The sequence below is a fragment of the Mesorhizobium norvegicum genome (genome assembly GCF_004919685.1).
GTDB classification, from domain to species: domain Bacteria; phylum Pseudomonadota; class Alphaproteobacteria; order Rhizobiales; family Rhizobiaceae; genus Mesorhizobium; species Mesorhizobium norvegicum.
The window spans coordinates 54,771-139,051 of record NZ_SMYZ01000088.1 but is presented as its reverse complement, the minus strand read 5'-3'; the positions used below and the strand labels follow the sequence as shown (position 1 = coordinate 139,051).

At 60.3% G+C, this 84,281-nt stretch carries 77 protein-coding genes and 3 pseudogenes (1 of these 80 only partly in view); 46 read left to right on the top strand and 34 right to left on the bottom strand.

The features are described 5' to 3' along the window. The 4 genes from FCU66_RS33425 to FCU66_RS33405 all read left to right on the top strand — a co-directional run. Positions 1-1,128: efflux RND transporter permease subunit (locus tag FCU66_RS33425; RefSeq protein ID WP_136618707.1), on the top strand; the 1,128-nt coding region annotated here is incomplete at its 5' end. Between the two features lie 139 nt (positions 1,129-1,267). After that, the gene (locus FCU66_RS33420; RefSeq protein ID WP_168991912.1) at positions 1,268-1,858 is read left to right on the top strand and encodes a DUF2306 domain-containing protein; all 591 of its coding nucleotides are present in this window, start codon (positions 1,268-1,270) and stop codon (positions 1,856-1,858) included. Positions 1,859-2,348: 490 nt separating this feature from the next. Further along, positions 2,349-2,930: a cation efflux transmembrane domain-containing protein gene (locus tag FCU66_RS33410; protein WP_136618706.1), complete on the top strand. Its 582-nt coding sequence runs from the start codon at positions 2,349-2,351 to the stop codon at positions 2,928-2,930. Between the two features lie 80 nt (positions 2,931-3,010). After that, positions 3,011-3,793 carry a sulfite exporter TauE/SafE family protein gene (locus tag FCU66_RS33405; protein ID WP_246094146.1) on the top strand — a complete coding sequence of 261 codons (783 nt, stop codon included), beginning with the start codon at positions 3,011-3,013 and terminating at the stop codon, positions 3,791-3,793. A gap of 26 nt (positions 3,794-3,819) precedes the next feature. On the opposite strand, the gene FCU66_RS33400 is transcribed toward FCU66_RS33405, so the two are convergent. Beyond that, positions 3,820-4,263, bottom strand: coding sequence for a MerR family transcriptional regulator (locus FCU66_RS33400; protein ID WP_136618719.1), 444 nt, complete (start codon positions 4,261-4,263; stop codon positions 3,820-3,822). Between the two features lie 78 nt (positions 4,264-4,341). On the opposite strand from FCU66_RS33400, the gene FCU66_RS33395 reads away from it, so the two are divergent. From FCU66_RS33395 to FCU66_RS33370, 6 genes are all read left to right on the top strand, one after another. Then, positions 4,342-4,902 (top strand): hypothetical protein, encoded by a 561-nt coding sequence (locus tag FCU66_RS33395; protein WP_136618704.1) that lies wholly within the window; start codon positions 4,342-4,344, stop codon positions 4,900-4,902. Next, complete coding sequence (locus tag FCU66_RS33390) at positions 4,899-5,498, top strand: hypothetical protein (protein WP_136618703.1); 600 nt, start codon at positions 4,899-4,901, stop codon at positions 5,496-5,498. The genes FCU66_RS33395 and FCU66_RS33390 overlap by 4 nt, the downstream gene beginning before the upstream one ends. A gap of 14 nt (positions 5,499-5,512) precedes the next feature. Continuing rightward, positions 5,513-5,902, top strand: a complete 390-nt coding sequence (locus tag FCU66_RS33385) for a thioredoxin family protein (protein WP_136618702.1) — start codon at positions 5,513-5,515, stop codon at positions 5,900-5,902. 1 nt (position 5,903) lies between these two features. Beyond that, complete coding sequence (locus tag FCU66_RS33380; RefSeq protein WP_136618701.1) at positions 5,904-6,611, top strand: cytochrome c biogenesis CcdA family protein; 708 nt, start codon at positions 5,904-5,906, stop codon at positions 6,609-6,611. 14 nt (positions 6,612-6,625) lie between these two features. Beyond that, positions 6,626-6,964: a YnfA family protein gene (locus FCU66_RS33375; RefSeq protein WP_136618700.1), complete on the top strand. Its 339-nt coding sequence runs from the start codon at positions 6,626-6,628 to the stop codon at positions 6,962-6,964. Between the two features lie 357 nt (positions 6,965-7,321). Then, positions 7,322-7,933 carry a cadmium resistance transporter gene (locus FCU66_RS33370; protein WP_136618699.1) on the top strand — a complete coding sequence of 204 codons (612 nt, stop codon included), beginning with the start codon at positions 7,322-7,324 and terminating at the stop codon, positions 7,931-7,933. Between the two features lie 233 nt (positions 7,934-8,166). On the opposite strand, the pseudogene FCU66_RS33365 reads toward FCU66_RS33370, so the two are convergent. Next, positions 8,167-8,304, bottom strand: a pseudogene (locus FCU66_RS33365) (transposase domain-containing protein); the annotation flags it as partial. A 64-nt stretch (positions 8,305-8,368) separates the two neighbouring features. Between FCU66_RS33365 and FCU66_RS33360 the strand changes: the two are divergent. From FCU66_RS33360 to FCU66_RS33320, 9 genes are all read left to right on the top strand, one after another. Beyond that, the gene (locus FCU66_RS33360; protein ID WP_136618698.1) at positions 8,369-8,701 is read left to right on the top strand and encodes an ArsR/SmtB family transcription factor; all 333 of its coding nucleotides are present in this window, start codon (positions 8,369-8,371) and stop codon (positions 8,699-8,701) included. A 9-nt stretch (positions 8,702-8,710) separates the two neighbouring features. Then, entirely contained in the window at positions 8,711-9,223 is a 513-nt protein-coding gene (locus FCU66_RS33355) for an arsenate reductase ArsC (protein WP_136618697.1), read from the top strand. A 5-nt stretch (positions 9,224-9,228) separates the two neighbouring features. Beyond that, complete coding sequence (locus tag FCU66_RS33350) at positions 9,229-9,918, top strand: aquaporin (protein ID WP_136618696.1); 690 nt, start codon at positions 9,229-9,231, stop codon at positions 9,916-9,918. Then, the gene (arsC, locus tag FCU66_RS33345) at positions 9,915-10,337 is read left to right on the top strand and encodes an arsenate reductase (glutaredoxin) (protein WP_136618695.1); all 423 of its coding nucleotides are present in this window, start codon (positions 9,915-9,917) and stop codon (positions 10,335-10,337) included. Before FCU66_RS33350 ends, arsC begins: the two co-directional genes overlap by 4 nt. Positions 10,338-10,362: 25 nt before the next feature. Next, a complete protein-coding gene (gene arsH, locus FCU66_RS33340) occupies positions 10,363-11,064 on the top strand; it encodes an arsenical resistance protein ArsH (RefSeq protein ID WP_281285571.1) in 702 nt (233 codons plus the stop codon). A 152-nt stretch (positions 11,065-11,216) separates the two neighbouring features. Further along, positions 11,217-12,083 carry a DMT family transporter gene (locus FCU66_RS33335; protein ID WP_136618693.1) on the top strand — a complete coding sequence of 289 codons (867 nt, stop codon included), beginning with the start codon at positions 11,217-11,219 and terminating at the stop codon, positions 12,081-12,083. A gap of 76 nt (positions 12,084-12,159) precedes the next feature. After that, complete coding sequence (locus FCU66_RS33330; protein ID WP_136618692.1) at positions 12,160-12,480, top strand: ArsR/SmtB family transcription factor; 321 nt, start codon at positions 12,160-12,162, stop codon at positions 12,478-12,480. Positions 12,481-12,524: 44 nt separating this feature from the next. After that, complete coding sequence (locus FCU66_RS33325; protein ID WP_136618691.1) at positions 12,525-13,913, top strand: FAD-dependent oxidoreductase; 1,389 nt, start codon at positions 12,525-12,527, stop codon at positions 13,911-13,913. Beyond that, positions 13,910-15,136 (top strand): MFS transporter, encoded by a 1,227-nt coding sequence (locus FCU66_RS33320; RefSeq protein WP_136618690.1) that lies wholly within the window; start codon positions 13,910-13,912, stop codon positions 15,134-15,136. The genes FCU66_RS33325 and FCU66_RS33320 overlap by 4 nt, the downstream gene beginning before the upstream one ends. 301 nt (positions 15,137-15,437) lie before the next feature. Here the strand turns inward: FCU66_RS33320 and FCU66_RS33315 are convergent, their stop codons facing one another. From FCU66_RS33315 to FCU66_RS41720, 4 genes are all read right to left on the bottom strand, one after another. Then, positions 15,438-15,647, bottom strand: coding sequence for a DNA-binding protein (locus FCU66_RS33315; protein WP_425462880.1), 210 nt, complete (start codon positions 15,645-15,647; stop codon positions 15,438-15,440). Between the two features lie 239 nt (positions 15,648-15,886). Next, entirely contained in the window at positions 15,887-16,318 is a 432-nt protein-coding gene (locus FCU66_RS33310; RefSeq protein ID WP_136618688.1) for a nuclear transport factor 2 family protein, read from the bottom strand. A 133-nt stretch (positions 16,319-16,451) separates the two neighbouring features. Next, positions 16,452-16,910, bottom strand: a complete 459-nt coding sequence (locus FCU66_RS41725; protein WP_206077132.1) for a Rossmann-fold NAD(P)-binding domain-containing protein — start codon at positions 16,908-16,910, stop codon at positions 16,452-16,454. Next, complete coding sequence (locus FCU66_RS41720; RefSeq protein WP_206077131.1) at positions 16,910-17,245, bottom strand: Rossmann-fold NAD(P)-binding domain-containing protein; 336 nt, start codon at positions 17,243-17,245, stop codon at positions 16,910-16,912. Before FCU66_RS41720 ends, FCU66_RS41725 begins: the two co-directional genes overlap by 1 nt. A 198-nt stretch (positions 17,246-17,443) precedes the next feature. Here FCU66_RS41720 and FCU66_RS33300 point away from each other — a divergent pair, with 198 nt between their 5' ends. Together FCU66_RS33300 and FCU66_RS33295 are read left to right on the top strand one after the other, a co-directional pair. Then, complete coding sequence (locus FCU66_RS33300) at positions 17,444-18,388, top strand: AraC family transcriptional regulator (RefSeq protein ID WP_136618687.1); 945 nt, start codon at positions 17,444-17,446, stop codon at positions 18,386-18,388. A 488-nt stretch (positions 18,389-18,876) separates the two neighbouring features. Then, positions 18,877-20,151, top strand: coding sequence for a patatin-like phospholipase family protein (locus FCU66_RS33295; protein WP_168991910.1), 1,275 nt, complete (start codon positions 18,877-18,879; stop codon positions 20,149-20,151). A 23-nt stretch (positions 20,152-20,174) separates the two neighbouring features. On the opposite strand, the gene FCU66_RS33290 is transcribed toward FCU66_RS33295, so the two are convergent. Further along, a complete protein-coding gene (locus FCU66_RS33290; RefSeq protein ID WP_136618685.1) occupies positions 20,175-21,158 on the bottom strand; it encodes a LysR family transcriptional regulator in 984 nt (327 codons plus the stop codon). A gap of 160 nt (positions 21,159-21,318) precedes the next feature. On the opposite strand from FCU66_RS33290, the gene FCU66_RS33285 reads away from it, so the two are divergent. Beyond that, complete coding sequence (locus FCU66_RS33285; protein ID WP_136618684.1) at positions 21,319-22,083, top strand: SDR family NAD(P)-dependent oxidoreductase; 765 nt, start codon at positions 21,319-21,321, stop codon at positions 22,081-22,083. A 242-nt stretch (positions 22,084-22,325) separates the two neighbouring features. Further along, on the top strand, positions 22,326-22,898 hold the full coding sequence (locus FCU66_RS33280) for an NADPH-dependent FMN reductase (protein WP_210239723.1): 573 nt from the start codon (positions 22,326-22,328) through the stop codon (positions 22,896-22,898). Positions 22,899-23,272: 374 nt separating this feature from the next. Here FCU66_RS33280 and FCU66_RS33275 read toward each other — a convergent pair whose 3' ends face one another. The 3 genes from FCU66_RS33275 to FCU66_RS33265 all read right to left on the bottom strand — a co-directional run bounded on the left by FCU66_RS33275 (position 23,273) and on the right by FCU66_RS33265 (position 28,105). After that, on the bottom strand, positions 23,273-25,972 hold the full coding sequence (locus tag FCU66_RS33275; RefSeq protein WP_281285573.1) for a PAS domain-containing hybrid sensor histidine kinase/response regulator: 2,700 nt from the start codon (positions 25,970-25,972) through the stop codon (positions 23,273-23,275). 177 nt (positions 25,973-26,149) lie between these two features. After that, positions 26,150-26,512 carry a response regulator gene (locus FCU66_RS33270; protein ID WP_136618682.1) on the bottom strand — a complete coding sequence of 121 codons (363 nt, stop codon included), beginning with the start codon at positions 26,510-26,512 and terminating at the stop codon, positions 26,150-26,152. Between the two features lie 1,188 nt (positions 26,513-27,700). Continuing rightward, positions 27,701-28,105 (bottom strand): hypothetical protein, encoded by a 405-nt coding sequence (locus FCU66_RS33265; RefSeq protein WP_136618681.1) that lies wholly within the window; start codon positions 28,103-28,105, stop codon positions 27,701-27,703. Positions 28,106-28,465: 360 nt separating this feature from the next. Here FCU66_RS33265 and FCU66_RS33260 point away from each other — a divergent pair, with 360 nt between their 5' ends. Next, positions 28,466-28,789, top strand: coding sequence for a hypothetical protein (locus tag FCU66_RS33260; protein WP_136618680.1), 324 nt, complete (start codon positions 28,466-28,468; stop codon positions 28,787-28,789). A gap of 493 nt (positions 28,790-29,282) precedes the next feature. Next, positions 29,283-29,540: pseudogene (locus FCU66_RS33255) on the top strand (MFS transporter); the annotation flags it as partial. Between the two features lie 63 nt (positions 29,541-29,603). Here FCU66_RS33255 and FCU66_RS33250 read toward each other — a convergent pair. The 6 genes from FCU66_RS33250 to FCU66_RS33225 all read right to left on the bottom strand — a co-directional run bounded on the left by FCU66_RS33250 (position 29,604) and on the right by FCU66_RS33225 (position 35,916). After that, on the bottom strand, positions 29,604-30,155 hold the full coding sequence (locus FCU66_RS33250; protein ID WP_136618679.1) for a cytochrome b: 552 nt from the start codon (positions 30,153-30,155) through the stop codon (positions 29,604-29,606). A 319-nt stretch (positions 30,156-30,474) separates the two neighbouring features. Further along, the gene (locus FCU66_RS33245) at positions 30,475-31,359 is read right to left on the bottom strand and encodes an NAD(P)-dependent oxidoreductase (protein WP_136618678.1); all 885 of its coding nucleotides are present in this window, start codon (positions 31,357-31,359) and stop codon (positions 30,475-30,477) included. A 253-nt stretch (positions 31,360-31,612) separates the two neighbouring features. After that, the gene (locus tag FCU66_RS33240; protein ID WP_136618677.1) at positions 31,613-32,518 is read right to left on the bottom strand and encodes an NAD-dependent epimerase/dehydratase family protein; all 906 of its coding nucleotides are present in this window, start codon (positions 32,516-32,518) and stop codon (positions 31,613-31,615) included. 48 nt (positions 32,519-32,566) lie between these two features. Beyond that, positions 32,567-33,598, bottom strand: a complete 1,032-nt coding sequence (locus FCU66_RS33235) for an aldo/keto reductase (protein ID WP_136618676.1) — start codon at positions 33,596-33,598, stop codon at positions 32,567-32,569. Between the two features lie 209 nt (positions 33,599-33,807). Further along, positions 33,808-34,833: an L-glyceraldehyde 3-phosphate reductase gene (gene mgrA / locus FCU66_RS33230; protein ID WP_136618675.1), complete on the bottom strand. Its 1,026-nt coding sequence runs from the start codon at positions 34,831-34,833 to the stop codon at positions 33,808-33,810. Between the two features lie 177 nt (positions 34,834-35,010). Further along, positions 35,011-35,916 (bottom strand): LysR family transcriptional regulator, encoded by a 906-nt coding sequence (locus tag FCU66_RS33225; protein WP_136618674.1) that lies wholly within the window; start codon positions 35,914-35,916, stop codon positions 35,011-35,013. Between the two features lie 109 nt (positions 35,917-36,025). On the opposite strand from FCU66_RS33225, the gene FCU66_RS33220 reads away from it, so the two are divergent. The 6 genes and pseudogenes from FCU66_RS33220 (at position 36,026) to FCU66_RS33195 (ending at position 42,032) form a co-directional block, all read left to right on the top strand. Then, positions 36,026-36,346 (top strand): LysR substrate-binding domain-containing protein, encoded by a 321-nt coding sequence (locus FCU66_RS33220; protein ID WP_136618673.1) that lies wholly within the window; start codon positions 36,026-36,028, stop codon positions 36,344-36,346. A gap of 319 nt (positions 36,347-36,665) precedes the next feature. Continuing rightward, the gene (locus FCU66_RS33215; RefSeq protein ID WP_136618672.1) at positions 36,666-37,484 is read left to right on the top strand and encodes an SDR family NAD(P)-dependent oxidoreductase; all 819 of its coding nucleotides are present in this window, start codon (positions 36,666-36,668) and stop codon (positions 37,482-37,484) included. Between the two features lie 35 nt (positions 37,485-37,519). After that, positions 37,520-37,804 (top strand): annotated as a pseudogene (locus FCU66_RS33210) (hypothetical protein); the annotation flags it as partial. 490 nt (positions 37,805-38,294) lie between these two features. Next, on the top strand, positions 38,295-38,801 hold the full coding sequence (locus FCU66_RS33205; protein WP_136618670.1) for an Hsp20/alpha crystallin family protein: 507 nt from the start codon (positions 38,295-38,297) through the stop codon (positions 38,799-38,801). An 84-nt stretch (positions 38,802-38,885) separates the two neighbouring features. Further along, entirely contained in the window at positions 38,886-39,626 is a 741-nt protein-coding gene (locus FCU66_RS33200) for an ETC complex I subunit (protein WP_136618669.1), read from the top strand. A 675-nt stretch (positions 39,627-40,301) separates the two neighbouring features. Continuing rightward, positions 40,302-42,032: an EAL domain-containing protein gene (locus tag FCU66_RS33195; RefSeq protein WP_136618668.1), complete on the top strand. Its 1,731-nt coding sequence runs from the start codon at positions 40,302-40,304 to the stop codon at positions 42,030-42,032. Positions 42,033-42,515: 483 nt separating this feature from the next. Here FCU66_RS33195 and FCU66_RS42355 read toward each other — a convergent pair whose 3' ends face one another. Genes FCU66_RS42355 through FCU66_RS33180 form a run of 3 tightly spaced genes read right to left on the bottom strand, consistent with a single transcriptional unit; the run spans position 42,516 to position 44,480 of the window. Next, the gene (locus FCU66_RS42355) at positions 42,516-43,319 is read right to left on the bottom strand and encodes an MEDS domain-containing protein (RefSeq protein WP_136618667.1); all 804 of its coding nucleotides are present in this window, start codon (positions 43,317-43,319) and stop codon (positions 42,516-42,518) included. A 37-nt stretch (positions 43,320-43,356) separates the two neighbouring features. After that, the gene (locus FCU66_RS33185) at positions 43,357-43,701 is read right to left on the bottom strand and encodes a hypothetical protein (RefSeq protein ID WP_136618666.1); all 345 of its coding nucleotides are present in this window, start codon (positions 43,699-43,701) and stop codon (positions 43,357-43,359) included. Next, entirely contained in the window at positions 43,698-44,480 is a 783-nt protein-coding gene (locus tag FCU66_RS33180) for an SDR family NAD(P)-dependent oxidoreductase (protein ID WP_136618665.1), read from the bottom strand. The genes FCU66_RS33185 and FCU66_RS33180 overlap by 4 nt, the downstream gene beginning before the upstream one ends. Positions 44,481-44,675: 195 nt before the next feature. Between FCU66_RS33180 and FCU66_RS33175 the strand changes: the two genes are divergently transcribed. After that, on the top strand, positions 44,676-45,605 hold the full coding sequence (locus FCU66_RS33175; RefSeq protein WP_136618717.1) for a LysR family transcriptional regulator: 930 nt from the start codon (positions 44,676-44,678) through the stop codon (positions 45,603-45,605). 18 nt (positions 45,606-45,623) lie between these two features. Here the strand turns inward: FCU66_RS33175 and FCU66_RS33170 are convergent, their stop codons facing one another. The 12 genes from FCU66_RS33170 to FCU66_RS33115 all read right to left on the bottom strand — a co-directional run bounded on the left by FCU66_RS33170 (position 45,624) and on the right by FCU66_RS33115 (position 59,794). After that, entirely contained in the window at positions 45,624-47,045 is a 1,422-nt protein-coding gene (locus FCU66_RS33170) for an N-acyl-D-amino-acid deacylase family protein (RefSeq protein WP_246094144.1), read from the bottom strand. 29 nt (positions 47,046-47,074) lie between these two features. Beyond that, positions 47,075-48,088: an asparaginase gene (locus FCU66_RS33165; RefSeq protein WP_206077127.1), complete on the bottom strand. Its 1,014-nt coding sequence runs from the start codon at positions 48,086-48,088 to the stop codon at positions 47,075-47,077. 38 nt (positions 48,089-48,126) lie between these two features. After that, complete coding sequence (locus tag FCU66_RS33160) at positions 48,127-49,101, bottom strand: polysaccharide deacetylase family protein (RefSeq protein ID WP_246094143.1); 975 nt, start codon at positions 49,099-49,101, stop codon at positions 48,127-48,129. Next, positions 49,098-49,853, bottom strand: a complete 756-nt coding sequence (locus FCU66_RS33155) for a 3-oxoacyl-ACP reductase family protein (RefSeq protein ID WP_136618663.1) — start codon at positions 49,851-49,853, stop codon at positions 49,098-49,100. Before FCU66_RS33155 ends, FCU66_RS33160 begins: the two co-directional genes overlap by 4 nt. An 11-nt stretch (positions 49,854-49,864) precedes the next feature. Next, on the bottom strand, positions 49,865-50,824 hold the full coding sequence (locus FCU66_RS33150) for an ABC transporter permease (protein ID WP_136618662.1): 960 nt from the start codon (positions 50,822-50,824) through the stop codon (positions 49,865-49,867). Continuing rightward, positions 50,821-51,801, bottom strand: a complete 981-nt coding sequence (locus FCU66_RS33145) for an ABC transporter permease (RefSeq protein WP_136618661.1) — start codon at positions 51,799-51,801, stop codon at positions 50,821-50,823. Before FCU66_RS33145 ends, FCU66_RS33150 begins: the two co-directional genes overlap by 4 nt. Further along, the gene (locus FCU66_RS33140; protein WP_136618714.1) at positions 51,798-53,378 is read right to left on the bottom strand and encodes a sugar ABC transporter ATP-binding protein; all 1,581 of its coding nucleotides are present in this window, start codon (positions 53,376-53,378) and stop codon (positions 51,798-51,800) included. Before FCU66_RS33140 ends, FCU66_RS33145 begins: the two co-directional genes overlap by 4 nt. 237 nt (positions 53,379-53,615) lie before the next feature. Further along, positions 53,616-54,740, bottom strand: a complete 1,125-nt coding sequence (locus FCU66_RS33135) for a sugar ABC transporter substrate-binding protein (protein ID WP_136618660.1) — start codon at positions 54,738-54,740, stop codon at positions 53,616-53,618. Positions 54,741-54,809: 69 nt separating this feature from the next. Then, the gene (locus FCU66_RS33130) at positions 54,810-55,250 is read right to left on the bottom strand and encodes a RidA family protein (RefSeq protein ID WP_136618659.1); all 441 of its coding nucleotides are present in this window, start codon (positions 55,248-55,250) and stop codon (positions 54,810-54,812) included. 1 nt (position 55,251) lies between these two features. Beyond that, positions 55,252-56,400, bottom strand: coding sequence for an alanine racemase (locus FCU66_RS33125; protein ID WP_136618658.1), 1,149 nt, complete (start codon positions 56,398-56,400; stop codon positions 55,252-55,254). Positions 56,401-57,388: 988 nt separating this feature from the next. Beyond that, positions 57,389-58,717 carry an aspartate aminotransferase family protein gene (locus tag FCU66_RS33120; protein WP_136618713.1) on the bottom strand — a complete coding sequence of 443 codons (1,329 nt, stop codon included), beginning with the start codon at positions 58,715-58,717 and terminating at the stop codon, positions 57,389-57,391. Positions 58,718-58,816: 99 nt separating this feature from the next. Continuing rightward, entirely contained in the window at positions 58,817-59,794 is a 978-nt protein-coding gene (locus tag FCU66_RS33115; protein ID WP_136618657.1) for a LysR family transcriptional regulator, read from the bottom strand. 119 nt (positions 59,795-59,913) lie between these two features. On the opposite strand from FCU66_RS33115, the gene FCU66_RS33110 reads away from it, so the two are divergent. The 7 genes from FCU66_RS33110 (at position 59,914) to FCU66_RS33080 (ending at position 71,828) form a co-directional block, all read left to right on the top strand. Further along, entirely contained in the window at positions 59,914-62,370 is a 2,457-nt protein-coding gene (locus FCU66_RS33110) for a GcvT family protein (RefSeq protein WP_136618656.1), read from the top strand. Then, complete coding sequence (locus FCU66_RS33105) at positions 62,367-64,829, top strand: GcvT family protein (RefSeq protein ID WP_136618655.1); 2,463 nt, start codon at positions 62,367-62,369, stop codon at positions 64,827-64,829. Before FCU66_RS33110 ends, FCU66_RS33105 begins: the two co-directional genes overlap by 4 nt. A 14-nt stretch (positions 64,830-64,843) precedes the next feature. Continuing rightward, positions 64,844-66,406 carry a trimethylamine methyltransferase family protein gene (locus FCU66_RS33100; protein ID WP_136618654.1) on the top strand — a complete coding sequence of 521 codons (1,563 nt, stop codon included), beginning with the start codon at positions 64,844-64,846 and terminating at the stop codon, positions 66,404-66,406. A 57-nt stretch (positions 66,407-66,463) separates the two neighbouring features. Further along, positions 66,464-67,981, top strand: a complete 1,518-nt coding sequence (betC, locus tag FCU66_RS33095; protein ID WP_136625468.1) for a choline-sulfatase — start codon at positions 66,464-66,466, stop codon at positions 67,979-67,981. A gap of 247 nt (positions 67,982-68,228) precedes the next feature. Then, a complete protein-coding gene (locus FCU66_RS33090; RefSeq protein WP_168991909.1) occupies positions 68,229-69,194 on the top strand; it encodes an ABC transporter substrate-binding protein in 966 nt (321 codons plus the stop codon). A 40-nt stretch (positions 69,195-69,234) separates the two neighbouring features. Beyond that, positions 69,235-70,299, top strand: a complete 1,065-nt coding sequence (locus FCU66_RS33085) for a quaternary amine ABC transporter ATP-binding protein (protein WP_342778236.1) — start codon at positions 69,235-69,237, stop codon at positions 70,297-70,299. Between the two features lie 2 nt (positions 70,300-70,301). Further along, positions 70,302-71,828: an ABC transporter permease gene (locus FCU66_RS33080; protein ID WP_136618651.1), complete on the top strand. Its 1,527-nt coding sequence runs from the start codon at positions 70,302-70,304 to the stop codon at positions 71,826-71,828. Positions 71,829-72,206: 378 nt separating this feature from the next. Here FCU66_RS33080 and FCU66_RS33075 read toward each other — a convergent pair whose 3' ends face one another. Further along, on the bottom strand, positions 72,207-72,860 hold the full coding sequence (locus tag FCU66_RS33075) for a TetR/AcrR family transcriptional regulator (protein ID WP_136618650.1): 654 nt from the start codon (positions 72,858-72,860) through the stop codon (positions 72,207-72,209). 80 nt (positions 72,861-72,940) lie between these two features. Then, positions 72,941-73,654, bottom strand: coding sequence for an enoyl-CoA hydratase/isomerase family protein (locus tag FCU66_RS33070; protein WP_136618649.1), 714 nt, complete (start codon positions 73,652-73,654; stop codon positions 72,941-72,943). A 356-nt stretch (positions 73,655-74,010) separates the two neighbouring features. On the opposite strand from FCU66_RS33070, the gene FCU66_RS33065 reads away from it, so the two are divergent. The 6 genes from FCU66_RS33065 (at position 74,011) to FCU66_RS33040 (ending at position 81,853) form a co-directional block, all read left to right on the top strand. Continuing rightward, complete coding sequence (locus FCU66_RS33065) at positions 74,011-75,099, top strand: sugar ABC transporter substrate-binding protein (RefSeq protein ID WP_136618648.1); 1,089 nt, start codon at positions 74,011-74,013, stop codon at positions 75,097-75,099. A gap of 166 nt (positions 75,100-75,265) precedes the next feature. Beyond that, the gene (locus FCU66_RS33060; RefSeq protein ID WP_136618647.1) at positions 75,266-76,243 is read left to right on the top strand and encodes an ABC transporter permease; all 978 of its coding nucleotides are present in this window, start codon (positions 75,266-75,268) and stop codon (positions 76,241-76,243) included. Then, a complete protein-coding gene (locus FCU66_RS33055; protein WP_136618646.1) occupies positions 76,243-77,754 on the top strand; it encodes a sugar ABC transporter ATP-binding protein in 1,512 nt (503 codons plus the stop codon). The genes FCU66_RS33060 and FCU66_RS33055 overlap by 1 nt, the downstream gene beginning before the upstream one ends. 31 nt (positions 77,755-77,785) lie before the next feature. Beyond that, complete coding sequence (locus FCU66_RS33050) at positions 77,786-78,703, top strand: ABC transporter permease (RefSeq protein WP_246094141.1); 918 nt, start codon at positions 77,786-77,788, stop codon at positions 78,701-78,703. Between the two features lie 52 nt (positions 78,704-78,755). Next, positions 78,756-80,258, top strand: coding sequence for an aldehyde dehydrogenase family protein (locus FCU66_RS33045; RefSeq protein ID WP_136618644.1), 1,503 nt, complete (start codon positions 78,756-78,758; stop codon positions 80,256-80,258). Beyond that, positions 80,258-81,853 carry a GMC family oxidoreductase gene (locus tag FCU66_RS33040; RefSeq protein ID WP_136618643.1) on the top strand — a complete coding sequence of 532 codons (1,596 nt, stop codon included), beginning with the start codon at positions 80,258-80,260 and terminating at the stop codon, positions 81,851-81,853. Before FCU66_RS33045 ends, FCU66_RS33040 begins: the two co-directional genes overlap by 1 nt. Before the next feature lie 53 nt (positions 81,854-81,906). Here FCU66_RS33040 and FCU66_RS33035 read toward each other — a convergent pair whose 3' ends face one another. Further along, positions 81,907-82,725, bottom strand: a complete 819-nt coding sequence (locus tag FCU66_RS33035) for an aldo/keto reductase (RefSeq protein WP_136618642.1) — start codon at positions 82,723-82,725, stop codon at positions 81,907-81,909. Positions 82,726-82,986: 261 nt separating this feature from the next. Between FCU66_RS33035 and FCU66_RS33030 the strand changes: the two genes are divergently transcribed. After that, positions 82,987-84,281: the 5' portion of an acyl CoA:acetate/3-ketoacid CoA transferase gene (locus tag FCU66_RS33030; protein WP_136618641.1), read on the top strand. The gene runs 286 nt beyond the window's last position; 1,295 of the gene's 1,581 nt are visible here — the first part of the coding sequence; its start codon is at positions 82,987-82,989; its stop codon lies beyond the right edge, outside the window.

Genomic DNA, 84,281 nt, shown 5'->3' with positions numbered 1-84,281 from the left:
ATCGCGCGCCAGATCGAAGCGGCCCTCAAAACGGTTCCAGGCACATCGAGTGCCTATGCCGAGCGGGTGATCGGCGGCTACTATCTCGATATCGTCCCGGATCGCGAGGCGCTTGGCCGCTACGGCCTTGCCGTCGGCGACGTCCAGGACGTCATCGCGACCGCACTCGGTGGTGAGACCGTGACGACCACCGTCGAGGGGCGCGAGCGTTATGGGGTCAATATCCGCTACCCCCGTGACCTGCGCTCAAGTCCTCAGTCGATCGCTACCGAAGTCGAAGTGCCGTTGCCCGGCGGCGGCGCCATTCCGCTCGGTGAGGTGGCGAAAGTCCAACTCACACGCGGCGCAACCTCGATCCGCACTGAGAATGGCCAACTCGCGACCTACATCTTTGTCGACATCAACGGCCGGGACCTCGGCGGCTATGTCGCCGACGCCCAGAAGGCCGTGGCGGAGACGGTCAAGCTGCCGCCCGGCTATTCGGTCGCCTGGAGCGGGCAGTTCGAATATCTGGAGCGAGCCGCGGCGCGGATGAAGATCGTCGTGCCCGTCACGCTGCTCATCATCTTCCTGCTGCTCTTTCTCAACTTCCGGGCGCTCACCGAGACGTTGATCGTCATGCTGTCCTTGCCCTTTGCCCTTGTCGGCGGGATCTGGCTGATGTGGTGGCTCGGCTTCAACATGTCGGTAGCCGTCGCGGTCGGCTTCATCGCGCTCGCCGGCGTCGCCGCGGAGACGGGTGTCGTCATGCTGATCTATCTGGAGCAGGCCATGGCCGAAGTGAAAGTTGAGCGGGCCGTACACAAGCGGCCGTTCACCCGAGCAGATCTCTATGAGGCGATCATGCTCGGCGCGGTGGAACGCGTTCGGCCGAAAATGATGACTGTCGTTGCCATCATGGCCGGTCTGATCCCGATCCTCTGGAGCACCGGCACCGGTTCGGAGGTGATGCAGCGCATCGCCGTGCCGATGATCGGTGGTATGATCTCGTCTACCCTCCTGACCCTGATTGTGATCCCAGCGATCTACGGATTGGTCAAGGGATGGCGGTTGCCGAAGGGCCTTGCATCGACGATCGACGAGGTTGCGCTCACGGAACCTGCATGGTTTGACCTCGCTGCCGAATGACAGGAGACCGCAATGATGAACGAGACGATGGGGAGCGGGATGATGTGGGGCATGGGCGCTGCCGGCTTGATCCTGGTCGTCGTCGTGCTGCTGATCATTGCGGCCCTGATCAAATACGTCTTCTTTCAATGATGTTGCATTGAAATCCCACGTCGAATGGCCAAATTGCATGGGAAGTGAAACCACAATCACCGTCCTGGGCATCCCAATTCCGTCCAGCGATCCAGTCTTTCTGGCTGTTGTCGGCGTCCATGTTCTGTTCGGGCTCGCCGCCGTGATCACAGGGGCCGTCGCGATGCTCAGTCAAAAAGGGCGTGGCAGGCATTCGAATTTCGGGATGATCTACTTCTGGTCTCTGTTCGGCGTGTTCGTCACGATGAGCGCTTTGTCATCGATGCGCTGGGCGGAAAACTACCACCTGTTCGCGCTAGGGGCTGTTTCTTTCGTGTGCGCGTGTTTCGGACGCACTGCCGCCCGGCGGCGCTGGTGCCAATGGCCCAGGCTGCATCTCACCGGCATGGGCGCGTCCTACATCGTGATGATTACCGCATTCTACGTCGATAACGGCAAGAACCTGCCTCTGTGGAAGGAGCTTCCCGACATTGCGTTTTGGGTCCTGCCTGGCGGGATTGGAGCACCGATAATCCTCTATGCCTGGTTTCGACACCCACTGGTTCTGGACTTCGATCGCTCACGAGCGGCTATTGCCGAATCCACAGATTCAGACTGAGAGGCGACCGCAGTTCGCGCGCCCGCCGACCATCTCGCAAAGGACCAAAGCTTGGCCAATACCGTCGCCATATTAGAATTTACACAACGCTATTTGTCACTCTTGGCCGAGACATGGACCGTCCGCATATCCCGCCTCACCGAAACCGGTGAACCGGTCTAGAGATGCTCGACGTGGATCCTCCGCCAATTTGATGGCCATTGCGTTGGCCGACGGCATTGCACTTTTGCCGCCCGAGGCCGCCGAGATCACCGACAGTATGCCGCTGCGCTACGAGCCGTTTTAGACCTGGCATTGAGGTCAAATCCGATCACTCCAAACGACGGCGCTCGACCCCAAGCGGAAAATCGTTCGTCCTTGTTGAGCTCCCCCTATGACCCAAAGCAGTCATGCCGGACTGACGGACAGGCAACTGCTCTGATGAGCGGGGATCTTCGCCGGCGATTGCGCAGCTGGTGGCCCAATACACCGTCTCGTCTATTTTCAGAAGATGAAGCTTCCACTCCGTCGCATCGTCCTCATCGTCGCCCTGCTCAATCTCGCTTATTTCGGGATCGAGTTCGCTGTGGCGCTTGCCATCGGATCAGTGTCTCTGTTCGCCGACAGCATCGACTTTCTGGAAGATGCCTCTGTAAATCTCCTTATCCTGCTCGCACTTGGCTGGTCAGTACGCTCTCGCGCGCGAGTGGGGATGGCTCTGGCACTGATCCTGCTCGTGCCGGGTCTGGCTACACTGTGGACCGCCTGGGAGAAGTTCAACGTGCCGGTGCCGCCGCAGCCGACCGCCTTGACTTTGGCTGGCCTGGGCGCTCTCGTCGTCAACCTCTCCTGTGCCTACATGCTCGCCGCGTACCGTCATCATGGTGGTAGCCTCACAAAGGCTGCCTTCCTATCGGCCCGCAATGACGCATTCGCCAACATCGCCATTATCACCGCCGGGCTGGTGACAGCTTTCGTTTGGCGCTCTGCGTGGCCGGATCTGATCGTGGGGCTGGGCATCGCAGCGATGAACGCGGATGCGGCGCGCGAAGTGTGGGAAGCGGCGCGAGAGGAACACCGGGCCGAAGCGTAATCGCGCTTTCATGGCTCAGTCGGTATGTATGGCCGGTATTGGGGCCAAAACCATGTTGGCCAAAACGACAGGAATTGCGCGTGGCACGAAGCAAGGCGTTGGCATTTGGTGGCGGGACGATCATTGGCGCACTTGGCGGATTGATCGGTCTTGGCGGTGCAGAATTTCGGTTGCCGCTCCTGATCGGGGCGTTTCGGTTTGCGGCGCTGGAAGCCGTGATCCTCAACAAGGCCATGAGTCTCGTGGTGGTGGCATCTGCGCTGCCCTTCCGCGCACGCACGGTGCCGTTTTCCGAAATCGCTGCGCATTGGACCATAATTCTGAACTTGCTGGCCGGAAGCTTGCTCGGGGCTTGGCTCGGGGCAGGATGGGCAACACGAATCAAGTCGGAAAATCTCTACCGAGTGATCGCCGTGCTTCTCGTCGTGATCGCCGCGATTCTGATGTTCGGCCACGATGCGAGGTCCGGCGCACCCCTTTTGAACGGGGTTGCGCAGGCCGTGGCAGGCATTGTCGCCGGGTTCGTCATCGGCGTCGTGGCATCGCTGCTTGGGGTAGCCGGAGGTGAACTGCTGATCCCGACATTAGTGCTGCTGTTCGGCGCCGATATCAAACTGGCAGGAAGCCTATCCCTCGCGGTTAGCCTGCCGACCATGCTGGTGGGGTTCACCCGCTATAGTCGGGACCAGAGCTTTTCCGTCCTCGGACGGAATAAGACCTTCTTGCTTGTCATGGCAGCAGGCTCCATCGTCGGCACGCTCATCGGTGGCTTGCTGCTCGGTGTGGTGCCGAGCCCATTCCTGCTGCCGGCCCTTTCTACGATCCTGGTGATCTCGGCCGTGAAGGTTTGGAGGCACGGCTAGCCAGTCTTTGCGGACCAATGGTGCTATTATCCGCAGCACCCGCCCTTGGCTGGCGCTGCCAAATCCTTGAAGATCACGCAGTCCTGGCCAGGACCACCGGCACAGGCGACGTTGCAGCGTGTCACAAAGCTCTCGAGCCGTCGCTCAAGCAAGCGCAGTTCGGCGAGTTTCTGGCGCACCTCGTCAAGATGCAGCTGCGCAATGTCGCGCGTTTCGACGCAATCGCGGTTGGTGCTGATCGATAGCTCCAGCAGCACGCGCACCTGATCGATGCTGAAGCCGAAGTCCCGGCATTGCTTGATGAAAGTCAACCGCCCCAAATCATCGTCGTCATAGGTGCGCTGACCTCCGGCCGTTCGTGGCGCGGGAGGCAGCAAACCGATCTCCTCGTAATAGCGGATGGTGGGCGTTGAGACGCCGGTGGCCTTGGCCAGCGCCCCGATCGTGAACACGCGGACGTGAAGGTTCATCGCAAAAAACTCCTTGAACCTCAAGTTACTTGAAGGAGTACGCTATCTTCATAGTGATGCGAAAGGAAGATTTTGTTGATGGGTTTTTTCGCAAATCATGTCGCCCTCGTCCGTTGGACGTCGGCAATGCTGGCCATCTCGGCGCTTCTCTTCGCCTCCGCCGTCTTGATGGAAGGGAGTGGGCATCGGGAGCCCGCCAGCATGGCCGCTCACGACGAAGCAGCCGGGGCTCAAGAACAGGGCGGCCATGATGAAGCGGCCGAGAGTTCTACCGCGAAACAAGGTGGTGGCAGCGGCGAGGTCGGCGAAACGGGGAGTCACGCCGAGCAAACGATCCTTGGTATCAACCTCGAAACCCCGTGGCTGGTATGGGGGTTCGTCGGCGTTTCGATCATGCTCGCCGCCGCTGTTCTGAGGCTTGGTAAAGCGACCCTCCTGCTGGCCATTCTGCTGGCGGGTGCTGCGGCAATTCTCGATGGCCGCGAGGTCTTCTTGCAACTCGCTCGGGCCAACGGAAGCGTGGCGAGCTTGGCAGCGCTGACAGCCCTCGCTCACGCTGCGGTCGTCATCCTGGCCGTGTTGGCCTGGCAGGCCGCTTCCACCCAAGCTGGCCCGGCAACAGGGAGAAATGCACAGTGAACATTGACAAGACGACCACAGGCGCCGGCCTTGTTCTGGTAGCCTGCGCGGCCTGTTGCGCGCCTCTGATTGCGCCGCCGGTTATCGCGGCCATCGCGGCCGGCGGTGTCGGCTTTGCATTGATAGGTCAGCTTGGCTTGGCTTTGGTGGTTGTCGCCGCCGGCGGGCTTTATTTCCTCTCGCGCCGGAAGGCTGCGCCCAACGCTACGTTTCATTCATTGATGGCACAAGGCGAGTGCGGCTGCGGGCCGGCTTGCGCCTCTGCAGTCGAGAAGGATGCATTGTCTATCGCCTGCACGCTTGGCGCGTCTGATTTCAAGGAACGGGTTGCCGGCATTCGCGCGTTGGCGCGTCGGTCATTGCGCAACGCCGATCGCACGCCGCTGTCACTCGAACTCACCTATGGGCCGGAAGCACTGGACGAGGTCACTGATTTGATGCGCAAGGAGCAAACTTGCTGCGCATTTCTGACTTTTGACCTGGAGACGAGCCCCAGCGAAGTGGTCCTCACCATCACCGCGCCACAGGCAGCGGCCGAAGCGGCCGACCTGTTTGTTCGACCACTTTGCCCCCGAACTCGCTGCATCCAACCCTAGGGAGACCGCATAACATGCAACGTCGTCACTTTCTGATCCTCTCGGCTGTTGCCTGTATCGCTGCTGCCGTCGTCCCGGCGTTCGCTCACAATGGCGACGAAACCATTCCCGGCTTCGACGAAGCCCTCAAGGCAGGCGGCCCTGTGATGATCCACATCGCGGCACCGTGGTGCGAAACCTGTCAGGCGCAAAAGCCAATCGTGGCGTCGCTGCTGGCGTCGCCGGACTTCAAGAAAATGAAGAAGTTCGACGTCGACTTCGACACGCAAAAGGAAATCCTGGCTCGCTACCGCATGCAGATGCAAAGCACGATGATCGTCTACAAAGGCGGCAAGGAGGTCGACCGACAGACTGGCCAGACCGACCCCGCGGTCATCGAGGCCTTGCTGCGCGAGGCGCTGTGACATGCTGCTTGCGCTCCTTGCTGGCGTCCTGTCGATCCTCTCGCCCTGTGTGCTGCCGCTGCTGCCGGTCGTGCTGACTGGCGCGGTGGCCGAACATCGGCTGGCACCGTTGGCCTTGGCAGCCGGCGTTGCCGTCTCTTTCACCGCAATAGGCGTCTTCGTGGCCACCATTGGCTTTTCAATCGGCCTCGACATGACGGTGTTTCGCTCGGCTGCCGCCGTGCTGCTAATCTTGGTTGGCTCAGTTCTGCTGGTACCGCGTTTCCAGTCGCAGTTCGCCACGGCGGTCGGCCCGGTGAGCAACTGGACTCAGAGCCGCTTCGGCGGGTTCTCGACGTCCGGTATCTCTGGTCAATTCGGCGTTGGGCTGCTGCTCGGCGCGGTATGGACGCCCTGCGTTGGACCGACCCTCGGCGCCGCTTCCATCATGGCCGCACGTGGCGAAAATCTCGGCATGGTGGTGCTGACGATGCTGGCTTTCGGCATCGGCACATCATTGCCACTGCTGGCTCTGGCGCTGATGTCGCGCCAAGCGTTGCTCAGCTGGCGAGGCCGGATGCTTGGCGCATCCAGCGCTATCAAAATGGCCCTCGGCGTGCTTCTGATCGTGGCCGGGATCATGACCCTGACGGGGTTCGACCGCACGATACAAATCGGCCTTGAACAGGCTTTGCCGGACTGGCTAGTGGCCATTACCACGCGCTTGTGAGAAATTCAGACCGCATGCCAATTCTTCTGAGCACGTTTCTGACGTTTGCATCTGCTGCGCTCGCCGAGATTGCCGGCTGCTTTGCCTTCTGGGTTTGGCTGAGGCAGGGGAAATCAATCCTCTGGCTCGTGCCGGGCATCGCCTCTCTGGTGCTGTTCGCCTATCTGCTGACACTCATTCCAAGCGACTATGCCGGTCGCGCCTGCGCGGCCTATGGCGGCGTCTACATCTCGGCGTCGCTGCTCTGGTTGTGGCTGGCCGAAGGACATCGACCAGATACCTGGGACCTTGTGGGTGGTGCCGTGGCCTTGCTTGCGGTGGGGATCATCCTGTTTGCTCCACGAAGCACGTGACCGTGGTACTATGGAGCGCTCGCTCTTTGGCATGATCTCTGTTTCATAGATGATGATCGAGGTCTGCTCCTTTGTGCGTTCAGTTGAGCCGAACAGCGATTTTCCGCCCATCTCGGCCGATGGCGGGAGCCAATCAACTGAGGTTTACCCTGGTAAAACCATCCTTGGCTGCCGTTGCCAGACCTGCACCCCAGGGCTGAGCCGTCATCAATGGGTCGAGCATTGCAAGCGGTGTTCCCAGGCCACGGTCTTGAGGCTCGGGGCGGCGATGTAGATTTGGCGGCTCCAGACAGGGAGCGTTGACCACGCCAGCCTGTTAGGCGAGAAGGGGCCAGCGCGAAACCGGACCTGCCGCATATGCTGAGCACCATCGGTGTGGCCATCACCATGTTTGCGGCCTCCAATATCGACGACATCTTTGTGTTGCTTGGCTTCTTCGGCCACCGCAAGTTCCATGCTCGCCAAGTCATTATTGGGCAATACGTGGGCTTCACGGCGCTGGTGCTGGTGAGCTTGGTTGCATCCCTCGTCTCGCTGGTGCTTGCGCCCGCCTACGTTGGCCTGCTCGGGTTTCTTCCGGTTATGATAGGCCTGAAAAAGCTTTACGACGCGTGGCGCGGTGATGAGGGCAATGAAGCGGCAGTGCCCAAGGCTGGGGTAGGTAACGTGCTTGCGGTGGCAGCGGTCACTATGGCCAACGGAAGCGACAATATCGGCATCTACACGCCCGTCTTTGCCACCAGCACAAGAGCCGAGATCGGCATCATAATCGCGGTCTTTGCTATCGGCGTGGCAGTCTGGCTGGCGTTCTCCCACTGGCTGGTGAATCACCGATCCTTGGGCGCGCCGATTCGGCGTTATGGCCACTGGCTGGTGCCGTTTGCCCTTATCGGAATTGGGGTCTTTATCCTTTACGAGTCAGGCTCACTCGTACTGATGGGTATGCGAAATATACAATCGCCCGTTTAAGACCGATCACCAGAATGCTTCGTGAGCCAAGCTGCACGGCAGTTTGCCATCAGACCCCGGCCAGGAATGCCGCCTTATTCATCTTGACGGCCGACACGTGATGGAAAGCTGATCACCCCGGGCGAGCTGGGGATTACACCGCAAAGATCGTTAACGGGAGTGCGCACGCTGCCTTGGACGTGGCGTTGCGCTATTTGCGCGAATGGCACAGGTGCAAGAACGCAATGGCGTTCTCAGGCCACGGCGTTAAGCTCGGGAGGATTGATATAGGCCCAGGGCAAGAGATCGTCGATCTGACTGTTTGGGTGGCCATTGACGATCTTGGCGAGCACGTCGGCCAGGTAGCCGAGCGGCTCGACGTCGTTCAACTTGCCTATCGTCATGCGGCTGTCATATGTTGGCGGTACGTACCCTTAATTCCGGATTTATGGATACATGGATAAAAAGTCCGCTCTCCTCGCTTTGGCAGCACTCGGCCAGGATACCCGGCTCGAGGTCTTTCGCATGCTGATCAAGGCAGGCGCCGATGGCATACCCGCCGGTGAAGTCGCATCACGGCTTGATACGGTGCAGAACACCATGTCGGCGCACCTGAAGGTTCTCGACCATGCAGGCCTGGTCCGCGCCGAGCGTGACGGCCGGACAATCCGTTACGTCGCCGATATGACCGGCTTCCGCGACCTGCTCGCTTACCTCATGGAGGATTGCTGCAACGGCGCGCCGGAACTCTGTCAGCCCGTGATCCAGGCGGTGACATGCAAATGCTAGAAGGGAGGCATACGCCATGAGCGAGCCTACAACGTTCTTTTCCTCTGCACCGGCAACTCGGCAAGGTCGATCATCGCCGAAGCCATTCTGAACCGTGTCGGCGCCGGCAAGTTCAAGGCCTATTCGGCCGGATCGCACCCCAAGGGAAAGGTTCACCCCTACACGCTCCAGCTCCTGAAAAACCTGAATTACGATACCTCCTTCGCCCGTTCGAAGGACTGGGAGGAATTCGCGGTGCCTGGTGCGCCGGAAATGAACTTCGTTTTCACGGTGTGCGATAACGCCGCCAACGAATCGTGCCCGGTCTGGCCGGGGCAACCGATGACGGCACATTGGGGCGTGCCTGATCCGGCTGACGTGGAGGGCACCGATGCTGAAAAGCACCTGGCCTTCGCTGAGGCCTATCGCATGCTCAACAACCGGATTTCGATCTTTATCAGCCTGCCGATGAACATGGTCGACAAGCTTGCCCTGCAGAAGCGCCTGGATGAAATCGGCCGCAACCTGCCGAAAGCCGGCTGAAGCTCGTGGCGAACGACCTGTCACGCCGCATCGTCGCGGAAGCATTGGGAACGGCGTTACTCGTCGCGACCGTGGTCGGCTCGGGCATCATGGCCGCCCGGCTGACGCACGACGTAGCCGTTTCGCTATTGGGCAACACGCTGCCGACAGGGGCGATCCTCGTGGTGCTGATCACGATACTGGGACCGATATCGGGAGCGCATTTCAACCCGGCCGTCACGCTGGTTTTCGCGCTCCGTCGCGAGATCGAGGCGAACGCGGCGCTTGCCTATGTCATCGCCCAGGTCGCGGGCGGCATCGCCGGGACGTTTCTGGCCCACGCCATGTTCGAACTGCCGATCTTGCAGGCCTCCGCGACGGTACGGACCGGAACCGGGCAATGGATCGCGGAGGCGGTCGCAGCCTTCGGTCTCGTCTTCACCATCCTGGCAGGCCTGCGCTTCCGCTCCGACGCGATCCCATGGCTGGTCGGGCTGTACATCACCGCCGCCTACTGGTTCACCGCTTCGACCTCCTTCGCCAACCCGGCTGTCGCGATCGCCCGCGCCTTTTCGGACACGTTTTCCGGCATCCGCCCGATCGACCTGCCGGGCTTCATTGCAGCCGAATTGCTAGGGGCCTTGCTCGCGATGGCGCTGGCGGGCTGGCTGCTTGCCGAACCGAAACCAATCAGACAGATGAAGGCCGCCGAATGACTGTTACAATCTACCACAACCCTAACTGCGGCACCTCCCGGAACACGTTGGCAATGATCCGCCAGTCCGGCGAAGAGCCGCAAGTGATCGAATATCTGAAGAACCCGCCATCGCGTGAAAAGCTCATCGAGCTGATTGCCGCGATGGGAAAGACGCCTCGCCAATTGCTGCGCGAGAAGGGCACGCCTTACGCGGAACTCGATCTCGGCAATCCCAAGTGGACCGACGATGAGATCCTCGATTTCATGATGGCGCATCCGATCCTGATCAATCGGCCGATCGTGGTGACGCCTCTCGGCGTCGTTCTCGCGCGGCCTTCGGAAGCGGTTCTCGACATCCTGCCCAACTCCAATATCGGGCCGTTCGTAAAAGAGGATGGCGAGGTCGTCGTCGACACCAGGGGCAAGCGTATTGCCTGATCGGGACCAGACGGCAGACGACTCGTTGCCGAGCGTGGACGAAAAGCAATTCCGGCCGATCGACCTGCAAGCACTGCTCGACGCGCCGCGCTCCATTCACAGGCCACGCGTGCTGATGCTTTACGGTTCGCTGCGGGAACGCTCCTATTCCCGGCTCGCCACCGAAGAGGCGGCTCGCATCCTGCGCCGCCTCGGCGCAGAGGTTCGTATCTACAATCCTTCGGGCCTGCCGCTGCCGGATTCGACGTCGGCCGACCATCCGAAGGTCCAGGAACTCCGGGACCTGTCGATCTGGTCGGAGGCCCAGGTCTGGTGCTCTCCGGAACGGCACGGTTCCATGACGGGAGTGATGAAGGCGCAGATCGACTGGCTGCCCCTATCGATGGGCGGAGTACGCCCGACGCAGGGCAGGACGCTCGCCGTCATGCAGGTCTCCGGCGGCTCGCAGAGCTTCAACGCCGTCAACCAGCTTCGCATCCTTGGGCGCTGGATGCGGATGTTCACCATTCCCAACCAATCTTCGGTGGCAAAGGCCTTCGCAGAGTTCGACGAGGCAGGCCGCATGAAGCCGTCCTCGTACTACAACCGGATCGTCGACGTGATGGAGGAACTGATGAAGTTCACGCTCCTCCTGCGCGACCGTTCAGCCTATCTCACGGACCGCTATTCCGAGCGGGTCGAAAACGCGGAAGAGGTCGCCAAGCGGGTGAGCCAGCGGTCGATCTGAGGCACCTTCCTGCCGCAGACAGGACGGCGGGCGGCACGCGGCAGGCAGACTATTGGGCGCAACCGTAGGCATTCATCGCCTGTCGGTTTGTCTCTGGGGCAACCGATGGCAACTGAACCGCTCTGCAGATTCGGCGACCGGGCGAGGGCGCAATGAGACCGCGCGACGTTGCGTTGGCGACCCTGCCCCCCGCGCTGTGGGCGATCGCCTACACCATCGCCAAGCCCGCCATGCAAACCTTCCCTCCCATGTTCCTGATGGCGATCGTCTATGCGGTTACGGCACTCGCGCTGTTCCGGCCATCAAGCAGGCGGCAGACTCCGGTGTGGGCGCTAGTCGCCGCGGCGACGCTCGGCGGAAGCCTGCAAAGCGCGCTCATATTCAGCGGCATTGCCCTCGTGCCTGCGACGATGGCGGTCCTGACAGTCCAGTCCCAGGTTCCCTTCGCCGTTCTGGCGGCTTGGGCGATCGGCCAGGAGCGCATGAACGGCCGTCGGCTAAGCGGAATCGCGCTCTCGCTCGCGGGCGTGGCGCTTGTCGTGGGCATGCCGGAGTCGGTCGGCCAATTCAGGGGCTTGCTTCTCATCGTTCTGGGCACGCTCTGCTGGGGCATCGCGCAAGGGATCATACGGGCGGCGTCGAAGGATTCGGGCGGTCAGCTCATGGGAATGATGTCCGCCATCGCGGCCCCTCAGCTGCTGGCGATGTCGCTCCTGCTCGAAACCGGGCAGCGCCAGGCCCTGTTCAATGCAGGCCTTTTCGACTGGGCGGCAATCGCCGTGCTGGCTCTCGGCGGCTTCGTGGCGGCTTACAGTATCTGGTATGGCCTGCTTCGCCGATATCGCATCGACCAAGTCGCTCCATTCGCGTTGCTGATGCCGATCATCGGCGTGATCATAGCCTTCCTTTTCCTGAACGAACGCCCTTCGCCGTCAGTGCTGGCTGGAGGGGCGGTGATCCTGATCGGTCTCGGCCTTGTTGTTCGCGCACCGACGAAATCCGAACTGCAGGTAGCGTAAAGGGCTGCTGCATCCTATTTCCACATTTTTCGAAATTAGCTTGACCGCACGGACTTTCGGGTCTAATCATATTTCCATGAAACTCGAAAAAGCAGCCTCTCAGCTCGAAGCGCTCGGCAACCCAACGCGGCTTCAACTCTACCGCATCCTGGTCCGCGCCGGGGATGACGGCCTTCCGGTCGGCAGCATCCAGGAGAAGCTCGACATCCCTTCATCGACGCTTTCGCATCACCTCAAGCGGCTGGTCGACACCGGTCTTGTCAAGCAGGAACGGCAGGCGACGACGCTGATCTGCCGTGCCAACTATCCTGGGATGAATGAATTGATTGGTTATTTGGCTGACGAGTGCTGTGCAGACGCGAAATGTGCACCGGCGACCAGCAAAGCTATGGCTTGACTTTTTTTGCCTAGGTAATTCGAAGATACTGGAAGGATCGAAAAATGGACACAATCGCAGATCTCCCGGTGGCCGTGATCGGCGCAGGTCCGGTCGGCTTGGCCGCGGCAGCTCAACTCATCCGCCGCGGGCTGAAGGTGAAGGTTTACGAGGCAGGCTCGCATGCCGGTTCGAACCTTTTGGACTGGAGGCACGTGCGGGTCTTCACGCCCTGGCGCTATTGCGTTGACGCTGTTGCGCGGCAGCTGCTCGAGGCCCACGGGTGGAAAATGCCCGAGCTTGAGGCATTTCCCACCGCGGATGACATCGTCGCCCAATACATCGGCCCGCTCGCGCAACTTCCGGAACTGGCGCCGTCCATCGAAACCAATGCTCGCGTCATCGCTGTGTCCCGATGGGGCGCCGACAAGGTTGTCAGCAAAGGTCGTGCAACTAAGCCCTTCATGCTGATAGTCGAAACTGCCGGCGGCAGGCGCAGGGATAAGGCACGCGCTGTAATCGACGCATCAGGCACATGGCAAACACCGAATCCGCTTGGCGCAGGGGGGATCTCCGCTGAAGGCGAGAACGAGTTCGGCCACCGGATCGCCTACGGCATACCTGATGTCCTCGGCAGCGATCGCGATCTCTATGCGGGCCGTACAACTCTCGTGGTGGGAGCTGGTCATTCCGCCGCCAACGCGTTGCTGGAATTAGTCAAACTATCCGAAACCGCCACGGGCACTTCAGCAATCTGGACGACGCGCAGCACCGACCTGGTCCGGATCTACGGTGGCGGCGATGCAGATGCGTTGCCGGCACGCGGCGAACTCGGCTCCGAAGTCAGGGATCTCGCCGAAAGCGGCCGCGTCCGACTTGTTACCGGGTTTGCCACGGCAGCGATCCGGGAGGTTGACGGCCGTCTGCTTGTGGAGGGGCAAACAGAAAATGGTCTTCAAACCATCGGTCCCGTCGACAGGATTATCGCCGCCACCGGCCAGCGCCCGGACCTCGCCTTGACTCGCGAGCTGCGGCTCGACCTCGATCCATGGCTTGAAAGCGTGAAGGCCCTCGGTCCTCTCATCGATCCCAATGAGCACTCTTGTGGGGACGTCCCGCCGCATGGCCACCGTGAACTCAGCCATCCGGAACCGGGGTTCTATACGGTCGGGATCAAGAGCTACGGCCGCGCTCCGACATTCCTGTTGTTGACGGGCTACGAACAGGCCCGGTCGGTGGCTGCGGCGATCGCAGGTGACATAGCGGCCGCGGATGCCGTGCAACTGGTGCTGCCGGAGACGGGAGTTTGCACGGTGCCGGCATCCTTCTTCGGCTCGTCAGCCGAAGGCTGCTGCGGTGGCCCGGCGCCGGCGGCGGTTGATGCTTGCTGTGTGGCGGATGCCCAGGCCAAGGAGAGTGGCAAGTCTGGCTGCGGCTGCAGCGCTGCGGCATGACCTCGTCACCGCCAACGGCCGCCACCGTGCCCAGTCGGCGCACGATCATCACCACGCTTGGCGTCACGCAGATCATGGCGTGGGGATCATCGTATTATCTCCCCGCGGTCATTGCGCCGGCGGTCGCTGCGGACACAGGCTGGCCCTTGCCGTGGGTCGTTGGAGGCCTGTCTCTCGGATTGCTCACGGCGGGAGTCATCTCGCCGCATGTCGGTTCTTCGATCGAAAGACACGGTGGCCGAAACGTCCTGGCGTTCAGCGCGGGATGCATCGGGCTCGGCCAAGTCGGGCTGGCGGTCGCTCCCAATGTGGCCGCGTACATTGTGGCCTGGCTGGTAATAGGCCTCGGGATGGGGGCAGGACTCTACGACGCCGCATTCGGGACGCTTGGCCGGCTCTACGGCCATGCGGCGCGGTCCGCCATCACGACGCTGACGCTGTTCGGCGGCTTTGCGAGCACGGTGTGCTGGCCGATCTCGGCGTTTCTGCTGGGCGAGATCGGCTGGCGCGGCACCTGTCTGGTTTACGCCGCCGTTCAGCTTTTCATAGCTTTGCCGCTTTACCTTGTGATCTTGCCTCGCGGCCTGCCGACACCGACAGCCAAAGCCACATCGAGTGGGGCAGCGACGCCTGCCTTGCAAACGGACTCCAATCTCCCGATTATAATCGTGCTGGCCGCGACCCTTACGCTAGCAGCCGTGATCTCTTCGACCCTGTCGGTGCATCTGCTGACGATCCTGCAGAAAAACGGGATGACACTTGCCGCGGCCGTGGGCCTGGGCGCGCTCGTTGGCCCTTCCCAGGTTGCCGCGCGGACGATCGAGATGATGATCGCGCGCTTCCATCACCCGATCTGGACCAAGTTTGCGTCGGTCGCTTTCGTCGCGATCGGCGTCTCGGCCCTCTGGCTCGGCATGCCTATCGTCCCGTTGGCACTCGCGTTTTACGGAGCTGGGATCGGTCTTGAATCCATCGCGCGTGGCACATTACCGCTCGCGATATTCGGCTATGATGGCTACGCCAAGCTGATGGGTCGCCTTGCCATGCCGAGCCTGATTGCCCAGGCGGCTGCGCCGTCCCTTGGCGCATTGCTACTTGAGCGCTTCGGCGCCTACGGCGCGCTGGCTACGCTTTCCGGCCTGGCGCTGATCAACGTCGCCTTGGCATGCGGTTTGGGATGGCTGATTGTCAGTCGACGGGAGTTTCAAGTCCAGCCACGATAAAGTTTCAAGCCCCTTGTGGGGGTTCGTGACTGTTCGTGCCCGTAGGGTATCGAGCGGGATCATTGTGGATCAACGTATGCGTAGAACAATCCTTGTTGTATTTCAATAGTTTGGCAAACTTTTAAAATCAACTGGGGTCGCTAACTGGTATATGTGACGCGTGACCACCAAGGATAAATACCCAACAATCATGGAAGAATTTCCATGATACTCGATTGTCCTGCCTGATCACGGATTCCGTATCGTGAATCGGACCATATCGTATCGTGCGAACAGTGAAAGCCAGTCGCAATGACGCGGTTCAACATGCCGGAGCACATTCCTCCAGCGACAAAGATCGAGACGGTCTGCAAACCACCAGATTGGATTTGTCCCAACGATCGAGCTCGCTGACGGGATAGAGGACCGCTTTGCCGATCTTGATGTAGGATGGACCGATGCGCATCGTTCTCCAGTTCCGCAGGGTACCTTCGCTGACTTGGCCACGGTAACGGGCAACGACTTCTTCCATCGTGAGATAGGCGGGGGTCGACACGAGATCTCCTGGGGACAAGCAAACGTGCAGCAGCCTGTTGCACAAAAGGGCTCAGGCGATGATGGCCGCATTGCGCCCAACAGCAGACATTTCGCACGAGCAGACCCGCAGTCACCTGAGGCGCTGGGTTCGCCTTGTCCATGCGACGCGAGTGGGGCACACCCAGTAGCTTGAAGCAATCGCAGTCGAGAACCTAATCGCTATCCATGCTGCAGTCAGGCAATGCTCGCTGTCAATGCGTTCCAGGCCGCGTGCGAGTCCATGTAGTCTCGCCAGTGCGTGATCTTCCGGTTTTCAAGTTCGATGATCGAGCAGAACCGATTCTCATACTTGGCACCCGTCGCGAGGATCGCCCCATGGACTTCGTATTCGATGACGACGACTCGGCCGTTTTCCGCTCTGTTGACGATCAACTTGTCTGCGGACCGGATCCTGATACTGCCGACATATCCGCCGAACTGGCCCATCAGATCGGCGCGTCCCCGGACCACACGAGGCCAGCCCAGATTGTAGCGGACCTCGTAGGCGATGTCGTCAGCGACGATGTCGAAGAAGTGCTCGCCGTCGACGAGGTCCCCCAGTGCCCTTCGGACCAGTTCGAAATAGGGCTCGGCACCCTCATAGGCAGAATATTTCTTGCTAGGCATTCTGATCTCTCCATGCGTTTTGCTGGTTACCTGCCAAGGTGCCGCCTGTCGACGAAACCGGCCGCCCTTGCCCGATGAATGATGCGGAAACAGGCCCGACGCAGCGAAGTCGTCCTGGTCATTACGGGCAGGGTCACTTGGCCGCTTCCAGTGCCCACGCGGCTGCACTTCGCCGGGCGAAGTCCTGGAAGATGGTTGCCGCCCGGCCCGTGACCTTTTCAATGTCGTCGTTCGGTCGTGATCCGTTGCCGGCGATGATCGTCCCGGTCAGCCAGCGAAGCATGACTGAATAGTCGGCAGGCACGATGCCAGCTTTGACCGCACCGCTGATCCACACGTCCGGATCAATGTCGTTATGGGTGACGGGCCGGCCGATTACGCTGGCAATGATGCCGGCGACCTCGCTGACCGTGAGCGATTGAGGGCCAGTTGGCGCGTATACCGCGCCAGCATGGGCGTCAGGGTTGACCAGCGTCTCAACCGCGACCGCCGCGATGTCCGCAGCATCAACGAGGGCTTCCGCCCCGTCGCCGGTAGGCACCGTGATCGTACCGTCGATGAGGGGCAAATGTTCGTCACTGAAGTTCTGCATTACCCATGCCGGACGCAATATGGAATGGTGAAGCTCCCCCGGCGCACCAGGTCGAGCTCGACGGCCCGGATGTCGACCTCCGGGGGTGCCTGGTCGCTGCGGTAGGTGCTGAGATACGTCACGTGGCGCACCCCGGCGACGACGGCAAGGTCGAGGAATTCCGCAGCCTGGCGGGCGAATTTGATCCGCATGATGGGCGTGACGAGGTAGACACGGTCAACGCAGTCGAGCGCCGGGGCATACGTCGTCTTGTCATCCCAGTCGAACACCACGTCTGCGCCACGGCGCGAGGCCGTGCGTGCATTCAGGCCTCGCTCGATAAGTTTTTGCGCCACGAGCGCTCCGGTTCGTCCGGTACCGCCGAGCACAAGAGCTGTCCGCCGTGAAGCTGTCAAATGTCGTTCCTCCGTTTGTCAGTTGTGAATGCATGATGAGAACGAACGTTGAGCGGATCAATGCGTAATACTCTCGTTTTTTTAATTAGGGCGCTCATATTGTTGACGGAGGTGATTATCCTGCTTAGTGATTGAAACATGGATTTGCTAGTTGACCACCTCACGAGAGCGCGCGCCTCCGGTGCCGTTTTCGCCCGAACCGTCGCCAAGCCCCCTTGGGGGCTGCGGCTCGGCGGCTCTATGCAGCTCGCCGTACATGCTGTCGCACAGGGGCGGGGATGGTTGTGGTTTGACGATCCCTCGCAGACCCCGATACAGCTCTCGCCGGGCGATGTGATACTCGTTCGGGGCGGGCCTGATCACTACATCGGCCATGAACCCGGCGCCCACTGCCTCGAACCCGAGGAGTTCCGGGCGCGCCATGGAGCTGGCCGCCTCCCGGAAGACCCGCAGGCAACGGTGTTCCTGTGCGGCGCCTACCGGCTTTCGGGGGATATCGGCAGCGGCCTTCTCAATGCACTGCCCCAAGTTATGCCACTCTCGCCGCCGATCGGCGATCCTTTGCGTGACGTGACTAGCCTGCTGTCCCGCGAGCTGGCTTCCCCTGAGCCTGGCCAGAACACAGTGCTGGACCGGCTCCTGGATATACTTCTGGTTCTCGCCATCCGTGCCATTTTCCGCCAGAGCGCCACCACGCCCCGCTGGTACCGAGCGTCGGCTCATCCACGACTGAAAGCGGCGTTGCAGGTGATACACGAAGACCCAGGGCGCCCATGGTCGGTACCCGAGCTCGCCAAGATCAGCGGACTGTCCCGCGCCTCCTTTGCACGAGCTTTCGGCAATGCGCTCGGCCAGACCCCCATGCAATATTTGACGGATTGGCGAATGACCTTGGCTCGTGACTACCTGCGTAGTAGCAAAATGGACCTGGCCGAAATCGCCAACTTGACCGGCTACGGCTCGCCATATGCGTTCGCCGCAGCCTTCCGACGCCACCACGGATACCCGCCCGGAGCATGGCGGCAACAGCAGTCGACCCACAGCAGCGGGCCGGCAGCAAGCGACCAGATCCACCTCGGCTAACCCGCGCACGACAATGACGATCGCCGTGCCCAAGGCGCCGGACCGCGCGGACATCGTCGCCTACCTCAAGTCCATCGGCTCTCCCTGACGTTCACGTCGGACCCCGCTGCGGTGTCGCAGTCCATCGCTGCGCCTACGCCTCGACCCCAGGCGCTTGGCGGCTGCGGAAAAACTTCCCGATTCAACCACCGCCAGCAATGCCAGAAGCTGGTCGAACTCGTTGTCGCTGGGCTCCGCATTTCGAATTTCTTGAAAAGGACTTTCAGTTTTATACGGATTTTGTCGGGTTCAGAGAAGTCCTAGCTTCCCCGGAAGGGCCTGCCTCATGTCTCAGAGAAGATCGCAAACAATTCGGACGAATTGACAATCGAAAGCTCGGTGCTGGTGCTTATCGATCACCGTCCATGGAGTGCCTTAATGGTTCACTCGATGCGTCCGGGACCAGCCCTCTGACGCTGGGGCGGTTCAGGGAGGAAGGCTACTGGAACATGCGCCTGTTCGACCAGACGATTGGAGCCCGCGCCACCCTGAGGAAAATATTTGCTGTAGGGTTGGAGACATTTAGCCGTCTAGCCCGCGCGGCTCTCATCATGACCCTCACGGCCACGATGGGTGGGTGCCTTGCAACGAGCGATCGCGCGGCCGTGCCGGGGACGCAGCTTGATGCTGCCCGTGTCAGCGGCTACGAGGATATCCGCTTCTGGGGCGACGAGTTCACGCCAGCGATGGAGGCGGGCATCCGCCGGCAATATGGCCAGGTCAGCAAGGCCGCTCTTGCCGGCGAACCGGGGTCAAGCACCAGGAAAGCCGACTTTCTGGCCATCTCAGGCGGCGGCGGCGATGGCGCCTTCGCGGCCGGCTTTCTCACCGGATGGACCCGGAGCGGCCTGCGCCCTCACTTCGAGGTGGTGACAGGCGTCTCGACGGGCGCTCTTGCGGCCCCGTTCGCCTTCCTTGGGCCTCAATATGACGGGGTGCTGAAGGCCGTGTTCACGAAGTACGGCGACAGTGACCTTGTCATCGATCGCGGGATATTCGGTCTCCTCGGATCATCCCGGTATGACACGGCTCCACTTAAGCGCTTGATCGAACAATACCTGACGGACGATGTAGTGGACGCGATCGCGCGGGAGTACTCCAAGGGGCGTCGTCTGATCGTGCAGACCACCAACATTGACGCTCAACGCCCCGTCATCTGGGATCTTTCGGCGATCGCTGCGAGCCAGCAGCCTGATCGTCGTGATCTCATCGTTCGGGTCCTGCTCGCATCGAGCGCCATCCCTGTCGCTTTCCCTCCCGTGCGAATACGCGTGAACGCCAACGGACGCACATGCGACGAACTGCATGTCGACGGTGGCGTCACGGCTCAAATCTTCTTCGCGCCACCGCGGATAATTTTCGCCCGATTCGAGCGAGCGGCGTTTGGCGGTGCGAGAGAACGAACCCTCTACGTGATCCGCAACGGCAAGCTCACACCCGACTACAAGCCTACCGAGGAAGCTACTTTTCCGCTTGCGACCCGATCCATCGCAACCCTGACAAAGTACCAGGGCCTATCGGACTTGAGGGAAGTGGATCGCATCGCTCGCGAAACCAACACGCGCACCTTGTTTACCTCCATTCCGTCAGAATTCATGAAAGCGGCTCGATCGGAGTTCGACCGCGAGTACATGGGAGAGCTCTTTCTCGTTGGCCAACAGATGGGGCTTTCGGGGCGAGCCTGGCATTCAGGCCCACCGTCGGCGCCTGCTTCAGCCCTATGACAGGGAAGGCACGACGTCGGCGATCAGCTATACGAATGGGGCTTTGAAGGCCTAGTCCGGGTGGCGCGCTTTGCCTTGCTCGGCTTTGTCGTTTCGAGAAGAGGCGGCTCGACCTCGTCGGACAGGGTCACCAATCGCTCGATCAGCCACCGTCCGGCTGGACCCGGCGGAGTATCGGTCATGTGTATGGCCTGCAGGGTATATTCTCCACCACGCCAGTCGGGAAGGTTCAGTCGCACGAGCCTTCCGGATGCGATATCGGCGCGAACGATCGGCTCCGGCATTCCGGCCCATCCGAGTCCGGCGAGGAGAAGCTTGTGCCTCGCTGCTTGATCACCGATGCGCCAGGTATTGAGGCTGACAACGCCGAAGTCCCGGCTTTCTCCCGCCGGTTGCTGCGAAAGAACAAGCTGGACGAAATCGCTTGCCTGCCGTGGAGCAGCCTTGCTCGCCTGAGCCAGAGGATGGTCCGGCGAAGCCACGGGAATGATCTGGACGCTTTCAATGTCGATGCGGCGAAATCCCGTCATGTCCATGTGCAGTTGGCTTCCCACGCCGATTCGAGCATGACCGTTTCGGACCGCTCGCTCGACCCCGCCAAGGGTCTGCACCAAGAGCCGAATTGGCACCGTGGGGAACTGGGCGTTGAATTCACTAAGCAACCTTGTCAGCCGATCGCCTGGCAGCATGCTGTCGACCACAAGCGACACTTCAGGTTCAAGGTCATCGAGGAACCCCCGGACCCGCGCGCGTAATGTCTCGATGCTGTGGGCAACCGCCCGGGCTTCAGACAGGATCGCTTCGCCATGTTGCGTGAGCTTCGGCTTGCGCGTCGTTCCACGATCGAACAGCGAAAGACCGAGCTGTTGTTCCAGCGTGTCGATCGCGTAGCTGATGGCGGACGTGGCGCGCCCCAGGCGTTTGGCGGCGGCGGTAAAGCTACCCGTTTCGGCCACTGTAAGCAGTACCAGAAGCTGATCGACGCTCGGTGTGGCTGGACTCCGCATTTCGAATTCCTTGAAAAGGACTTTCAGTTTTATACGGATTTTGTCGGGTTCAGAGAAGTCCTAGCTTCCCCGGAGGGGGCCTGCCTCAATTTCAAATCGACCGGCTAGTCGACGCGCTGAGGGTCGACTGCCCTGAGACAGTTCAGACCAGGAGGAGGCTATGGGAATACTTGACAAGAAGGTCGTGCTGATCACCGGCACCGGAGGAGGTCTGGGCCGCGTCGCGGCACAGACCTTTGCGCGAGAAGGCGCAAAGGTTGTCGGGTGCGACATCAAGGTTGATGCCAACAACGAGACGGTCGAACTCGTACGTCGCGCCGGCGGTGAGATGACTGGCATCGCGCCGATCGATCTCACCGACCCCGAACAGGCGCGGACGATGGTTGAGGATGCCGTGGCCGCTTACGGCGGTCTTGACGTAATCTACAACAACGCTGCCATACAATACTTCGGTCCGATGCCCGACTTCTCTATCGATGACTGGCGAGCGACCATAGCTGGCGAGCTCGACATTCCCTTCTTCGTGTCGAAGTTCGCATGGCCGCACCTGGTCCGGCGCGGGGGCGGTGTCATCATAAACGTCGCGTCCGCGGCAGGCATGATCGCCCACGAGGCCCCCCTGATGGTCGGGCACGTCGCAGCGAAGGCGGGCGTCATCGCCATGACGCGACAATTAGCGCTCGAAGGCGCACGCCATGGGATCCGTGCGGTGGCGATCAGTCCCGGGCCGTTCCTGACCCCGGCCGCCGACCGCGACCTCGGCGACAACCAGGCGGCCCGGGACGCGATAACCAGAAAGACGCTTCTCAAGCGCTTCGGTCAGCCCGCGGAGCTCGTGGAGCTCGCGGCCTTCATCGCCTCTGACCGGGCGTCTTACATCACAGGCGCCAACTACCTGGTCGACGGCGGCGAGACCGCTTGGTAGAGCCACGCACAGTCATAGCCTGAGGTGCTGCGGCATCAATCAGGTTGGCATATCGAAAATTCTGAATAGACTTTTCAATATTGTTTGGATTTTCGTACTAGCAGTGGACCGGTACAATTACCTCCGAGTGTGGGCCGATCGCGCCCGCACGTGCGGTGGCCGGCAGTCTGTCTGAAACAGCGGCGCATCTTGGCCTCGGTTTAGAACTTGCCCTTGCTCCAAGGAGAAGACAATTGCTGAATGTGGCGATCATCATCGGAACCACCCGTCCCGGCCGCAAGGCCGATGTCGTTGCACGCTGGGTCCACGGCATCGCAGCGCAGCGGAGCGATGCCTCGTTCGAAGTCGTGGACATCGCGGACTTCGACCTGCCACTTCTCGACGAAGCGCTTCCACCCTCAATGGGCCAGTATGGACAGCCGCACACGAAAGCCTGGGCCGCAAAGATCGCGACCTTCGATGCGTTCGTGTTCGTCACGCCCGAATACAACCATTCGACATCAGGCGCGCTCAAGAACGCGATCGATTATCTGTTCCGCGAATGGAATGACAAGGCCGCCGGGTTTGTCGGCTACGGCGGCGTCGGTGGAACACGCGCCGTCGAGCATCTGCGACTGATCATGGGCGAGATCAAGGTTGCCCCCGTGCGGGCCCAGGTCGCACTGTCCCTTTTTACCGATTTCGAGAACTTCTCCACGTTCAAGCCCGGTCCGCATCAGGCGGCGGCGGTTAACGCCATGCTCGATGACCTCGTCGCCTGGGGCCAGGCACTGCAGACCATGCGAACGCAAATTAGCGAGCGAGGGGCCCTGTGAAATGCCCCGTGGGGTATCGAGCGGGATCGTTATGGATCAAACCACTATGACCAGATTCGTGATATTTATCAAATGCTTGTGATTTTGAAACGGTGGTGCCGCTAACTGGGGCATGTGTCGAGTGACCACTTGTGGTCTTTCACGCTTGCTCAGTACTGTGACGTCCCGATCAACCACGGATTCCGAACGCGTATCTTTCCAGCCAGCGCCCTCGGAACGACTGAGCGGCCTCTCTGCTACTCTAGCGGTGCCGCCTTTCCAGCGGCAGTGCGCGTGTGGATCTGAAGACAACGGGGATCGATTTGTCCTCGGCCTCATGAGTCATACCAACTCGGCGCTAGTCGCAGACTTCGCTGATCTTTCCAACCGGCCGATCAAATGACCTCGACACGATCGAGATAGCTGGACAATTCGCTTACCCATTTTCGCGACGCTTCGGCGTCGGCGATTTCCGCCGCTTGTTCAAGGCCTGCGCCAATGTCCGTAATGGCTTGGAATCCGAACGCGCCACCGGATCCCCTCATATTGTGCCCCAGGATCAAGACTGCCTCGAAGTCAAACCGATCCAGAGCTTCAACCATCGCAATGACGCCCTCCCGACAATTCCTCAGATAGGCGGGTGTGCGTTCCTTCAATCTTCGGTCCGCCCTTGAGGTCGTGTGCAGCGGCTCGCCATCCTTTCGTGCCGACGGCACTGCCATCACGGAATAGTCCTTTATCGCTTGCAGCAGCACGTGCTGTTTGATGGGTTTGCTTAGATAGGCCGTGCACCCCGCCGCGAGACATGTCTCCCGATCCCCTTTCAGAGCAGAGGCCGTCAGGGCGATGATCGGTGTTGGCGCCCGATCATTCGTCTTTTCCCACGCTCGAATGGTTCGCGTTGCGGTCAAACCGTCCATGAGCGGCATCTGTCGGTCCATCAGGACAAGATCGTAATGGCCCGCCGTGAACATCTGGCAGGCCACTACTCCCGTCTCGGCCACGTCGATCCGGTAGGGAGTATCCTCGAGATAGGCGAGGGCAATCGTGCAATTGTCGGGTGAGTCCTCGGCGAGAAGGATCCGCAGCGCGGGCAGCGGTGCCTCTGACCCCATGCCGGCGGGCGTGGCCGCCGGCCGGTTGGCCTCAGCCCAGACCTCGAATGGGAGAGCAAAGCAAAACACGCTTCCTTTCCCAACTTCGCTTTCCACCCAGATGCGTCCACCCATCAACTCCACGAGGCGCTTCGAAATCGTGAGACCTAGACCCGATCCACCAAACCTGCGGGTGGTCGATGAGTCGGCCTGCGTGAACCGTTCAAACACCTGCCCTAATTTCTCTGCTGCAATGCCTATACCGGTATCCGAAACGGTGAACCGCAGGGCGGTTGGAACCAAGCGATCCCCATCTGGCTCAACCTTCAAGAATACGCGCCCCGATTGGGTGAACTTGATCGCATTGCCAAGCAGGTTGAGGAGCACTTGCCGCAGCCGCGTCGGATCGCCGACCAGATCATTGCCGACACTGGTTTCAATTTCGCACGCCAGCACCAGTCCTTTCTCATGGGCACGAGGCGCCACCATCTCGATCACCTTTTCCAGGTGGTCGCTCAACGAAAAGCCTGTTCGTTCCAGATCGAGCTGAGAGGCTTCGACCTTCGAGAGGTCCAGGATGTCGTTGATGAGGTTCAGCAAGTTGTCGCCGGATCGGCGGAAGATCTGCACGTACTTGTCTTGTTCGGGTGAAAGCGGGGTCTTTGCGAGGAGGTCGGCGATGCCCATGATTGCATTCATGGGCGTGCGGATCTCATGGCTCATGCTGGCAAGAAAATCGGATTTGGTTCTGCTCGCGCTTTCGGCTGCCGCCTTGGCTTGCTGCAGTTCCACTTCCACGCGCTTTCGCTCCGTGACATCGCGCGCTGCGGCGAAGACGCCCTGCAATGTGCGGCCCCGATCGTAAAACGTCGTGGCGTTATAGGACACGACGGTCTGTTTGCCGTCTCGGGCGCGAGCCGTAAGCTCGTAATCGGTCACCGACTTTTCACTGAGCACACGTTTGATGCCCGCTTCCGCCCGCTCCGGATCCGTGAAGCAGTCCTTGAACGGCGCCCCGATCAATTCGTCACGGGTGCAGCCAGTGAGCGCCTCCGTCTGTTTGTTGACGTCCGTAATGATGCCGGCCGGGTCGATCGTCATCAGGGCGTCGATGTTCGATTCGATCAGCGAGCGCGTGTAGAATTGCTGATCGCGCAAACGCTGGTCGGACTTCTTCTGCTCTTCTTCGACCAGTTTGCGCGCGGTATTGTCGGTGCCGATCAGGAGGTATCCGATGATCCCGTTCTGTGCGTCGCGTAGCGCTGTGACTGACACAACTGCAGGGAAGCGCGTTCCATCCTTGCGGATGTAGGTCAGTTCGTAGATGTCTTCTATTCCGCGCGAGGCCTTGAACACCAGGGCCTCAAACCCCGGCTCGATCGTGGTCGCGAGTTCGATGCTCAAGGTCCGAGCGCGCAAGATTAGCTCCTGCGGATCGGAGATGTCGGCCGGCGTGATCGTGTTCATCATCTCGGCCGCCGTGTAACCAAGCATCCGCTCCGCGCCCACATTGAAGATCTGAATCACGCCTTTGGCGTCGGTGGCGATGCTAGAGAAGTTGGCGCTGTTGAAGATCGCGCTCTGCAACGCGCCAGCCTGGAGGAGCGCCTCTTCAGCCTCCTTGCGCGCGGTATTGTCGGTGCCGATCAGGAGGTACCCGATGATGCCGTCCTGCGCATCGCGCAGGGCTGTAACTGACACCACTGCTGGAAACCGGCTTCCGTCTTTGCGAATATAGGTCAGCTCATAGATGTCCTCGATTCCGCGCGAGGCCTTGAACACCAGGGCGTCGAAGCCTGGCGTGATCGAAGTCGAAAGCTCGGCGCTCAAGGCTTGAGCGCGCGCGATCAACTCCTGCGGATCGGAGATGTCGGCCGGGGTGATCGTGTTCATCACTTCGGCAGCCGTGTAGCCAAGCATCCGCTCGGCGCCGACGTTGAAGATCTGAATCACACCTTTGGCGTCGGTGGCGATGCTGGAAAAGTTTGCGCTGTTGAAGATCGCGCTCTGTAGGGCGCCCGCTTTAACAATGGACTCTTCCGTCTGCTGATGTGCTGCGTTGTCGGGGGACAGGGCAAGTAGGTTCTCGATGTCCTTCTCCGTGGGTAAATTCGAGATCAGGTTTCCTAAGTATTTTCGGCCGCGGCTCGTTCAAATGTTGAAAACCACGAAGCCATGTTAGTGAAGGAGTTCTTTGACGGAATATTCAAGTTGAGCGGGAGAATAGGGCTTCTGAAGGAATTGCCCCCCGCCGACGAACATCTCTGTCATATCGGCGGTGAGAGGGCTGCCGGACGTGTATAGCACCCGCAATCCCGGCCGAAGCTTGATGGCCTGGTTCGCCACGTCGTATCCGCCTTGGGCCAATGCACTGAGGCGGATATCGACAAAGAGCGCGTCAATTTGTTGAGACGTCGACAGATGCAAGAGTGCGGCGGCCAGATCGCCAGCCAGGAGGACGGTGTGACCCAGGTCGCCAATTGTCCACTCGGCGGTTTGGCGGATGAATACCTCGTCTTCGACGATGAGAATAACGGCCATCAATGGGCCATGAGCGGCAAAATCGCCATGTTATCAGAAGTCCCCGACTGCGGAGTTCGCAGTCAACACGAAACTCGCGTCTCGGGGGAAGGTTCCATGAGGTGTCGTATTATTGTTCGTGAGCGAAGGCTGTCGCCAAGCTTCGGTGCAAGAAGAGCGGGATCATGCCGCCGGCACGAAGAGTGTCTGATGCCATGGAGGTATCAACCGCAGCGAAGTGCGAATGTGAGGTATGCGGGTGGGCGCGAACGGCTTCGCCAGGGATCGGAAGGCCCCTACGCGAGTATATTAGAATTCGGCGAACAACGACCTTATGTTAACGATCGGTCCTTGCCGATACATCCGTCCACCTGCTACCCTGGGATGGGGCTTGCTGAAGGCGAAATGCTAAACCGGACCGTAGCTTCCACCACACCTAACTCGCGGTACTTTAACTTTCTTATTTCTGACGACGTCATCGACGCCGTGCAGGGGTACGTCGGTTGCTGTGGTCCCGGACGCATCATTTCAACCTTTTCAGCAGTGCAGTCCGTGCGCGACAAAGTCCCCGATTGCGAGCTGTCCGACGATCAGATTGAGCGTTTCGCCGTATTGTGCGCAGTCGACCAAGCACTCGCGGTCCATTTCGATCGGACAGGAAGTCCACGGGATCCTTACTCAAGCCTAAGTAGGAGCCACTGGCATCTGGTCCCGATCTGGAAAACCAAGGTGCGGACGACATGGGCACTTGCGCCTGTCGCACGACGTCCACGTTAACCGCGCCTTCAAAATCCAATAAACCCTAAATAGGAATATCCGAGGCGTGGATGATCGTCGCGCTACATCGCCGGCGAGATATTGTGATTGACCCGGAAGAGGTTCTGCGGGTCGTATGTGCCGAACATGCGCCTCCCGCTCCCAGCGGAAGGAGCAGTAGCGCCCGTCATCGAGCCTCGCCCTTCGCCTCCAGGCGGAGCGTACCTCGCGAAGTCGTGGAGAGGAAGGCAAGTTTTCTACAGCGTGGCCGCGATTGGCGCCGTCCTACCCCGCATCGGTTTGCTTGGATGGTACCGAGTTGGCGAAGGGCGACATGCCACGCTACGCGGCCAGCTGACGTAAGTGGGCCAGAGCCCTTAAGGTCGTGGCTTTCAGCCATACTGATTAAGCGGTCAAGCGCTGTCGGCACCTGGCTGTGGGAAGCATTTCAGGCTATTTGCTGATCGGCGGCAGATCGACGCCTGAATTGGTGCAGAATTTTACAAGGTCGTCGGTTTCAGTTTGATTTTCAGGCATTGTGATAATGTCGAAGGCTGGGAGATATTTTGTCTCGCTGTCGGCGCTATCGAACTGGCCCCTATAGGCAGTCTCGCCGGAATACCCGGCAAAGCAGCTCTTTGCATTGTACCTACCGCAAACCATGATTGATCCGGTTGAAGTCGTAATGGCACCGGGTTTACCGAATGATATGTTCGTTTGGTCTTTCAGCAGGGATTTTACGGTCTGCTCGACGACTCCGATTTGATCGGCGGTCAGTTGAACCGGCTTTGCCTCTGTAGCAACAATGCCAAGTGCCAGAAAACCTATCGTCAAGACGCTGAAGTGCAACTGTTTCATTCCCAATCTAACCGTCTTTTCCCGATAGTCACAAGCCTATCTGACAACGAGAACAGCGAAGTGGCGGGGAAGAAGGCCGGTGTGATTGCATGGTCGCGTGATGCGAACCCGTCGCTTGGAGAATACCGCGAGCTGACGACGTCTTTGTGGTGGCGATGTGCCGGACATGATACCGGACTGCACGACCGGATGGTCATTGACAAGAAGCACGCGGCGAGGGGGCCATTGGGTCATCGTACGCTCACCCCGGCTCGCTGGGACGCCGCGGCCTAAGTCGCCAAGTCCACGATATCGCGCGGCCATCTTTCTGAATGAGGCGTACGATGATCCGTGACGATTCGACAGTAAGGGAGGAACAAAATGCCAATCGGAGCAGCAGTGGAGTACCTGCATAAGTTGCGCAGAGAGGCGATCCATGCGGAAGCGGGCAATGTAAAAGGGCTCACGCGTCATTTGCAGATGAACATTGGGAAGTCGCGGGATCTTTTGGAAACGACGGAGGCCACGGATGCTGCTCTGGCTCACCTTCTGGGGACGGGGAACGCGCTTATTTGGGAGCTTGCGCCTATTTCAAAACAGACCGCTGAGCTAAGGAAAGACAAGATTGCTGATTTAAGGCACGCCTTTGAAACGGCGTTAAACATCGCTGTTGAGGAGGTTAGAAAGGCGAAGCCAAAAGCCTAGGCACGCTCTGCTTCCAAAGCTCACACTGGCCGGAGTTCAAACCCCGGTCGGCCAACCAACATCGATGTCAATTGCGAACCAGGCCGTCTTCGTCTGTGCTGCTGTAATCTGGGTGGGGTGCTCATTCGGACTTCGCATGACGGCTCGTGCCGGTGGGGTATCGAGCGGGATCATTGTGCATCAAAACACTTAGATCAGAATTTCCATATATATCAAATATTTGTGTGCCAACCTTGGAGGGCAGGGGTCGTTAACTGAGGTGTGTGCCGAGTGACCACTTGTGATCTTCCACGCTTGGGAATGGTCGCATTTGCTCTCTACCCTGACGTCCCGATCAACCACGGATTCCGAATGCTCATCTTTCACATGCCCCTCGGACAAGATTGGACCACTAGCCAACAGCTTCAGCGCGGCCTCGACGAGGTGCCCGTCAGATCAGCCGGTTCGGGACGAGGTCTGCCTAGTGTTTCTTTCCCGGTTTGGAGGGCCTGGCTTGGATGTACCGACCCGCACCTCCAACGTCATGGCGGTGGTGACACCTGGGGAGCGGGCGGCAGCAGCAAGTGTCACCGCAGTCCCGCGAAGCCTCGCGGCAGCCGCCAGTCCGATCCTTGCCGGCTCACTGCTCGCTATCTCCGGTTTCGGGTGGCCGCTGCTCATCGCGGGCGCCTTGAAAATTGTCTACGACATCCTTCTGCTTGCAATGTTCCGCAAGGTTCGTCCGCCCGAAGAACGCCAAGATAGACAGTAGCAATCAACCCAGGTCAAGTGGCAACGAATTGTCCAATTTATGCCGCTCTGCAACCGGATCCATTTACGAGTTGGGCAGGCCAGGCAGCATCTGCTTCAGCACGCGATCGTGTAGGAAGACATGGTGAAAGATGGCCGCGGCGGCGTGCAGACCCGCGAGCCACATGAGGACATCGCCGAGCGTGCCATGGATCTCGGCAAGGGATGCGCCGGGGCCCCAGGCGCCAAAGAACGGACCAAGGGCGCCGAGGCCGTATACCGTGACCGGGTGGCCGCCAAACCATGCGCCGAGTATTGCCGTCGCAGGGACCGCGAACAGGAGCGCGTAGAGCGCCCAATGCGTTATCTTCGCCGCGACATCCATCCAGAGAGGCATTGGCGGCGACTCCGGAATACGGTCGAAAAAACGCCACGCCAAGCGTATGACCAGCAGCACGAAAACGGTGAAACCGAGCGATTCATGAAGCTGCAAGGTGCCAGCGTTGGACGGCGCATAGACGCGCGTTGGAGGACCGCCTTGCGAGACCAGGAAGGCGACAAGTACGAGCAGCGCGGTAAGCCAGTGAAAAGCCTGGGCGAGGCTGCCGTAGCGAATTCTTGTACCAGATAGCGACATGAAAGGGCTCCGAAACGGTATCGGAGTGTATTTTCTCCGAAGCTGGCTTTAATATGCCTGTGCAGCAATTGTTCATCCAAGCACAACGAGGTTTACGATACGGGAGCCGACGGGAGCGGTCCCAACAGGGAAGAGCGTGCTCAGCGATCGTCGATTGGCCACGTCGAGAGCGTTAAGCGGCGCGCAGGGCATTATCCAAGAAAGCTGTGACCGTCCAAGAGCGCCCCCCGGGATGCGATCCTTTTGAATGAAATGTGCGGTATCCTTGGACAGTGGGCCACCTCCTGGTCTGCCTTTGCTGGTGGGGGATCGGAGGTCCTTAGTTTGCTGCCTCCCCAGCATCTCTTGCTGCAAGCGAACCGAGCGCCGACCAGTCGAGATTGTCGCCGCCATGGGCGAGCAGGCTTAGGAAACGGTCACGCAGAAGGCTGGCGATGGGAAGCGGTACGCGCAACTCTTCAGCCGCCGAGAGCACCAGCCGGATGTCCTTCTGGCCGAGTGGTGCCGCGAAGCCTGCCGGCTCGAATTTTCGATCGACGATCAGCCCGCCATAGGTCTTATAGACAGGAGCGCCAAACAACGTCGAGGTGAGCAAATCGAGATACTGGTGTCGATCGACGCCGCCCTTGCTCACAAGCGCAATCGCCTCGCCGAGGGATTCGATAACCGAAGCGATCAGGAAATTGCCGCTGAGTTTCACGAGATTGGCGGCCTTGGGCGTCTCGGAGACAACGAAAGTCTTCTGCCCCACGGCGTCGAAGAACGGAGTTGCTGTCGTGACCGCCTCCGACTCGCCGGCGGCAACGACGAAGAGCTTTCCATCCGCCGCAGCCTCAGGCCGACCGAACACGGGAGCAGCGACGAAGCGTTGGCCGGCTGCGGCGTGATCAGCTGTGAGCCGCTCCGCCAAGGCAACACTAATCGTACTGGACGAGACATGGATCGCGCCTTTGGCCAGGCTCGCCAGCACGCGTTGGTCGCCATACACCACGCTTTCGACCGCGTGGTCGTCTGCCAGCATCGTCACGACGATCTCGCCATCGCAGGCTTCCGCAACCTCGGCGGCAGACCGGCCGCCCATCTGGACGAGCTCCTCGTCCTTGCCGGGCGTCCGGTTGTAGACGGTAACGTCATGCCCGGCCTTCAAAAGGTTGGCTGCCATTCCAACCCCCATGCGCCCGAGTCCAATGAAACCAACATTCATAAGGGTCTCCTTTGTCTGTGACCCCGCCCAGATCCAGTTCGCTCCGTCTTGGAAAAGCGCTCTGAAGCGGCTGCGGGGCGGGGGTCGATGCTGCCTCGGACTCTGGCCCGATCGCAGGGATCATCCAGCATGCGCTGACGATCCTACTCCATTTCTTCGTCGCGACGGCTGTGCTTTGAGTTCTCGGGTGCCGTTTTGCCCCCAAGACGAGCAGAGCGAACGGCCGGTACTCCCACAGGACGCCAGCGCCACGTCAGACATATTTCCGCCAGTTATGCTCCTCGCGGAATCCGAGTACCTCGCGCGCCTTGCGGTTGGACAGCGGCGCTTCGAATTCGCCCATCGGGCGGGCGACCGGCACGTCAGGGCACCAGCGCCTCAAGAAGGCCTCGGTCGGCTCATTGGCGGTGATCGTGTCGTTAACGGCGTTGAAGACCTGGAAACCGAGCCCGTCCCTGCGGACGCAAAGATCGACGATCTGACCCAAGTCGCGTGCGTCGATATAGCTCCAGGCATTGCGCTTGCGCGACAACGGATCGGCGACGAAACTCGGGAACCGGTCGTATTCATGCGGCTCGATCACATTGCCGATGCGAAGCGCGTAGATGTCTGTACCGAAGCGCATGGCGAAGGCGCGCGCCGTTTTCTCGTTCACCACCTTGGACAGGCCGTAGCTGTCCATCGGGTCGACATCGTAATCCTCCTCCAGGGGAAACTGGTGGAAGTCCTTGTCGCCTTCGGCGAAGCAGACGCCATAGGTCGTCTCACTGGACGCGATGATGATCTTGCGGATGCCGAGCTTTGTCGCCGCCTCGATGACATTGTAGGTCGAAACGACATTGGCCTGGAAGGTGACGTTGTCGGGGCGCAACAACAAGGCGGGGATAGCGGCAAAATGCACGATCGCATCCACCGGCGCGGGCCCCTTGCCGGTGGTGAGCCCGCTGCTGTCGAAATGCATCGACAGCGCGTTGAAGGCCTGCCCGCTGTCGGTGAGGTCGGTGATCAACGTCCTGACACCGGGATGGGCGAACGGTACCAGATCGAGGTTGAGCACCTCGTGGCCGCGCTCCAGCAAGTAGGGAATAGCATGCCGGCCGGCCTTGCCGGTGCCGCCGGTGAAGATGATGCGCTTACCTGGGGTATCGGATGCGGACATGCTGAGCCTCCTTTGATGTTTATCGATGCGGTTCGCGTGCCGCCAAAGTCAGCGGCCACCCTCGATCTTGCGGTGGCGTTGGCTTATGCCGCCCGTTCCATAGGGATATTCCGACATTTCCGGTTTGCTCGCCGCGTTGAGTTCGGTAATGGTTTCGTCCGTCAGCGTCAGTTTGGCCGCACCGAGATTGTCGGCCAGTTGCTCTCGTGTCCGGGCCCCGAGAATAACCGACGTGACCGCTGGCTGTGCGGCGACCCATGCCAGCGCGACCTGCGCCATGGTCGCTCCAAGCGCTTTTGCGGTATCTTCAACCGCCCGAATAACGTTCCAGGTGATCGGCCTGGCGTTGCGGGCGGCGAACGCTTCCATGCCGCGTTTGGGATTTTCGCCAAGGCGCGTGGCGCCCGCCGGCATCTGGTCGCGCTTGTATTTGCCTGAGAGCCATCCGCCGCCTAGCGGCGACCACGGCAGCAGGCCGATACCGGCGTCGAGCGCGGCCGGCACAAGCTCATGTTCGATGTCGCGGACCAGAAGGCTGTATTGTGGTTGCAGCGTCACGGGTGGCGTGTAGCCATTGGCTTTGGCCAGCCACGCCGCCTTGGTCAGGTGCCAACCCAGGAAGTTGGAGAGCCCGTAATAGGCGATCTTGCCGTTGCGGATCGAGTCATCGAGAAAGCGCAGCGTCTCCTCCAGCGGCGTCAGCGCATCCCAAGCGTGCATCTGGTAAAGATCAACCTGCTCAACGCCCAGGCGCTTGAGCGAGGCATCGAGCGCTGCCCCAAGATGCTTGCGCGACAGCCCGAGATCATTCGGTCCTGCGCCCATGGGGAAACGACCCTTGGTGGCGATCACCAGCTTCTTGGCGAGTCCTGGCTTGCTCTTGAGCCAGCGGCCGATGATCTCCTCTGATACGCCGGCGCTGTAGACGTCGGCCGTATCGATGAAATTGCCGCCGGCCTCGACATAATCATCCATAAGCGCGAACGATGTATCTTCGTCGGACTCGTGTCCAAAAGTCATGGTGCCGAGGCAATAGGCCGAGACGACGGCGCCGCTTTTGCCGAGCTTGCGATAGTCCATGTCCTTGCTCCTTCAGGGATCTCGATCGGGCCTATCGCGTTGCGGGCCCGATGCAATCGTCTTTCTTGCCATTGGTGGCTGCCCAGGTATCACTGCGAGCGCAGTGCCAATTGATGCGCCGGTGATGCGAACTGCTTTGCGGTGACGATCCGGTATTGCCAATGTTGTTTGTGCATGTCGTCATCGCACAATGCGCACCATCCGACCGTTCAGGCTGCCTTTGATTGAGTTCGCCAGAGGTCGATCCCGCCCTCGGTTGCGTACCTGTCGATTTTGTGGAGTTCTTCGGTATTGAATTCGAGATTCCCTAAAGCGCCAAGGGAATCATCGAGTTGGGCCACGTTGCGCGCGCCTACCAGCGCGCTCGTTACGCGCGAATCTCGCAAGGTCCATGCGATCGCCATCTGGGCAAGTGTCTGTCCGCGGTCGCTTGCGATCGCGTTCAATCCGCGGACACGCTCGACGTTTGCATCACTCAGCAACTTTGTGTCGAACGAGCCGCCACGCGCTGCACGCGCGCCGTCCGGGACGCCATTCAGATACTTTGATGTCAACAACCCCTGGGCCAACGGCGAAAATGCGATACAGCCGGCACCAAGCTCTTCCAGCGTATCGAGCAACCCATCCTCAATCCAGCGGTTCAGCATGGAGTAGGAGGGTTGGTGGATAAGCAGCGGAATTCCTTCCGCGCGCAGGACGCGCTCGGCTTCCCGAGTCCGATCTGGCCCATACGATGAAATCCCGACGTAGAGCGCCTTACCTTGCCGCACCATCTGCACGAGCGCGGCGATGGTTTCCTCGAGCGGAACATCCAATGTCGGGCGGTGGGAATAGAAGATATCGACATATTCGACACCCACTCGCTTCAGGCTCTGTTCGAGTGATGCAAGCAGGTGCTTGCGGGATCCACCCGCCCCATAAGGACCCGGCCACATATCCCAACCGGCTTTCGAGGAGATGATCATCTCGTCGCGGTGGCTCGAGAAGTCCTTTTTGAGGACCTGTCCGAAATTCTCTTCCGCCGACCCGTAAGGCGGGCCATAATTGTTCGCCAGGTCGAAATGAGTGACTCCCTTGTCGAAGGCACGCCGGATCACCGAGCGGCCGGTCTCGAAGACATCTTGACCACCGAAGTTCTGCCACAAGCCCAACGAAATCGGCGGGAGTTTCAGCCCCGACCGACCACAGCGGCGGTAGGCAATCGCGTCGTATCTCTGGGCATCTGCAACGTACATTCGAGCCTCGTATTTTCCATTGCATGCGCCATTCCGGTCCACCGGGCGCGCAGCATCCGACGGATTGAAATAGCATCGTCGATTAATGAATCAATGGGAGAGAGGTAATCGGATCAATGAGCTGTGCTCATTGATAACCAATTTTGATGGTCACGCATGGTCCGACCTCCGCAAAGTTCATTTCAGCGGATTGATATCGCGTATCACCTGTATGAGGGCACTGATCCCGAACGGCAGTTGCCGGCGACTCGAATAATACATGGACAATGGCGGGCCGATTGAAGACCATTGCGGCAGTGCCACTTCCAGCCGTCCTCCCGCCAGGTGTGGGCCAGCGAGCTTTTCCAGGCAATAGAACAGACCAATACCGTCGATCGCAGCATTGATGGCGAAAGCCGACTCACTTGATATGAGTGAGCCGGGAACGTCGATCTCGCGCCGATCGTCGCCCTGCTCGAATTCCCATTTGTAGATCTGCCCTCGCCCCGTGCGGATGCGGATACATTGATGGGAATGAAGGTCATCAGGCAATTCTGGCCGACCGTGACGCTCGAAGTAGGCCGGTGCACCGACGACCACCCACTTGAGTGGTGGCGTCAATGGAATGGCGATCATGTCCTCCGGTATCGTGCCACCATATCTGAGACCGGCGTCGAAGCCTTCCGCAGTCACGTCGATGAAGTGATCGTCGACCGCAATCTCCAATTCGATGTTGGGAAAGCGCTGCAGGAAGATCGGCAATGCCGGGCGCAAAAGCAAAATCGACGCATCACGCAGCACATTCAACCGCACACTCCCGGCGGTCCCTTCGTGGTGCCCGTGCAGTTCCTCCAGGCCGGAATTGATAAGATCGAGGCCGGCACTCACTTTTTCGGCAAGCGCGCTTCCTGCTACTGTTGGAGCAACACTTCGGCTTGTACGGTTTAGCAGCCTTACACCAAGTCGCTCTTCAAGCGCTTTCACCCGGTGGCTGAGTGCTGATGCGGTTACGCCGAGATTGTCCGCCGCCTTTCTAAAGCTGCGATACTGTACGATGAGCAGGAATATTGAAAGATCATACACTTCGGCGCGACTGAGCGACATTACAACTCCCACTATCGAGATCGCCACGGCCTGGGCGTTGGTGCAGAGATAAAAACTTACCGATGTGGCATTAAGCAGACGACATCGAAATCCTCACGATTGATCCACCATGCCACAGAAAAATAACCGCGCCACCGCCAGATGTGTCGAGCTCACGAGGGCGCTGAATCATGCCATGGCCGGCCGTGTTGCTCTCCGCGTTGAAAGACGAACCATTCGTCGATTTCGGTCGGATTGGGGGACGCGGAAACTCGTCGACCGCGCCTTTCTGGAGATTGGTATCGAGCGTCGCACAGTCTTCGAGGTCAGCGGCCTTGAAACGCACCTGGAACTGGTTGCCCGCGATCCCGCGATAGCCCTTGTTCCGGAAGCCATCGCCGAAGCACGGCCCGCACGTTCAGAACGCACAAACAGAACTCTGCTGTCGTAGGCTACGCAGCCGGTGACGGCCCAAGTCATTGCCCTCCAGATCACGCGCCGAGGGCCTTTCTGGAACTCTTGGCGAACACAAGGAGACCTGACAGCAGTTTTCAACCAATAGAGGCCCCATGGCTTCAAAAAACTGCCGATATGGCACATCCCGCTGCCAGGGGAGAACTCGCTCCCGCTCATGTCCAATCCTCGACCCGCTGTGGTACTGACGCTGAATTGAATAGCGAAGCATATCCCTGCTTCGGTCCACCGTTTCTCAGCGGAATGGATCAGAGATGCCGCAATGCGCGCATCTGCATCGTCTGCAGGGAGGTACCATGCGCTTTAAAGGCAAAGACGTTCTCGTGACCGGCGGGAATTCAGGGATAGGCCGTGGGATCGTCCACTATTTCCTGAAAGAGGGAGCCAGGGTGGCGTTCGCAGGCCGCGATCTCGAAAAGGGCCGCGCCGTTGAAGCGGAAGCAAAGGCGATCGAAGGTGAAGCCCGCTTTTTCCAGTGCGATCTGTCGGAGGAACATCAAGTCGAGGACCTGATCGGCCAGACCGGCCAATGGGGGCGGCTGGCAGTTGTTGTCAACAATGCCGGCGCCGGTTCGCGCCGGAGCGGGATTGAACTCGGCGATCGCCCCGGAGCAAGATGGGACAAGATGCGCGGCGCCAACCTGGATTCCACCTACTTTGTATCCTCTTACGCCTTGCCGCTGCTGCGGGATTTCGGCGGAGGTGCGATTGTCAACATATCGTCCACGGCCACGTTGCACGGCAACTGGGGCCTGTACTGCGTCGCCAAGGCGGCCGTCGAAGCGCTCACGCGATCGCTGGCAATCGAGGGGGTTCCACATCGGATCAGGGCGAACTGCGTCAGCCCGGGCTGGATTGCCACCGAAACCGATGTAGCGGCGCCAGCGTCTGGTGCCGGCGACTGGACGGTGCCGCCAAGCGCGTTCGGCCGGATGGGCACGCCGGCAGAAATTGCTGCGGCCGTCGCGTTCCTGGCGAGCGATGAGGCTTCGTTTATCACGGGACAAACCTTGGTCGCCGACGGAGGCCTATCGATCCTGGATTACACCTCGCTGTCGCTTCTCGAGCAGCGCGGCTCAGTGCTGTTCTCCGGCATGGTGGGCGACACTCCGTGAAGCAGGTCTCGAACCGACCCGAAGATCGCACATCTAAAGCCTTCACGCGCCTGACAAACGGCTTTTCCAAGAAGGTTGAGGCTCACGCCAACGCGGTCGCGTTGCACTTCATGCACTATTTTGCCCGCATCCATGCGACGTTGCGCATGACTCCGGCGATGGGTGCTGGCGTGACCGGCAAGCTTTGGGAGATTGGCGATATCGTGGCGCTTATCGAAGCGAAGGAAGCCGAGAGGCCGATGACTCGCGGCGACTGCTGGCTAGCTTCCGCAATCCCCCCGGAGATGAGAGTTAGACTTTCACGAAGAGACTTCTCGTGAAGCAGGCCGAAAAACTCTGGACGCAGACCGTCCCCGCGCCTTGCAGCTATCTCATGGAATCCTAACAATCCAAACATCGGTCATTCTCCCATTGGCATATGAGGGATTCTGATCGTTGGTCGATAGGGCCGCCACCCGTTTCCTGCTCGGCTCTGCAGAGGTAGCTAACGCCCGCATCGGCGCATCCCTGCGAACCGAAGATGGCCGGCGCCGGTAGTTGGGAGCGCTGTTGCCTGAGAGGCGCCGGCCAGGCGGGGATTGGGGTTCCCGCCGAGAGCAGAATATCTGAGTCGCGACGTTCGAGCAGTCGGTCCCCTAAGCAAAGGTGAGTGCGAGCTGATTGGGTCGCATTCCTCTTGAAACGCGGAAAATCGAATCTAGATATTTTGTCGCCGATCGCCCGTTGCGGGATCGGCAAGTCCAAGGGGTGCCGGCTCTTTGGCGCCTCTTGGTATCCTTGTTGCTCAATGGAGAAAGAGGAGACAATATCATGAGCGTACGTGATCTCATTCCGTGGGGCCGCAGCAGCAATCGGGTCCCGACAGTATTCCGGGATACCGAACAGAACCCGTTTGTCGCTCTGCATCGTCAGGTGAACCGGCTGTTCGACGATGTTTTCCACGAATTTGAGGCGCCGACGCCCTTCGGTCGCCTGTCCTGGTCGGCGAACTGGCCGAACGTGGAGATTTCCGAGACTGACAATGAACTCCGCGTCATCGCCGAGGTGCCGGGGCTGGAGGAGAAGGACATCGAAGTTCTGCTCGACGAGGGCGTACTGACGCTGCGCGGCGAGAAGAAATCAGAGACCGAGGACAAGGAGCGCCAGTTCTCGGAGCGCTTCTACGGCCGCTTCGAGCGCCGTATTCCCCTTGGCTATGAAATCGAGGAGGATAAGGTGAACGCCGCCTTCAAGAACGGCGTGCTCACCGTGACGCTGCCGAAGAGCGCGAAAGCGCAGGCCAAGGCCAAGCGCATCGCCATCAACGGCAAAAGCTGAGAGACACAAGGAAAACTTCAGGTTGCCGGGCACGGCCGCGGCGGCGCGCCCGGCGCCATCCTTCGCCAAACGGGAGGGTGAGCCATGGAGACCATCGCCAGCGACAACAACCTGTCGGCAGCGGCAAACGGTAATCGCCGGCCTGCATTGACCTTTGGCCAATCCATTTTTCCGCCGGACGCCGTGGCGCGTATTTTTCGGCCGAGCCGGTCGGTCATGACCTCCGGACGGGCTCGGACAAAAGGCTGGCGTCTCGCCTTTGAGCGGAGCACGCCGCCCTTTATCGAACCGCTGATGGGCTGGACCGGAGGCGACGACACACTGACCCAGGTCGAGCTGAATTTCCCAACGCTTGAGGCAGCGATCACCTATGCCGAACGGCAAGGACTCGCTTATGTCGTCGACAGCCTGTCCGAGAAACAAGAACGCGCCGAACCGCGGAGCGCCAGCGATCAGGCCTTCCAGGATGTTCTGTCCGCCTATCTTTCTCTGGCCTGGCTCCAGACGCAGTATGGGCGCGGCGGACCGTCGGCACTGATCGATCTCGAACGCGCGCTCGTCGATCCGGCTTCCGTTTTCCAGTCGCCCGCAGACGTCGTCGCTGATCCGGCCCTGACACTCCAGAACAAGTGCGATATCTTGAAGCGCTGGGCCTGGGATGAATATCTCTGGGATCTGGGGACCGCGGAGGGGATGCCGGAGGGCGAACGGCCTTCACGCCTCCACGAAGTGGAATTGGCGCTCCTCGCACTCGAGGAAAAATCAGGCGAGAACCTCGTCGTCACGACAGCGGCTGACGCCGCCGGCACGCGACACGCTGCTTGACACTAATTCCAAAGAAAATTTAGATCGAAACGTGCTCGATCATGATTCAAAATGCCCGTGGGGTATCCAGCGGGATCGTTGTGGATCAAAACACTATGACCAGAACAATAATATCTATCAAATACTTGTAGTCATCGTTTGGAGGGCTGGTGCCGTTAACTGGGGCATGTATCAAGTGACCACTTGGGATCTTCCACGCTCGGGCATGATCGCATTTGCTCGGTACTCTGAGGTCCCGATCAATCACGGATTCCGAACGCTCTTCTTTCCAGCCAGCGCCCCTCGGAACTGCTGAACGGCTTCTCCATCACTCTGGCGGAGAAGCCAGTTCCAACGGAGGTGTGGATGTGGACTGGGAGAGCACGGGGATCGATTTGTCCCGCCGATCCAGCTCAGTAGTTTTTACGTTCGATTTGCCGATAGACTGACATTGAGCTGTGCCTCGGCAAAGAGATATGGGTGAGCAATTGCTGCGCCGGTCGAGAGCGAAGTCACAACCCAAGCCAACGCTGTCAGCCGGGTCATCAGCTTTATTTTGTCCCTTTGCTCTTAATTTCACTAAACGCCGTCCGCCGCGGTACCCCGTATTCGTGCCAGTAGAATGTTTGCGTCCATCCAGCCATTCATGGGGGGAACATTCTGCACGTGGGTGAGACTAACAGCCGTGGCACCAGCATGACAGAGATCTTCAAGGCCGGTTTCGGCAGCTTGATCCGCTCCGGCCCCGCCGCCGACCCCCGCGACGAGCACCTCCGCTCGAACCTGCCGGAATCGATCAAGGCCAGGCTGCTGGATCTGTCGAGGGATGGTGTGGCCATCAGCGATCTGCGCGAAAAGAGCATGGCGCTCGTCTACGTCAATCGCGCTTTCCAGGACATAACCGGCTATTCAAGTGGCGAACTGCTAGGGAGGAACTGCCGCTTCCTCCAAGGCAATGACCGCCTCCAACCCGAAATCCAGTCTGTCCGTGACGCAGTCGCTCGCCGTTCGGACGTTGCCGTCACGTTGAAGAATTACCGCAAGGACGGCAGCTGCTTCTGGAACGAGCTGCATCTCGCAACGTTCAGCATCACAGGAGGCGAACCAACGCACTATGCCGGACTGATCCGCAACGTGACGGCGGGCAAGGCCGCTGCCGATCAGATTGCCCAGAGCACCCGCGCCGATCTGCTAACCGGTGTGCTCAACAGATATGCCTTTGTCGAGGACGTCGGCATTCTCCAGCGTGCCGGGCAAGGTCCGATCCTTCTTGCCAAGATCGACATGGCACGTTTCCACGACATCAACGAAGGTTACGGATACGACGTTGGCGATCAGGTGCTGATGCAGATTGCCCGACGCCTCACAAGTACCGGCGCCGCACTGGTCTGCCGCACAGGATCGAACGATTTCGCGCTCGCCCAGCCGCTTAGGCATGCCGACGAGGCCCGGGCGACAATTGACATGATGCGGCAGTCCCTGGCGCCCCGGTATCTCGTTGCCGGCGCCACGATCAGCATACGTTTCGCAATGGGCTATGTTGTCGGCAACCGCACGGCGGACGCGATGACGCTGGTTCGCCATGCCGGCGCCGCCTTGCATCGCTCGAAGTCGTCTGCCTTCCTCGATGTCTGCGCGTTCAGTTCCGAGGATGATCGGCGCGCCCGCAACCGCCTGCGCATGACCAGCGAAATGCAGCAGGCCCTCGAACATGACGAGTTTCACTTTCACTACCAGCCGCAGGCGGATCTAGCCACGGGAGCGATTGTCGGCGCCGAGGCCCTATTGCGCTGGCATCATGGTCTGTTCGGGACCCAGTCGCCGGACAAATTCATCGGCCACGCCGAGGAAACGGGCCTCATACTCGACATCGGCGCTCGTGGCTTTCGAGCGGTGGCGGACTATGCCGCGCGCATGAACAAGGACCGGAAAACGCCGATAACCTTCTCGTTCAATATCTCGCCTATCGAATTCAAGCTTCGCGACATGCCGAAATTCGTCTCCGACGTGCTCTCAGCAAGCGGCGCCGATCCGGCGTGGATCAAACTTGAGCTCACCGAGAGTTTGATGGTCGACAGTTCCGCGGAAATGCTGTCGATCATGAAGCATTTGCGCGACTTGGGCATAGGCCTGTCCATAGACGATTTTGGCACCGGTTATGCCAACTTGCGCTACCTCGAAGACTTCCCCATCACAGAAATCAAGATCGATCGCGGTTTTGTAAAAGGGCTTGCGCAAAGCCGGTCGAAGCGGGTCATCGTTGAATCGATCATCAGGATTTCAAGAGAACTCGGATTTCATGTGGTCGCCGAAGGCATCGAGACAGAGGAGGAACGCGCGCTCCTGGTGAAAATGAAATGTGATTTCGGGCAAGGGTATCTGTTCGGCCGGCCGGTCAATGCTGCAGGGTTTGAATTGCTATTTTGAAGCTCGGGCGACCGCGATGAAGGGTTGTGCGCTTGCGAGAAAGGTTTAATCGGTATCAATATAGTTGGACTGATTGCTGACATAATTGAAGTTGGCTTTTGTTCAGCGCTAGCGCTCCGTGATCGTGTTTTTTCTTTCGCATGAGTCCAACCTATACTGCCGTTAAAATAAAATAGTTTCCGAAAGAAAAGGCTGGCGATGAAATCTATTACTTTGTAAGGCTGATTGGACTGGACTCTGGAATTCGTTGACGTCAATTTCATCTACCCATCGGACGAAGATTGCAGCTTACTAGGCGTTGACTATATCCGTGTGCCGCTAAATCCGTATGCCGGACGGTCAGCATGGGTGCGATTTAGGCGAGACGGGGCGGGATTTCATGGTGTCAACTCGATCTGGCCTGACAAAGCGGACTGCTTCAAATTTGGATGGCGGAAGCCCCGGAAAGAAATCAGAACCTGTCTAGCCTCAATTCTTTACTGCCTACTCGCCAAGAACGATGCGCATGAGGTCCACAGTACTTCTCGCGCCGGTTTTTTTGAGGAGATTGGCCCTGTGGAACTCGACGGTTCGCGGGGCAATTCGCAAGGTGCGGGCAATCTCCTTGCTTGAATAACCCCTGACGATCTGGGCGAGCACAACACGCTCGCGTGCTGTGAAAACGGCTTGGCCGGTCTCTGAGAGAACATCCAGTGCGCCATTCAGCTTCCTGATTTCTTGCTTGGCGTGCTTGAGCTCCGGTGTCTCCAGAAACTCCCATTCGCCCTTTCTCCGGGTGATGGTGAATTGGTGGGCGCGCGCAACATCGAGCAGGTCCACGGCCCTGCTTTTCGACAGGGAATAAGTGCACAGCACGACCATCTTCTGGCCCGCCAGTGACCGGTCGAGTTCATGCTCGTACTGGCAAAACTCTTTCCAATGGCTGGTCGCTATCCAAAATGCGTTGCCGCTTACCCTCATCCCGGCATAGCCCTTTACCAACGCCGCCCTGAGCTTCTCATTCCAGCCGCCGGTGATGCGCTGCAGGTCGAACTCTCCACCTTGAAGGTACCAGTCAGTGCCGGGGATCAGCTCCATCTGCCCGGCCGCCAGGCGTGCGTCGATGTCGGGAATGGACTGCCGTAGCGTATCCTTCGCTGTCTCTGCTTCGATCGGATCGGAGACCGCCCAGATGCAGAATTCGTTGTCCTCCAGGCCAGCCGCGAAATAGGAGGCGTTCGTGTCGAGCAGATCCTGTTCCGCCTCGTAGAAGGCGCAGATATGTGTTCCCCAGGACATCTCGCCCATGACGCGGATGCCCGACCTGCGGGGCGCAGAGGCCGGCTCAGCGCCCACAGCGATGCCGCTGCGCGGGGATGAGCCCGCTGCTGTCGAAGCGCATCGATAGCATGTTAAAGGCCTGCCCGCTGTCGGTGATCAACGTCCTGACACCGGCGTGGGCGAACTGTACCAGATCGAGGTTGAGCCCATCGTGGCCGCGCTTCAGCAAGCAGGGAGTAGCGTACGGGTCGGCCTTGCCGGTGCCGCCGGCGGCCCGATGTCCATAGTGATGGAGACCAGCAATGCGCGTTTGAAGCGATTTGTGGGTATCCAAACGTTCGACAAACTCAACCTCGTTGAGCCAGTGAAAAGCTTGCGCCATCGCGCCGTTGTGCACGGCGGGTATCAAGCTTTGCCCCCGCTGATCTCGCGCGACATCTGAGCATTTCCCGCTGTCAGGCCGCCGTCAACGACGAGACTTGCCCCGTTGACGAAAGATGCCTCGCTACTCGCCAGGAAGATGATGGCCGACGCGATTTCCTCGGGTTCCGCGATCCGGCCAAGCGGATACCACTTCCGCAGTGTGTCGAGAACTTCGGGTTGCTCCTTGATGCGCCAATCCCAGGTGCCTGCCGTGCGGATCGTGGCAGGCAGAACCGCATTCGAACGAATGCCGCGTGGACCATAGTCCACAGCCAATTGGCGTGTGAATTGCAGCAATCCTGCCTTGGCCGCGCTGTAAGCCGGATTGCCAACGTTGAATAGGGCGTTGACCGAGGCGACGTTGACGATCGCGCCGGACCCTCTTTCGACCATACCGGGCAGGACCGTGCGCGCGACGATGTAGGAGGCGGTGAGATTGAGGTCAAGTTCTGCTCGCCACCGTTCGACGTCGAGATCATTGAATGTTTCGTATCGGGTCCTGCCAACATTGTTGACCAGGATGTCAACGGAGCCCAGATTTGCGACCGTGCCGGCGACGGCAGCCTGGACCTGCGCTTCATCCATCACGTCTACCGCAAATGTCAGGCAACTCTTGAAGGCCGCAGCAGCGCGAAGCAGCGCAGCTTCGTCTTTGTCGACGATCGCCACTCGTGCTCCTTCGGAGAGCAGACGATCGACAACTGCATATCCGACACCAGCGGCTCCACCCGTCACAAAAGCTACTTTTCCCGTCAAGCCTCGCATATTGCTTCCATCGACCCCGTTGATTGCTGTTCCTGTGGTACCGCGTGTCCCCGTCGTTGATGTGCCATTCAGCATCAACCGGCGGGCCCAAGCAGCACCCTTGAAGAATTTGTGAGGCAGTTTGGCGTCTTGGTCTATTAATGATGTTTGTGTTCTGCATTAATGTACGAGTTAATTCAGAAAATGGGTGATTGCATGTTGTCCATCGAGGACCTGCGCTTTTTCGCCACCTTGTCACTAAGCTCGACTCTGGCAGGCGCCGCGCGTGAACTTGGCGTAACACCTCCCGCAGTGACGCAACGGCTTCGCCTGCTCGAAGCCAAGCTTGGACTTCGCCTCGTGGATCGCTCGACCCGGCACCTTCGGCTGACTGATGAAGGGCAATTCCTTGCTTCAAGGGGAGGCCAGGTCGTTGAAGAGATCTTGAAACTCGGTGCTGACCTGGCCGCGCGAAAGGGGGATGTCGTCGGGCATCTCCGGGTTGTCGCTCCCTTCGGGTTCGGCCGTCGCTTTGTCGCACCCGCAGTATCGGCCTTTCGGACCGACAACCCGCACGTGACCATCAGCCTCACGCTGTCTGAAAGCCCGGTCCGGCTTGGGGACGACCGCTGGGATCTCCTTGTCCATGTTGGCGAACTCAAGGATTCCTCGCTGATCGTCCACCGGCTTGCGCCCAACGACAGGCTGATTTGCGCCTCGCCGTCCTATCTGGCAGAGCGTGGGAAGCCGACGCAGCCCGAGGATTTGAAGGACCATGATTGTGTCGCCCTGCGTGAGAACGACGAGGATGTCACGCTATGGCGCCTTGCCGGCGCGGCGGGCGATACGCACGCGATCCGGATAGATCCGCACCTCTCCAGCAATGATGGCGAGGTGGTTCGCAGTTGGGCGATAGCTGGCCTTGGCATCATCATGCGGTCCGAATGGGACGTGGCTGAGGATCTTCGGGAAGGGCGCCTCGTGCAGGTGCTGAATGACTATCATCTCGCTTCGGCCGACATCGTCGTTCTGCTGGGAGCGCGCGAGGGCCGTACGGCTCGGACGGCACTCTTTCTGCGCTATTTGTCGGACGCGCTCAGCCCCACCCCGTGGCGAAGCCTAGATGCGGGCGTGCAGCACCGCTAAGCAGGTTTCATACGAACCTTATGCTGCGCGCCGCAAGACCCGGCCGGATCGCACGGGCTCCACGTTGCCGTCGAGCACGGCGGCTGTGCCGTTCACGAACACGGCTTTGATGCCGGCTGCCTGCTGTACCGGCGCATCGAACGTCGCGGTATCGGCGATCGTAGTCGCGTCGAATAGGACCACGTCCGCATAGCCTCCCGGGGCGATAAGGCCGCGATCCCTCAGCTTGAACGTTGTTGCGGGCAGACCGGTCATCTTTCGGACAGCTTCTTCGAGCGAGAACAGCTGCAGATCACGGGCATAGTGCCCAAGAACGCGTGGAAACGTACCCCACAGCCGCGGGTGGGGATGCTCGTCATGCGGCAGTCCGTCCGAGCCGATCATGCTAGCCGGGTGGGCAAGAATGCGGCGGACATCCTCTTCGCTCATGTGGAAATAGATCGCCCCTGCGGGCACCAGGCGCGCTATCGCGTCCTCGACGCCGCAACCCCACTTTCGCGCAATGTCAGATAGATCCTCTCCCCGGATCTCGGGATGAGGCTTGGACCAAGTAATCAGGACGCGCGACGATTTCTTGACCATAGCGGCCATCAGCACGGTTGAACCGGCGACATAAGGGTAGGCATCAAGACCTACCGTCTGCGTCGTACGTGCCCGATCGATGAGCTTGAGGGTCGAGACGCTGCGCCCGTGATTTTCGATGCCCATGCATTTGTGATGCGAAATTACGAGCGGCACGCGCGCCCGCTTAGCGGCGTCGAAGGATTCGCGAAGCGATTCCTCGACCCCTTCCTCTTCGTCCCGCATATGCGTGGTGTAGACGGCGCGCAGTCGCGAGACTACAGAGAGCAGTTCGATCACCTCTTCCGTCGGAGCGGCCCGAGCGAGCGGGTAGTAGAGCCCCGTGCTAAACCCGACGGCACCGGCCTCCAGCGACTCTTCGAGGAGCCGGCTCATCGCCTTGATTTCCTCTCGTCCCGCGGGGCGGTCGAGCGTATCCATGGTGGCGACCCGCAAGGTTGTGTGGCCGACCATCGGCGCGACATTGATGGCGGGCGGACGGGCGTCGAGTTCGGCCAGATAGTCGGCAAACCGCGCGTAGCGATAGCTTTGCTGTCCTCCGAGCAGATCGAGAGGCGCAGGTGGCGCGCGGTCGAGCACGAGGGGGGCAAGGCTGATGCCGCAATTGCCAGTGACTACGGTCGTGACGCCTTGAGTCACTTTCGGCTCCATGGCCGAGCCGCCGATAGCCAGCGCGTCATCATGCGTGTGGACATCGATGAAGCCCGGCGCCAGCACCAGACCTTTGGCGTCGATGTCCTGCCGAGCGCGGGCGCCTGCGAGATCGCCCACTGCGGCTATGCGGTCGCCGGCAACGGCGACATCGCCGATCCTTCCCGCAGTTCCTGTGCCGTCGATGACAAGCGCGCGGTGGAACAAGATGTCGAAGGAACCATTGTCCTCTGTCATTATTGGTCTCCTTCATGGGCTTGATGCGCGAATAAATTGGCAAGACCGCCATAGGTCTGAAAACAGGTCGCAATGCGGGTCCGGTCATGGTCTGCGGCGAGTAGCAGCGTGAGCAAAAGCCGCGCCTTCGCCGTCTGCAGCCAGCCGCCGAGAATGATGCCGCGGCGCAACAGGTCGATCTCGGAGCCGACGAAGCCGTAGGTTCTCCTCAAAACCTCGCCGCCGGTTACGCGCGTCGAGAGCACGACCGGGATTTTTGTCGCGATCTTTTCGAGACGATCGGCGAAAGCCGGCGGCACGTGGCCGGCGCCCATGCCTTCGATGACGAGGCCAGCGCACCCACGCTCCACCGCCGCCTCCGCGAGATCGCCCTCTTCGCCCATAGAAGCTTTTAGGGCCACGACGTTCGGCAAGGGACCGAGCTGTGCGGCAGGAATGCGAGCGAGCCCCGCGACTGGACAAAGAGCGAATGTTGCGATGCCTTCACTCACCCAGCCGATTGGTCCTGTCGGAGTCGATCGGAAGGCGCCGACACTCGATGTGCCGGCCTTGTGAACGAAACGGGCGGCGTGGATCTGCCCATCGAGCGCGACGGTGACGCCGGCCTTTGTGGCGTCACCGCTCGCCGCCACGGCGATGGCATCGCGCAGGTTGGCCGGGCCATCGGCGCCAGGCGCATCAGCGTGACGCATCGCTCCCGTCACGACGATCGGCATTGTCCGGGTTGCGATGAGGTCGAGCACGAAGGCTGTCTCTTCGATCGTGTCGGTGCCTTGCGTAACGACGACGCCTGCGTAGTCCATCGCGGCGAGCCCGTCGATATGATGCGCAAGTTCAACGAGATCTTGGGGCCTCAAGTGCGCGCCCGCCACCTTTCTGAGCGTGATCGGCTCGATCTCGAGGCCCGAAACAGCTGGCTGGAGACTGGCGAGGAGGTCCTTGCTCGTAAGCGAGGGGACGACGCCACCTTCGGCTTGCGCGGTCATGGTGATGGTGCCGCCGAGAGAGACCACGGCGATTCTCTTGCTTGAACTCTGTTGTGCGACCACGTCTATGTCCTCGGGATGTCAGCCACGCCGGCGCGGGGCGGCTGGGTCGCCAACCAATGGCGTGCGATGTCGATCCGACGCGCCACCCAGACGCGATCGCCGAGATCCTGAAGATACTGCATGAATTTCTCGAGCGCCCAGAGCCTGGCCGGTCGACCAACAATGCGTAAGTGCAGGCCGATATTGAGCATCTTCGGTTCGCCTCGCTTGCCCTCGTCGAGCAGGAACTCGACCGCACAGCGCAGGTAGTCGAAATAGGCCTGAGGGGAGCCCCACGGATCGCCCGCAATGAACTTGAAGTCGTTGCTGTCGAGCGCGTAGGGGACGATCAGCATCGGGCCACCCGGCAGACTGGTGTCGTAGTAGGGCAGGTCGTCGTTATACGCGTTCGAATCGTAGACGAAGCCAAGTTCCTGCAGGATACGACGTGTGTTCAGGCTCGGCGCCCACATACTGTAGAAACCGAGCGGGCGTTCGCCCGTCACGCGCTCTATCGCTTCATCCGCCTTCTGCAATTCCGCCTTCTCGGTCTCGTAGTCCTTGAAGAGGGCGTGGCAGACCCAGCGATAGCCATGCGATGCTGGTTCGTGGCCGCGCTCGACGATCTCGCGGGCAATTTCCGGGGAGCGCTCAACCGCGCGACCGCACATGTAGAAGGTCGAGCGGCGGGAGTAGCGGTCAAAGAGATCGAGAATGCGCCAGACGCCGACCCGCAGGCCGTATTCATGGATCTGCTCCATGGCGAGATCGCGCATGCCGTCGGGCAACGCAGAGACGAACTCGCCGAGCTTGTCGTTCGTCGGCTGGCCGTCCTCGAAGGCGTTCTCCGCCCCCTCTTCGAGATTGACGACGAAGGAGATCGCCAGTTCGGCGTTGCCAGGCCAAACCACCTTCGGCTTAGCCTTGCCATAGCCGAGGAAATCTCGGGGACGGGGTTCGTTTTTTTCGCTCATCCAAGCACCGCTTTCATCGGTCAAAACATCACGTCCCCGCCATTGGGCGACAAAGTCTGGCCCACGTAGTAGTCGCCATCGCTCGAAGCCAACAGGACCGCCGTGGGGGCGATCTCGTCGGGCTTGCCGAAGCGGCCGAGCGGAAGCTGAGCACGTTTGCAAGCTCTGTATTCATCGCTAAGCGTATCGTTCAGCCGCGTGTCGACGGGACCGGGCGCGATGGCGTTAACGAGAACGTTGTGCGGCGCGGCCTCGTGGGCGAGCGCCCGCGTGAAGCCGATCAGAGCCGCCTTGGCGGCGCAATAATGTGTAAGGCCCGGCGCGCCCTTGTAGGCAAGTTGCGAGGCGATGTTGATGATCCGCCCCCAGCGGCGTTCGCGCATTCCCGGGTAGACTTGTTGGCCCGCGCGGAACGAAGCTTTCACATGCACGTCCAGCATCCGATCGAGGCTGTCGGGCCGAATGGCTTCGAATGGCGTCTCACCGCTTACGCCGGCATTATTGACGAGGATGTCGGTGGGGCCGAGCCTCGCCTCGGAGTTTGCGATGAAGGCAGTCAGCGCTGCGGCGTCCGCGACGTCGCAGCGTTGGGCCACGCCGATGCGGCCTAGGCTGCGGATCTCCTCGACAATCAGGCGGCCGCCGTCGTCATCGTCATCGTGGCAGACCGCGACGTTAGCGCCCGCCCGAGCGAAGGCGAGGGCGATCGCCGCGCCGATGCCACGACTGCCCCCGGTGACGATCGCGTTGCGGCCAAGAAGGCTCTGTTTGGTCATGGGTTGCTCCATCAGGCGCTGGTCCGCATTTCGCGCCCGGAAATCAGCATCATGACGATGATGATGACGCCATAAGCGATTTGACGGGCGGAGTCGGGCACCTGCATGACCGAAAGCATGCTCAGAAGGATGGTGATGAGAAGACTGCCGATAACAGTTCCGAGTACGGTCCCGCGTCCTCCGAGGACATTGGCGCCTCCGATCACGACGCCGGCGATGGCCGGCAGGAGGTAGGGGTCGCCCATGGCCTGGTATGCCATCCTGGAATAACCAGCCAGCATCACCCCGGCGAGAGCGCTGCACATTCCTGCTGCGGCAAAGGAAAAGATCAGGACCAGGCGGGTATCGACGCCCGAAAGATAGGCTGCGCGCTCGCGGTTCCCTATGGCGAAGATATAACGGCCGAGCGGCGTCAGGCGAAGGATGAAACCTGCAAGGAGAGCGAGAAGAAGCCAGACCAAGGTAGCATTGGGCACGCCGAGAATGCGTTCCCCGGCGAGCCATTGCATGAGGCCCGTCGCGCGATCCTGTGGCGCATAACCGCCTGTGTAGAGCACCATCAGGCCCTGCACGACAGCATTGACGCCAAGCGTGAAGATCATCGACGGAATGCGAAGAACCGCCACTCCGAGCCCGTTGACCGTGCCGACGATCAGCCCGCAGAGGAGGGCGAAAGGAATGGCCAGGGCAGTGCCTCCCGGCCCGAGATTGCCCGCCGCTGTTGCCATCATTCCTCCCATGGTCACCACCCAGGGAATGGACAGATCGACATGTCCAAGGAGCACGACCATGAGGACGCCTATGGCGATGATGCCGAGGAAGGCGCCGATCTGAAGCTGCTGGAGGAGATAGGTCGGCGAAATGAAATTGTTGGAATAGAAGCTGCCCACCAGCAGCAGCAGCACAATGACCCCGACGGCGATCAACGAAGGGCGATCGATGTATCGGCCGAGTGCGCGAAGCCGCATCATTGGAATACCTCCATACGGTTGCGGAGACGGAAGATGCGCACCGCACCGAGACTGACGGCGCCAAGCAGGACGATCCCCTGAAACAAGGGCTGCCACAGCGGAGGCAGCCCGAAGGCAAGCAGGAGATCGTCGATGGTGCGGAGCGTGAACGCGCCGAAGATGGAGCCGATGGCGCCGCCGGCCCCACCGTAAAGAGAGGTCCCGCCGATGACCACGGCCGCGATCGAGTTCAGCGTGTATGCACCTCCGATGGTGGCCCCGGCATCACCCGAATATGTTACGAAGGTCACGAAGAGCCCGGCTATTCCGGAGAGCAGGCCGGAAAGCGTGTAGGCAACGAGCTTCGCTCGGCTGACGGAAACGCCGGACATGTAGGCCGCGGATTCGGCCGATCCGGCAGCGTAGCAGTGGCGGCCGACGACAGACATGCGGAATGGCACCCAGACCAGCAGGACAACGGCAAGCAACAGCACGAGGGAGGTCGGGATCGCCCCAAAAAGATGCGAAGTCAGAAAGTCGGCGAGGTCCTCGTCGATGCTGCCGCCAGGCGTCGGCCGTATCGCCAAAGCAATGCCGGAATAGATCGAGCCGGTCGCCAGCGTTACGATGATCGAGGGAAGCCTGCCGAAAACCACCAGGAGGCCATTGCACAGCCCAGCCAGAGCACCCGCCAGGAGCACGCCGCAGATGCCGAGCGCAACGTCGCCGGGCGTGCCGGTGACCAACGCCGACGCGATGCAATTTGTCATGATGAAGATCATGCCGGCCGAAAGATCGACGCCGCGCGTGATGATCACCAGCGTCTGCGCCATGCTGATGAGGGCCAGCGCCACGGCCTTGTTGGCAGCGGTGTCGAGTACGGCCACCTGCCAGCCTGCGGAACCTTTGGTGGCGTAGGTCGCAAACATCGCGGCAAAGACGAGGCCGGCGAGGATAGGCGCATAATTTTGGGCGAGCCAGATGCGGACGTTGGTCATTTTGCCGCCTTTCCTTCATCAGAATGGGCGGCCGCATCGAGTGCCAGCGAGGCAGCAACGATGTTGTGCTCGACGATATTGTCGCCATCAAGCTCCCGTCGCACCGCACCATCGTAGAAAATCGCAACCCGGTCGCAGCACCCGATCAATTCGTCATAGTCCGTCGAGTAGAACAGGATCGCAGTGCCTTCGTCCGCGAGCTTTCGCATCAAGGCGTAGATTTCCTGCTTGGTGCCGACATCGATGCCCCGCGTGGGATCGTTGAGAAGGAGGATCCGAGCGCCGGTCATCAGCCATTTGCCGATCAGGACCTTCTGCTGGTTGCCGCCGGAGAGGGTCCCTACCACCACATCGGTGTTTGCCGCTTTGATCGACATGCGCTCGACCTGCCGGCCAATTTCGGCATTCTCCGAAGCGCGATCGATCATAAGGCGCTGCACGTAACGCCCGATCGAAGCGAGCGACATGTTGTCCCGTACCGTCATCGGCAGGATGAGGCCCTCTGTTTTTCGATCCTCGGGGACAAGTGCGATGCCCACCGCCTTGGATTTCGCCTTGCGGGGGCTGGAGACGGTGACGGAGGCGCCATTGACGCGCACGGTGCCGGTGACACCGCGAAGGACGCCGAAAAGTGCAAGGAACAGTTCCCGTTGGCCTTGGCCGTCCAGACCGCCAAGGCCAACGATTTCGCCGGCATCCACAGAGAGCGAAACATCTTTGATGCGATCGGCCCAGCTAAGATGTTCTATCTCGAGGGCCGGCCGGGGCGCTTTCGTGCGCACCGGTTTTTCTGGAAAGACATGCTTAAAATCGCGGCCGATCATCATGCGCACGATCTCGCTGTCGGTATGCTCGCCATTCGCGAAAGTCGCGACGTTCTGCCCGTTGCGAAAGACGGAGCACTCATCGGCCAGATGAGCGATCTCGTGCATGCGATGCGAGATGTAAAGGATCGCCACACCTTCATTGCGGAGGCGTTCTATGAGGCTGTACACCTTTTTGACATCTTCGCCCGTGAGCGCGGACGTCGCCTCATCCAGGACGATCAGTCGGGCCCTGCGGCCGAGAGCCTTGGCGATTTCGACCATCTGTTTGCGCGACAGCGACAGGTTGCGGACCAGTTCGCCGGGGTGGATATCGCCGCAACCCACCCGGTCAAGGAGGTTCTTGGCGAAACGACGTTGCGCGGCGAAATTGATGAAGCCCAACTGCCCCGGCGGCGACGTCAGACAGATGTTGGCTTCCACCGAGAGGTCCGGGATCAGCGACAATTCCTGAAAGATGCCGACGATGCCGTTTCTCATGGCATCGGCCGGCGTCGCAAAGCTGACCGCTTGCCCGTCGAGAAGCATGTGGCCGTCATCCGGGCGAACAACGCCGGTGATGATCTTGATGAGGGTCGACTTGCCGGCGCCATTTTCGCCAAGCACTGCGTGGACAGCTCCGCGGCGGCACGCAAAGTTCACGCTGTTCAGCGCCGTTACGCCGCCGTAGCGCTTCGAGATACCCGAGAGTTGCAGAAAAGGCGCCTGGCTGAGCTCGCGTATTCGTCTCGCATTGGTATCGATGGGTGTCATGGACATGGGCGTGCTAGCTCCGAACACTATGGCTGCACCAAAGATGTGCGCCACGAGACCCGAATGACCGGACAATGATGCGTCCGCGGCATGCCCCAGCGCAAGGGTTGTGAACAAGGCGACAGTGCAGGCGCCCGCCGCTCATGCGGTGCGAGGTGCGCCTTGGGATTTCGTATCCGCCGTCTCCCCGTTCGGGCGGGCACTGCCAAGGCAAAGCCCGCCCACGGACCGAATTGCTCATTCGACGACCTGCTTCATGATCTCCTCGGTGCTCTGGTCGACACTGCAGGCTGGAAACGTGTTGTCGGGGAAGAAGCCGCTGCCGAGTTCAGGGAAGAAGCTTATGCCCTGCTTGAAGTTCGGCGCCTTCGTGACCGGCAAAGGCAAGGCGATATCCTGTGGCATTACCTCACCCTGCAGCGCCGACAACGCTGCCTTGATCGCCACGGAAGAGATGGCGGGCGGGGCCGCAACGGCGAGACATTTCAACCCCTCGGCCTCGTGCTCCGCGCACATCTGATTGAAGCCGTTCTCGCCCTCGCCGGCGATCGGAATCATTGGATGTTTCGCGTCCAGCAGGGCCTGCAGCGACCCGTCCGAGCCGCCCTGGTTCGCCACACCGTCGAAGTGGCCATAGACCGCGATGGCGTCAGCAGTCACCTTGTGCGAGGTACCTGAGTCCCAATTTCCGACGACTTGAATAACCTCGTAGTTCTTCCCGCTACTATCGACGATCTCGTGGAAGCCCTTGCTACGATCGCGATCCGCACCCGTACCTTGCAAACCGCGCACTTCCAGGATCCTGCCGCCCGGTTTCACATTATCGACCATCCAGCGGCCCTGGATGCGACCCATTTCGAAGGTGTCGACATTGACCTGGAGGATCTTGTTGGAATCCGCCCTGTTGTCGAAATTGATCATGACGACGCCGGCCGCATTGGCGCGCCGGATAACGGGCGCAATGCCGGCGGGGCTCACCGCGTCCGTCAGGATCGCATCGAACCCCTGGTTGATGTAGTTGTCGACTGCGGCGACTTGGGCGGCGACGTCCGTTCCTGTGCTGATGGCAGCGAATTCCTTGATCTGATCCTTAACGCCAGGTTCGCTCGCGTATCCCTTCGCGTTCTTGATCATCTGGATGCGCCATGTGTTGCCGACAAAGCCGTTTACCAGTGCGATACGGTAGGGTCCCGGCTTCTTTGCCCATTGAAAGAATGCCGATTTGGGGAAGGGCGTGAAGCAGTCAGGCAAATAGCCCGGCCCGGAAACCACTTTGTAGCCGTCGGCGGCACTTGCGACACCGGCCCCGAGGGCCAAGATCGATACAAGGGCGGCGGTGGCAAGATGATGGTGCTTTCTCATTTCAACCTCTCTGGATGTTGATTTCTTTTTTGGTCGCTGCCGACATGCTTCGGCTTCATTCGGGCGAAGTCAGGGTCTGTCTTGACCTCCCATGCTCGCCTTCGATGGGGTGGCATTGCTACGTTCGGCAGTCCGGATGGCGATGGCTTCGATCTCGATGAGGTAGCCGTCATGGAGGTGAGGCACCGGCACGACCGAACGCGCCGGACGGACTTCGCTAAATACTTCGCCGAACAGATGGTTGAAGATCGGCCATTTCTCGATGCCGACCAAAAAAACGGTCACTTTGAGCACCTGCTCAGGACTGCTCCCGGCGGCCCGCAGAATTGCGAAAAGATTGCTCAGGGCTTGGCGCACCTGAGCCTCGAAGCTTCTGTCGCTCTCGCCGCCGTCGGGACGCACCGGCAACTGTCCGGAGACGAATACGAGGTCCCCATGTGCCGTGGCCTGGCAATAATGACCGGTCGGCGTCGGCGCATCCGCCGTCTGGATCCTGGTTAAAGTGCTCATATCACCATCCCGAGAACCGGTCCCACACGGCGGTGACCTCGCGGGAGCCTTTTGATACGACATTGTAGCGAAGATGCTGCGCCGCTGTGGCGCAAGCGTGGTTTGGCAGGATCCGAACCATCGAGCCGATGGGAAGGTCAGGCAACACCCCGCGGCTGTCCGGCCGTAGCGAAAGGATCCCATGCTCCTGGCTCGCTCCGCTCATGATGACATCGGGAATGATCTCGCCGTCGAGGTTGCAGACGACGCCATAGCCCTGGCTGACACGCTGGCCTGCGGTGCCGAGATCACGTGACATCGCCATCCACCCGGCATCTACCAGAATCCGCCCGCGGTCATGCTGATGACCAATGACAGTCGCAAGCACGCTCAACGCGATGTCATCGACCGAGCAGACACCGAGGCCGGCCATAACCAGGTCGAAGAACGCGAAAACGCCAGCGCGCACTTCCGTCACGCCCGTGAAGTCACGAGAGAAATGGGCTGTTGGCGTCGAGCCGACACTGACGATTCGGCAGGGCAGGCCGGCATTGCGCAGGAGTTCTGCGCTCCGTGTAGCGGCTCGCCGCTCCCGCTCGGCGACGGCCCTAATTTCGTCCACCTCGCGGCACTCATATGTGGCGCCGGAATAGGTGAGAATACCGCGTAGTTCTGCGCCGCCCTCATGCAAGGCGCGCCCCACTGCGAGCACTGTCTCGGTCTCATCCGCGGGCACGCCACCGCGATAGCCATCGGCGTCGATCTCGATCAGGACCGGAATCGGATCGCGCTCGAGCCGGGCCTTTGCCGCGACGGCCTCGGCCTGTGCGATGCTATCGACGAGGATCGAAAGATCGACCCCCTTTGCCCGGAGGGCCATGACCGCTTCGAGCTTGTTGGGTGCAATTCCGACAGCATAGAGGATGTCACGCACGCCGGCGTCAGCAAATTGTTCGGCCTCCTTGAGCGTCGACACAGTGATCGGGCCTCTGTGGCTCGTCATTACTCGCCTGGCAACTTCTATGCACTTCGCCGTCTTCATGTGTGGACGAAACGTGACGTTCTTAGATTCAATCCTGCTCAATAGGCGAGATATGTTCCTCGACATCCTTGTTTCATCAAGAATTAATGAAGGAGTCTGTAAAAAATCTGTTGTCGTATTATTGGACATTAGTACGTCCATCCTTGTGTAGTTTTCACTTTGAGTTGACGTCGTCGTCGCTTGCGTAAGAACGTAAACTCACCCCAATCGTCTGTGTGATTACTATTGTCCGAATTTAGAATAGGATGTCCGTTGCCGTCGATTCATAATCGATGCGTTCTGCGTTAAGGCTGACCTTAATTCTGACCCCGCTTCCGGATTTGCTCAGCTTGCGCCTGAAAACAGGTGCGCGGAGAACAGCGGGCGTCGCGCACTTTAAGCAGAAGGAAGTCGCCGGCCGGATTCGAAAGGGCTTGAAATGGCTCGAAAGGACATGGGCCGGAAGCAAGGACATGGGGCGGAAGCATTGAGCGGATCATTCTGCTGGCAGGAATGAGTCGCGGATGGGCGCCTGAAATCGTGCGCGATTGGTCGTAGTCGGCATTTTGGACGCTCGGTCAACAGGCCCTAGACCAATGGGAAGGAGATGTGTCAGATTTGATGGTTCATCGCCCACTCAGAGTGGCAGGGAGTTCGCCAAGGGCGCCTAAGCCCGTGAATCAAACTACTGATGTTACAGCGGATGACCTTGCGTGACGGCTCGTGCCAGTGGGGTATCGAGCGGGATCATTGTGCATCAAGCCACTGTGAATACATTCATGTTATTTATCAATCACTTGCAATGCGACTCTGGAGAGGTGGTGCCGTTAACTGGGGCATGTATCGAGTGACCATTTGTGATCTTCCACGCTTGGGCATGATCGCATTTGCTCAGTACCCTGACGTCCCGATCAACCACGGATTCGGAACGCACATCCGTCTCGCAGCGCCCCCGGAACCGCTGAACAACTTCTCTGCGGCTTTGGCGGAGACGCCTTTTCCAGCGGCGCGTCCGTGCGGACCCGCAGACACGGAGATCGATTTGTCCCTCCCGAGACTGCCGATCAGTGACCGGGATATCTGACGGGTGACAGCGCCATCTTGAACAGCCTGCCGGGCGAAGGCGGACAATTGATCATCAAGCCGTGATACTTTGGAAGCTCCTGACAAATCGATCCATCACATCATCGACGTCCGCCATCGACAAGCAAAGCGGCGGGCACATCCTGATGACGTTTCTGTAGGGACCGGAGCGGCTCGCAACGAGGCCGTTGCGCCGGGTTTCTTCGAAGACTGCAATTGCCGCTTCTGGTGCCGGTTCCTTCGTCGCGCCGTCCTTCACCAGTTCGATTGCCAGCATCAGGCCCTGTCCTCTGATGTCACCGATCAGGGGTGAGTGGTTCTTGAGATCTTCCAGTCTCGCCTTGAGCGCTGCGCCGACCACGCGCGCATTCTCCTGCAGTCTCTCTTCGCGGATGACCTTGAGCACCGCGCGCCCGGCGGCGCAGGCGACAGGATTGGCGCCGTAAGTATGGAAGAGGAATTTATCCGCCATAGATTCGGCGACCGCCCGCTTGGCAATGACGGCGCCGAGTGGGATGCCATTGCCGACGCCTTTGGCGACAACGACGATGTCGGGAATGACGCCGTGAGATTCGAACGCCCAAAAGGCATCGCCAGTGCGTCCGACGCCGGATTGCACTTCATCGATGATACAAACACCACCGGCTGCGCGGACTCGCTCGAAAGCGCCGGAAATGTAGCCATCGGGCATCGGCACGATGCCACCATAGCCTTGGACCGGTTCCACGATCATACCGGCGAGTCTGCCGCTGGTCGAACTGGCTATGGCGCGCTCAACCTCATTCAAATAAGGCTCGACGCCTTCGCCGTGAATGCCGCGATACTGGTTCGGCTCGGCTACAAACGTCACCCCGCCGAGCTGTGGCACAGGATGACGAAATCCCGATATTCCGGTGACGGATTGCGCTCCGAATGTTGCGCCGTGATAGCTCGAGGCCAGCGCGAGCATGTCGATGTTGCCTGTATAGGTGCGCGCCATGAGCAGAGCGAGATCGATCGCCTCAGCTCCGCTGTTGGTGAAATGCACCACCCAGTCATGACCCGCAGGCATCGTCGCGGCTAGTTCCTCCGCATATTGGGCGGGAACCGGATGGTAGAACATCGTCGTACAGTGCGTCAGTTCCGCCAGTTGTTCGGTGGCGGCCTTGACGACCTGGGGATGCGCATGCCCGACCGAAATGCAGAGGTTCATGCCGAGCAGATCGATATATTTCTGGTCTTTCTCGTCCCAGACATACTGGCCCTTGCCGCGCTTGAGGATGAGCGGCTCCTTGTAGGGAACGAACTTTCGCTGCGAAGCCGAATAGAAGCGGTTCCGCCGTTGGACGATGGCCTCAGTCGACCAGTCGACCTCCAGATTCGAATGAACGTGAGGAGCATTCATGCCCACCTCCTGTCTTTGGGAAATTCGCGGAGATTGAACACTGAATGTGAGGCTCGCGCACCGGGCAAATGCGCTCATCAGGATAAATGATGGAGCCGATTAGTCATGCTCCGCCGGGCGGTCGATGACATAACAATCGGGAGGCAGATTGGGTAGCCGCCTGTCGATGGCGTCCGCCAGGACTTCGGCCGTACGTGCTGCAAAGGCTTCTGGAATATTGTCGAGTTCGCGTTCGCGCGCGACGAGCAGGATGTTACGCGACAGCCCGGTGAACGGCAGAGCGTGCACGTCGATCTCCATGCCTTCCGCCAACCCATCGATAAGCAGGGTGGGTGTCAGGATGGCAAAACCCATCCCGGCTGCGACAGGCGCCATCACCACGCTGGAGCGGTCGCCCTCCATGGTGCGAGGGATTTCGATGCGCAGCCGGCTCAAATGCTGGTCAACTCGCAGACCGACCGGCGTCTCCCGGGAAAACCGCACGAAGGCCAGTTTCTTGGAGAGCTTGACGATGTCGCCGACATCGCCGGCAAAACCTTTCGGCGTCACTAGTAGAAACTTCTCCGTCATGATCGGATAACGCGTCAGCCCCTCGATCTCGAACAGCTCGCCGGAGGTGACGGCAAGGTCAGCACGTCGAGCGCGCAGCAAGGCGACATGATCGGTCGCCAGGCCGGCAAAGAGGCTGAGCTCGGGAATCCCGAAGGTCTTTCGGGCGAGCACGGAAAGTGCGGGCGCCAGTGTCGTTGCAATCGAGGCCAGAAGCGCGACACGCAGCAGCGGCAGCGGCGCGGCATTGACCCGGCGCGCGTCGGTGCGCAGGCCCTCGACCTCCGCCAGGATGACGATGGCGCGGCGATGCAATGCAATGCCCGCCTTGGTCAGTTCGATCGGGCGCAGATTGCGATCGATCAGGATGACCCCCAGCGCCGTCTCCAGATTCTTCAGATGCTGGGAAGCCGCGGACTGCGTCATGCCTAGCATTTGCGCCGCCTGGGTGACGTGCCTTGTCTCCACGACAGCCGCAAAGACCTCGATGGATCGAAACAGGTTGAAATCGAAACTGCCGCTCTTCACCCGTCAACTCCAGTTCGCAACGGCTCCATAAGTTTTCCTAATGTTGCAAAAATTCGGTTGAGTGCAAGAGGCTTGCCGGAAAAGATCGCGGCATTGGATCCAACAAAGGTACTTGCCTGGTGAATGACAGCGCACGCATCGTGATCATTGGCGGCGGCGTCATTGGCCTGGGCATTGCCTATCATCTCGCCGAACGCGGGGTGACAGACGTCATCCTTTTGGAGCGCCATCAACTGACCAGCGGCACATCCTGGCATGCGGCCGGCATAGTCGGCCCGCTGCGCGCTAGCCTCAACCTGACGAGGCTCGCGCAATATGCGACCGAGCTGTTTCCGCGCCTGGAGGAACTGACCGGACAGGCGTCCGGCTACAGGCGCACGGGCGGTCTGTGGCTGGCGCGGCGGCTGGAGAGAATGGATGAACTGAAGCGCATCGCGCATATGGGCGATGTTTGCGGCCTGACGGTTGAGATCGTCGATCAAGCCAGCGTGGCGGAGCGCGTGCGCGGAATTGTCGTCGACGGCATCGAGGGCGCGCTGTGGGTGGACGAAGACGGTCAGGCCAACCCGGTCGACATCTGCGCCGCCTATACCAAGCGTGCGCGTGCTGCGGGCATTCGCCTCCTGGAGGGAGCGGCCTGCTCAGGCTTCGTGACAAAGAATGGCCGGGTCGCCGGCGTCAAGCTGGCTTCCGGCGTCACAATCGACTGCGAGACGGTCGTGAACTGTGCCGGCGCCTGGGCGCGCGACATCGGCGCACTTGCCGGCGTCCCGGTGCCGCTGCAGGCCGTCGAGCACATGTATGTGGTGACCGAGCCGATTGCGGGCCTTCAGGTTCCGTTTCCGATCGTGCGCGACCTCGACGAGGGTATCTACATCAAAGGCGATTCCGGCAAGCTCGTGCTGGGTGGATTCGAGCCGAATGCCAAGATCTTCGACGTTCGCGGACCGGCGGGGAACAGGCCGTTCCTCGAATTGCCGGAGGACTGGGATCAGTTCGAGCCGTTCATGTCGGCCGGGCTGAAACTTCTGCCGGCTCTTTCGGAAACCGGCATCAGGCACTTCATGAACGGCCCCGAGAGTTTTACGCCCGACACGCGGCCGCTGATGGGAGAGTCACCATATCTGCGCGGCTTCCATGTCGCTGCCGGCTTCAACTCCACCGGCATGATGTCGTCGGCCGGTGTCGGCAAGGCCATGGCCGAGTGGATAGTCGACGGCGAACCCGGCCTTGATCTATGGGCGCTCGACATCGCCCGCTTCGATCGCTCTGCCGCCTCGCGGTCTTTTGTCGGCGCCAGAATGGAGGAAGCGGTCGCCGATCTCTTCCGCATGCATTGGCCCTACAAGCAGGCGACCGCGGGGCGTGGTATCAGGCGTTCGGTCTTTCACAGCGTCTTTGCAGATGCTGGCGCCGTGTTCGGTGCGCCGACAGGGTGGGAACGTCCGCTCTGGTTCGGCAAGGACGAGACCGAGCGGAAAGGCGGCTATTCCTTTGGCGCCCAGAAATGGTGGGGCGCGGCCAAAGCGGAAGTCACCCGCATGATCCAGGGAGTCGGCCTGTTCGAGCTGTCGCCTTTCACCAAGCTCGACGTTTACGGTCGAGACGCTGCGAGGCTGATGAAGCGGCTTTGCGCCAACACTACCGATGTCGCGGAAGGGAAAGCCGTCTACACGCAGATGCTCAACGCGCGCGGTGGCATCGAAGCGGACGTGACGGTCACGCGGGTTGGCGAGGACAGATTCCGGGTGACTTCCGGCGCCGCGACCAGGCTGAAGGATCTTGCCTGGATCCAGCGCCAAACGCAGGAATTCGGTCTCGATGCTTCGGCCTTCGACGCGACGTCATCGGAGGCCGTTCTCGGCGTCATGGGACCGCGCTCGCGAGAGCTGCTTCAGAGCCTGAGCGATGACGATCTCTCGGACGCCGCGTTTCCGTTCTCGACCTCGCGCCGCATCGACATCGGCATGGTCAATGTTCGGGCGACGCGTGTCAGCTTCGTCGGCGAATTGGGGTTCGAGCTCTATGTTCCCGTCGAATGCGCGGAGAGCCTGCTCGCCACGATCATGCAGGCAGGCGCAACCCACGGTCTCGGATGTTGCGGTCATTACGCATTGGACGGCTGTCGCCTGGAAAAGGGCTATCGCCATTGGGGCCATGACATCGGGCCGAAGGACACGCCGCTGGAATCGGGTCTGTCGTTCGCCGTCTCCTGGCAGAATGATGATTTCATCGGTCGTGACGCTCTGCTGAAGCAAAAGGCCGAGGGCGTGAAGCGCCGGCTGATGCATTTCGCGGTCGATGGCGCCAACCCGCTTCTGCTTCACGATGAGCCGATTTATCGAAACGGCAAGCTTGCCGGATTGACGACCTCGGGCGGTCTCGGTTTTCGAACAGGCTTGAGCCTTGCCCTTGGCTACGTCGCCTGCGAGCCGGGCGAGACCAAGGCGCAATTGCTGGCTTCCAGCTATGAGATCGCGGTGGCCGGCACGCGCTACACACTGCGGGCGCTCGACAAGCCGCCCTATGATCCAACGGGAACGCGGATGCGCGGATACACGGAGAAGAACCCATGAGACAGCATGCCCGCGTCGTCGTCATCGGCGGCGGCGCCATGGGGGTTTCCCTGCTTTATCACCTCGCCAAGCGCGGCTGGAGCGACGTCGTTCTCGTCGAAAAGCATGAGCTGACCGCGGGATCCACATGGCACGCCGCCGGGCTTTGCACGCATTTCGCTCACAATGCGACGATCATGGAGATGCGCTCGCATTCCGTGCGGCTCTATCGCGAAATCCTGACCGCCGAGACCGACCTGCCGACCGGTTTTCACCCGAGCGGCGCCTTGCGCATCACCCGCTCACGCGACCGCATGGATGAGTTCCGCCATGTGCAGGGGCTTGGCCGCTTCGTCGGCCACGATTTTCATATTTTGAGCCCTGGCGAACTCAAGGAGATCTATCCGCTCTGCCTGACGGAGGGCATCATCGGCGCGATCTACGAGCCCAATGACGGCCATGTCGATCCGACACTGGCGACCAACGCGATGGCGGCCGGTGCGCGCTCGCACGGCGCCGAAATTGTTCGTCACAACCCGGTCCTGGCGATCGAACGCAAGCCATCCGGCGAGTGGCTTGTCCGCACGATACAGGGCGACATTGTCGCCGAGCATGTTGTGAATGCGGCAGGCACATGGTGTCGCGAGATCGGCGCCATGATGGGTCTCGACCTGCCGGTCGTGCCGATGCTGCACCAATATGTCGTCACCGACACGGTTTCCGAGATCGCCGATCGTATCGCTGCCGGCGACAAGGAACTGCCGATCATCCGCGATCCGGAAGAGAGTTGGTATCTGCGCCAGGAACGCGACGGCTACATCGTCGGCCCTTACGAACAGTCGGCCCAGCCCTGGGCGGTCGACGGGGTGCCGCCCGAATTCGGCATGGAGTTGCTGCCACCCGACCTGGACCGTGTCGAGCATATCATTGCGCTGGCAATGGAGCGCGTTCCGGCGCTCGCCAATGCCGGGATCAAGACGGTGGTCAATGGTCCGATTACCTTCACGCCCGATGCCAATCCCCTGGTCGGTCCGGCCTTCGGCCTCGGCAACGCCTGGCTGCTGACCGGCTCCAGCATGGGGGTGATGGAAGGCGGTGGCGCCGGCAGTTTCCTCGCTGACTGGATCGTGGACGGCGCGCCGCCGCGCGATGCACTCGCCATTGATCCGCGCCGCTTCGGCAACTATGCCGACCGCGACTATCGCATCGACAAGGCGGTCGAAGGGTTCGGCTTGCAGTTCGGCATTCACTTCCCCAATGAGGAACGCGAAGCCGGACGTCCGCGCCGCACCACGCCAGCGCTCGACCTTCAGAAAAGCCAGGGCGCCGTACTGGGTGCTGCTTATGGCTGGGAGCGGCCGAACTGGTTCGCCGGCGCCGACGCCGACCGTCATCCACCGCTGACCTTTCGCAAGCCTGGCTGGTTCGACGCGGTGCGCGGCGAGTGTCTTGCCGTGCGCGATGGCGTCGGCGCCATCGATCTTTCCGCGTTTTCCAAGTTTGAGGTCGGTGGCGTTGGCGCCAGCGCGTTCATGGCCTCGCTTGGCGCCAATCGGCCGCCGACGCGTCAGGGCCGCATCGGCCTCGTCCATGTGCTGACGGCCAAGGGCGGCGTGGCATCGGAGTTCACCGTGACCCGTCTCAGCGACGACTGGTTCTACTTGACCAGCGCTGCACTGGCGGAGCGGCATGACGAGGATCTGCTGCGCACCCGCGCCGTTGCCTTTCCGGGAGTGACGATCGAAAACGTCACGGTAAAGCGTGGCGTGCTTGGCATCATGGGCCTTCGCGCCCGCGACCTCCTCGAAACATTCAGCGAAGCTGATCTGTCGAATTCGGCGTTCCCCTGGCTTTCAGCCCAGATCATCCGGGTAGCCGGCATCAAGACGGCCGCGCTCAGAGTGTCCTATGCCGGCGAACTTGGATGGGAGCTTCATGTCCAGCTTGCCCAGTTCGGAAAACTCTACGATGCGATCACCAGGGCTGGCCGGCGTTTCGATCTGCGTCCGTTCGGCATCTATGCCCTGAACGCGATGCGGCTGGAGAAGGGCTATCGCGCCTGGGGCGCCGATCTAACCACGGAGCGAACGCCGCTGGAAGCTGGATTGGACGCCCTGGTCAAAGCGGAAGGGCGGGCGTTCGTCGGTCGCGAGGCCATGCTCGCCCGCATAGGCGATGGCTCTTGGAAAATGGTCCTTCTCGAAATCGATGACGCCGAGAGGCTGCCATTCTATGCCCATGCGGTGATGCAGGCGGGCCGGCCAGTCGGGATCGTTACCTCCGGCGCCCACGGCTTCCGCACTGGCAAGACCATTGCTCTTGCTTATCTGCGGCCCGGTGTCGTGGCTGAACATCTCACCGTCTCGATCCTCGGCAAGGAGCTGGCGGCACGAGAACTCCTGGCCGCTCCTTACGATCCGGGCAATCTGCGGCTTCGCGGGGTCCACGCCGCCGAACCGGTTGCCTTCACGCCTGCCTGATCTCGGAGACGAAAATGGAAAAGGACGCGACGATCACCACCGAAGCTCCCGCCCCGCGAACCGGCGGCCGGGCCGGAAGGCAAGGCCAGCGTCTCGCGCAGCAGGCGCCGCGCCGTCCCTACATCAATCGCAGGATCGGCACCTTCAACATCCTCGACGAGGAAGGCTTGAGCCTGATCGAGGCCAACGCCGACCGGCTGCTCAAGGAAATCGGTATGGAGTTCCATGACGATCCCGAGATCCTCGATATCTTCCGCGACGCTGGCGCAGACGTGCAAGGCACGAGGGTGCGCTTCGAGCCAGGCATGTGCCGCAAGATCATCCGCGCCACCGCACCCTCCCAATTCAAGCAGCACGCCCGCAACGCCGCAAACACGGTCATGATCGGCGGCGACAACACCGTTTTGTGCCCATCCTGGGGACCGCCTTTCGTCCATGATCTCGACCGGGGCCGGCGCTATGCCACCATCGATGATTTCCGCGACCTGGTGAAGATCCATCACATGATCCCGCACCTGCATCATTCAGGCGGCGTTGTCTGCGAGCCTGTCGATCTGCCGGCCAACAAGCGCCATCTCGATATGCTCTATACGCACATCCGTCATTCGGACCGCGCCTTCATGGGCGCGTTCATCGGCTCCAAGCGAGCGCAGGACGCGGTCGACATGGCCAAGATCGTCTTCGGCGACGAGTTCGTCGCCAACAACGCCGTGCTCTACAATGTCGCCAACACCAATGCACCGCTTGTGCTCGACGCCAACATGTCCGGTTCGTTGAAGGTCTATGCCCGCAACAACCAGCCGGTCGCCTGCACGCCCTGGACACTGGCCGGCGCGATGAGCCCTTGCACGGTCGCCGGCACTCTGGCGCAGGTGCTGGCCGAAGCGCTCGCCTGTCTCTCGCTCGTGCAACTGATCAACCCCGGAGCTCCCTGCCTGATGGGGAGCTTTGCCAGCACCATTTCGATGCAGAGCGGTGCGCCGACCTTTGGGACACCGGAGGCGGGCAAGATGGTGCTCGCCTGCGGGCAACTCGCACGTCGCGTTGGCGTGCCGTTCCACACCGTCGGCTCACTGTCGGCTTCTAAGCTGCCCGATGCGCAGGCCGAGCAGGAGGGAACGTGGGGCATCCTGATGTCGATGTTTGCCGGCGCCAATGTGATCAACCACGCAACCGGTTGGCTGGAAGGCGGGCTGGTCACCGGCTTCGAGAAAACGGTCATCGACGCCGATCTCTGCGGCAAGGTCGCCAGCCTTTTCGAGGGCATCGATCTGTCTGTCAATGCGCAGGCGATGGAGGCGATCGAAGCAGTGGGACCAGGATCGCATTTCCTGGGCAGCGCGCACACGCAGTCCAACTTCCTCTCGGCCTTCTACCGGTCCACCAGCAGCGACAACAATTCCTTTGAACAGTGGAACGAGGATGGACGGCTCGACGCCGCACAGCGGGCCAACCGTCAATGGAAACGGCTGCTTGATGAGTATCAGGATCCCGGCCTCGATCCGGCAATCGACGAAGCGCTCCAGGCTTTCATCGCCGGTCGCAAGGCGAGTGAGCCGGATCAGGCGTATTTCTGAGCGCGACATTTTGTAAAGGCGAAAACCAGTTTGATAGTGCAGCACGAGGTGTCAGCTATGAATGGTCGAAAGCCGAATATCCTCATACTCATGGCCGATCAGCTGGGGGCCGCAGCACTTCCTGTCTATGGTCACGGTCTCGTCAAGACTCCCAATCTCGACCGTATTGCCAAGCGCGGCGCGGTCTTTGACAATTTCTACTCCAGCTTTCCGCTATGCGCGCCGGCGCGGCTGGCGCTGATGACCGGGCGGCTGTGCTCCAGCATCCAGGCTTGGGACAACGCGGCGCAAATCCCCTCCGACATCCCGACCTTTGCGCACTATCTGCGCGTGCTTGGCTATCGAACGTGCCTGTCAGGCAAGATGCACTTCATCGGCCCCGACCAGTTGCACGGCTTCGAGGAGCGGACCACCACCGACATCTGCCCGGCCGATTTCAACTGGACGGCCGACTGGGACGATCCATGGCGCACCATGGACTGGTTCCACGACATGAAGAATGTCAGCAATGCCGGCGTCGCCGAGCGAGCCCTGCAGCAAGACTACGACGAGGAGGTTGCCCACAATGCGCGGCGCTGGCTCTTCGACCAGGCGCGCGACGCTGACGACCGGCCGTTCCTGCTGGTCGCCTCGTTTACCCACCCGCACGATCCCTACGTAACGCCGAAGCGCTTCTGGGATCTCTATGATCATGACGCGATCGATATGCCGCGCGTGCCGTTCATCGCGCCGGAGCAGCGTGATCCGCACTCCCGGCGGCTGTGGGAGCAATATGACCGAGGCGAGTTCGGCGTAGAAGACGAGCATGTGCGCAACGCCCGCCATGCCTACTACGGAAGCGTCTCCTATGTCGACGAACGCGTCGGCGAGGTGCTGGATGGCCTGGAGCGATCGAAGCTCGCCGACAACACGATCGTCATCTTCCTGGCCGACCACGGCGATATGTTGGGCGAGCGCGGGCTCTGGTACAAGATGAGCTTCTACGATTGGTCATCGCGCGTTCCGTTGATCATGGCTGGCCCCGGGATTCCCGAAGGCAAACGCATCAACGCCAACGCGGCGTTGATCGACATCCTTCCGACGCTGGTGGAAATCGCCGGCGGCGCCAATTGGGATGGCTATCCCGATATCCCAGATGGCCACAGCCTGTTGCCGCTGCTTGAGAACGACAGCAACGACCGTGTCGCGGTCAGCGAACTGATGTCGGAGGGCGTGGCAGCACCCTACGTGATGCTGCGCAAGGGTCGCTTCAAACTGACCTATGTCGAACATGACCCGCCACAGCTGTTCGACATGGCTGCCGATCCCGACGAACTGCACGATCTTGCCGATAGCCTCGGGCACAGCCACGTACTGGCCGACATGCTTAGCGAGGTCGAGCGGCGTTGGGACATGGACAAGCTGAAGGGCGAAATCCTGGTGAGCCAAAGGAGGAGACGGCTGGTTTACAAGGCGCTGAGCACAGGCAAGATTACCCCTTGGGACTATCAGCCATGGCAGGATTCCAGCCTGCAATATTATCGCGGCCACAAGTCATACCATGACGCCGAAGCTCGTGATCTGATCAAGCCGTGAGGTCCGCCAATCCTGGCCGCTGCGGCGCCATTGTTTGCACCGCGCGACACCGTTCGGCTCATTCTTCGCAGGCTCTTGCCTGTCGAAGTTGAGGGCCAACCACGAAAATTCGGGAGCCATATGTTTGCCGCCTAATGTGCATCATCGTTTTTCCTAATGCGAGGAAATTTGGGATGGATTGGCTGGATGTTCCGCTAACCTGATGGTCAGACTGAACGAAATCAGCGCAACTCGATTGGGGAACATCATGAAACGCTATCTTCTCGAAACGGCCCTCGGCGTCCTGCTGCTGGCACCTGTGTCCTCGGCACTGGCCGCGGACGTCACGATGCCAGATCCGAATTATGCCACCGCGACGGCGGTCATGAACCTCATCAAGAATGCCGCCGAACAGGAGCTGGGCCTGGAGGTTTCGACGGTGACCACCACCGCCGTTCCGGTGATCTGGGAAGCGATGGATCGCAACAAGGGCGAGGTCGACATCTGGCCCGATGTCTGGCTGCCGAACCAGCAGGGCCTCGTCGACAAATACGTCAAAGACGCCGGCACGGTAAAACTCGCGCAGAACGGCTACGAGGCCAAACAAGGCTACTGCGTGACCCAGGTCACCGTCGACAAATACGGCATCAAGGACGTCTCCGATCTCGCCAACCCCGACAATGCCAAGCTGTTCGACACCAATGGTGACGGCAAGGGCGAAATCTGGATCGGCGCATCGGGCTGGCAGTCGACCAACATCGAGAAGGTCCGCGCCCGCGATTACGGCTTTGCCGATTTCTTCGACCTGCAGGTGACTGACGAAGCGGTGGCGGCGGCTTCGCTCGACCGCGCCGCGAAGGCCGACAAGCCATGGGTCGGCTATTGCTATAGCCCGCACCAGAATTTCGCCCGCTACAAGCTCGCCTTCCTGACCGAGCCGAAAAACGATCCGGCAAAATTTGTCGTCGTGCAACCGGCCGACGATCCACAATGGTTCGAAAAGTCGAAAGTCTCTTCGGCTTATGCTGACACCACGGTGCACGTCGCCTATGCTGCCTCGCTCGCGCAGCGCCAGCCGGACCTGACCGCCGCGCTGGAGCGCATCAGCCTCAACCCGGACGATATCAGCAAATGGGCGTATGCAATCATCGTCGACAAGAAGCCGGCCGACGATGTGGCCAAGGAGTGGATCAAGGCCCATCCCGCGGATGTGGCGAAGTGGTTCGGCCACTGATCGTCGCGCGGGCCATGACTGGCGGGCGGGAGCGATAGACGTGGACGTCGCCGCCGGTCCCGCCGCCATCGTCATGAAGGATGTCTGGAAAGTCTTCGGCGCCCGCGCGCCGGAGGCGATGACAGCCATCCTGAGCGAGCAACTTGACAAGGACAAAGTGGTCAAGCGCTTCGGCTGCGTGGTGGGAGTGGCCAACGTCAGCATCTCGGTCGCCCCAGGTGAAATCTTCTGTGTGATGGGACTGTCGGGCAGCGGAAAATCGACGCTGATCCGCCACATCAACCGTCTTCTCGAGCCGTCGGCCGGCAAGATTTTCGTCGACGGCGAAGACATCCTGGCCAAAACACCGGCCGAATTACGAGCCCTGCGATCCCGCAAGATCGGAATGGTGTTCCAAAGCTTCGGTCTGCTTCCGCACCGGACCGTTCGCGACAACGTTGCTCTGCCCCTGGAAATACAGGCGGCAGACAAGCAGCGTCGCTTCGACGCTGCCGAGGCAGCGCTTGCCAAGGTCAATCTTTCGGGGTGGGGCGATCGCTATTGCCACGAGCTTTCGGGCGGCATGCAACAGCGCGTCGGATTGGCCCGCGCATTGGCTGCGGACTCGGCGATCCTGTTGATGGATGAGCCATTCTCAGCGCTTGATCCGCTGATAAGGCGTCAGCTTCAGGACGAATTCCTGGCCCTCTCGCGATCGATGGGCAAGACCGTCGTTTTCATCACCCATGATCTCGACGAGGCGATCCGGATCGGCGACCGCATCGCCATCATGAAGGATGGCGTCATCATCCAGATCGACACGCCCGAGGAGATCGTCACCGCTCCAAAACACGAATACGTGGCAAAATTCGTCGCCGACATTTCCCGCCTGACGGTCATCACGGCGCGCCGTGTCATGGAGTCTGTCGAGAGTTTCAAAGCTAGGGATCGCTCAGTGCTGGATGTCGACCAATTGCGGAAGGTCACATCGCAGCAGCCGCTGGCCGAACTCGTCGAACTGGCGGCGCAAGATGCCGCTCCGCTCGCCGTAACGGACAGCAGTGGGGTTGTCGTCGGCATCGTCGACAGGCAGGCCCTTCTTGAGGGCTTGAGAAAGGGCAAATGATCATGAACGCTCATGATCCGACTCCCAAGCCGATTGTCGTGCACGATCGATCGTCGGAAGAAGGCCTTGTCCGCGAATTCGCGGTCCAGAATCCGGCCTACTACATCGACGTGTTCGCTCGCATAAGGCGTGCATCCAATTCTGTCTGGCCATTCAACGTGACGGCGGCTCTGCTTGGGCCGGTCTGGGCTGCAGCCCGCGGCACCATGGTGCTCTTCTGGATCGCCTTTTTCCTTGAAATGCTGGCGGTGGTTCAGATCGGCGTCGGCGTTGCCGGCAATCTTGGCACGGTGGAGCAGGCACGGGCTGAGCGGCTCTCCAAGCAGGCCGATGCCCGCGCCGAGCAGGCCAAGACCGCGGAAGCGGCAGGAGCGGACAATGCCGCAGGTCTGAAATCCTCTGCGGCGGCTTTGCAGAAGGCCGCGGCCGCCGCTCTGTCGCAGGCCCAGGTAGCCAAGGAAAAAGCGCCGCTGCTTACGGGATTGGGACTAGGCACGCTGCTTCTTGCCAAACTGATCACGGGGCTTCTCGCGAACCGCATGCTCGAGCGGCGGTTTGCCCGCTGGCGATCAACCCCGACGCTGCGACATGGGCTCGATTACCCGCTGGCGCTATGCGCTGCGGCCTTCTGTATCCTGGCTTATGGGTTCTCAGCCTATCGCTTCGCCGCTGCGGCACCCGCTGCCTGGCTCACCGTCGCGCCGGCGAACCGCGACTGGCAGGCGGCCCTGTCCTCCGGGCTGGATCGGCTGATGGAGGAGATTTCGCGTGTCGGCGAAGGGTTTTTTGGCGCGATCACCGGCGCGATATCCCTGGTGCTCGACGGCCTCGCCTATGCGCTGGCGGGAATGCCCTGGCCGGTGACGATGGCGATCATTCTCATCCTCGCATGGCAATTGGCAGGTCCGCGCGTCACCATCTTCACGGCTGCCGCGCTTTCCTATCTTGCCGTGCTCGGCTTCTGGGAAAAGAGCCTCGAAACGGTGGCTTTACTGGGCACCGCGGCGATTCTCTGCCTGGCGATCGGCATCCCCCTCGGGATCTGGTGCGGACGCAGGCCGCGGGTGTACACAGCGCTACGGCCGGTGCTGGATTTCATGCAGACCATGCCCGCCTTCGTCTATCTCATCCCGGTGATTGCTCTGTTCGGCATCGGCAAGCCGCCCGGGGTCATCGCAACGCTGATCTTCGGCACACCGCCCGTGGTGCGTTTGACGGCGCTCGGCCTGCAAGGCGTGCCGCCGGCCATACGCGAAGCAGCACAAGCCTATGGCGCCACGAGATGGTTCCTGCTGACGCGGGTGGACCTGCCACTTGCGATGCCTTCGATCATGGCAGGGATCAATCAGACCATTCTGATGTGCCTTTCAATGGTGGTCATTGCCTCGCTGATCGGGGCCAAGGGACTCGGTGAGGATGTCTTGAATGCCCTTCAATATGCCGCGGTGGGGCAGGGGCTTCTGGCGGGCTTCGCAATTCTGCTTTGCGCCATGATCATCGATCGGATCGTGCAGGGAAAATCCAAGTAGCGCCTTCTTCGGTTGGCGGCGGCTCTCGCAGTTGCTCCTTAAGAGGAAACGCGCACATGGTACCCGTTCCACAGGATCCTGCGTTGGTTGCTGTTCTGGCTGTCCTGTGGGAAAAATAGCAATATATATCAGTTACTTGTGCGTCAATTTTAGAGCGATGTGGCCGTGAATTGGGGTCTGCAGGATGTGACTGCTCGTGATTGTCCCCGCTTGGGCATGAACACATTGACTCAGTGATCTGACGTCCCGATCAACCACGGATTCCGAACGATCGTCACTCTCGCCAGCACTGCTTGGAACCCAATAACTGCTTGTCTGAACGCTTCTCTGGCAGAGACTGCTTTTCAGGCTGCTGATGGGGACTGCACAACTGATGAGCTATTGGGAGACCAGGCGCATGATCGTGTCGATGTTGAACTGAAGTCTAGTATCGAGGGCCTCTCGCGCCATGAGATCGCGTTCAAATATGATTGAACCGGTGAAACGGTTGGTGAGGTAATAGTAGCCGATGGCCGCTATCGTGATGTTCAATTGGACTGGATCGATGCCCTTCCTGAATACGCCCTGGTTCGCCCCGCGTTCCAGAATGGTGTCAACCATGGCCACCAGCCGCCGGCTGAGTACCTGAACGACCTTCGACTTCTTAAGGTGGCGCGCCTTGTGCAGGTTCTCGCTGTTGACCATCGTCAGGAACTCGGGATTGTCGAGATAATATTTCCACGTGAAGCGTACCAGCCGTTCCAGCGCTTCCTTCGGTTCGAGATGATCGAGTTGCAGTTTTTGTTCCGCAGTCCGGATATCGACATAGGCTTCCTCGAGAACGCGCTGGAAGAGGTTCTCTTTGCTTTCGAAGTAGTGGTAGATCATGCGCTTATTGGCTTTCGCACGCTCGGCGATGTCGTCGACACGCGCGCCGCCTAGTCCCTTGCGGGCGAATTCCTTCTTGGCGGCGTCGAGGATACGTCGCTGGGTCGCCTCGGCGTCGCGCACGCGGGGCTTGCGTGGCACCACTTCGGCCTTGTCGGGATCCACTGTTGTCAAAGCAACTGCCTCACTTATATAAATCCTGTTGTCGCAGAGTTAGCTTATAGAACCGTGAAAGTCTCTCGATCCTAGGATTTGATTGTCTTGCGGTTGAGAAAGGCCGAAACCCGCTGCTTGCGTTCCGGCGTATCGAGGATAAGTGCGGCGAGCAGCCTTTCCATCCTAAGCGACTGGCGCATCGGATGTTCGGCGGCCTCGCGGATCACTTCGCGTGCAAAGCGCACCGCCGGCGCGCTGCGCTCAGCGACTCTTTTGCCGATCGAGATGGCGCTCTCGACGACCTGGTCGGCTGGGCAGCTTCGCGCAGCGATGCCAAGCGCGTTCGCTTCCATCCCTGACAGTGACCGGCCCGTCAATATCAAGTCCGAGGCGATCGCTCGTCCCGCCATCTGGATGAGACGTTGGGTTCCACCCTGTCCGGCGATAACGCCGATGCCGGTTTCCGGCAGCGCCAGATTTGCGTCTTCGGCGCACACCAGGATGTCGCAGGAGAGCGCGAGTTCGAAACCACCACCCACTGCATGGCCGCGGACGGCGGCGATCGTCGGCTTGCGGGCTTCGGCGAAGCGGTCGAATTGTTCAAGCCAATCAGCCAGGACGGCGTCAATCCCGGTCATCTGGCTGACCTCCTCCAAATCCGCACCAACTGAAAAGTGAGTTTCTGTTCCGGCAAGCACGAGGGCGTGGATCGACGCATCTTGCTCGGCCTCAATCAACTCGTTGACAAGATCGGCGGCGAGTTCGCGCGACAGCGGATTGCCGCGACGCGGCTTGCCGGTCATCGTCAAAATCCTGACTGGTCCCTCGGTCTTGATATCCAGATGCTCTCGCCGCAATCGTCTCTCCTCACATGAAAAGCTATCCGGGTTGGACCAATGTATAGAAGTAACTGTACGGTTACAAGCCGACTGGTTTGGACGAGAATTCGATCCAGCCGCAGCTAACAATGTCGCCCGCCGCCGAGCGCACTCGGCCACGGCCCGACAGCCCTTGATGGTCGCTCAGGCCGCATAGGAGACGCTTCAGGACGCGTCGGCTCTGCCCCTCGGAGAACCCTTCCCAGTTTCCGCTTGCGCGCTAATAATGGCTGCGCTATAAAGTAACTGGTTAGTGCGAAAAATGAGATCGGGAGGATTGAATGTCAAAGTTTGACTGGCAGAAATCAGGTGTGAGTAGGCGCGCTCTGCTGAAAGGCGCTGCCGGACTAGGCGCCGCTGGCGCGCTGGGTTTGCCGTTCGCACGGCAGGCTCGCGCAGAGGAGACGACGTGGACGCTGGCCAATTCCATGCGCTCGCTAGCCAATCCCTATCACGCGGCCTTCGCCAAGGGCGGCGAGGAGTTCGCCAAGTCGATTGGTGCCAAGTATGAGCAACTCGTCACCGAAGGAAATTCGCAGAAGGGCATGTCGGACATTCGCGCGCTGTTGCAGCGTACAGGCGGCAAACTGATCTTGAATGTCGACCCCAACGATTCGCCCGACGCGCGCGTCATCGTCGAGGAGGTCCAGAAGGCCGGCGGCTATGTCGTGACCCAATGGAACAAGCCCGACGATCTGCATCCCTGGGATCATAATCCCAGCTATGTCGCGCATATGTCGTTCGACGGCGTTCCAGCGGCCAAGACCATCGCCGAAGCGCTGTTCAAGTCGTTCGGCGGCGAGGGCGGTATCGTTGCCATTGGCGGCATCTTGTCAAACGTGCCGGCCATAGAACGCAAACTCGGTCTCGACCAGGCGATCGAAGCTTCGGGCGGCAAGGTCAAGCTGCTCGACTTTCAGCCGGCGGATTGGAACGAGCAGAAGGCGTTCGAGATCATGCAGGCGTGGATCACGCGCTTCGGCGACGAGATTAAGGGAGTGTTCGCCGCCAATGACGGCATGGGCGTGGGTGCGCTCGAGGCGTTGCGGCAGAACGGCCTTGCAGGCAAGGTTCAGGTCGTCGGCCTGGACGGAATCGAGGCGGCGGTCGCGGCGGTCGAGGCCGGGGAATTCGCGGGAACAGTCGCATGGGACCCGATGTGGACCGGCGGCATGGGCTTGGCGATCCCCTATGCGGTAGCGACCGGCAAGATCGACATTGCCAAAGAACCTAAGGAGCACCGGGAGTTTTACGGGACCGCCATCATTGTTACCAAGGATACGGTCGCCGGCTACCGCGCCAATCCAGGCAAGGTCGACTTCAACGATCTCTGGGGTAAGGCTACCGGCCAGATCCAGTATCGTAGCTAAAGCTTGGTCTCAAGCCTCCCGGAAAAGCCCGGCTGGATCACCGTTCGCCACGTCTTGAACAGTCCGGCGGCGGCTTCCTGAATGCGGAACTAAGCATTTCGCTTCGAAAAAGTACTTCGGCCCCCGGTGTCATACCGGGGCCCGGCATTTTTTGGGAGGTTTCTACGTGGCGTTGGCCGTTCGGACAAGCAAGGCAGGATTTGCGAAGTGGCGCGCGTGGGCGCCGCTCGCAGTGCTTGCAGGCCTATGTATCCTGGTCAGCCTCTTCAACAGCAACTTCCTCACGGTCTCCAATTCGCTGCGACTGCTGAATACGGCGGCGATCCCGCTGGTACTGTCGATGGGCGCGACGTTCATCATCCTGATGGGGAGCATTGATCTGTCCGTCGAGGGCGTGATCGCTGTCACAGCCGTCACGGTCAGCCTCCTCGTCGCAAACGACCTGACCGGGTACGACTATGGTCTGTGGGCGGTGCCGGTCGCAATCATAGCCGGCGGCCTGCTCGGCCTGCTCAATGGCGTCCTCCACGTGCGCCTCAAAACGCCCTCCTTCATGACCACGCTCGGCGTCGGGTTTGCCGGCGTTGGCATAGCCACCGCCATGCTTGGCGGACAGACGGTGCGCATTTCCGACCAGACTTTCCGCGCCTTGTCGCTCGGCCGGGTCGGCGGTGTGCCGATGGCCATCTGGATCGCTTTGTCCGCGGTTATCGTCGCTTACATAATCCAGGAGCGTACCCGCATTGGCCGCTGGGTCTATGCCATTGGAACCGACGAGACCACCGCCAGGCAGGCCGGAATTCCGATAGAGCGTACACGCATCCTGATATTTTCCCTCGCGGGCCTTTTCTATGGCCTTGGCGGTGTGCTCTCAGCAGCGCAGTTCGGGCAAGGCCACGCGCTGATCAGTCAGGGTCGTCTGTTCACAACCGTCACGGCTGTGGTCGTGGGCGGTACGTCGCTCTCCGGCGGCGTTGGTTCCGTGCTCAATTCGGTCGTCGGCGTGCTCATCGTCGTGGTGCTCGCCAACGGCATGGTGCTGATGGGGGTTGAACCGTACATCCAGCAGGGCGTGCAGGGCCTTCTGATCATCGTGGCGGTAGCTCTCTCTCTCGACCGCTCGCGCCTTGATGTGGTGAAGTGATGCTTCCTGCGCTCGAAATGAAAGGCATCAGCAAGTCCTTTCCGGGCGTGAAGGCGCTTGATAGCGTTTCCTTCAGCGCCGCCACGGGCGAGGTGGTCGGCCTGATTGGCGAAAACGGCGCCGGCAAGTCGACGCTTCTGAAAATCCTTAACGGGGTCTACAAGCCGGACGCCGGCAGTATCGCCATCGACGGACGCAACGTCGAAATTCGCTCCGCGCGAGATGCCTTCAACAAGGGCATCGCAATGGTGTTCCAGGAACAGTCGGTGATTTCGAGCCTGACTATCGCGGAAAACATCTTCCTTGGCCGCGAGGAAGAGTTCCTTCGTTTCGGACTGATTTCCAAGGCGCGTATGAACGAGGCTGCGGCCCAGGAACTGGAGAAGGTCCGGCTTAAGATCCATCCTGGCACGCTTGCGGCCGACTTGAGTTTCAGCGACCGCCAGATGGTCGAAATCGCCAAGGCGCTGTCACTCGACACCCGTATCAAGCGTGATGTCACAATTCTTCTGGACGAGCCCACATCGGTGCTCGAGAAGAAGGAAGTGGCGATGCTTTTCGACATCGTGCGCGAGCTCAAGCAACGCGCGTCGATTGTGTTCATCTCACATCGTCTCGACGAGGTCCTGGAGATCTGCGACCGCATCTACGTCATGCGCGATGGTCGCGTCGTGCATGAGAGCCCCGCTGCCAACGCGGATGTCCATACCCTGCACCAGCAGATGGTCGGGCGTCAGCTTCAGCACGAATATTACCGTGAGGAGAAGCAGGCGCAGCCTTCGGCCACCATAGCACTGAAGGTTGACAAGCTTAGCAAAGCGGGGATTTTCCAAGACGTGAGCTTCGACCTGCACCAAGGCGAAGTTCTGGGCATAGCCGGTGTCATCGGCTCCGGCCGCGAGGCGCTGGCGCGCTGTCTTGCTGGATACGAAAAGGTTGATGGCGGCACGCTCCACATGGGCGGCAAAGCGGTCCGGCTCGCAACGGCGCATGATGCCGTAGGCCGTGGCATCGGCTTTGTTCCCAGTGAGCGGAAGGTGGAAGGTCTGATCACGCCTTTCACTGTTGCCGAAAATATGACGCTCGCCTGCCTATCGAAGTTCACCTCCGGCGGCATCATCAGCGGCGCGAAGGAGAGCGCGATTGCCAAGGATTGGATAGCCAAGCTAGGCATCAAGACACCTTCGACGAAAACGATGGTCGTCAGCCTTTCGGGCGGCAATCAGCAGAAGGTTGTCCTGGCGAAATGGCGGATCGCGGGCGTCAAAATCCTCATCCTCGACCATCCGACACGAGGCATCGACGTTGGCGCCAAGGAGGACGTGTATTCGCTGGTGCGTGAGATGACCGCCCAGGGCCTCGCGGTCATTCTGCTCGGCGACACGCTGGACGAGGTGATCGGGCTGTCGAGCCGGATCCTGGTGATGAAGGATGGCGTGGTCAACGCTTCGTTCAACGCACCCGCCGGCGGCAAGCCGGCCCAACTCGAAATCATCCAGCATATGATGTGAGATGCAGGGTCCCATGGAACACATCCGCACTATGCTCCCGCCCGCCGTTCTGGTCGCCATGGTCCTCATCGTCGGGCTTTACGACACAACCTTCTTTTCGCTGTCGAATTTTGAAACGGTAATTTCGGACACGATGAGCCTTTTCCTCATGGCCACGGGACTCACCCTCGTCATCATGATGGGGGGCATAGACCTTTCGGTGCAGGCTGTCGCCTCGATGGCCAGCTGCATCCTTGCCGTGTATCTGCCGGAACTCGGCTTCCTCGCCATTCCGCTGGCGGTGCTTGGGGGCACAATTGCAGGGTTGCTAAGCGGCTTCGTCTCGATAGCATTGCGGATCCCGTCATTCATCGCGACCCTTGCGGCGGGCGGCCTTGTCACCAGCGCGGCCTATTGGTTCTCCGACACGCGCTCAGTAGACATCGCCGAAGACCTGACTGGCCGATATCTGAATTGGGCGGTTGGCACCACCCTCGGGATATCGAACGACATCTGGGTCGGCGCCATCTTCCTGATAATCCTCGGCGTCCTGCTAGGCGCGACGCCTTTCGGTCGGTATGTGCGCGCAATCGGCGCACAGGAGCGCGCGGTGATTGCCTCCGGCATCAACGTCAACAGGGTCAAGATCGCCACCTTCATGTTGTCCGGAACAATGGCGGCCGTCGCGGGCGTCATGATGGCGGCACGCCTCGGTTCAGGCTCGCCGACCCTCGCCAACGAGTTCCTTCTACCGGCCATCGCCGCGGTAATCGTCGGCGGTACCGCGATCACGGGGGGCGTCGGCTCCATTTGGCGCACCCTGGTCGGCGCGCTGATCATCCAGGTTGTGCGGATCGGCATGACCTTCATGGGTGTGTCGGTGTTCACCCAGCAGATCATCTTCGGATTCATCCTCGTGGCCGCTGTCGCCGTCACGATGGACAGGAAGAAAATCCTTGTCATCAAGTGAGCCAGAGGCGCCCCGTCGGGCAGTCGGTTCGCCAATATAGAGGAGCACACATATGGACAACAGGAGCCCGCTTCATGCATTGCCCGCCAACCCTCGGGATTTCGGTTTCTTCGTGGATGGCCGTTGGGTCGACGCAGGATCGCGAGAGACCACTATCCGTCGCAGCCCGGCTCACGACGTTCCCGTAACGCGCATCACGCGATGCACCAGAGACGATCTCGACCATGCAGTCACGGTCGCGCGAAAGGCTTTCGCAGACCGCCGCTGGTCAGGCCTTGCGGGCGTTGATCGGGCCGCTGTGCTGCTGAGGGCGGCCGCGGGCATTCGCGCACGGCTCGAAGAGCTGGCATTGTTGGAAACGCTCGAGACTGGCAAGCCGATCTCCCAATCTCGCGGCGAGGTTGAAGGTGCCGCCAGCATTTACGAATACGCGGCTGGTGCCGCGCGCGCCTTGCATGGCGACACGTTCAACAATCTCGGTGACAAGACGCTAGGCCTCGTAACTCGCGAGCCTATCGGCGTCGTAGGGCTGATCACGCCATGGAACTTCCCCTTCTTTATCCTTGCCGAGCGAGTTCCCTTCATTCTGGCGGCCGGCTGCACGATCGTCGCCAAGCCGAGCGAGGTGACGTCGGCGACGACTCTGCTTATGGCGGAAATCCTCACCAATGCCGGCCTGCCGGATGGCGTGTTCAACGTCGTAACTGGCAGCGGCAGCGACATCGGCCAAGCGATGACCGAACATGCCGGCATCGATATGGTGTCCTTCACCGGCTCGACTGAAGTCGGGCGACGAGCGCTTCTGGCTTCGGCCGGCAACTTCAAAAGGCTGGGGCTGGAGCTTGGCGGGAAGAACCCGCAAATCGTCTTTGCAGATGCCGATCTCGACGACGCGGCGGATGGTGTGGTGTTCGGCACGTGCTTCAACGCTGGCCAATGCTGCGTCGGGGGCAGCCGCCTGGTGGTCGAACGGTCGATCGCGGTAGACTTCGAAAAGCTTCTGGCTGAAAAGTTTTCCCGCATCCGGGTTGGCGATCCGCTCGATCCGCAAACCCAGGTCGGCGCAATCATCACCAGCGCGCAGAACGAATCCATCCTGAGCCACATCGCAGGCGGCCGAAGCGAAGGCGCACGGCTTGTCTGCGGCGGTGAAGCACTCAACAATGGCTTGGCCGGCCGCTTCATCCAGCCGACACTGTTTGCCGATGTCGGACGCGACATGGCGATTGCCCGTGACGAAATATTCGGACCGGTTTTGACAATCCTGCCTTTCGAGACTTTCGAGGAGGCGGTGGAGATTGCCAACGATACGATTTACGGATTGGCGGCCAGCATCTGGACCAAGGACCTCGACAAGGCCCTGCAAGCGATGCGGCTTGTGCAGGCCGGTCGTGTCTGGATCAACACCACAATCTCCGGCGGGCCCGAGCTTCCTATTGGTGGCTTCAAGCAATCTGGAACCGGACGAGAAACTGGCATCTATGGCGTCGAGGAATACACCGAGGTGAAGGCCGTTCACATTACCCTCGGCAAACGTGATCACTGGGTCTCGTAATGGCTGTAGACGCGTTCGACTACATAGTCGTCGGTGGCGGATCGGCGGGCTGTGTGCTGGCCGCGCGCCTGAGTGATGATCCATCCGTGCGCGTGCTGCTGTTGGAAGCGGGCGGCAAGGACACGCATCCTTACATCCACATGCCCGTCGGTTTCGCCAAGATGACCGCCGGCCCATTGACCTGGGGGCTGAAGACTGCGCCGCAGAAGCACGCCAACAACCGCGAGATTCTGTATGCGCAGGGCCGCGTGCTTGGCGGTGGGAGCTCGATCAACGCTGAGGTTTTTACACGCGGACATGCCGCAGACTACGATCGCTGGGCCAATGACGAAGGGTGTCCCGGCTGGTCTTCGGCTGAAGTGAAGCCCTATTTCCTGCGCGCCGAGGCCAATGAAACCTTCGCTGGCGAGCATCATGGCACAGAGGGCCCGCTTGGCGTCTCGAACCTTCAGACGCCCCAGGCGATCACCCGCGCGTTCGTGCAGTCCTGTCAGCAATTCGGCATCCCGTACAATCCGGATTTCAACGGACCGGTGCAAGAGGGTGCAGGCACCTACCAGATGACGATCCGCAATGCGCGCCGCTGTTCGGCCGCCGTAGCCTATCTGAGGCCAATTATCGGCCGGAAGAATTTGACTGTGCAGACGGACTGCCTGACCAGCCGGATTCTGATTTCAGGCAACCGCGCAAAGGGCGTCGAATATCGCCAGAATGGGCAAGTGCGGACGGCAAGAGCCGGAGAAATCCTGGTGACGGCCGGCGCCATAGGATCGCCAAAGATCATGATGCTGTCAGGCATTGGACCTGCGACGCATCTGAAGGCGAACGGCATAGAGGTGGTGCATGATTTGCCGGGCGTCGGTCAAAACCTGAACGACCATTTCGGCGTCGACATCGTCTACGAACTCAAGGGCCCAACCAGCCTCAACAAATACGACAAACTGCATTGGATGCTCTGGGCTGGTCTTCAGTACACGCTCTTCAAAACCGGACCCGTGACCTCCAATGTGGTGGAAGGTGGCGCATTCTGGTACTCGAAAAGATCGGCGCCTATCCCCGATCTGCAATTTCATTTCCTGGCGGGCGCGGGAGTCGAGGCGGGCGTGCCGGCGATCCCTTCCGGGTCCGGCTGCACTTTGAATTCCTATGTGTTACGCCCAAAAAGCCGCGGATCGGTGATGCTTCGCAGCGCCAATCCGGATGACGCAGCGATCGTTGACCCGAACTTCATCGCGGATCCCGATGATTTGAGAACTGCGGGTGAGGGCGTCAGGATCAGTCGGGAGATCATGAACCAGCCCGCGCTGGCAAAATACATCAAGCGCGAGCATTTTCCGGGCCAAGAGGCAAAGACCCAGGCAGATTTCGAAGCCTATGCACGAGCATTTGGGCGAACGTCCTACCACCCAACCGGTACATGCAAGATGGGCTCGGACGACATGGCTGTGGTTGATCCGCAACTTCGGGTACGCGGGCTCGAGGGCATTCGCATCTGCGATTCCTCGATCATGCCGAGCCTTGTCGGCTCCAACACCAATGCTGCCACAATCATGATCGGAGAAAAGGCTAGCGATCTGATCCGGGGTAATCGCTAGCGGAAGAAACTCCGTCCATCTCCGTTTTGGAGCGGGAGTCTGTCTCGATCACTTCAATCCCAGTCCGGCGCCCATGGGACCGAAGCCTTGCCGATGATGCGATAGTTGGTAGCGGTCATCGCGTCGATGCGGGCCATGTCGACACTCGACAGAGTGAAATTCATTATGTCGAAGTTAGCCTGGATGTTGGCTGGCTTGGTCGACATGGTGTTGATCGAAACGCCCTTCTGCAGGATCCAGCGAAGGACGATTTGTGCCGGCAGCTTGCCATAGTTTTCAGCAAGTTCCGTGAAAAGCGGATAGCTGAAGACTTTGCCGCGCGCCACGGAGCAGAAAGAGGAGAGGGGGATCCCCGTTTCCACCGCCGCAGCCAGCAGCTTGTCCTGATTGAGAAGCGGGTGGAACTCGACCTGGTTGGTCGCTAGAGGCGTGTCGACGGCGCGAGCCGCGTCGCGCATCATCTGGGCAGTGTGATTAGAAATCCCTATGTGCCGCGCAAGGCCGCTGCTTCGGGCTTTCTCCAGCAATTTGACCGGCCCGGTGACTGCGCCGCCATTGGGCGGCCAGTGCAGGAGCAGGACATCGACATAGTCCAGCCGCAAATCCTGAAGGCTTTTCTCAACGGAGGACAGGAAACGATCTTCCCCGAAATTTTCGGGATGAACTTTCGTTGTGATGCAGAGTTGATCCCTGGGGACGCCAGTCTGGGCAAGCCCTTCGCCGACATCCGCCTCGTTGCGATACATTTGGGCGGTATCGAAGGAGCGATAGCCAACATCGACCGCAGCCTTTATGGCGTCGGCGAGCTCGGCGCCCTTAAGAGGGAAGGTGCCGAATGAGCGCTGATAGGTCTTCTGGAAGTAGATGCTCAAAGGGCAACCTCCTCATTCAAGCGCGTCGCGAGCTGTTGCGCTTTTTGCACCATCTGGTTATTTACTATCTGCATCCTGAACCATTTTCAAGCGCGGTGTCGAGCAATTGCCTCGAAGTCTGAAAAATCAAAGTTTTATTTTGAGTTCTGGGTGGCGGAATTTTTCTCGAAAAGCTTGATCAAAAATGCCCAATCCCTTAAGGGTAATAACCATCTAGTTATTTAATTATGTGATTTTGGTGATAGCCTGTGGGAGGTGATGATGTCGAAGATCAAGAGCGCGGCTGAGGCTGCGGCGCTGATCCCAAATGGGGCAATCGTCGCGGTGAATTCCTCTAGCGGCCTGTGCTGTCCTGATGCCGTTCTCGCTGCCATCGGCGAGCGGTTCCGTAACGAGCGTGCGCCGCGCGATCTAACCATGATCCATCCTATCGCCGCCGGAGACATGTTCGGCACCAAAGGCATCGACCACCTCGCCCAGACCGGGCTGATTTCGACGATAATCGGCGGGTCCTATCCTTCCGGACCATCCTCAGCCGAGCCGCCCTTGATCTGGCAAATGCTTGGGAGGAACGAGATCGCCGCCTACAATGTGCCGAGCGGCGTCATATTCGACATTCTGCGTGAAGCCGCCGGCATGCGGCCGGGCGTGCTGACGAAGGTTGGCCTTGAAACGTTTGTCGACCCCGATCTCGACGGCTGCGCGATGAACGATGCCGCGAGGCGGAAACCCATTGTCAAGAAGATCCAATTCGAGGGCGACGAGTGGCTCTTCTTCCCGGCGATCAAGCCGACCGTCGCCATCATTCGCGCCAGCACTGCCGACGAGCGAGGCAATCTGACGTTTGAGCATGAAGGGGCCTATCTCGGGGCCATGGAACTGGCGCTCGCGGCCCGCAATTGTGGGGGCATCGTCATTGCCCAGGCCAAGCGCATTGCACAGTCCGGAACGTTGCGTCCTCACGATGTGCGGGTGCCTAGCATCCTCGTCGACTGCATTGTAGAGGCGCCAGATCAGCTTCAGACGACGGCGACTGTCTACGATGCGGCGATATCGGGGGAACTGTTCCGGCCGCTGGACACGTTCAGCATTCCCGATTTTGATGTTGCGAAAGTCATTGCCCGTCGTGTTGCCATGGAGCTGCAATCTGGTTGGGCCGTCAATATCGGCTTCGGCATTTCGGCCAATGTTCCTCGTATCTTCCTCGAGGAAGGACGTCACGGCGATGTCACATGGGTGATCGAACAGGGTGCGGTTGGTGGCATACCGCTGCTCGACTTCAAGTTTGGGTGCTCTTCTAACGCCGAAGCCTTCGTTGCCTCTCCGCACCAATTCACCTATTTCCAGGCAGCCGGATTCGACGCTTCGCTTCTGTCCTTCCTGCAGATCGACCGGCATGGATCCGTGAATGTATCGAAGCTCTCGGTGCGGCCGCACGTGACGGCCGGCGCCGGTGGGTTTGTTGATATTACCTCACGCGCTCGCAAGATCGTCTTTTCCGGCTATTTCAACGCTGGAGCGAAATTCTCGATCGCCGATGGCAAGCTCGTCATCGA

Excerpts from the sequence above, each read along its gene's own strand:
- FCU66_RS33235 (WP_136618676.1), bottom strand. The coding sequence starts at position 33,598 with ATGGACTATCGCAAGCTCGGCAAAAGCGGCGCCGTCGTCTCGGCCTAT.
- FCU66_RS33260 (WP_136618680.1), top strand. The coding sequence starts at position 28,466 with ATGCCAATCGGAGCAGCAGTGGAGTACCTGCATAAGTTGCGCAGAGAG.
- FCU66_RS33040 (WP_136618643.1), top strand. The coding sequence starts at position 80,258 with ATGGCTGTAGACGCGTTCGACTACATAGTCGTCGGTGGCGGATCGGCG.
- FCU66_RS33150 (WP_136618662.1), bottom strand. The coding sequence starts at position 50,824 with ATGATGCGGCTTCGCGCACTCGGCCGATACATCGATCGCCCTTCGTTG.
- FCU66_RS33220 (WP_136618673.1), top strand. The coding sequence starts at position 36,026 with ATGCCACAGAAAAATAACCGCGCCACCGCCAGATGTGTCGAGCTCACG.
- FCU66_RS33245 (WP_136618678.1), bottom strand. The coding sequence starts at position 31,359 with ATGAATGTTGGTTTCATTGGACTCGGGCGCATGGGGGTTGGAATGGCA.
- FCU66_RS33145 (WP_136618661.1), bottom strand. The coding sequence starts at position 51,801 with ATGACCAACGTCCGCATCTGGCTCGCCCAAAATTATGCGCCTATCCTC.
- FCU66_RS33130 (WP_136618659.1), bottom strand. The coding sequence starts at position 55,250 with ATGAGCACTTTAACCAGGATCCAGACGGCGGATGCGCCGACGCCGACC.
- FCU66_RS33180 (WP_136618665.1), bottom strand. The coding sequence starts at position 44,480 with ATGCGAGGCTTGACGGGAAAAGTAGCTTTTGTGACGGGTGGAGCCGCT.
- FCU66_RS33360 (WP_136618698.1), top strand. The coding sequence starts at position 8,369 with ATGGATAAAAAGTCCGCTCTCCTCGCTTTGGCAGCACTCGGCCAGGAT.
- FCU66_RS33195 (WP_136618668.1), top strand. The coding sequence starts at position 40,302 with ATGACAGAGATCTTCAAGGCCGGTTTCGGCAGCTTGATCCGCTCCGGC.
- FCU66_RS33055 (WP_136618646.1), top strand. The coding sequence starts at position 76,243 with ATGCTTCCTGCGCTCGAAATGAAAGGCATCAGCAAGTCCTTTCCGGGC.
- FCU66_RS33325 (WP_136618691.1), top strand. The coding sequence starts at position 12,525 with ATGGACACAATCGCAGATCTCCCGGTGGCCGTGATCGGCGCAGGTCCG.
- FCU66_RS33410 (WP_136618706.1), top strand. The coding sequence starts at position 2,349 with ATGAAGCTTCCACTCCGTCGCATCGTCCTCATCGTCGCCCTGCTCAAT.
- FCU66_RS33385 (WP_136618702.1), top strand. The coding sequence starts at position 5,513 with ATGCAACGTCGTCACTTTCTGATCCTCTCGGCTGTTGCCTGTATCGCT.
- FCU66_RS33400 (WP_136618719.1), bottom strand. The coding sequence starts at position 4,263 with ATGAACCTTCACGTCCGCGTGTTCACGATCGGGGCGCTGGCCAAGGCC.
- FCU66_RS33175 (WP_136618717.1), top strand. The coding sequence starts at position 44,676 with ATGTTGTCCATCGAGGACCTGCGCTTTTTCGCCACCTTGTCACTAAGC.
- FCU66_RS33295 (WP_168991910.1), top strand. The coding sequence starts at position 18,877 with ATGCGCCTGTTCGACCAGACGATTGGAGCCCGCGCCACCCTGAGGAAA.
- FCU66_RS33225 (WP_136618674.1), bottom strand. The coding sequence starts at position 35,916 with ATGTCGCTCAGTCGCGCCGAAGTGTATGATCTTTCAATATTCCTGCTC.
- FCU66_RS33125 (WP_136618658.1), bottom strand. The coding sequence starts at position 56,400 with ATGTCCAATAATACGACAACAGATTTTTTACAGACTCCTTCATTAATT.
- FCU66_RS33380 (WP_136618701.1), top strand. The coding sequence starts at position 5,904 with ATGCTGCTTGCGCTCCTTGCTGGCGTCCTGTCGATCCTCTCGCCCTGT.
- FCU66_RS33070 (WP_136618649.1), bottom strand. The coding sequence starts at position 73,654 with ATGACCGGCAAGCCGCGTCGCGGCAATCCGCTGTCGCGCGAACTCGCC.
- FCU66_RS33080 (WP_136618651.1), top strand. The coding sequence starts at position 70,302 with ATGAACGCTCATGATCCGACTCCCAAGCCGATTGTCGTGCACGATCGA.
- FCU66_RS33315 (WP_425462880.1), bottom strand. The coding sequence starts at position 15,647 with ATGGAAGAAGTCGTTGCCCGTTACCGTGGCCAAGTCAGCGAAGGTACC.
- FCU66_RS33215 (WP_136618672.1), top strand. The coding sequence starts at position 36,666 with ATGCGCTTTAAAGGCAAAGACGTTCTCGTGACCGGCGGGAATTCAGGG.
- FCU66_RS33320 (WP_136618690.1), top strand. The coding sequence starts at position 13,910 with ATGACCTCGTCACCGCCAACGGCCGCCACCGTGCCCAGTCGGCGCACG.
- FCU66_RS33205 (WP_136618670.1), top strand. The coding sequence starts at position 38,295 with ATGAGCGTACGTGATCTCATTCCGTGGGGCCGCAGCAGCAATCGGGTC.
- FCU66_RS41725 (WP_206077132.1), bottom strand. The coding sequence starts at position 16,910 with ATGCAGAACTTCAGTGACGAACATTTGCCCCTCATCGACGGTACGATC.
- FCU66_RS33330 (WP_136618692.1), top strand. The coding sequence starts at position 12,160 with ATGAAACTCGAAAAAGCAGCCTCTCAGCTCGAAGCGCTCGGCAACCCA.
- mgrA (WP_136618675.1), bottom strand. The coding sequence starts at position 34,833 with ATGTACGTTGCAGATGCCCAGAGATACGACGCGATTGCCTACCGCCGC.
- FCU66_RS33370 (WP_136618699.1), top strand. The coding sequence starts at position 7,322 with ATGCTGAGCACCATCGGTGTGGCCATCACCATGTTTGCGGCCTCCAAT.
- arsC (WP_136618695.1), top strand. The coding sequence starts at position 9,915 with ATGACTGTTACAATCTACCACAACCCTAACTGCGGCACCTCCCGGAAC.
- FCU66_RS33310 (WP_136618688.1), bottom strand. The coding sequence starts at position 16,318 with ATGCCTAGCAAGAAATATTCTGCCTATGAGGGTGCCGAGCCCTATTTC.
- FCU66_RS33240 (WP_136618677.1), bottom strand. The coding sequence starts at position 32,518 with ATGTCCGCATCCGATACCCCAGGTAAGCGCATCATCTTCACCGGCGGC.
- FCU66_RS33135 (WP_136618660.1), bottom strand. The coding sequence starts at position 54,740 with ATGAGAAAGCACCATCATCTTGCCACCGCCGCCCTTGTATCGATCTTG.
- FCU66_RS33200 (WP_136618669.1), top strand. The coding sequence starts at position 38,886 with ATGGAGACCATCGCCAGCGACAACAACCTGTCGGCAGCGGCAAACGGT.
- FCU66_RS33300 (WP_136618687.1), top strand. The coding sequence starts at position 17,444 with ATGGATTTGCTAGTTGACCACCTCACGAGAGCGCGCGCCTCCGGTGCC.
- FCU66_RS33065 (WP_136618648.1), top strand. The coding sequence starts at position 74,011 with ATGTCAAAGTTTGACTGGCAGAAATCAGGTGTGAGTAGGCGCGCTCTG.
- FCU66_RS33050 (WP_246094141.1), top strand. The coding sequence starts at position 77,786 with ATGCTCCCGCCCGCCGTTCTGGTCGCCATGGTCCTCATCGTCGGGCTT.
- FCU66_RS33265 (WP_136618681.1), bottom strand. The coding sequence starts at position 28,105 with ATGAAACAGTTGCACTTCAGCGTCTTGACGATAGGTTTTCTGGCACTT.
- FCU66_RS33270 (WP_136618682.1), bottom strand. The coding sequence starts at position 26,512 with ATGGCCGTTATTCTCATCGTCGAAGACGAGGTATTCATCCGCCAAACC.
- betC (WP_136625468.1), top strand. The coding sequence starts at position 66,464 with ATGAATGGTCGAAAGCCGAATATCCTCATACTCATGGCCGATCAGCTG.
- FCU66_RS33395 (WP_136618704.1), top strand. The coding sequence starts at position 4,342 with ATGGGTTTTTTCGCAAATCATGTCGCCCTCGTCCGTTGGACGTCGGCA.
- FCU66_RS33045 (WP_136618644.1), top strand. The coding sequence starts at position 78,756 with ATGGACAACAGGAGCCCGCTTCATGCATTGCCCGCCAACCCTCGGGAT.
- FCU66_RS33120 (WP_136618713.1), bottom strand. The coding sequence starts at position 58,717 with ATGAATGCTCCTCACGTTCATTCGAATCTGGAGGTCGACTGGTCGACT.
- FCU66_RS33105 (WP_136618655.1), top strand. The coding sequence starts at position 62,367 with ATGAGACAGCATGCCCGCGTCGTCGTCATCGGCGGCGGCGCCATGGGG.
- FCU66_RS33155 (WP_136618663.1), bottom strand. The coding sequence starts at position 49,853 with ATGACCAAACAGAGCCTTCTTGGCCGCAACGCGATCGTCACCGGGGGC.
- FCU66_RS33375 (WP_136618700.1), top strand. The coding sequence starts at position 6,626 with ATGCCAATTCTTCTGAGCACGTTTCTGACGTTTGCATCTGCTGCGCTC.
- FCU66_RS33290 (WP_136618685.1), bottom strand. The coding sequence starts at position 21,158 with ATGCGGAGTCCAGCCACACCGAGCGTCGATCAGCTTCTGGTACTGCTT.
- FCU66_RS33285 (WP_136618684.1), top strand. The coding sequence starts at position 21,319 with ATGGGAATACTTGACAAGAAGGTCGTGCTGATCACCGGCACCGGAGGA.
- FCU66_RS33090 (WP_168991909.1), top strand. The coding sequence starts at position 68,229 with ATGAAACGCTATCTTCTCGAAACGGCCCTCGGCGTCCTGCTGCTGGCA.
- FCU66_RS33100 (WP_136618654.1), top strand. The coding sequence starts at position 64,844 with ATGGAAAAGGACGCGACGATCACCACCGAAGCTCCCGCCCCGCGAACC.
- FCU66_RS33140 (WP_136618714.1), bottom strand. The coding sequence starts at position 53,378 with ATGACACCCATCGATACCAATGCGAGACGAATACGCGAGCTCAGCCAG.
- FCU66_RS33335 (WP_136618693.1), top strand. The coding sequence starts at position 11,217 with ATGAGACCGCGCGACGTTGCGTTGGCGACCCTGCCCCCCGCGCTGTGG.
- FCU66_RS33250 (WP_136618679.1), bottom strand. The coding sequence starts at position 30,155 with ATGTCGCTATCTGGTACAAGAATTCGCTACGGCAGCCTCGCCCAGGCT.
- FCU66_RS42355 (WP_136618667.1), bottom strand. The coding sequence starts at position 43,319 with ATGGGCGAGATGTCCTGGGGAACACATATCTGCGCCTTCTACGAGGCG.